Source organism: Hymenobacter negativus, assembly GCF_017571495.1.
GTDB lineage: Bacteria > Bacteroidota > Bacteroidia > Cytophagales > Hymenobacteraceae > Hymenobacter > Hymenobacter negativus.
The window spans coordinates 172594-280840 of record NZ_JAGETZ010000001.1 but is presented as its reverse complement, the minus strand read 5'-3'; the positions used below and the strand labels follow the sequence as shown (position 1 = coordinate 280840).

Sequence of the window (108247 nt, the reverse complement as noted above, 5' to 3'; positions counted from 1 at the left end):
TTAGCTATTTACGCCTGAGCATTGGGGCTTCTGACCTTGATGCCCAGGTTTTTAGTTATGACGACCTGCCCGCTGGCCAAACCGACCCTACGCTGGCCAAATTTAGCCTGGCCCTTGACGAGAAGCACCTCATTCCGGTAATGAAGGAAATCCTGGCCATCAACCCCAACATTAAGCTGCTGGGCTCTCCCTGGAGCCCGCCCACCTGGATGAAGACCAACGACGCCAGCAAAGGCGGCTCGCTCAAGCCCGAGTTTTACTCGGCCTACGCCCAGTATTTCGTGAAGTACATTCAGGGCATGAAGTCGGCTGGTATTCGCATCGACGCCATCACGGTGCAGAATGAGCCCCTGCACCCCGGCAACAACCCCAGCCTGCTGATGCTGGCTGAGCAGCAGGCCGAGTTCATCGGTAAGCACCTCGGCCCGGCCTTCAAAGCCGCCAAGCTCGACACCAAAATCATTTGCTACGACCACAACGCCGACAAGCCGGAGTACCCGCTCACAGTACTCGGTGATGCCACCGCTAACCCCTACGTGGACGGCTCGGCTTTCCACCTCTACGCCGGGCCCATTGAGGCCCTGAGTAAAGTACACGACGCTTTCCCGAAAAAGAGCCTCTACTTCACCGAGCAGTGGGTGGGTTCCAAGACAGCTTTTGCCGGCAACCTGGGCTGGCATGTGAAGCAGCTTGAAATCGGGGCGCCCCGTAACTGGGCCCGCAACGTGCTGGAATGGAACCTGGCCGCCGACCCGCAGCAAAACCCTCATACGCCCGGCGGCTGCACCGAATGCCTTGGCGCCATCACCCTGGCCGCCGATGCCGTGACGCGCAACGTAGCCTACTACACCATTGCCCATAGCAGTAAGTTCGTGCGCCCCGGCTCCGTCCGCGTAGCCTCTACCAGTACCAGTGTGCTGCCTAACGTGGCCTACCGCACACCCACCGGCAGCCACGTGCTCGTGGTGCAAAACGACCAAACCACACCCCAAACCTTTGGCCTGCGCTATCAGGGCCGCACTGCCCAAACCACGTTGCCAGCCGGCGCTGTGGCAACCTATGTGTGGTAGGCGACTAGTCTAATAAACCGTCATGCTTCGCTACGCGCTGCATGACGTTCGCATAGAACATTTCCTCTCCTTCTCTTCTCCAGCCTTATGGCCACTCCCACCCGCTTTCCTTACTTAGCTACCCTATTTATAGCCCTCTTGCTTAGCGGTTGTAAGAAAGACGCCGAACCCACCGCGCCCAATAATCCGCCTACAGGTCCGGTTACGCCCACCACGCCCTCGCAGGTGGCCGTGTGGCTGACCACACCCGACAAGACGGCGCTATTCTTCCGGCCAAAGGTGAGCCTTGTATTCGCGGCCAACACGAACACCGACCCGACTATTGCCGTCGATACTACCCAGACCTACCAGACAATGGACGGCTTCGGCTACACCCTCACGGGCGGCAGTGCCTACGTGATGAGCCAGATGTCGGCCAGCAGCCGGTCGGCACTGATTCGGGAGCTGTTTGCTACGGACAGCACTTACATCGGGGTGAGCTACCTGCGCGTCAGCATTGGGGCTTCGGACCTAAGCAGCCAGGTGTACACCTACGATGACTCCGGCACGCCCGACCCCACGCTGGCCAACTTCAGCCTGGCGCCGGACCGGGCGTATTTCATCCCGGTGCTGAAGGAAATTCTGGCGGTGAACCCCAACATCAAAATCCTTGGCTCGCCCTGGACGGCGCCCTCGTGGATGAAGTCCAATAACAGCCCTATCGGGGGCAGCTTGCTGCCGCAGTACTATGACGCTTACGCTCGCTACTTCGTGAAATACGTGCAGCAAATGGCCGCCGAGGGCATCCGTATCGACGCCGTAACATTACAAAACGAGCCCTTGTATGGCGGCAACAACCCCAGTATGCTGATGAGTGGGGCCGAGCAGGCCGCCTTCATTAAGAACGACGTGGGTCCGGCCTTTCGGGCGGCCAGCCTAACCACAAAAATCATTGCCTACGACCATAACCCTGATGCGGCGGGGCTCAACTTCGTAACCACCGTGCTCAGCGACCCGGGCGCCAGCCCCTACGTCGACGGCTCGGCCTTCCACCTCTACGGCGGGTCCATCAATGCGCTGGGCGGGGTGCACGACCAATTTCCAACCAAGAGCGTGTACTTCACTGAGCAGTGGGTTCAGGCTCCCGGCACTACCTCCTTCGCCGGCGATTTGAGCTACCACATCAATACCCTCGAAATCGGAGCGCCCCGCAACTGGAGCCGCAACGTGCTGGAATGGAACCTGGCTAGCGACCCCAGTTTCGGCCCGCACACGCCCAACGGCTGCACCCAGTGCTTGGGCGCCGTCACCATTGCGGGCGACAATGTAACGCGCAACGTAGCTTACTACACCATTGCCCACAGCAGCAAATTCGTGCGCCCTGGCTCCGTTCGCGTAGCCACCAACCAGCCTGCCAACTTGTCCAATGTAGCTTACAAAACACCTAGTGGTAAGCGCGTACTCGTGGTGCTGAACACCGGCGCCACGCTACAAAGCTTTAATATTCAATACAAAGGCAAATTCGTCAACACCTCGCTCTACGGCGGCTCGGTAGCTACCTACGTATGGTAGTAAGGGGCAATTTGGCTAGGCCACAATCCTCTTTTTCCAGCTGGCGGCCTTGGCTGCTGGCAGGCGGATTGGCGAGTGCTATGGCCATCCCCCTAGCCGCCCAGACCACACCCGGCCCCATCTGCCAGACGCAAACTGGGCGTCTGCAAGGCACCCGCGATACCACGGGCGTGTTGGTGTTCAAAGGCGTAGCGTATGCGGCGGCACCGATAGGAGCGGGGCGGTTCCTACCGCCGCGGCCGCTACTGCCGTGGGCTGAGGTGCGGCCCGCCGTGGCTTTTGGCCCGCGTGCGCCGCAGGGCGGTAACGCCGGGCCGCAGGGCGACGAAAACTGCCTCACCCTGAATGTGTGGACGCCTTCGCTGCGGGCCGCCCGGCCCAAAGCCGTGGTGGTGTGGGTGCACGGCGGCAGCTTCACCGGCGGCTCGGGCGACGACTTTCCGGGCCAAAACTTCGCACGGCGCGACAGCATCGTGGCCGTGAGCATTAACTACCGGCTGGGCAGCTTCGGCTTTTTGCAACTGGGCCAGCGGCTGGGCCCCGCCTACCGGCAGGCCGGCAACGCGGGCGTGCTCGACGTGGTAGCGGCCCTGCGCTGGGTGCGGGCCAACATCGCGGCTTTTGGCGGCGACCCGGCTCGCGTGACGGTCATGGGCGAGTCGGCAGGGGCTAAGCTGGTGAGTGCCGTGCTAGTGACGCCCGCGGCAGATGGCTTGTACCAGCAGGTGATTCTGGAAAGCGGCGGAACCCAGGCGGTCCGCGACACTGCCACGGCCGCGACCGTCACGAACCGGCTACTGGCAGCCCTGGGCCTGCGCCCCGACCAAGCCGGCCAGCTACTGAAGCTGCCTACTTCCGACATCATTAAGGCACAGCAGAAGCTGGCGGCGGGCCCAAGTGGCTTGCAATTATTTGGGCCGGTGCTCGATGGCCTGACCATTCCCGAGGCGCCGCTACCGCATCTGGCACACGCGGGGCGGCCCAAAGTGCGGGCCCTCGTGGGCACTAACCGCGACGAGGCCGGCCTGTTCATGGGCTTCTGGCCAACGCTGCGCACGCCCAACCAACCGGTGCTCACGGACCTATTTGGCGCCAACGGCGAGCAGGTGTGGCGCGCCTACGAGCAGGCCCGGCGCACTCAGCCCACCGACCAGGCTTGGCTGCGCACCACCACCGACTACCTCTACCGCCTGGCTTCCTATCGGCTAGCCAGCACGCTGGCTCGCGCCGGCCACGCCGTCTGGCTCTACCGCTTCGACTACCAAACGCCCGGCGGCGCGGGACCAGTGCACGCCCAGGAACTGGGGTTCGTCTGGAATACGCTGGGAACCAAGGCGGTGGCGCCTACGGCTCGTGAGCTCTCGGCCCAGATGCACCAGCGCTGGGTACGCTTCATCACCACCGGCACGCCCGGCGCGGACTGGCCCACCTACGATGCCAAACGGCCCCAGGCCCTGGTGTTTGACTCGGTGAGTCGGGCACGGCTACTGAACAATCCTTACGAAGACGCGGCCTTCCCCAACCAGGCCTTTCGCCTCTGATACATGCTCTTTCTCTTCCACTTAACCCCAATTCCCACACCATGCGTACCCGTACTGTTACCCCATTACCGGCCTCCGCTCGCGGAGCCCGACGCCTGACGCGCCTGCTGGCTTTCCTGCTGGCTTTCGTTGGAATTTCGACTGCGGCTTCGGCCCAAAGCTTTCTGCACGCCACCGGGCCCAAAATCCTGAATGCGAGCAACCAAGAAGTACTGCTGAACGGCGTGAACCTGGGCGGCTGGGCCGTGCAGGAGGGCTACATCATCAAGCCGGGCTGGCAGGGCATCAACGGCAAGCAGACGCAAGGCACGGTGAAGCAAACGCTCTACAACTTCGGGATGAGCGACGCGGCGGTGGAAACCTTCTACCAAAACTACCGCAACAACTTCATTACCAAGTCCGATATCGACTACATCGCCAGCAAGGGCTTCAACTGCGTGCGCCTGCCGCTGCACTACGACCTGTTTCTGACGCCCAGCCAACGCGCCGTACGCAACGCCGTTCTGCGCGGCACCACATCCTACACCTCCTACGTGGGCTCGCTCACCAACTGGTACAACGGCAACCAGCTGTTCGTGGACCCGGCCAATATGGAGGCGTACCGCATGATTGACAACGTGCTGAACTGGTGCGCGGCCAACAACATATACGTGATTCTGGACCTGCACGCCGCCCCCGGCGCCCAGGGCAACGACGCCAACATTGCCGACGCCATTCAGGGCTACGACCTATGGACGCGGCCGGTGTACCAGAACATCACCGAGCGGCTGTGGGCTACCATCGCGCAGCGCTACAAGAACGACGCCCGCGTGGCTATGTACGACCTCATCAACGAGCCCAACCAGAAGGACAACGCGCCCGCGCCCACCAACCAACAGATTCACGATTTGCTGCAGCGCCTCATCAACACGGTGCGGGCGCAGGGCGACAACCATTTGCTGCTGCTCGAAGGCAACGGCTTCGGCAACGACTACAACTACATGGAGAAGCGCACCTTTACCAACACGGCCAACTTGGTGTACAACTCGCACCGCTACAGCGGCACCGGCTACATCCTGGACAATGGCGTGAACTCGACCGGCGGCGGGCCCAACAGCCTGCGCTTCATCGGGACCATGAAGCAGTTCCGCATCGACAACGACGTGCCGATTTGGGTGGGCGAAACCGGCGAAAACACCGATTCCTGGATGCACGATGCGGCTACGGCCCTCAACTCGGTGGGCATCGGCTGGTGCCACTGGACCTACAAGCGCTTCGAAAACAGCAACAACGCGGCCCTGCTGCGCATCAACTCGCCATTCATCGTGGACGGTACCGGCGGGCTGAACCAAGTACTGACCAACATTCAGTTCGCCAACTGCGTGCCTAATAGCACGGTGGGGGCCATCGCGCCCAACCAGAACGGCATCGTGAACTACCCCGGTGGCGGCAACTACAACGGCACCACCGGCAGCGGCACCGGCTACAGTGGCCCGGCCCTGGGCCGTACCTACGAAATCAGCTCCAAGAACGGGGGCAAGGCCATGGAAGTCTCGGCCAGTTCGCAGGCCAACGGCGGCAAGGTGCAGCAGTGGGGCTGGGTGAGCGCTGCCAACCAGAAGTGGAAGCTTTTCGACGTGGGCAACGGTTACGTGCGCATCGTGAACCTGAACAGCAACAAGTCGCTGGACGTGGCCGGCCCCTCCACCGCCGATGGTGCCCTCATTCACCAGTGGGACTGGCTGAGCCAGGACAGCCAGTACTGGCAGATTCTTAACAACGGCGACGGCACCTACCGCATTATCAGCAAATACAGCGGCAAGGCCCTCGACGTACAGAACAACTCCACCGCCGACGGCGCTGCCATCCAGCAATGGACCTACGGCGGCAGCAACAACCAGCGCTGGTACTTCTCGGACCAGGGCGCGGCCCGCACGGCCCTGGCCACCACCAGCGGCACCAAAAATGCGGTAGCATTCTACCCCAACCCGGTCGAAACCACCCTGACGTACCAACTGCCCGCCGGGCCAGCCGCGCACACCCTCACGGTGCTTGATGCTGCGGGCCGGCAGGTAATGAGCCGGATGTACGAGGCCGTTGGCACCGACAATACCCTCGATGTTTCGGACCTGAAAAATGGGCTGTACCTCGTGCGCCTAGACGGGGCGGACTTTCACAATGAATTCAAAATAAGCAAGCAATAACTGATGTAGCGCGAACTTTTAGTTCGCGTGCCCCGCGCCATTTGGGTGGCGTTCCGGCACGCGAACTAAAAGCTTGCGCTACTTCCACCTTACCCTTTTTTATGTCTAATATCCTTCTTCCTTTTCTGGCTTTATCTGCGTTGGGCTTGAATGCCCCAGCCCCTGCACCCGTTCCTGTCACCTACTCGGCGGCGGGCAAAAAAGCCCAGGTATACACTACCGCCCAGGGTACTGACCAGCGCCTAGCGGCTGGTACGGCCCTAACGTTTCAGCCCGCCAAGCAGCCGCTTGAGACGCAGGTGTGCGTGTTCGTCGACCCCAGCAAAACCTTCCAGACCATGCTCGGCATCGGCGGGGCGGTGACGGATGCCTCGGCCGAAGTTTTCGCCAAGCTGCCCAAAGCCCAGCAGCAGGAATTTCTGAAAGCCTATTATAGCGCCACGGGTGGCATTGGCTACACGCTGGCCCGCACCAGCATTGCGAGCACCGACTTTTCGAGCGGCAGCTACGACTACGTGGCCCCCAACGACGCCAGCCTGAAAACCTTCAGCGTGAAGCACGACGAGCAGTTTCGCATTCCGCTCATCAAGCAAGCCACGGCGATGGCGGGCGGTAAACTCCCGCTGCTAGTGGCCCCCTGGAGCCCGCCGGCTTGGATGAAGGACAACAACGACCGGGAGCATGGCGGCCGGCTCCTGCCCAAGTACAACCAGGCCTGGGCCGACCACTACGTGAAGTTCATCAAGACCTACGAGCAGATGGGCATGCCCATTTGGGGACTCTCGGTACAAAACGAAACCATGGCCACCCAGAAGTGGGAGTCGTGCCTGTACACGGCGGAGGAAGAGCGTGATTATATCAAAAACTTCCTCGGCCCCACGCTGGCTAAAAACGGCCTGGGCAGCAAAAAGCTAATTGCCTGGGACCACAACCGCGACTTGGTGTACCAGCGCGCCAGCACCGTGCTCGACGACCCCGAAGCCGCTAAGTACGTGTGGGGCATCGGCTACCACTGGTACGAAACCTGGACCGGCAGCCCCATGCTGTTCGACAACGTGCGCCGCACCCACGAAACCTACCCCAACACCAACCTGCTTTTCACCGAGGGCTGCGTGGAGAAATTTAAGTTCGACCAAGTGAACGACTGGAAGCTGGGCGAGCGCTACGGCCACTCTATGATTAACGACTTCAACGCCGGCACCGTGGGTTGGACCGATTGGAACATCCTGCTCGACGAAACCGGCGGCCCCAACCACGTGGGTAACTTCTGCTTCGCCCCGGTCATCGCCGACACGCGCACCAACCAGCTTATTTACACCAACGCTTACTACTACATCGGTCACTTCTCGAAGTTCATCCGGCCCGGCGCCAAGCGCATTGCCAGCACCAGCACCCGCGACTGGCTGCAAGCCACCGCCTTCCGCAACCCCGACGGCAAAGTGGCTGTGGTGGTGATGAACAGCGGCGACAAGCCCCAGGAGTTCCAACTCTGGATAAAAGGTCAGGCCGCCGTAACCACCAGCGCGCCGCATTCCATTGCCACTTATGTAATTGACTAGCCCTTACCTCACCCCCGGCCCCTCTCTGCGGGAGAGGGGCCGGGGGTGAGGTTTCGCGCGACGTTCGATTACCCTTATCTGCTTACATGAAAACGCTTTTTCTCCTTCTTATCTCCCTTCCGGTCCTCGCCCAAAATCCACTACTCCACGCCAACGGTCCCAAAATCGTAGATGCGCAGAACCACGAAGTCCTGCTGCAAGGCATGAACCTGGGCGGCTGGCTGTTGCAGGAAGGCTACATGATGAAGCCTGGCTACGGCGGCACCCAGGGCTCGGTGAAAAAGGTGCTCTACAGTGCGGGCATGAGCGACGCGGCAGTGGAGAAATTCTACCAGCAGTACCGCGCCAACTTCGTCACCAAGCAGGACATTGATTTTATTGCCCAGCAGGGCTTTAACTGCATCCGGCTGCCGCTGCACTACGACCTGTTTCTCACCGAAAAGCAGCGGGCGGTGCGCAACGGCGTCATCCGCGGCACCGTGCCGTATGCTGATTATGTGGCGAAGCTGAAGGAGTGGCAAAAAGCCGGCGAGCTGTTCAAAGAGCCGCAGAAGCTGGACGCCATTCGCATCATCGACCAGGCGCTGGCCTGGTGCGCGGCCAACAAGCTCTACGTGGTGCTCGACCTGCACGCCGCCCCCGGCGCCCAGGGCACCGACTCCAACATCTCGGACGCCTTGCAGCCTAATGACTTCTGGAAGGAGCCGGTGTACCAGGATATGACCAACGGCCTGTGGGCGGTGCTGGCCCGGCGCTACAGGAACGACGGCCGCATTGCCATGTACGACCTCGTAAACGAGCCCAACAACGTGCCCGGCGGCAACCCGCCCATTCAGGCCATGTTCGAGCGGCTCATCAACACGGTGCGGGCCGAGGGCGACCAGCACCTGCTGCTGCTCGAAGGCAATGGCTACGGCAACAACTACAACGCCATCGAGCGCAAGTCCTTCACCCACCCCGAAAACCTGGTTTACAACGCCCACCGCTACGACCTCAAGAAGTACCCGCTCAGCAACGCGCTAGATGCCAGCAACCCCGACGCCAACCAGCTCGGCACCATCGGCAACTTGCTGCGCTTCCGCGAAACCCAGGACGTGCCCGTGTGGGTGGGCGAAACCGGCGAGAACTCCGCGCAGTGGATGGGCGAAGCCGCTCGCAACCTCAATAGCGTCGGCATCGGCTGGTGCCAGTGGACCTACAAGCGCTTCAACGACCAGCCTATTGCAGCCCTCCTGCGCATCAAGCCGCCCTACATCGTGGACGTGAAAAGCGCCACCGAGCTGCCCCAGATTCTGGAAAACATCAAGTTCAAAAATTGTCTTCCCAACCCCGAGGTGATTGAGGCGCTGAAGGCGGAACTGAAGAAGTAGCCGCTTGCTGATAACGCAACTTAGCCCGTCCTGCTGCGCGTAGCCAAACCGAAGGTCGCCGTAGGCAAGCATCTCTACCGCAGTAGTAATCTATTCGCTGCAACGAGTGAGACCCGTGTGATTCCGCTGTCCGGTTTGGTGAGTACCGGACAACGAAGCGGTAGAGGTGCTTGCTTACGGTGACCTTCGGTTTGGCTACGCGCAGCAGGACGGCCTTTTAAACTAATTGCCACCATGAAAACCCTGCTGCTTCTGCTCCTCACACTGCTCAGCAGCCCCGGCCTCCGGGCCCAAACCAGTCCCGCGCCGGCCGGCCGCGTGGTCGTCACCTACCTCGATTCGAAGCTGCTGCGTGGCAACCCCGGCGGCGAAAACCCGCGCCGCCGCGTGAGCGTGTACCTGCCGGCTGGCTACGAGGCCAACCCCGCCAAGCGCTATCCAGTGCTGTACTACCTGCACGGCTTCACTTGGAACGACAGCCTGATTTTCAACCAGGATGGCATGAAACCCCTGCTTGACCAAGCCATTGCCGAAGGGAAAATCAGGCCCCTCATCGTAGTGGTACCGAATGAGCAAACCCGCTTCGGCGGCAGCTGGTACGTCAACTCGGCCACCAATGGGCCTTGGGCCGACTTCACGGCGCGCGAACTGGTAGCGTTTGTCGATAAGCAGTTCCGCACGCTGGCGCGACCGGGCAGCCGGGGCCTCGCCGGCCACTCCATGGGCGGTGGGGGCACTGTACGGCTGGCCCTGGCTTACCCCGGCACCTGGGCCGCAGCCTACGCCCTGAGTCCCGCCCTGCTCGGGCCGCACCCCAGCTACCTGCCCGGCCCCGGCCTGCCCGTGGCCCTGCGCGCCCACAGCGCCGCCGAGGTCCTGCACAGCCACCCAGCCCTGTCCACCGTGTCGGCATCCCGCGCATTCTCGCCCAACCCCCAAGCTCAACCCTTCGGCGCCGACCTGCCCGGCTCGCTCGGGGCCGACAGCCTAGTCCGACGCGAGGCCGTGCTGGCCCGCTGGGTACTGGCCACGCCCGCCTACGTGCTACCCACCCGCCCGGCGGCCCTACGCCAGCTGCGGGCCTTGGCCTTCGACTGGGGCGCGCAGGACGAGGTGAAACACATTCCGCCAGCTTGCCGCAATTTCAGCAGCCTGCTCACCGTCTTCGGCATTCCGCACACTGCCGAGGAGTACGAGGGTACCCACGGCAGCCGCATCATGGGCCACGAGGGCCGGATGTTCCAGCACGTCTTACCGTTTTTCGACAAACACTTGGATTTTAAACCGTAAGCACAACGCCTGTCATCCTGAGCGTAGCGAAGGACCTTATTACCACTGAACGACTAGGTGCAAACACGAAAAGGTCCTTCGCTACGCTCAGGATAACAGCTGTATTAGATTGCCAAATGGCTTTCACTTCCTTCCTCTGAATCTTTAATGCGCCTGAATAGCCTCCTCTTGTTCTTCGGCCTAGTAGCGTGGCTGCCCAAGTCCGTTGCAGCCCAAACCAAGCCGAAGCCTACCGTCATTCTGTTCGTGGGCAACAGCTACTTCCACGGAGCTAGGCCGCCCATGCTCAACTACAATGCGGCAGCCATCACCGACGAAAACTTCACGCCCGACCGTCGGGGCCAGCGCCGCCGCATGTACGCCAACGAGCCGGGGCCCTGGGGTGGTGTGCCCGGCATCTTCAAAAAACTTACCGACGAGGCGGGCCTCAATTACGAGGTCCACATCGAAGCCATCAGCGGGCAAACGCTCAAGTTTCACTACGACAGCGCCCTGGCCATCATCCAACAGCCGCGCTGGGACCGGGTGATTATGCACGACCTCAGCACCGGCCCGCTGCCCAGCCGCCACGGCGGCCAGCCCGAACGGTTCCGCGAATACGCCACCAAGCTGGAGCAGGCCATCCATACGGCCAACCCTGTCGCGCAGGTGTACTTCTACCAAACCTGGGTCGGTGCCTCACTCGTGTACCCGGCTGGTGGTGCCTACGCCGGCCTCCCGCTCGATTCTATGACCCACGACCTGCACGCTGCCTACTATGGCCTGGCGCAGCAAAACGGTCACATTGCTGGGGTGGCCCCGGCCGGCGACGCCTGGCTGCGCGCCATTCAACAAGGCGTGGCCATGCCCAACCCCTATGCCCCCGAGCCGAGCAAAATAAACCTCTGGGAAGCCGACCACCGCCACCCCAGCCGCTGGGGCGCCTACCTCAGCGCCTGCGTAGTATTTGGCGAAATAACCGGCCGCGACCCGCGCAAACTAGGTGCTGCCGAAGAAGCCGCCGCCACGCTTGGCATCACGCCCGCGCAGGCCGTGGCCTTGCAACGCGTGGCCTATGAACAGCTTAAGGCTGCCGGGCAAAAGTTAGGCAGCAAAGAGCAAAAGGTTAAGGTAAAGACCAAATCTAGTGCGGTCCACGCCAACTAATTCAGGTTTTGGGCATGCTCTACAATGGCTAACACTTGGACCTAATGGCACTGAAAGCTACCTTAATAGTCATTCACCGGCAAAAGTCACAAGTGGGCGTTTCTTTGCTCAGTAGCCCGCACGTCGCAGCTATTGAAATCCAAATGCAGAATCATTCATGCTGCCGAAACCCGAAAGCCCGCTGCTACTGACGCCCCTAACTACCGTTCTGTTCGATTTGGACGACACCTTATTCGACCATATTGCTACGGCGCGGGCGTCATTGCGGGCCAGTGCTGCCCCGCTGCCATTTTTCCAAACCGTCGAATTCGAACCCTTCTACCAGCTGTACAGCGAGCTGCTGGAAGAATATCATGTCCTGCTGATGGCGGGCCGCTACACCTACGAAGAGGCTCGCCGCCTACGTTTCGAAGGGCTGCTGGCGCCGTACTGGCCAAATGCTACAGCCGCCGAAATCGACGATTTTGTACGGGCCAACCAAACGCATTACCCCCTGATGCGCCAGCCCGTAGCTGGGGCGCTGGCCCTGCTGCAAGCCCTGAAGCCGCACTACCGCATCGGCATCGTGACAAACAACCGCACCGCCGAGCAGGAGGAAAAACTGGCCTTTTTGGGCATGACTGACTTGGTGGATGCGCTCATTACCTCAGAAGACGTGGGCGTACCCAAGCCCGACCGCCGGATTTTTGAGGTAGCCATGCAGCGCCTGGGAGCCCGGCCGGAGGAAACCGTTTTGGTCGGCGACAATTGGCGGGCCGACGTGCTGGGGGCGCTGGCCGTGGGCATCCGGCCGGTCTGGCTCAACCGGTTGGGCGCGGTGCGGCCGTTGCCCCACGTGGCCGAAATTATGAGCCTTGAGCCGTTGGAAGATGCTTTGCGCGTTATCGCTTCAGTCGAGTAAGCGCCATCGGGCGTGAGTTATTAATCTCCTTGCCTTTCTTTGAGGCCCTAACCCAACCCTTGTCCACCATGCAGATTATCGAGCGTAGCCGCGTTTTCAACGGCCATTACAAAGTCAACCAACTCATTGTGCTGGACGGCGACGTGCAGCTCAAGCGCGAGCAGTTTGCGCCCGGCAAGGCCGTGGCTGCGTTGGTCTACGACACGGCCCGGCAGGTGTACGTGCTCACCCGCCAGTTCCGCATCGGCCCGGAAAAGGAGATTCTGGAAATTGCCGCCGGCATGATTGACAAAGACGAAGCGCCCGAAACGGCAGTACGCCGCGAGATTCACGAGGAACTGGGCTATGAAATCGACAAGCTCGAAGAAATCGTGGAGATGTGGCCTTCGCCGGGCACGAGTGCGGAGGTAATCACCGTCTATTACGCCGAGGTAAGCCACAAAACCGGTGCCGGCGGCGGGCTAATCGAGGAAAACGAGAAAATCGAAATGCTCGATTTCACCTGGGAAGCGCTGGTAGCCGAGCCGCTTCAGGATGCGAAGACGGTAATTGCCGTGCAGTGGGTGAGGCTGCGGCAGAAATAGAAACCTTATGCAAGCACCAAGAGCCGCCCCAAACATTGTTTTGGGCGGCTCTTGGTGCTTATTGAAAGATTGGGCAGTGTCCATAGTCTGCCTTGCAGCTCAGCTTTGCAAGTGGCTGCGCCGTATGAGCTGTTATAACTCAGCTACTAAGTAGAAACATGATGACTATTATGCGGCTTAAACACTTTACCGCTACCGCCCTGCTAGTTGCTGGGACCAGTATTGCCGCCCAAGCGCAAGAATACGTATCACCCGCATCGGCCAAGCCCGTGGTGCTGGGCAAAGCCCCCGGAATGAAAGTGAAGCTGCTGAGCACCAGCGGCGCCGTTAAAACCTATGTCCTGGTTTTTGCTAAAGGCGATGAGGTAATGTCTGGCCTGACGGAATTTGCTCAAAAATACAACGTAAAAAGCGCACACTATCAAGCCATTGGCGATGCCCTGTCGGCTAAGATTGGAGTGTATGACTATAGCCACAAGCAATTTAAAGTCATTCCCATCACGGAACCTTCCGAAGTGACGTCGCTGACCGGCGATATTGCCTTACTCAACGGCAAGCCGGCGGCACATTCCCACCTGAACTTGGCCGCTGCCGACGGCAGCGTGCGCGGCGGTCATCTGCTGGAACTCATTATTGGTCCCACTTTGGAGCTGTTCGTGACGGTAGAACCGACGGCCCTTTACAAAAGGCACAACGAGGAGTTTGACGCCAATGTGATTGACCCTGCGTTGGAGAAATAACCCGCGCCTGCTCCAGCATCATGGTACGCATTACGGGGTGCCGCTTGTTCTGCGCACATGCCACGGCGTCATCGTTTCGGCGTGCAGCAGCAGCGCCTCGGCCAGCGGGCTGACGGATAAATCCACGAAGCGGACGCGGTAATACAGTTCCTGCGGCGTGGTCACTTCGCGGCTGCCGAAGCTGATGACGCGGCGCAGGCGCTGGGCATTGCGCCAGTCGCGCAGGGCCACGGCATTGCCTAAAGCGAAGGCATTGGCCGGGATGCTGCAGCCCAGAATCAGGGGGCCGCTGTCGATGTCGCCTTCGCTGGTTTCGTATTGGCCGGCGCGCTCGCGGTAGAGGCGGATGACGCCAAGATTAGTGCTGAATTGCTCCTGATACCGGCGGTATTGCTCGGCGGCGTAGGCAGGGGCGAAGCGGTAGAGGAAGAAAATGCTCCAGCCCAAGTGGGAGCCGCGCGGTTCTTCAGCCTCTTGGTGATGGGTGGTGGGTTTGGAGAGGAGCAGGCCGGTGGCAGGGTCCGTCAGGTGCTGGCGGGCGTAGACGACCCATTGCTGGCAAAAGGCGCGGTAAGGACTGTTCGTCAGGTCGCTGTGGAGTTGAAGCGAAGCTAGGGCGACGGTATTATCGGGCAACCACACGCCGCCGGGGTAGGATTCCAGGCAGTGGTTGGGGGCGGTGGCGAGCCGGCGGTGCAGCGTGGCAGAAAGCGAATCGTGCAGCGCTTTGTAGGGGGAGTCGGGAGCCAGCAGGCGGTGGCAGCCCAGCATCAGGTTGAGGTGGCCGAGGTAAAGCACGGACGTTACCGAATCGGCCGCGACGCTGGCGTTTGGATTTCGAAAGGCCCGGGCAATGCTGCCGGCCAGCATTTTGCCAATAGCCAGCTGGGTGTAGTGGGCCGCTTCAGGCCGGAAGGTGCTATCCAACTGGGCCATGTTCGTGAAAGCATAGACCGAATAAGACATGGAAAACAACGACCATTCGGCGTTGCCTAGCGCGTTCAGCTCCGTCGATTCACTCTCCGGCGTGCGGATGATGCGTTCGAGGTAATGCGCTTTCTGCCGCAACTCGGCCGGGGCCGGGTAGTGGTAGGTAGGACGGCTGAAAGCGGCAATCAATACCAGCAGCAACATCAGAAACCCAAGAGTAAATCTGCGCTTCATGCTACTTGCTGACGGGCTGGCCAGCACTGGCTAGTGGAGGAGTAATGCGGCATGCAATTAAGAAATTAGAGGTTGGGCAAGCTCAACGAAGCCGGAGTGTAGCAAAGTGTAGAAAACCTTTATACATTTGCGTTAGTAAAAAAAGCGGATAAAAAATAAGGGGCCAGGCACTCGGCCCAACCCCTTACCACTACTTGAGGTAGTGAGAGAGCAGCAAAAGAATTACGTCTTTCGCTACGCCACTCGCAAACCCCAGCAAAATTGGTTTCCACCAATCTTGCAGTAGCTGTTTCGCACGTTCCCGTTTCATACTTGCTAGAAGAAAGGGTGTACGTTCCACCCACTTCTTGAAGCCTCGGTTGTGTCCAGCAGCCGGGGCTTCGTCTTTTTACAGACGGCGCTTTGGCGGGAGACTACCGTGCGATATACCAAAGATAATAGTTGTATTCGATACAATTGCTAATTTAATTAGCTTTTTTTGCGTTGTTTTTTAGTTGGAGTATTTGCAGTAACTGTTTCTGTGAAACCAGTCTAGCCAATGGCTTTCTTATTCCGCTGCGGTTTGTTGGGCGGCCGGCAGCGCCAGTGTGTAGTCGAAGGTCTGGTAAAGCTTGGCGTCGCGGATGCTGATGTTTAACTCCTGCGGGTCCATTTTGGGGAAGGGAATAATGGTTTTGCCTTGGTAGAGGTCACGGCCGAAAAAGCGGCCGGTGCCGGGGGCCAGGGTTTGGGCAAAGACTTCTTTGCCGGCTTTATCAGTAGCGGTGAGGGTAAGGTTCGACATCTCAACCCCTTTCGGACCCTGGCGGTGCACAATGACCACCAAGGCGCCGCCGGGCGGGATGGCGGCTACGCGGCGCTGGTAGGTGGTATCGGCCCAGTCGTGCAGCTTTTTGAGAGCCGTAATTTCGGTGAGCATGTCGGTGGCTGAGCGGTAGCCGAGACGCGTGAAGGAACCATCCACGTCCTGCTCCTCATCGGTGTTTTTGGTTACGTTCTGCACGTAGGGCGACTCCGAGTCTTTCTGCGCGAAAGTGTAGCGCTTGCGGCCTTTAGCGGCCTTGCCGGTGGGCTGCGCCAGTGCTGCGCCTGCACCCAGCAGGAGCAGGCTTAATACCAGAAAATGGCGGGCTACACGGGGTAGAAACTGCATAATAAAAAGGTTAATAAGGAATGAAATAAGAGAGGAGAAAACTGGGAATAGTTGAGTCAGCAAAGAACGTAAAACCGGACCAGAATCCAGCAAAATACTACCCCATTGAAATTGGACTGCGCCGGCGGTGACGGAATTTATTTAAGGGTAATACGCCCGTAAACAGCGCATCACATTGCCAAACGAACTTTGAAAGCAGGATTTTTCACCGCTAATAACCTAGCCTGCTATGTACTTCCCAGCCTTGATTTCGGGGCTGCGCCGCTTGGGGCGCTGGCTCGTATACGAACTGTTTCAGGTGGCGCTGTGGGTGGCGTTTGTGTTGCACACCCTCGGTAGTTTGCGCTCGGCGTTTGGGGGTGGGGGTGGACTGGGCCGGCGGTTGCCGGGGCCAGCTATCCGGCCGCGCCGTAGCACCGGGTCCGCCCGGGGCGGCCGGTTCACGCAAGCCGCTGCTGCATGAGGGCGGTATCCACTGCAGTGCCCGGAATCGGCGAAATGACCCCGGTGGCCCGGCCCAAGGCCCGCCGGAAGCGCCGGGTGCAGGTGGCCGTTATCTCAGACGTGCACCTGGGCACCTACGGCTGCCACGCCACCGAACTGCTGCGCTACCTCAAGAGTATCCGGCCGCAGGTACTGGTGCTCAACGGCGACATTGTAGACATCTGGCAGTTCAGCAAAAACTACTGGCCGCCGGCCCACATGCGGGTGGTGCGCTACCTGGCCGGTCTGGCCGCCAAGGGCGTTAAAATCCACTACCTCACCGGCAACCACGACGAGCTGCTGCGCAAGTTCGCCGGCTTGAAGCTAGGTAATTTCCGCCTCGACAACAAGCTGGTGCTCGACCTGCCCCACGGCCGCACCTGGCTGTTTCACGGCGACGTGTTTGACGTAACCATGCGGCACTCGCGCTGGTTGGCCAAGCTCGGCGGCCACGGCTACGACCTGCTGATTCTAATAAACCGCTTCGTGAACTACGGCCTGGCCAAGCTGGGCCGGCCCCGCGTGGCCTTAAGCAAGCTGGTGAAGGAGCGGGTGAAAACCGCCGTGGCGGCCGTAAGTAATTTCGAGGGCACCGCCGCTGCCATCGCTGCCGACGAAGGCTACCGCTACGTGGCCTGCGGACACATCCACCAGCCCGAAATCAAAACGCTGACCACTGAAAAAGGCGAGGTTATCTACCTGAATTCCGGCGACTGGGTCGAAAACCTGACCTCCCTGGAATACACTGCCGAAACAGATTGGCAGCTTTATTATTACAACGATGACCCCGCCATGCAGCAAACCGCGGAGGCCGAAGCCGCTGATGCCGCCGAGGAACTAGCCGACGCCGACCCGGCCGCGCTGCTTGAGGGGTTGCTGGCTGAATTTAAGATTAAATAAGAACCTAAGTCGCCCCGACGTAGCACCTCACGTGAGACGATTCCCTGCTGTCAAATGTCCCGAATACTCTACGCCATCCAAGGCACCGGCAACGGCCACCTGAGCCGCGCCCTCGATGTGGTGCCGCTGCTGCGCAGCCGCTGCGACCAGCTCGATATCCTAATAAGTGGCCCGCCTGCCGACTTGCCGCTGCCGTTCGAGGTGAAATACCGGGCCCAGGGCATGGGCTTTTTGTTTGGTAAAAAGGGCGGCATCAACTTCGTAAAAACCTTCTGGCAGTTCAAATCGGCCAAATTTGTGAGCGAAGTGCGGCACCTGCCCGTGGACAGCTACGATTTGGTCATCAGTGACTTCGAGCCCGTGAGTAGCTGGGCCTGCAAGCTGCGCGAAGTGCCCTGCATCGCCCTTAGCCACCAGAGCGCCGTGTTGCACGGCGCTTCGCCCCGGCCCGACAAGGAGGACCCGGCAGGCCGTGCCGTGCTGAAGCACTACGCGCCAAGCACCGCGCAGTACGGCTTTCACTTTCAGGAATATGCGCCGGGAATTTCTACGCCCGTCATCCGCCAGCAGGTGCGCGAGCTAAACCCCACCAACGAGGGCCATTACACGGTGTACCTGCCGGCTTACGAAGAGGAAATATTGGTGGAGCGCCTGCAATACCTGAGCCGTAGCATCCGCTGGGAGGTGTTCAGCAAACACAGCCGGTCGCCGGCCGAATACGGCAACGTGCGCGTGTGGCCGGTGAGCGGCCCGGCGTTTCTGGACAGTCTGGCCCGCTCGGCCGGTGTGCTCTGCGGCGCCGGTTTCGAAACGCCCGCCGAGGCCCTCTACTTGGGTAAAAAGCTGCTGGTGATGCCCATGAAGCAGCAATATGAGCAGCAGTGCAACGCGGCCGCGCTGGCCAAAATGGGGGTGCCCGTCATCAAAAACTTCAAAGACAAGAACCTGGACAAGGTAGACCAGTGGCTGCACCGCGACGAAATCATTGCCGTCGATTACCCAGACCACACGGGCGACGTACTAGATAGGCTGCTGTGGGAGCAATTGACAGGCAAGGGTGTTGACTTGAGTAGCGTTGGAGCAATACCGCGCAAGAAAGAACGTCATGCAGCGCGCAGTGAGGCATCTTTACTGCAATAGCAAACCACCTGATTGAGTTAGTGCGGTAGAGATGCTTTGTTGCACGCTGCATGACGCTTTGCCGTATAAGGTTCTGCCTTGGTAGACTGCTGTTGCAGCGTTATTCCATTTCCCAATAACCCCTCCGCGCCCCGCGCATGATTAAACTACCGCCCCGCTACGACGAGCCGCTGCCAGCGGCCTTTTTCCCTGATTCCGCTCCGCTGCCTTTTTCCCGTGCCGATTTTGGGGCTGATTTTCGATGGGGCGCCTCGGCCGCGGCCTACCAAACGGAGGGCGCGTGGCAGCACCAAGGCAAGGGCCCGAGCATCTGGGACGATTTTACGCGGCGTAAGGGGGCTATCCGGCGCAACGAGCACGGGCGCGTGGCCGCCGACTTCTACAACCGCTACGAAACCGACCTCGACCTGGCCAGCAACATGGGCCTGACTGATTTTCGGTTTTCCGCCGCCTGGTCGCGGGTGCTGCCCGAAGGCACCGGCGCCGTGAACCGCCGCGGCCTCGACTTCTACGACCGGCTGGTGGATGCCTGCCTGGAGCGCGACCTGCGCCCCATGCTCACGCTTTACCACTGGGACTTGCCCAGCGCCCTGCAAGCCAAAGGCGGCTGGACCAACCGCAGCATCGTGGGCTGGTTTTCGGAATACGCCCAGCTCATGGCCCGCCGCCTCGGCGACCGGGTGCCGCACTGGGCTGTCATTAACGAGCCGATGGTGTTTGTGGGCGCGGGGCATTTGCTGGGCATTCATGCGCCGGGCCGGCGACACTTGGGGGCGTTTCTGGCAGCGGCCCACCACGCTACGCTGGCCCAGGCCGAAGGCGGCCGGGCCCTCCGCGCGCTGCTGCCTGATGCGGCCGAAATTGGCACCACGTTTTCGTGCTCCTACCTCACGCCGCACCGCCCCGGCAACGGCTACGACGAAGCCGCCACCCGCCGCGCCGACGCCGTGCTGAACCGCTTTTTTGTGGAGCCCACCCTCGGCCTGGGCTACCCTTTGGCCGAGCTGCCCAGCCTACGCTGGCTGCTGGAGCGCTACCAAAAGCCCGGCGACGAGCAGCGCATGGCCTTCGATTTCGACTTCTGGGGCATCCAGAACTACACCCGCGAAGTGGTGAAATTCTCGCCCTGGCTACCGTTGCAGTGGGCCGCGCTGGTGCCCGCCAAGCAGCGCAACGTACCCTACACCGACATGGGCTGGGAGGTCTATCCGGAGTCGGTTTACCAAATGTTGAAACAGTACAGCGCTTATCCAAATGCGCCAAAAATGCTGATAACTGAAAGTGGCTCAGCGTTCCCAGATGTGGCAACAGAGGGCCGGGTGCACGATGCGGCCCGCCGGGCGTATCTGCAAGCGGCCATCGGGCAGGTGCTGCGGGCCAAGCACGAAGGCGTGGACGTGGGCGGCTATTTTGCCTGGAGCCTCACCGATAATTTCGAGTGGGCCGAGGGCTACGGCCCTCGCTTCGGGCTGATTCACGTCGACTACGAAACGCAGGAACGGATTCTGAAGGACTCGGGGCGTTGGTATAAATCCTTCTTAAAGGGCAAAGTAGTGGCCCCGTCTGACGTTGCAACAGCTGCCGTAGCAGACCGGGCCAGTGGAAGTTAGTCTTCGATTCTTTCCCAGTCCCCTAATTGCGAATCGTATTTTGCGAAGTCGCCATCGTCGGTAAACTCGGAGGCCGTCATGCCGATATCAAACACGTCTTCGCTCGATGCGGGCGAGACGGTGAGGTGCAGCGTGCTGCTGAATAGCATGGCCAGGATAGGCGGGTCGTCGCCCCTGTCCAGGAGGTATTCGATGTGGCTTGGCTGTCGGCTTACTTCCTTATACCCGTAAGCCAGCAGCCGCTCGTGCAGGCGCTGGTGCTGTTCGGGAGTGAAAGGCAGGATGTTCGCCTCGTCTTCAAAAAACGATTCTTGCGGGTTTTGGTCGTGCTTTTCCTGCACTTCCCGGCGATACAGGGCAACGTCGTAGCTCATGGTTTCGGCAGGATTAAGAAGCGGTTTGAGCCAGTGGCGGAATGCGTGAGTCTCATAGAATAAGGAAGTAGCGTTTCGGAATACAATAATCTACAGCAGCATATCGCGGCAGCTCAGAAACTTCTCAACCAGCAGCTCTGGCTGCTGCTCGTCAAACTCCCCAAACCCTAGCACGAAAGCCGGGGCAGGCTGCACGAATTTGATGGCCGCATTTACGGCATCCAGGTAGGGGCGAATGCGCCGGTTGTCGCCTTCAGCAGCGGCAAATTCGGCATCCCAGCGCAGCAGTTCCGGGTCTTTGCGCACCAGAAAGGGGATGACGAAGGGGACGAAGCGGCCAAAGATTGGGTTTTCGTCGGTAGTCAGACGGGTGTCGGGCCAGACGTGGAATTCGGCGAACGAGGCCGGCGGTACTGTTACAAAAGAGGCCTTTTCCACCGTCATTTCGGCGAATAGCTCTAGGCGGTTGGGCTGGGTATAGAACTGCGCATAGGCGGCATACCACACCGTTACACCGACCTGATTCACCAGCTGGTAGGGGTGGAAAGTGCTGGCAATGCCCAGCCCGCCGTGGTTGCCGATGACGAGGTTGTACAGCTCGCCAAACTTCCCTAAATCAGTAGATTGCTGGTAGGGCTGGTTGGTGAGGCCGTAGAGGTAGAAGCTGGCGAAATCGTCAAGAGACGGGCCAGTAGGGGAAGCGGGAGGAATGGTATCGGACACAGAAAACGGCGCGGGTAAAAGGAGGGAAGCGGGCTAAAAAACGGCTTTGCCGACTGCAAACCTACTTCGCAGCCCGCAACCTTGCCCCGCGCTGACCGGGGCTGTGCTACCTTCGGTTCCCGCTTTTCCGGGTCCGTTCCGTATGCTCCTCACCATCTCCACCACCTACCAGCCCGCCACCGACCTCGGCTACCTGTTGCACAAGAACCCCGCGCGTCTGCAAAGCATCGAAGTAGCCGGCGGCCAGGCCCACGTGTTCTACCCCGAAGCCACGGCCGAGCGCTGCACCGCCGCCCTGCTGCTCGACCTCGACCCCGTGGGCCTCGTGCGCGGCAAGGGCGGCGCATCCGGCGAAGGCTTCGCGCTAGAGCAATACGTGAACGACCGGCCCTACGTGGCCTCATCCTTCCTGAGCGCGGCCCTAAGCAAAGCCTACGGCACCGCCATGAACGGTACCTGCAAAGACAAGCCCGACCTGCCCGCCCAAACCCTGCCGCTGGCCGTGAAAGTGGCCGTGGTGTCGGCACCCGGCCCCGACTGGCCTCGCCGCCTCTTCGAGCCGCTGGGCTACGAGGTGGAAATTGAAACTACCCCGCTCGACCCCACCGTGCCGGAGTGGGGCGACAGCCGCTACTACACCCTGCATCTGCGCCACGAGGGCCTGCGCCTGCAAGACGTGCTCACCCACCTCTACGTGCTGCTCCCGGTGCTCGACAACGACAAGCACTACTACATCGGCGAGCACGAAGCCGAGAAGCTGCTGCACCGCGGCGGCGACTGGCTACCCCAGCACCCGGAGCGCGGCTTCATCACGCGCCGCTATCTGCGCTACCTGGCGGCGTACGTGAATCCGACGCTGGAGCGGCTGATGGAAGGGGATGAAATCAACGACCCGGCCAACGAAACCTCACCCCCTGACCCCCTCTCCCGCAGAGAGGGGGCACCGGCTATGCCCGATGCGGAATCGTCTGGCTCCCCCTCTCCGCGGGAGAGGGGGCCGGGGGGTGAGGTGAACGCGGAGGGTGACCAACGCCTGAGCCTCCACGACCAGCGCCTGCAGCAAGTAGCCCACGAAATCTATCAGCTGGCTCCCAAGCGCGTGCTCGACCTGGGCTGCGGCGAAGGCAAGCTGCTGCGCCTGCTCTTGCGCCAACCTAAAATCGAGTACATCCTCGGCATGGACGTGTCGCACCAGGCGCTGGCCCGCGCCGCCCAGCGCCTGCACCTCGACGAAATGCCCCCGCGCCAGCGCACCCGCATCGACCTCATCCAGGGCTCGCTGCTCTACCGCGACGAGCGCCTCGCCGGCTTCGACGTGGCGGCCCTGGTCGAAGTCATAGAGCACCTCGACGAAAACCGCCTTGCCGCCCTCGAAGCCGTGGTGTTTGGCCAGGCCCGCCCGGCGCACGTCTTCGTCACCAGCCCCAACGCCGACTACAACCAGCTCTTCGAGAAGCTCAACGCCGGTGAGTTTCGCCACGACGACCACCGCTTCGAATGGTCCCGCGCCGAGTTTGCCGCCTGGGCCGCCGGCGTGGCCGAGCGGCATGGGTATCAGCTGCGGCTGGAGAGCATGGGGGAGGAGGTGGAAGGCGTGGGCGCGCCCTCGCAAATGGCGGTGTTTGGAGTATAAAGCCAGGGCTACTTTTCTAACTCTTTGGTAAAGCCCATTTTTATGTAGTCTTTCTCACGTTGGTTTAATTCTCGCCCTTTAAATTCTGAGAAAACCGCGACTGCGTCATCAAGAGTGCTGATACCTAAATCGAAATTAGCTCTTCCCCATTTGTACAATGCAATGCCTATCATAGTACTAATTATCCCTGGCTTGATTTGCATTCCGTCATATTCATGACCCTTTATTGGAGTAAAGAAATCAAGCTTACCACCCTCTTTGGTCTCTTGTAATACAAGCGCTTTCAATTCATTTTGACTACGCATGACTACTGCCGAGCCCTGAACATTATTCAGTTTGTGCGCTTTTATTAGTTGCAGTATAGCATCTTTCGCTTCTGCATTAGAAAAGACCTGATGATTATTATTGTTGAATAAAAGCTTGTTCCCGTTTAATGAAGCTTTTGAATCATAATTATTGTTTATCATCTCCATCGCTCGATTTTCGGAAATACTCCCTTTGATTTTGCAGGGATACTCATTCTTGCTTCCCGTATTTGGGTTGACAACCAAAAATGTTCTTGGCTTTCCCGTTATTAGTATGAAATAGAGTATGTTGCGGTTCTTGGTTAAAATATAGAAATTTGATGCTAAAGACGTGGCTGCATTTTCAATCTGATTGAGCGTGGGCTTCTCGGATATAAAAACAGATGAGCCTTTATTCTCAATATTGTTCTTTAGTGTATAGTAGCTAGAAGTCAATTCTATATCCTCAAACTTTTCCTCACTCACAATAACTGATTCGAATACAGGATTGCCATTCTTGTCAGTCTGTGAATATCCGATGCTTGATTTGAGTAGAATGATGAATAAAACAGCTAGCTTCTTCATTGAGGTTGGTTATTCAAGGCTGATGGAAAGTTTCTTGGCTTTTCAAATGTACGCTGATTAGTATCTGCCCCAAGATATCCTAACTCTCTTCTCCTCATCGGCGGCGCGGGCAAATCCACTGCCTGATAATTATCTCCTGCAATGCGTGAAATACTTCTTCCTATTTGCGCTGATTACCGGTCTGCTGGCTAGCTGCCAATCCAGAACTAAAGTACCGTTGGTAGCTGCATCTGCCGAAACTCCCAGTAATGAGCAGGATACGGCCTACACCAAGGCCGAGGAGCGCGCCTTTCTGTTGGCAGACAGCGCGCGGCGGGCGGCTCCGTTGGTTCTGCCCGCTTTGAGTGCTGCTGATACCCTCACGCCCGCTGCGCACGACCTGCTGCGCACCCGCGACCTGGCCCCGCTCTGGGCCAATTGGCAGAAGGGTGCCCCGAGCCGCCAAGCCATTGAAGGTTTCTACGGCCCCGACCATTACCGGATTTCGTTTTATTTCGATGAGGTGCGGCGCGACTCCTTGCGGCCGGAGCAGTTTCGAGTGCGTGGCCGCAACCGCTACCGCAAAGTCATCACGCCATTTGCCGGCACCATCACGGTGCAGACGGTGGTGTTTGATGCTCGGCTCGATGTCGACAACAGCTACCAGCCCACCGATTCCGTGCCCACCTTCGTGGTACGCGCCACCTACGAGCTGCGCGAGGACCCCGCCACCAAAGGCGCGGGCGTATACCGCGGCGAAGCCCTGCTCGACGTGTACGAAAACAGCCACGGTGTGCTCCAACTGGCCGATATCTGGGGCACCGGCTTCAACCCCACGCACGGGGGCGGCCTGCTGTTCCGGGGCGACTGGACCGACAACCACACCGGCCGACACCGCCCGGCAGCCTGGGCCAACAAGCTCAGCGCCGTAACCCCCGCACCCGTCATGAAGGAACAGGAAGCCGGTGGCCGCGTCGGCGATGTAGACCCCGTATTGGCCAAGCTCGGCTGGAACGAGTTTTGGGAGAACGAGGAATGGTGGGCCACCTCGCCGAAACATTTATAGCCGCTCAACCAATTGGTAGGTTAGCTTTGGTGTATGCGTATAAAACATAGCTTACTCCTAGGGATGGTAGCCGGCCTGGCCAGTTGCCAGCAGTCGGCTGATGTGGCCAAAACGCCACCATCTGCCGCGGCTAAAGCAGTCGTACCACCCGTTAGGCGGGCAGGTACGCTAACGGATTCTCTGCTGCTATTGGCGCAAAACCGGCAATTCGCCAATCTCTGGTTGAATCATGCCAGTGACTACTCGCCGGGGGTGACGCCGATGGAAGGATTTTTCGGCGCCGACCGCTACCGGATTTCCTTCGCCTTTACTCAGGTTCGGCCGGATAGCCTGGACCCCGGGACGCTGCTGGTAAAGGGGAAAAGTCGGTTCAAAAAAGCCGTAGTGCCCTTCTCCGGCTCGCTGCAGCTGCGGGAACTGGCGCATTTCAAACGGGCCAGCCTCGTCAATACAAGCGTTGAAGATTCGCTGTTGCGGACCTACACGGCCAAAGTCCATTTTATTTTTCGTCAGGCCCCAACCCAGCCGCACACCGGCACCTTCGAAGGAACCGGCACCTTGGAGTTCTACATTACCAAAGGCGGTACCATCAACTTCGTGCAAACCGCCACCGAAGCCCCGATGGATGGCACCCTGGCTCTGCTCTACAAAGGCAAATGGACCGAATACCAGACCAACCACCACAAGGAACTGCTCCTGGGCCGCGACTACGAAGCCGTAGGGTCCGGTGTGCTCGATACTTTCACCATCGGGGCCCGCGGGGAAAATGTAAACCCCAAATACGCCAAGCTGGGCTGGGACCGGTACTGGGAAAATGACGAGTGGTGGACGGCTGCAGGCGGCTCCGCATCTAAAAATCAGCAGCAACCCAGCCCCCCGCTCCGAATGGACCCGCGCTGAGTTCTGTACCTGGCTGCCGGCGTAGCTACGGGTTGCGTGTAGCAGCTGCGGCTGCTGGGCATAGGGGAGGGGTGTGGGCGCGTCTTCGTGTAAGCAGCGGTGTTTACAAAAACGGAATCCTGATTAAATCAGCAGGTCGCTACAATCAACTTTGACTAGTCTTGCAAGTCCACATTGAACATCGACAATGTACTCTCGTTCTTCTGTATCGAACTCATAATTATCTCTCTCATCAAAGTAATTCTGAACCTGTTCCAACATCACATCATGCTCAACTACGCCATTTGAAATCTGTGAAATAAGGAAGTCTGCAAATTCAATGACAGCTAAGTTCATTCCTTGACGAGTTGCTTCATCCGAAGGGTTTAGACCTCGTCCTTCCCAATCTTCTAATGGAAAGTTGTCTCGAACCTTAAATGCTGAAATCTGCTGTATTAACTGATTCATAATGAAATTTGGGCTTGGCGGAAGAGTGAAGTATACTAGCTAATAATGACTATCAAACTCGCTAAACCTATTTGTAAGTAGAGTAAAGATTTATTCACTGTCTAGCAGTTGTCTAATGATTTGAGGTTCCGCTTTTCTATCTCGTTTGTGCCGGTTAGCTTTTAATTCTTTAGACCATCTAGACCAATCACGGCTATTATCCGAATGAAAATGCATCTCGCCGCCATACGCCAGAAGAGAGCCTGCTCGAATCATCATGCCATTCAGCGGGCAGGTATCATAGCCACACAAATGCTTTGAATAGGTGCCGAAATTCCGGTGGCCTAGCCGTTTGCTCTCCAGAATCTTCTGCTGGTTATGCCGAATATCTTCCCAAGCCTGGTTCTTATCAGCAACGGTTAGGCTTTCGCCTAGCGTAGTCACTGCAAAATAGGTCTGCGGGTCTTTCAATTGCAGAAACTCAAATGTCTTCGCAAATGCCGCAATAGCAACTTTCCGAAGCTCAAGTTTCTCTTCGAGGCTCAGCTTCGTGGTTTCCACGATGGAGCGAAACAACCCCAGTGTATTGAAGTCCGTGAACTTCTTGCGGTTCTCAATCAGGTGCAGGTACTCACCGTAAGTGAGCGTATTGAATTGCCGGCCGACTTTCATGTGCTTTTGATTTGTGCTTGACTATTGCTGTGCTGTCTCGCGAATAACCGAGTTTTTAAGAAACGCTTGTAGCTTGGTCTGAACACTAGAAAGTTCGTTGGGACAGTTCAAGTCAACAACAATCAGTCTATCCGTTACTTGGTTGGATTTAAGACAAGCTTTTTCGGCTTGGAACGGACTGTCATCAATCCAGTAAAAATCAGATTCAAAGTCAATGGCTTCCGTCTTGAGTGCATCCCAGTTTGTGGGATGTACAGCAACTTTAAGTTGCTCAAGCGTCGACGGAAGTAAGAATTGTGTAAGATATCTAATTGCGGTGTGGCTGTCGCCTTTGCAATGCGTAGTCAACCAGTAGCAATCGAAGTGTTGCGTAACAAAAGCAACAAATGCATCGACGCCGGGTGCCGCTTGCGTATGTTTGGCCGTCAGCAACACGCCATCAATGTCTAAATAGAGCTTTGCCATCAGGTAAGGTTACCATTTGCCGAAATCAATGCCCCAAGATACCCTTAAGCTTCCCGGACTCTCCCTTATCCTCCTCATCGGCAGCACGGGCGCGGGCAAGTCCACGTTTGCACGGCGCTTGTTCAAGCCCACGGAAATTGTGTCCTCCGATGCCTGCCGGGGCCTGGTGGCCGATGACGAAAATGACCAATCGGCCAGCAAAGACGCCTTTGAGCTGCTGCACTACCTGGTGGCCAAGCGCCTGAAGCGCGGGCTGCTCACCGTGGTCGACGCCACCAACGTGCAGGCCGAAGGCCGCAAGCCCCTGGTGGCCCTGGCCCGCCAATACCACGTGCTGCCCGTGGCCATCGTGCTCGACGTGCCCGAATCCGTCGCCCAGGAGCGCAACGCCGACCGCCCCGACCGCCGCCACTTGGGTCGGCACATCATTGCCCGCCACCGCCAGGACCTGCGCCGCAGCCTGCGAAGTCTGAAAGAGGAAGGCTTCCGGCACATCCACCACCTGCGCAACGTGGGCGAAATCGACGCCGTCCAGTCCATCACCCGCGACCGCCTCTACAACAACCACCAGGAGGAAACCGGCCCCTTCGACATCATCGGCGACGTGCACGGCTGCTACGAGGAGCTGCGCGCGCTGCTGGAGCAGCTGGGGTATCAGGTGTTGGAAGAGCCCATTAATGACGTGCGGGATTTGGGCGTGCGGGTGGTTGCGCCCCTAACGGAAACCTCACCCCCCGGCCCCCTCTCCCGCGGAGAGGGGGAGCCAGAAATGCACCTCTCGGAATCGTCAGGCTCCCCTCTCCGCGGGAGAGGGGCCGGGGGTGAGGTTCCGGTGCCGCGCCGCAAAGCCGTTTTCCTCGGCGACCTCGTGGACCGCGGTCCGGCCTCCCCGCAAGTGCTGCGCCTCGTGATGAGCATGGTGCGCGACGGCATCGCCCTCTGCGTGCCCGGCAACCACGACATCAAGCTCCTGCGCCACCTCAACGGCAAGAAAGTCACCGTCAACCACGGCCTGGCCGAAACCCTGGCCCAGCTCGAAACCGAGCCCGAAGCCTTCAAAAGCGAGGTGCGGCGCTTCCTCGACGGCCTGGTGAGCCACTACGTGCTCGACGGCGGCAAGCTGGTGGTGGCCCACGCCGGCCTGCCCGAAGAGATGCAGGGCCGCGGCTCGGGCGCCGTGCGGGCCTTCGCGCTGTTTGGCGAAAGCACCGGCGAGATTGACGAATTCGGCCTGCCCGTGCGCTACGAGTGGGCCCGCGAGTACCGGGGCCGCGCCATCGTCGCCTTCGGCCACACGCCCGTGCCCGACGCCGAATGGCTCAACAACACCATCGACCTCGACACCGGCTGCGTGTTCGGCGGCCGCCTCACCGCCCTGCGCTACCCCGAGCGCGAGCTCGTGGCCGTGCCCGCCGCGCAGGTCTACTGCGAGCCCGTGCGCCCGCTCAACTACCGCGCCCTCCAGCAGCAGGCCCAGCACGAGCTAACCGCTGATAACGAACAACCAATCACCACCGCCCAGCACGAACAAGACGACCTGCTCGACATCCGCGACGTCACCGGCAAGCAGTTCATCGAAACCCGGCTGATGCGCGGCGTCACCATCCGCGAGGAAAACGCTGTGGCCGCCCTGGAGGTGATGTCGCGCTTCGCCCTGCACCCCAAGTGGCTGCTGTACCTGCCGCCCACCATGTCGCCCACCGAAACCTCGGCCCTGCCCGACCTGCTCGAACACCCCGCCGAAGCCTTCGACTACTACAAGCGCCTCGGCGTGGAGCGCGTGGTGTGCGAAGAAAAGCACATGGGCAGCCGCGTGGTGGTGGTGCTGGGCCGCGACGAAGCCGCCATCCAGCGCCGCCTGGGGCTGGTAGGCGAGGGCATTGGCAAGTGCTACACCCGCACCGGCCGCAACTTCTTCACCGATGCCGCCCTCGAAACCGCCTTCCTCGCCCGCCTGCGCGACGCCCTGAGCACCGCCGGCTTCTGGGAGAAATTCGACACCGACTGGGTTTGCCTCGATGCCGAGCTGCTGCCTTGGTCGGCCAAAGCCCAGGAGCTGGTGAAAAACCAGTACGCCGCCGTGGCCGCCGCCGCCAGCGCCGCCCTGCCCCAGGTCGAAGCCGTGCTCACCGAAGCCGCCGCCCGCCACCTCGACGGCGCCGAAGCCCTGCTGGCCCGCACCACCGCCCGCCGCCACGCCGCCACCCACTACGCCGACGCCTACCGCCGCTACTGCTGGCCCGTGCTCTCGCTCGACGACCTCAAGCTGGCGCCCTTCCACCTGCTCGCCACCGAAGGCCGCACCTACTTCGACCGCGACCACGCCTGGCACATGGAAACCCTGCGCTCCCTCGCCCTCGCCGACCCCGGCCTGCTCCGCGCCACGCCCTACCGCGTCGTCCCCCTCCAGGACCCCGCCGAAGTCGAAGCCGCCATCCAGTGGTGGACCGACCTCACCGCCGCCGGGGGCGAAGGCATGGTGGTGAAGCCCTACGACTTCGTGCCCCAGGGCAAAGGCGGCCTGCTCCAGCCCGCCCTCAAGTGCCGCGGCCGCGAGTACCTGCGCATCATCTACGGCCCCGATTACCTGCTGCCCGGCAACCTCGACCGCCTCCGCCAGCGCAACGTGAAAGCCAAGCGCAACCTCGCCCTACGCGAGTTCGCGCTAGGAGTGGAGGGGCTGGAACGCTTCGTAGCCGGCCAGCCCCTGCGCCGCGTGCATCAGTGTGTCTTTGGTGTGCTCGCGCTGGAGAGTGAGGCAGTGGACCCGCGGTTGTAGGGCTTGGCTGGAAGTGAATTGCCGCTAAAACTTGTCGTCGTTCACTTCCAGCCAGAAGTTGTCCGGGTCTTGCAGGTAAATCTGTTGCACGCCGTCGGGACGAGGGGTCGTTTTCCCTGGCTCGCCCTTCCAGTTCCCGTAGCGGATGCCCTGCTTGTCGAGGTGCGCCATGAACTTGGCCAGGTTTTCCACCCGAAAAGCCAGGTGCGTATTGATGTCGTGGTCCTGCGTTTTGTTGCCCTGAATGATGTGCAGTTGGCTGTGTGGCCCGATGCGCAGCCATACGTGCTTGCCATCTTTGAAAGGCTCCGGAATCTCCGGCAACAGCAGTACCTTTTTATAGAAATCACTGGTTTTCTGCACATCAACCACATACAGAGCAATATGATTAAGAAGCGTAGCCCCTTGTGCGGCGGCAGTATTCGCCATTGCTATGCTCATTAGGAGAGCGAGTAAGCCGCAGAAAAACAGTTTTTTCATGATGGAAGATTCGCCGATTAGCAGCAAGCCCCAAATCTAAGTATCAATTCTTTTTGCGCTATTTTCCGCTTAGCGATGCGGCCTGGAACGCTTGGTAGCTGGCCAGCCCCTGCGCCGGGTGCATCAATGCGTCTTTGGCGTCCTAGCGTTAGAAAAAGAGGTGGTGGACCCGCGGCTGTAGTACAATAATTGGCTGGTTTAAAGGTTGATGAACCTATGAAACTATTATGCCTCTGGATAGCGCTGCTTTTTGCTAATAGCACTTGCTATGCCCAAAAAGTCAGAGAAGTACTTATTAAAGACTTGCCTGCTATTCAGACCAAATACGGTTCTGATTCGGTGCGAGCATTAGTACATGATACGCCTATTTGGCTAGCAAATCAGCAGGTAGCATTACAACTCCTTAATGGGCTTCCTGACAGGTTCGCGCAAAGTAGTTGGGGCCGTCGCTATTTGAAAAGTATAGGCGTAGCTGTCAAGACACCTGAATTAGCCCGGGTGCTTGAAAAAGTGATGGATAACGATGTTGCCGCCGCAGAACAAGTAAGTGCAGAGCACATGTTTGTGTTTGGTGCCGATGAAGGCGTCATCCTAGCGTATTTGCATCAGGAAACCGCCAATGCGGAGACTGTATTTGAAAGCCAGTTAGAACGCTACCTATCAGTCAAACATAAATTAGTATCAATGCCCCGAGATAGTTTTTTCAAACGTTTTTTCGAGGGAGACCCGGTAGTGCTGACAAAAAAAACAGTTGATGAAACCATCTACAAGGTACTTTTGGTACTTAATAAGCTGGATGCAGCTAAGTATCCTCAGCGTCGTCTTGACGAACAGCGCAGCCTGTTAGACCCTTGGTATACAGTCAATAATTTAAAGTTTTTTCCGGCTGGTAGAGAATGGAATTACAAATCAGAAATTGTCGCCTTGGAGAAGCTGTCAATTGGCGGGATAATAATTCCTAAACAAAGCGTAAGCGAGAATTATAATACTTGTTCAATAACTAAAATAGTTGAGTCCGAACAGCTTTACTTTGTCGAGGAAGCGTGCTACTGTGGGCCTCGATGCGGGAGAGGAAACACTTATATGGTGAAAGTGAATGGAGAAGTTGTTGACCTCACTTATGTCAATGGATGGGTAAGCTGATAGTCAGTGTTTCTCGTCACCCTTCTCCACCAAAGTGCGCTCAATGCGCCGGTCGGGGATGAGCCACATCAGCGCCACGGCCACGTAGATGCCGCCCGCCACATATGGGTTCCGGAAAGCTGGCCGCGATGCCCGACACGTAGAGCGGGGGCGAGGAAAGGCCCTTGAAGTCACGACCCACTGCGAATACGCTACCGGATTTAATAATACCTTAGTTGCAGTATCGAGGACACAAGTGGCTATTCCTCTTCGTCAAGGAATGCATCCAGCATGGCATCGATGCGCGTGGCCAAAGGCTCTGGCATCCCTTCGACAAAGCCTTGGGGCTTTTCTACCGTTTCTCCGCTGAGCGGCTGAAACATAATGGGAGGAATGTCGCGCACCGCAATTTTGTCGGCATACTCTTTGGTCCAGTCATAGCCATCGTGGTCATGGGCGGGGTTGTAGGCAAACTGGCTATTGGTGAAGTAGCCAGCGAGGTATTTAGCTTCGAGTTCTTCGATAAAATCGAAAGATTTCAAGGAGATGTGCAGGGCCTTGGCTTCGGTGTGGTTAGCCGCCTGTTTATACCAGCGTGGCCCGCCCATCCAGTACATCATCAGAGCCGTGGCGCGGTCTGTAGCGGGATTATTCAGCAGCCACTGGAAGAAGTAGAGGCCGCTATCCCAGTTCCATTCCATCACCATTTGGTGCCAGATGCGCGGCGATTCGTTGGCCGCGTATTCTAGCACGGTCGCATCGCATAAGGCCTCAAAGTCTTCGGTTGGGTCTTCCATAAATTTCAAAAAGTAAGGTTGCTACTATCGCGTGAGAAGCTTGCTACCCACGAAATCTAAAAGTAGCCACAATGCCCGCAATGAAGCGTGATATGGTTCTTTCATTGCTTCAGCACGCCATAAGCAGCAGGATAACGGGGTTCGGTGTAAGGGCTCATTTCTTCTTCGGTGCGTAGCGCCTGCACATTCGGAATTTTTTGTGGGTCGAGTTGCTTCATCTGCGGCGCGGAAAGCGGACCGCCGTTTAGCAAAATCAGGACGCTGTATTTTTTAACGGTTGGCGCGCTCCACTACGGCTTTAATTCAACAAGTCACGACGTAATCAGTGAAATGCTCAATGAGCGCGCCTTGTTCTTCCGGCAGCCACTGCAAACGATATATTTGCGGCATGCCATGTACGCTCACGTGCAGCGTAAGCCCATCGTGATAAGGTACGAATTTGGAGTCTTCAAACACCCACGTTTCACCCACCGGATGCTGGCCGCCGTCGTGGTCGGTGAAGGCCCGAACAACCCGGTAGCATTGGCCCGGTACCAGTTGTCGAATATCTGGCATTGAAAGAGATAGTGAAGCCTAGAAATTGGTGGTAATCAGGCCGGACGTTGATTATGCCCGGCTCGCTCAAGCCGAAATTGGGCAGGTTATACCGGGCGCGGGCTACACTACGCCCGTTTCCGGCGCAATTACCTGAGCGTGGTACCATACCACAAATAGCAGGGCGAAAGCATGATTCACGGCCTGCACTTCAGCTAAAGCCTCTTCCTCGACCTGGGCCATGCACAGGTGGGTCACGGTCGCGCCGCCCTCCAGCAGGCCATAATAGTACGTAGCAGCAGTCTTAAGCACAAAGCCGTTGCGGACGAAGCCGGGCAGGTCGTAGATTTTTAAGCTGCCGGGAGATGAAGCACCAAGCACGGCCTGAAGGCGAGCAAAATCAAGCGCCAACCCAGGCTCCCCAATGCTTTCCCGAACGTGCAGCTGCTTGAATGACTGAAAGCCGTCATCAGATAAATTCCCAAACTCTGCCCAGATGCGCTGAATAGTCGCTGCTTCCTGCGTCACTAAGGGGAGGGCAGCGCTGGGTAGAAACTCATTTTGCCGCCAGTCGTCTTCGAAAATGCTTAGCTCAAATGCTGAAAACAAAGCCGTCTCATCCATATCCGGCAATTTGTCCGAAATAGTAGGCAGCGTGTAGTGTATATCCTGCGGATTGAGGTACTCAATTTTATTGAGCCGCAGGGTAAGCTCTTTCGTACGGCTAAATTCAATTTTGGTCACCGGAGCGGCAGTTGCTACTTGCCATTCCTGCGTGCCGAGGGTAAAGTTGGTCGCTACACCAAATGTGTCAGGAAGCTGTTCGGGGGGGAGCTTGGTGCTGCCAATCACCTGGCCGGTAGCGTGGTCGATGAACGTGACTTCTACGTTGGTATCAGGGCTCAGTATCTTGTCGAAAAATCCCATAGCTGCCGGCTTGGTTTGGTAAGCTAGCCAGCCAATGCGGCGCGGCCAGTGAAAGCGGCTAAATGTACTAACCAGCACTTGATTCAATCCTTATTTCATGCTCTCCCGCATCCAAGCTTCCCTGCGCCAGCTCGAAATCACGCACAGCATCCGCATCCTCTACGCCTGCGAATCGGGCAGTCGGGCCTGGGGCTTCCCGTCGCCCGATTCCGATTTTGACGTCCGTTTCATCTACTGCCATCCGCCAGCCTGGTACCTGACCCTGGATGAAGGCCCGGATACTCTCAATTTTCCTGTAGACGATGAGTTGGACCTGGCTGGCTGGGAACTGCGCAAAGCCCTGCGCCTGCTGCGAGCCTCCAATGCGGCCCTGTTCGAGTGGCTGCAATCGCCGGTTATCTACCACGAGGCGCTGGACTTCCGGGCGCGGGTAGCGGCGGTGCTGCCTGCCGCTTTCAACCGAAAAGCGGGCCTGCACCACTACCTGGGGCAGCTTCGGCGTGGGGTGGAGGAAGATTTGACCAGTGAAGAAGTACGCCTCAAACGGTTGTTCTACGCCCTGCGCTCGGCCCTGGCTGCCCGCTGGGTTCGGGAACGCCCTACGCTGCCACCCATGGAGTTTGGGCCGCTACGCGAGCTGCTCCCTAATGCCCTGCAAGCTGATGTAGACGAGCTCCTGGACCGCAAGGCCACCGCCAACGAGAAGACCCACGTACCGTACTCTGCCGCGTTGGTTGGGTTTCTGCAAGCGGAGTTGGTCGCCAGTCAGGCAGCGCGGGAAACACTGCCTGTAGTGCGGCCCGGCAAGGTTGCCAGCGAGCTGGATGCCATATTTCAGGCCCTGATTGGCGATGCATTTATGCGCTAATTTAAAGAGTAGCAGAATCCATGATGACCATCGCCGACCTGCGCAGCCAGCGCCTTGTTCTCTTCGAAGCCATCAGCGGCAGCCGCGCGTATGGTACCAACCTGCCGCATTCCGATACCGACCTCAAAGGCGTTTTTGTGCTGCCCGAAGCCCAGTTTTTAGGGCTTGATTACGTGCCGCAAGTCGCCAATGAAACCAATGACGAAGTCTTTTATGAATTACGTCGGTTCGTGGAATTATTATTGAAAAATAATCCAACAGTGCTCGAATTATTGGGCACGCCATCCGAGTGTATTATTTATAAACACCCTTTATTCGAGCAGTTTAAAGCCGCCCAATTCCTGTCGAAATTATGCCGCCAAAGCTTTGCTGAATACGCCGTGGCGCAAATTCGCAAAGCCAAAGGCCTGAACAAGAAAATTAACCATCCCGAACCGCCGGCCCGCAAATCGGTGCTGGACTTCTGCTATGTCACGGTAGGAGCCGGTGCCCAGCCTGTTACAACTTGGCTGGAGCGAAAAGGCTATGAGGCAACACGTTGTGGCCTGGTAAAAGTCTCCCATCTCACCGACCTTTATGCCCTTTTTATTGACCAGACCCCAGACTGCAGCCTTGGCTACCGGGGACTTGTGCGCGACCCCGAAACATCTCAGGACGTCTTGTTATCGGCCGTGCCCAAAGGGGAGGAAACCAGCGCCTACCTGTCTTTCAACCGCAACGGCTACAGCACTTATTGCCGCGTATTCCGGGAGTATTGGGAATGGGTGGCGAAGCGCAACGTTGAGCGGTACGAGAACACTGTTCAACACGGTAAAAACTACGATGCCAAGAATATGCTGCACGTATTCCGGCTTTTGCAAATGGCCCAGGAAATAGCCGAAAAAGGCGAGCTGCAAGTGCGACGCCCGAACCGGGAATTTCTGTTGCAAATTCGGCGTGGAGAATTTGATTACGAAGAATTAGTGACTGAAGCAGAGCAACTGGTGACGACTGTGGAAGCTGCATTTACTGTTTCCGCGCTACCGGAAGCGCCGGATAAACAGCTGGCGGAACAAGTATTAATTCAAATCAGACGAGCCTTTTACAGTGGGGCTGGCTAGGCAGTGGGGACTCTATTCAAGCATACCTGCCCGCGACGCAAAACGCAACATCTTTACCGCGATAGTGAATTCAGCGCAGTTTCTGTTTGGTGCATGTTGGCGGTCCCGGTCCGACGGCCCTGCATCGGACCGGCTGTTGTTGCTCTGCATGACGTTCCAAGGGCTTTTCAAAACCCTTCCTAATTAATCTACTTCCTCGCAGTCTTCTTTTACTGAGGTAAATAGTTGCATGAATTGCTGGGTCTCTTTTTCCGTGATTTCTACCCGATGAATGGAGTTATTAATGCAGTTCCACCAGGTAAATGTGAGGAGGTCGACCTTGGCATATAGCAGCCGGTCTTCGCGCTGATATTCGGCGTTGAAGCGTTTCATGTAGCCTTCCGGGCTGCCGTTCTGCTTGCGCTGCATTTCGGCCAGGCGCTGCCAGTCGGCCAGCATCAGGCTGTCGTTGTGCGTTATCAACCCCCGAATTCCCTGTTTGCAGGCCTCTGGATAAGGGGCCGTAAGCAGAATTTCGGGGTGGGTATGAGCTTGGATGGTCAATTTTTTGGCTTGGTATTCATCCTCCAGCTCCTGCAAGGCGCTTTTCTGCAGCTTCTGCCATATGGACTGCGGCGGAAGCTGCATGCCACGGTAGAGAGCCTTCTTTTTGGTGTATTCAACTGTGAGGCTGTCCAGACTCAGTTTGCTAATATTTTCCGGCTGAAAAACGGTGGCATCGGTTTCGAGTCCGGCGCTGCCATACACAAACTGGCGGGCATTGTTGAGCTGCTCCTCAGTATAGCGCCGCGTCGAGTAGCGGCCTGTATACAGGCACATGGTCGATTGCCAAGTGTAGGTACGGAGAGTGTCGGTAGGGGTGGTGGTGGCTGGTATGGGTGCCGGAGCCGGCTTGGGGGCTTGCGCTGGCTGCTCGGCAGGTTTGTCGGGAGTGCAGGCGGCAGCGAAAGCGACAAACAAGAAGCAGAGGGGTATAATTTTCAATTGGCGAAAGGTGAGTTGGGGAAACATAGATTTTCCCAAATGTACACGGCGGTAGCGTCGAGTTGGCCTATGCAAACACGGCATCCCCGTTGCCAATGGCTATATCAGCTCGCAAAATAAATGTATCACAATTTTCAATAATTATTGAAAATTGTGATACATTTGAGCCATCCTAAAGGAAGTACCAGAACTCGCTGGGCGCCATCTGATAGGGCAGGAGCGTATGGAAAAGCCAAAAATGGTTATCGCTGGTGGCAATGGTTTTCTGGGTCAGCACCTGCGGCAGCACTTCACCGGCCTGGGGTATCGGGTGGTTGTCATCAGCCGGGGAGCCGTGCCCGGGCCCGATAGCCTGACCTGGAATGCCCGCACGCTGGGCCCTTGGGCGGCCGAGCTGGAAGGAGCCGCCGTGCTGGTGAACATGGCCGGCCGCACCGTAGATTGCCGCTACAACGAAGCTAATAAGCGCGACATTATTGCTAGCCGCGTGGACAGCACACGCGTGCTGGGCGCGGCCGTGGCAGCCTGTACCCACCCGCCCAAAGTGTGGTTGAATTCTTCTACGGCCACTATTTACACCGATACGGAAGGCGCGACGCCGGCTAATACCGAAGCCACCGGCATCATAGGCAACGGCTTTTCGGTGGAGGTGGCCCGAACCTGGGAAGAGGCTTTTGGGGCCTGCGCAGCCCCGCACCCGCGCAAGGTGGCGCTACGCACGTCCATTGTGCTGGGCAACGACGGCGGCGCATTCCCGGTGATGGCCCGGCTGGCCCGGCTGGGCTTGTGCACGCCGCAGGGCAGCGGGCATCAGTGGGTGAGCTGGCTGCACATCACGGATTTCTGCCGCGCTGTAGCGTTTCTGGCTACACAAACCGAGGAAGCCGGGGCTTTCAACGTCTGTGCCCCTGCTCCTTTGCCGAATAAGGAATTCAATCGCCTCCTCGGCCAGCACTTACGCCCACTGCTGCGCCTGCCGCAACCCCGGTGGCTGCTGGAGGTCGGTGCATTTTTCCTGCGCACCGAAACCGAATTAATTCTCAAAAGCCGCAAAGTATATCCGCAACGGCTGTTGGAATTAGGTTTTGCTTTTCAATACCCGAATTGTGAGCAAGCTATTGCGGAGTTACTTAGTGCTTAATCTGAAATAGCAGCTATGAATCCGACCGATAATTCGCCGCTTACATTGGCCGAAGCCAAAGCGCAGTTTGTCCATACCTGGGGGGTATCGGGGGCAAGCTGGGGCGTGAGCAAAACCCTGGCCCAAGTACACGCTCTGCTGCTGGTAAGCGCAGTAGCACTAAGCACCGAAGACCTGATGGAACAGCTGAAAATATCGCGCGGTAACGCCAGCATGACCGTGCGGGAGCTACTCGATTGGGGGCTGATTTACAAGGAACTGCGCCCCGGTGAGCGCCGCGAATACTTCGTGGCCGAAAAGGATATGCTTCAGGTAACGCGCTGCATCATCCGGGCCCGTAAGCGCCGCGAGCTCGACCAGATGAAGCGTAGTCTCGACCAGCTAGCTGCCCTGCCCGGCGACCCAGCCAATGCTGAATATCGCGCCTTCCATTCGGCCCTGACGGATATTCAGCAATTAGCGACAGTATCGGATAAACTATTAAACCGACTTATGCATGCCGAAAAAAGCTGGTTTTGGGATAAGTTTATTAAGCTGTTTATGTAATTTAAATAACGAATAGCTGATTGCAAAGGTGTTTACCCTGAGCGTTCTACGCATTGAGTATAGACAAAGGAATTTATAACCGCTGGCTAGTTAGGAGTAACTTTTTTGGCTCAAACTAATAAGCTCCTTCGCAAGCTCAGAATGACAGGAGGCGCTCCAGGTGATGGTTGCTTAATTAACCAGTTCAATTGCGGCGGCAATTTTAGTCAGCTCATCCAAGATATCCTCGCTACCACCCAGCATGCCGACGTGCAGAATTAGCCCTGCGGCAATGTTGTCGCTTGGCACTTGCTGCTCTTTGATGTAGAGGTTCTTTCCGGAGTTGGCAAAATGCAGCCAGTTAACGGGTTTGCCCAGGAAATTCCCTTTGCGTATCAGGGCTTCATCCCGCTCAAATTTGAAATTTCTGAAGAAATACGATGGGTGACTGCCGGCGTAAATGGTGAGGTTTTCTCGTTGTTCATCACCCAGGTTGCGGTAGTGGTGAAATAGGAAAACCTGGAAGTCGTATTTCTGGTCGGAGGTGACGGAGTAGTTGGCAGGCAATACTATTTTCAACTTCTTTTTAGTGTTTGCAAGAGCGAGGGTTTCGGTATGAGCTGTCCGGCTATTTTGCCGCGTGCCGGCCGTTAGAGTTTCAAATACGCGGGCAGTCAGCTTTACGAATTCTTCCCGCTTGTCATAAGCGGCGGGATTAATATAAGCGGCGATTCTGAAAACAGTGTTGTCGTTGGTTCTCACTAACAAGCTGTTGACAAGAATGGCTTCTCTGGTTGAGTCGAACGCAGCCGGAGTGGAGAGAATGGAAAACAAGCTGCCATTATCCGTCAGAACGGTGATTTTAGCACCGGATTTTTGGTTTTCTTCAGTTACAAATTGCGTAACGGATTTTTTGTCGCCGAGAGCATACAATTCCTGCGCAAAAAATACCAGTCGCATTTTCTGGATATCAAGCATAATGCGCGTTTCCAGATTGGCATTGTGGTCGGCCGACATAATGTCGGTGGGGCGGGCGCTATTTAGGGCGGTACTGGGGAAAGTCGCAAACGCCCGCCCATTCAGAATAGACTGCTTATTATCGAGCGGACTAGTGGCTATTTCCTGCGCGAAGGCAATAAGCCCTGTGCTGGCCAGCAGCAAGGTTAGGAGGCTGCGCAACAGCAAGAAATTTCTCATCTAATTATTGAAGTGGAAGGGTAAAACTGGGGTAGTTGGCAAATCTACTACCTTGCATTCATGCAAACTTCTCTTACTCCCGCGGCTCGCGCCGCGCTACTGGGGTTGGCCGTGGGCGATGCCCTTGGTGTGCCTGTGGAATTTCAGCCCCGCGCTGCCCGTCAGCAAGACCCTGTGACGGGAATGCGTGCCTACGGCACGCACCGCCAGCCAGCCGGTACCTGGTCCGATGATTCCTCGCTCACGTTTTGCCTGGCCGAAACGCTGGCGCGGCCCGATGGCCTGGCGGGGCCGCCGGACCTGGCCGACTTTGCCCGCCGCAGCATCAATTGGCTTTATAATTCCTACTGGACGGCTCACGGCGAGACCTTCGATGTGGGCAATGCCACGCGTTTGGCCATCGACCGCCTACAGCGCGGTACCGCGCCTACTTCGGCCGGGCCGCGCTCGGAATTTGATAATGGAAATGGCGCGCTGATGCGTATTCTGCCGCTGGTTTTCCACCAAACCTGGCGCATCGAAACGTTGGATTTGGATGCTGCCTGGGCGATGACGGAAGCGGTGGCCAGCGTCACGCACGGCCACCCGCGCTCGACCTTAGGCTGTTTTATTTACCTGCTGGTTGCGAGAGGGTTGCTAGCGGGCCTGGCTCCGGCCGCAGCATATGCGCAAATGCAACAGCAATTAAATCCTTGGCTGAAAAACGGTAGTATTCCGGCTGTTGTAGCTGAAGACAAATATTACCGCTGGTGGGTACTATCTGGTGAAATCATAAATCAACCCGATGACAAAATTTCCTCTACCGGATATGTCGTCCACACCCTGGAAGCCGCCCTGTGGTGCCTGTTGAAATACGACACCTACGCCGCTACCGTGCTGGCCGCTGTGAACCTCGGCGATGACACGGATACCACAGGTGCCGTGGCTGGCGGCCTAGCTGGCTTGGCCTATGGCGAAGCTGCAATTCCAGCCGAGTGGTTGGCTGAGTTGGCCCGCCGGGCTGATATCGAGGACCTGGCCCAGCGGCTGGCTCATGAATAATACCTGGACTGGGAAATAGCAAAACGAGTGACGGCAGCATAAACAACCTGTTTATGCTGCCGTCACTCGTTTCAGCTGTACTACCCGAAATAGGTACAGAAACTATTGCGTCGATGCTGACATCTCAGCGGGAGTCAATTTTACGCCGGTGTAAACACTGGGATTATCAGCGGAGGCAATGGGTTCGATGGTAAGCCGTTTGTCGTATTTGCTCACATTCGCCAGTTTAAGCAAGGTGGCATAGTCGGCGGTGTGGCCGCTTTTGGTCTTGATAAAGTAGCTGTTGACCTTTAAAGTAGACGGGTCGTAGCTGACTTCCAGGGCCGTCGTATCGCGCCAGTAGGTATAGAGCGCCTCCGTGGTGCCAGCTGCAGATTGACGCGGGGTCTGGTCGTGGTCGGGGCGAATGGACTGGCTGACCAACGGCCGGGCAATCTGGTCAGCATTCATGCCCAGCAGGGCGGGCACGTCGAAAGCACGGTTGATAGTGGGCGTCGCAGTGGTCACGGAGGGCGTTTCTACCACAGGCTGCTCGGTGCTAGCGCAGCCAAGCAGGAGGGCCAACGGAATGGCAAGAAGAGAGTAGCGCATGAGTGAAAGCTGTTGAGGTTAATTAGTAAGCGCTGTATACGAAGCCGATGAAAAACTGGCCTATTTTCCCAGTTGCGGGCCCTGCCGCGGGCCTAATGCTCGGGCGCCACACAACGGCCTGCTACCTCCCTGCCTAGCAACACGTATAGACCGCACCAACTCCTCTACTTATGCCCGCACCAAGCCTTTCCGCCGCGCCCACCACCTTCGATGCCGATGAGCGGCTGCGCTGGGTCGAGGGCATTGCTCGTCTGATGGATAGCCAGTTCCGGCTGCCCGGCACCCGCTTTCGCTTCGGCCTCGACCCATTGCTGGGCCTGTTGCCCGTGGTAGGCGACCTGTCGAGCACGGCCGTTTCGGTGGCCCTGCTGCTCACCATGCTTCGCCACGGGGCCAGTGGGGCAGTGGTGGTTCGCATGGCCCTCAATATTCTGATTGACACGGTAGTAGGCGCTATTCCTATTATCGGCAATGTGTTCGACTTCGCTTACAAAAGCAACGAGCGCAACGTGGCCCTGCTACGCCGCCATTATGCCGAGGGCCGCCATCAAGGCAGCGGCAAAGGTCTGGTGGCACTGCTGCTCTTGGGTTTTCTGGTGGTATTTGGCTTGGTGGCTTGGGGCAGCGTGGCGCTCTTGCAGTGGGCCTGGCATTATTTCAACGCCTGACCAGGCCCGCGCCTCTAGCTCCGCTGTTATTCTGCTTTCCGGCCAAACCAGCGCTTCAGCTTCCACTTTGCCCGCGCGGCCAGCGAGGGTTTTCGGATGGAAAAGGCAATAATTGTTGTGTCAGCTGCCAGCAAGGCGTCGTGCTGCAGCTGAGGCTGGCTTTGCACCGGCAACTCCCACTCACTTCCGACAAAGCCCAGCCTGGAAAAACGGATGATGGCCGCCGGATTACTCGCGGAAGCCTGCGGGATGGTCAGCTCGTAGTGGCCCTGCTCATCGGTTATGGTTCCGATAGTGGTGCCCGTTACCAGTACAGTGGCGAAGGCCAACGGCTCGCTTTTGCCTTGCGGAGAAGCGGCCAGGACGGTGCCGCTCAGCCTGAGGGTACTACTGGTGGCGGGTGGGGTAGCTGTTTGGGCTGAAGCTGTGATGGCTGACAGCGTGAGAGCTAAGGTGGTAGCCGCCGCCAGCCGGGCACAAGGCTTCGGCGGCGACTGCCCCCAGTGCGCCAATTGGGCCGGAGCGTACATGCCACACAGCGCATTGCCGTGGGCAGTTTGCACCCGCGCAATAGCAGGCCACGACATGGCTGAAAAATCGTAAATCTCCTTGTTGCATTGGCCACACTGGCGCCCATTGGCCGTGGGCTGCATGGCAAGCCAGTTCTGCCCACAGGGCTGGGGCTTGGGAATGTTCATAAGAGCGGCGCGTAAGCCCAAATATTAATGTTGTAGGGCTTGCGCTGTTGCTGCCAAAAGCAGGCTTATTGCCGGGGACCTGCCAGGTAGCTGAGTGAGGCTTGAAATGCCCGATTGTAATAGGCGCGGTTACCGAAAGGCCCGCCGTAGAAATCGAAGCGAGCTGCTATGTCGCGCAGGCCCATGCTATAATTGAGCTGTAGCAGCAAAGCTTGGTAGCGGTAGCCCACCCCCGCCTGCAGGCCGACATCAAACCGCCGGGCAAAGTTGCCAAAGTCGGGAGCGTCGTTGGCTACGGGCGTAATCTTGCCACTGTCGGTGGCAGAGGTGCCAACAATGGTGCTCTCGTACCTGCCACCCAGCAGCAGGCCCAGATAAGGACCGGCAAATACCTGGAAGCCTTGTCCATCAGCATGCTGCGTGTAAGCTACATTAACAGGCAAGGTCAGATAATGCAGCCGGTTGCTGTACTGAAACTCTCCGCTGCTAATGGGTATGTTGTTGCTATTGCGGATATCAACGGAGACAGACTCCATGAAACCCTTCTGGGAGTAAAGCAGCGCCGGCTGCAATGCCCAGTGGCCGAACCCGACCGAACTCATCACGCCAGCCTCAAAGCCGGCCCGGTACTTCAGGCGGAATGCCGAGTTGGACTCGCTGAAATGGTAGGTCGAAACATTTAGCCCCAAACGCGGCCCAATGCTGAAACTAACCTGTGCCTGAGCACTGAGTACGGTCAGCAGAAGGCTGCCGGTAAGTAGAAAACGGGTATTGAAAAAGGTCATAGCAGCAAGGGAATATTGATGTTGCAACGAATGTGGGAATACGGAAATTGTGGTCACCCCAAGTCATCGTTTTGCTCGATGGCAGCGCCGGGATTGAACGCAAGAAATACAGTATTAGAAGTTGCAAGTTAAAGGGGGGAGTAATGCATGCTGACGCCTTTCAGCGGCATGGAAGCGGCACTCATCCCGAAAGCAGCCGGGTTAATCGAACGGCAAGAGGTGCGAAAATCTGGCGGGTACGTCAATAACGTTGATTCGGATTGATTTCTCCAGCTAATTCTAATGAGTACCCCTGATATACCTTCTGATTCAGAACAACCTTCTGTTATTTACTCCGCGGGCCCCTGGCCTCGTTTGGACCTGATGAACGATTTATATTCCTGGCAGCAGCAAGTTCAGCGTGCGTTACAGGCATTAAAATATATAGGCCGCCAGGAATCAGCCACATCCGAGCCCAGGAAGGTTACCTTTCAAGAAGCGATGCGAGAATTATATGGCAAAAGCCATTTCAGTGCTTTCATCGCGTCCCGCACCTGGCAGCACGCCAGCTTAGATGGGCAAACTGCGCAGGAATTTCAAAAGCTACAGCAGCTGCTGAATTCTTTCGAAGAACCGGATTCGGATGAGCTTCTAGCCACAGATTCTGATTGGCAGGTAATTCTGGCCCAGGTAGAAATTGTTGCGGCGTTGCTGTAATTCAAAGGATAAGGCGCAAACCATACGTTACTTCAAGCCAGTTGCCGTCAGCGGGAATTCCCGGAGTGTGGCAGCGGGCACTTGGGAAATGAACAGCTGCTGGGCCTGGCGGTAGGCTCGTGGGGCGTGTTTCTGGCATATCAACCCAAACAAGGCATCGGCCCTGATGGCGGCCGGCGAGTGGCTGGGTTGAGGCCCCGGCACGCCATAAAGCTTGCGGAGCGCATTCAGTGCGTGGTAGCGCACCAAGTAGTCTGGGTGAGTGAAGTGGCGTAGTGCAGCAGTAGCCACTCCAGCGCCTACCTGGGGCAGCGCGAAGGCATCGGGCAGCCCCATTAGCACATCGATTAGGTTGTAGGTGTTAGTGGTCGTGGTCAGCACGTTGTCCAGCCACATGCGGTCGAGGCCCGCCGGGTTGATGCTGGCAATGGCAGTGAGAACGTAGTGGGCGTAGAAGCCCTGGCGCAGGCAGTGGTGCAGCAGTGGGAGGGCCTCCTCGCTGCGCAGGTAGCCCAAGCCCATTACGGCGCGGGCATCGGCTGTGCGGTTGCGCAGCGCCGCCAATAGCTCGGCTTCGGCCTGATTGCGTTCAACCGGGGAAAGTGCGGTCAGGCAAGCCTGGTCAGCCTCGTAGCCGTCGTGCCAGGCCAGGTACTGGTCAATCTGCCCGAAATAGGCGTGGCGGAATACCGCCAGGGGAGTATCGGCAATTGGGATAGAATCAGGCATGGGCAAACTTTATTTCTGTGAAAGCGGCTCCACCACCAGGTGGCCCTGCGCGGGCGGCTTGATATGTACCCGGTAGTGGGCGCCGGCCACGGTCAGGTCCAGTTGGCCGCCCTGGCTGGCCGCCACAGTGTGGTACTGCGTGTTGTCCGCCACGGGGCGGGAGCGGGGGCTGTCGTCGAGTGTTTCCAGGGCGAAAGCCAGTTGGGGCGGCTGGCCAGCGGCCGTGCGGATGCCCAGATAATGCAGCGTGAAATCCGGCCTGGTTACGGCTTCCAACCTTACACCCGCGAAGCGGTAGTCGGCGGCCTGGCCGAACGTGGCGCGGGTTTCGTCGCGTTCTACCCGGCTCAGGTCCCAGTACGTGGCCTCCCGGTGCGGGACCGCCGCAAACCCTGGCTGCTGCCGCACCAGTGCCCGCGACGCGTCGCTTTCGCGTAGCAGGTCGGCCAGGTGAAAAGTGGCAAATTCCTCGGGCGGAAACCATAGCGGCTCCGACACACCCGTGCGCTGGCACAGTTCGTGGCCGGCCGGCACATCCTGCTGCAAAATGGCCTGCTGGCTGAAGGAGGTGATATATCGGCCGTCGGGATTAGTGCTCGTGAAATACGTCGGTGTGGTCGGCTTGGCCAATGTGGAAGTACCCAGCCGGGCAATAAACAGCACGCCCTGCTGCTCGTTCACCCCATAAAAATAGTCGCCAACATCTACAAACCGGCCCGGCTCATATAACGCTACCGGCCGCAGCAGAGGCAGCTTTGCCCCTGCCAGCTGCTGATTGAAGCTGAGTAGGTTGGCCTGCACATTCGCGGCCTTGATGGCTGCTTCGTGCTGCAAAAAATGACGCAGATACTCAAAGTGCTGCGCCAGCGCTGCTGGCTCGGGCTGCAGGCTGTGCAGGACTTGGCGCAGCAGCTTTTCCGCTTCGCGGCGCGACAGCTCCCGGTCGTCTGCGCTCAGAAACAGCCGGGCGCGCTTGGCCGGGTCGGTCAGTATCAGGTGCAGCGTGTGGTACGATTTCGTAGAAAGCAGGCCCGGAGCCGTTTCAGGCTCTTCGGTAAAGTAGAGGCCCTCGCCCGCGGGGGCGGCCCGGGCATAGGCCGCTTCCTGGGTCCCGTCGTGGTAGTAGCCCTGCCGGGCGATGGCGTGGAAGTACGCCTGGTCGGGCGCTTCGGCCAGCGGCACGTCATCGGCGTAGAGGGTAACGCGCAGCAGCACCGGCACCTTGCGGCCGCCAAAGCCATAGGAATCGTGGCTGGGCAGGTAGTACGTCAGCTGGTTAGCCGATGCCGCCGGCTGCAGGTAGGGCTGGCGGCGCAGGCGCCGAGCCGGAAGGAGCTGCAGCTCCCGCGTATCATCCAGATGGAAGGAAGTGAGCAGTTCCAGCGTGGCCAGCCCATCCAGGTCGACCAGCCGCGTTGCGCTGCCAGGCCCAAACAAGCGATTCAGGAACATAAGCAAAACAGGAAGTAGCACACCGCTGAAGAGGATTTTCATCGTGGGCTCGGGAGGCTGCCGGCCGTAGCCCAGTGGATGGAACCGGACCTTGATACGAAGCTAGAGCAATTTCGAATTCAGGACATTGTAGTGCGGACATCGTTGCGCGGACTGTGTACACCAACCCCGAAACTGCTGTTACGTCGTTAATAAATAAACCGCGCCAACTTTCGGCCCGCTGCGCTCGGATAATGGACAGTAATTTCCCTATTTGCCGTCATGCCGAAGCAATCCGTCGTTCTGCTGTTATTTGGCTGCCTAAGCCTGAGCGCTTGCCACCCCGATGCCGCCGAAAAGCACCCGGATGGCCCGTTGCGCCTGGTGCAGCGCCTCCCGGATGGTGCCTATGCTTATGTATCGGCGGCCGGCGATACCGTGATTCCATTCGGTCGCTACGCGCTGTGCGCCACCGAACGGTTCGATAAAGTAGCGCTGGTGCTTCCGCCCGGCGGCAAATGGGTCGGCATCGACCGCCTGGAACGGGTGCTCTTCCATCCGTTCATCTTCGACAACGGCCCTGACTATCCCGTCGAGGGCGTGATACGCATTGTGAATGCCGCCGGGCTGATTGGCTACGCCGACACGGCCACGGGGCGCGTGGTGCTGGCCCCGCAATACGAAGCGGCCTTCCCATTTGAGGGTGGCCGGGCGCGGGTGGGCCGCCGGTGCCGCCTAGTAGCCGAAGGCGAGCATTCGAGGTGGGACTGTGCGGCGTGGCAGTCCATCGACCACCAAGGTCGCCTCGTACCTGATGCTGCTCGGTAAATGGCTGTCTTGCTGTTGTATTCGAAGCTCAATAATTAGCCAGTTCGTCCTCCTCCAACTATGGCCCATTCACAGGCGCATTACCTCCAAAACCAGAAAACCGGCCAAAGCAGCACGCTTACGCTCTCAGGCACTCAGGTCAGCACGGAGACACAAACCGGCGGCAAAAAACGACGCACAGAAAAGCACTTTGCCACGGCGGCCGAGGCCACTACGTATGCCGAACGGCAGGAATGGGCGCTCCTAAAAAAGGGGTTTGTGCTGCACCACGAGGCCGCAGCTCCCGGCCAGCCGCTGCTGCACTGCTTCATTGGAGGTGGCTATACGGGCAGCCTGGCCTTTGCTGACACTCCTTTAGGGCTCTATGTTTACCAGAACGGCTGGTTCCGCTCGGCTACCGACCAGCAGGACTTCCTGCTGCGCCTGGATGCAACCGGGCAAGTACTCGAAACACTCGCTTTGCCCACCATTCTGGCCTGGGACATGCACTACCAGCCGGCCTGGCAAGCCCTGGTGCTCGACCTCGACCACATCGTATTCGAATACCAGCTGGCTACCGGCCAGTTTCGGCCGTTGAGCGAACGGAGCTGGTCGCCGGCCAGCTTTGTGGCAGTAGCAGGGGGGCGCACCGCGTTTGTGGCCAACGATGAGCTGGTGGTAATGGGCCCCGACCGTAGTACGCTGTTTCGGATGCCAATTGCCACGCAGCTCTTCAATGGGTCATTGGGTTTTGCGGCCGCGCTGGCCCGTAGTGGGGAGGTGCTGGCCGTACATACCACGCCGGGCGAGGTGCAGCTGCGCAGCGCCCTCGACGGCTCTTTGCAGCACACACTCACGGGCGATTTTGGGCTGCTGCGGCAGCTGGATTTTATGGGCAATGACCAATTCCTTCTGTTTCTGGAACCACACAGTACCGAGCGCCTGCGCTGCTTCGACCTGGCGCAACATACGGAAATCGACTTTACTTTATCCGGGGGCGAGGAATGGCCCTCGTGGGTGAAGGCCTATTGCCTCAACGCCGACCAGACACGCCTAGCTGTGCTGAAAGGCAGGTGGGTTGAGGTGTTCGGGGTGGCCAGTCGGCAGCTCGTGCGGCGCTTCTACCTGAGTCATTGCGTCAAAAATGCCAAGCTGCGCTTTATAGGAGATGCCCTTGGCGCGCGCACCGATTATGGCTGTTTCAGTCTGTACCAGGTGTAAGTAGTAACAACTACTCCGGTGGCCTACAGCACAGTAACTGTTACTTAATGGTCAGCTCGGCATAGCTCACCGGGGCATCGTCGGCAATGCTGCCCTCGGCGTCGGTATGGCGCAGCTTTAATACGGCCCGGATGGGCGAGGCCCAGCGCACTTCGTTGGGCTCCCAGGTAGTGGGCTCGCGCCGCCACAACAGGCGTGGGCCGGCAGCATCTACCTGCACCAGAGCCACTGTATTAGCCTGTTCGCCACCACTCAGGCCGGGACTGGTGAGCAGTACGAAGCGGCCATCGGGCGAGGCTACGGGGTCGCCGACTACCTCGACGTGGCGGCCGGTACGCTGGTCGACCAGCGCCGTGCCAGCCGATTCCCAGTACCAAGCCCGTACTGCCCATTGGTGGGCGGCGGGCAGGCTGCCCCAGTACATGTATTTCACGCCTTCCCCGTTTTCGAGGGTGAATTTGGCGTCGGGAGTCGACGAAAGCCGGGCTTCGGCACCCTGCTCAGGTTTCAGCAGCAAATCCAGGCCCTGACGCCGCACCTGACCTTGCGTAGCTTCCAGATGCTCGGAAGTAGGGTCGTTGGGTAAATCAGACAGTCCGCCGGCCGGTAGTTTATTAAAGGCCTGTTCGGTGGTGGGTTGCAGCTGCGCTATCTGGCCGCTGGGCAGATGCAGGGTGTCGGTGGGGCTAGCGGCAGCAGGCGGCGTAGTGGCTGTAGTAGCTGCCGGCGCAGCCGGAGGGGCTGGGGTAGCCTGCTCCGTGGCGGGCGTTTCGGGGCGGCAGGCGGCCAGCATTACTAACAGGATGGTGGCAAGGGATAATTGCTTCATGCTACTGCTAACGAAAAACACGGCTTTAGGGTAATCCTTCCAACGGGCAAGCTTTACTGTCGTACAGGTTACCGCGTCTATCATTTTCGGTATGAAACATTTTGTCCTTCTGTTCTTATTGCTAGCCACCGGTTGCCAGTCTTCCGAGCCACCCGCCGCCATGAAGGAAGCCATCGCGGCGCACATCCGCCAGCACATTGCCCGGCCTGCCAGCTACCAGCCGCTGCGATGGGGCCCGGTTCGCAAGTGGCGCAAGGTCGACGACGACTCCATGACCATTCTGCGCGCCCGCGACCGGGAGGATTCCCTCAAAGCCTGGTGGCAGCGCACGTACGCTGAGCGCGGCAGCACCCTGAGTGAGGAGTATATCGACAGCGTCAACCACTTGCAAAACAGCCTGCTTGTGCACGGAATAGAGCTCAATAAGGAGGCTTCAAAGTACGATACCACTCGCCGCGGCACGCAGGTGGCGCATACCTACCAACTCCGCACGGCCACGGGCCAACTCGTGCGTGATAGCGCGCAGTTTGTGGTGCCGCTTCGAGGGCCGGTGGTGCGGCTGCCCAACCTCAAGCCCTTGTATTGAATTGAGCGCTGGCTGCCGGTCCAAACCCGTCAGTTGTTCGGGGCTGGCAGCTAGATTCGGTGAAGCAGCGAAGAAATGGTCATTTATCTAGTCCTCAAACGCTGAATCCGGGAGCAGCCCGCGCACGAAGGCCTCAAACGTGGGAGCCAGCAGGGTGGTGTGGAAGTCGTTTTCCTGGTCGACGTGCACCACGGCGGGTTCGCCAGTAGGGCCGCAGGTACGGTAATCGAGCATCACCAGGTCGTGGCCCGCCGAAGGACAGTCGGCCACGACCACGCCAATGGCTGGATATTCCCACATATCAATCATAAACTGACTACCCAGCTCGCCGCACAGCGAGTTTGACTTCTCGTAGCCGATGCCGCTGATGCTGGTGATGGCAATGTGGTCGTCGGCCCAGCCCGTGGCCTCGGTGGTTGGAAAGCAGGTGTTGACGGGCACGCCGCCGTTGCGCGTCCGCATCAGGGCCACGTAGAAGTCGGGCAATCGGTAGCCCAGGTCGGCCTCGACGCGCCGAATCAATTCGTCGCTGGGTGGGGGCTCGGTATAGGCTTTGGCGGCGTAATCGCTGTCTTCCCAGAAATGCTGGGCATCGAAATCGAAGGGTAGCGGCATATGTATGAACGAGGAATGTAAGAGTACGCGCAGTACTGATGAAGGATTGGGCTGCCCAAACGTAGCGGCCGGGCAGTAGCGCAAACTTTTAGTTCGCTTCTTGGAACGACTGCCAAATGGCGCAGGGACGCGAACTAAAAGTTCGCGCTACTCGCTACTGATGCCGAAACGGTTCTAAGTCGCTTTTAATGAAGACATCCTGCGCTGGGCCTGCGGACAAAGCAAACGCTTCGGTGAGCGGGGGCAGAGTGCAGCGCAACCTAAAGAATGAAGTCGGCATCCACCATGCGCACGATGTGGGGGCCACGGTCGGGGTAGTAAGCGGGGTAGCTGCCCAAATGGTTGGGCTGGCCACCATGGGTTACCAGGCACGCCGCCACGGGCTCGGCCAGGGCAGGAACGTTGGTGTAGCGCAAGGGCCGGCCGCCGACGCCCTGGCGACCATTGCTGAAAAACAGCATCAGGTTGACCTGCTGACGCATTTCGTAGTCGAGATAGTACAGCACATCCAGGTGCGCTTCTTGGCAGATGTCGTTCAGAGCATTGATAAAGGCCGGTTTGTGCGCCAAGGGTAGGTGACAATCCAGGCGCAGGGACTTGGTTTCGGCCTGATACTTTTTGGATAAGGAGCTCACCGCCTGAAAAATACTGCTATTGCTAAAAGGCGGCGTCGGGTCCTGGGGTGCCGTTAAGCTAAGGTATTGGGCGCCAGCGGGCAGCGGCTCGGTGGCCAGCGGGGCGTGTAGCTGGCGTAGCACCTGTTCCAGCTCGCCGGCTACGTGAAAGGCATAATCGGGCAGACTGTAATAGCCTACGGTGAGGCGCAGGAGCTGGCCGCTGGCTTCGCCAAATAAGTACACCTCGGGATAGCGGGCGGCCACGGTGCGTACCTGGGCCAGCAGGGCCACCGGGTCGGGTGCGTGCACGGTGGCCGTCAGCTCGGCGGGGCCATCAGCGTGCCCGCCCAGGCCCGGCCGGAAGGTAAAAAAGTCGAAGTGGTAGAGGCCTTCGGGAAAGCCGTAGTACCAATAGACACCAAGGAGCATAAGCTGCTGATTGAAAAAGATGCTGATTACCCGGGTTGCTGCTAACCTGTCGCCGCTATGCGGCTACTTAAAAGCATTGCAGCACCGTCCATGCCGCCCCAAAATCGCGCCGGGCCAGGGCCGTGCGGGGCAGGCAGAAGTAAAGACGGCCCATGTCCTCCCACATCATATTAGCCTCGTCTTCGTGGCTGTCGAGCTGCAGCAGCACCACCCAGTCGGTCGCGGCCTGCTCGCGCCATGTTTCCACCTCCGCCTCGCCGAAACCCAGCGCTTCCCGGGTTTGCTGCATTGCCTCGGGACTGCCAAAGCTGATGCCCCGCGACACCAGGGCGCACTGCTGGCGAATGGGCCCCTGGATGGCATCAGGGGTGCCAAACAGGCGGCTGGTGCCGTCGCCGTGGCGGTGCAGTAGCCGCCAGAAGGCCGTCCGCTGGTCCTCGGTCGTCTCGTCCTCGGCCAGGTCAATGTCATCCTCCCACGGGTCGGGCAGGGTCATTTCGGATGCAAAGAGGAGCGGGGCCACCGGAAAGGCGGTGTACGCATCCATGGACAAGCCGTCGGGCTGCGGGCGCGGAGCCAGCGCGGCAGTGGCCTCGTGGTAGAGAACCGCAGCCCGACCCCGATGGTCGGGGTTATAGCCCCAGGGCTGCTCCTGAGCATCGTAGAAAAACGACAGTATGCCCGTCTTTGGCAGTTCTGCGGCGGCCTCATAGCCGGCCAGCTCGGCCAGATTTAGCTGGGCCACAAAGCTCAGTGGGCGGCCCTCCCAGCTCGGCCAAACGGCCTCGGCAGGCAGGTCGGGCGCGCCGCCCAGGTGGGAGGCACCCACTGGCAATGGCACCGCTGGGCCAGCCTGGGGCAGCACCCGGATGCTGGGCCGACAATACGGCGCCAGGCGCGGCCAGAAAGCACCAAGCCCTTCGGCTTCGACGGCGGCTTGCAGGTCGGAAAGTTGGTCCATGTTGAAAGGTAAACAGATTGAAAACGCGTTAGGTGGACGTTGCTTTATGACAGCCAACCCGGTAGGGCACTCGGTCGGTTTAGGCCCCGCTGCGGGCGGCCACTTTGCCCAGAAATTCCTGGGCCAGGGCTGAATCAGGGTTCAGCGCCAGCGCTTTTTCAAAGCGGGCTTTGGCCTGCGCGTCGTCGTGTAGGTTGAAGTAGCACTCACCAATGGAAAACTCGGCCAGGTCACTAGCGGGGTTGATGCGTAAGGATTCTTCAAAATCGGCAATGGCTTCGGGCCAGCAGCCCAGGTCCATCCAGCAAAATGCCCGGTTGTCGACGGCTTCGTAGAGTTCCGGTACCAGGGTGTAGGCCAAAGTGTACGTGTCGATAGCGTCGTGGTGGCGCTGGGCATCGCTCAGTGCCAAAGCCTCGTCGAAGTGGCGAATGGCTTGCTCGATTCGTTCCGCCGCCGGCTGATGGAACTGCAAGTACGTGTAGTACCCTCGTAGCTCCCGCGCCGCCACGGGCAAGTGGGCCAGCCACACCGGTTGGTCGAAGCCGTCGGCCGCAATGGGCGCGTGGCCGATGGCAATGGGCAGGCCGGGAATGTCGGCCGGCACGGGCAGCGCGGGCAAGGGCGCGTAGGCCGCCACGTGGTAGCAGTCCAGGGCCGGGTCCACGGCCACCACCTTAAACAGCTGAAACTGCTGGTCGGCCCGGGTATAAAACACGTCGCCGGAAATGAAAGTCGGGTTCATAAAAGCTGATGAGTAGAGCAGAACACGGCGAGTAACCCCCTGCCTGGCGGCCTGTGGCTACGACATTGGCTGAAGGCTGTTCGCCGGCCAAGCGGCAGGCGGCCCAACTGGTCGTTCCACTGGCAATAGTTGCGGTCATAGCTGGCGCAGGATGGTGGGGTCGGTGATTTTATCGTCGTCCATCAGCAGCTGGGCTTTGCTGAGAATAATGGACAGTACGGCGTCGCCCTCGAAGGGCAGGAAAACGGCGCTGTCCCCCATGGTTCTGCTGGACCGGTCGGGCACGATGCAGAGGTACTGGTCGTTGGGCTCCATCAGAATATTGCCCGAGCCAAGGTGAATTTTGTAGGTGTGGCGGTGGCCCTTCACCACCAGGAAATTGCCCTTGATTTCGCTCACTTTGCCAATTTTCAGGCGGGGCACCAGCCGTTCCAGGGCCAGCTTGCGGGTTTTGGCCACCTCGCTCAGGTCGCCGAAGCTGTAGCTTTCCCAGTAGTTGCGGAACTGGGCCAGCCCGCCGTTGTCGCGCCACTGCGGGTCGTTGCCGACGCTGGCCACGCCCACGAACAGGTCCACGTCGCGCATCACTTCGCTGAAGGCCAGCGCTGGTATCTCGGGCAGTGCCACGGGCGCCTCGCCGCGCGTGAAGCGGACTTGGTCGGTGCTCACGTAGTTGTAGATGCCGGTGTCGTTCCACTCGCCGTCGGCGTACACTTCGCTCACCCAGTACTCGGCCGTGAGGTTGTGGGCGGGCAGAGGCAGACTGGCAATCTCGGAATCGTAGCCCTTGTCGTAGGCCCCAAGCAGGCGGTAGCGCCAGCCGCGCAGCTTAGCCAGGCTGTTGAACTGGTGCTGCTTGAGGATGTGGGCGGCCATGCGGTTGGAGTAGGTGTTGGTGCGCTCTTCGGGCGGCGTGAGCAGGTAGACCTCCCGGAAGGCTTGCTTCAGGGGCTGGCGTAGCTGGTGGCGTTCCAGCAGTTCGCGCCAGGCTAGCACCTCGGTGGCCGTCGTCAAGACAGGATGCCAGAGCTGCACCTGCGTGTCGGCCCCAAGGGCGGGGAGGGGTTTGCCATGGGCATCCTGCCAGCTGTCATCTAAGTACAGGGCATCCTGGAATGTGCCATCGGGCCGGCGCAGGCGCCAGATGAGGCGCCGGGCCAGCTCGCTCATCAGCCCGTGGTCGAAATAATACTGCGCGAACCAGGGCCACGGCATGCGCCGCTCCTCCACGAAGCTGCGGTCGAGCCGGTCGCGCTGGGCGGTGTAGGTCTGCTGGGCCTGAGTTTGGGTAGTTTTTAGTTCTTTTAGCTCGTCGGCGTGGGTAGCTTTAAGAGCCGCCGGAGCGCTTTTGAGCGGTTTATCGGCTTTCCGCCACTGTACGTCGGCCTTGCCGTCGGTGAGGGTGAGCGTAGCGGTGTATTCGCCCAGTTCCTCCACCAGCCGGCCGTTTTCGAGCCCGAACTCCGGCACGGCCATGTCCTCAATCTCGGCCGGACTCACGCCCAGCTTCGCCGATTCCTGGGCGATGTAGCGGGCGATGATTTCCTGGGTGTTGGTCTGCCGGATTTTGCTGCGCACCCGCGCCAGGGCCGCCACGCCGGGCAGGCCGTTTTGCGAGAGAACCAGCAGGCAGGCGTTGCCCAGGCCCGCTGCCAGTGGCCCTTTGCCCGGAATCTTGCGGAAGCACTTAGCGGCCAGTGCCGTCAGCTGCGCCAGCACATGGGCATCGGCCAGCGGCTGCATCGTCCAGATGAGGCCCTTGGCCACCACCAAGTTGGCATCCGTGAGAAAATCCCAGGACATATAGTTGTACACCGTGCCGTCGCCGTAGTCGTGCACGCGTGGCCGCTCCACCACCGGGATATTAGCCAACACCTGGAGCCAGGTGCTGCCTTGCTCACGCACGGCCTCCGGGCCGATGGCGGCCGTGGCGGCGTCCAGCTCTTTGCGCAATTTGGCGGTGGGCTGGCCAGCGGTCGCTTTTTGCCACATCTGAAGCAATGTTACCCAGTTGGCCACGGCAGCAGGGGCGAGGTCCGCCACAAACTGGTTGAGCGACAGGCCAAATGGGTCGCCATCGGCAAAAACCACGGTGGGGGCCTGTGCTTCGCCGGTCAGGTTCAGGATTTCCTGGGCCTTCAGGTTGAGGGGCAGCTCATTGCGTAGCCCGCCAATGGTGCCCCGGTAAATGGCCGCGACCACCTCCCGCAATGGCTCCCCAAGCTGACCCTGCTTTTTGGCCAGCCGGGCAACTTGCGCCAGCGTGAGGCCCCAGGGATAGGGCCACAGCTCCAGGGTAGGGTTGGCGTCGCGCATGTCCAGTCCGTAGAGCTGCATCAGCCGCAGGTAGTCGTCCTCACCCAGGCCCAGGGTGCCACGGAGAAGCCCGCTCAGCAACTCGGCCAGGGTAGAGCGGATTTGGTAGTCGGATTGTGCGCAACGGTGCATGGCCATCGCCAGCGCCAGCGCGAGGCGCCCTTGATAGGCGGCATCCTGGGTCCGTACGGCCTGGTAGGCGGGCAGCTCGCTAGGCTTGGTGTTGTAGGTCTTACCGAGTGCCTGGGGCAGCAGCTCAGTCAGCACGGGCTTCATTTCGACGGCCTCGGCGCTGGTGTCTTCGAGAATGGCTGGGTTATAAAGGGCTTTTGATTTGGCGGGCATGGCGGCGGGTAAACAGGTTGAGGAAAACGGTTGAGCAGTCCTATGGCTCAGCCGCCGACTAGCGGAGTAAGCTTTAAGAAGCTGGCCGTGGCGCCGCTGCCTAGCCACACTTCCTCCTCCAGGCTTTCAACCTGTCGCTCGTTCACCAGCACGAAAAAGCCGTTTTGCTGAAACGCCTCCAGCGCGCGGTACACCTGCTGCTCGGCGTCGATGAGGTGCTGAGGGCGCAGGCGGTAGCCATTCAGCACCTTTTCCGACTCGGTGGGCTGCACCAGCCCCTGGAACACGCCGCTCTGGCGCTCGTTGTAGGCCGCCACTTCGTAGTGCACGCGGCGGGCAATCAACTCACGCACAGTGAGCATTTCCTGGCTGATTTCCAGCTCCAGCCGGTGCAGAATGCTGCCGCTGGCGGTTTCGTCGAGAATGGTAAGCAAGGCCATAAGTAGTTTGTTTTCAGTGGTTACAGAAAAGAAAGTGTTCTTCAGTTGGGTTTATTTGGGCTAATAGTACAGCTTATTGGCAATATTCGAGTTGGCCCGCAGTATTTCCGCCAGGCTGTTATCCAGCCCGACAGTTCCTTCGTAGCCAATATCGCTGGCGGCCACAGCCACAATAATCAGGGCGGCCGGCAGATTAACCCGCAGCTGCAGCCTCAATGAATTCCGTCACGAATTTCACGGGCTGACCAGCCGCGTCCAACCCAACGTAGGTGGCGTAGAAGCCATCCCCGTAGCCTGCTTGAAACACGGCCGCATTGTTTTCCCGGTGGGCGTAGGGCTGCAGCAGGCAGTAATCGTGGCCGGTGGCGGTGGGGCCGGTGAACAGCTCATCGTCGACGTAGTTGTCGAAATAGCTTATGTACTGGTCTCCAAGTTGGGCTTGCAGGTCGGCATCGTGCTGGTCGAGCAGGGCTACCGTTGTCTGGTCCATAAAACAGCCCAAGCCGGCGTCCACCGGGTAGCCAAAAATCTCATCGGCCTCGAGCGTATCCAGATTCTGGCCGGCGTTCACCGCCTGCTCCCAGTGTACTGCCGTTGCCGAGCTAATTCGTAGTTCGGCGTATGCTATCAGGCCTTCATCGGGCAACAGGTGCAGAAACACGGAGTAGCGGCCGGGCGGGCAATTGCGGGTGAATGGCTGCGGGTTGAAGTACACCAGCGGGTCGCAGGCCACGACGTGGCCGGTGGGCAGCCACAAGCCAGGCAACTCCAACGTGCGCAGTCCACGGATTGGGCCGGCCGTGGAAGAGAAAAGGCGCGAAACAGTGGTCATGAGCAGAGACGGGAAAGACGAATAATGCGCTTGGTTAAAGGACGGGCCGTGGCCCGGAAAACTTAATCAGTATTAACCACACCGGCAGTTGTGCGAAGCTGGCGCGCTGCCGTAGCACCCCGGTAGATGGCGATTCCCAGCAGCACGCGCACCACCATGCCTGCCGAGCCCTGGTCGCTGCCCAGCAGCATCACGCCATCGAGCACCAGCAGGCCTAAGGCCGCGTAGAACGCCCAAGCTGCCCGCCGAAACTTGCCCAGCCAGCCCAAGCCGGCATAAACCAAGCCCTCGGCCAGGGTGCCCCCGCCGAAGCCGATGGCTACCAGGAATTCGACACTTCCCAGCATTGCCATCACCGACAACACCACGTTCAGGCCCGCGATGAGCATAATAGCCACAAAAGCGGTCTTGATTTGGGTGAGCGGGTCGTTGATGGTGCCGCCGAGGGGCCGCCCGTCCACCTGAAAGTCAAGGCCCTGCGCCCCAAACTTTTGCTGGAGCCGCACCAGTAGACGGCGGCCATCGGGCAGGGCAAACTCGTGGCCGGCTTTCAGTTCGGCCGGAGTGAGGCGGCCCAGCTCCTGGCCCTGATAGTCAAGGCGAAAGTTGCGGAAAAACATATTCCAGCTGGCTGTAACGGCCTCGGTACGGGCGTCGTCGAGATAGAAAGTATTGGTAGGCATTGGCAGGAAAGGTATGGTTGAGCTAACGAGCCGGGCGCAGCGGGTGTTGCGCGCCGGGCTGGCAGCGCAAACGGGGGCCAGCAGCGCGGTGCCCCGGCTTTCTATCTTTGCCCGTCATCAACCAAGCCTCTGAGGTGCTGAAGCGAATCATCTTTTACTGGCTGACTGCCTTCGGTTGCGCTACCGTGGGCTATGGCTTGCTATGGGCGCTGCTACCTGGGCACCATGTGTTTGGGGCGCCCTACGGCATGTATCTTTATCAGGACGCTCACCCCTTGGCCTACATCGCGCTGTGCTGCGGCTGTTTTGGCCCGCTGGCGGCGGGCGCCACCGACACGTTCGGGCGGCGTGGGCGTTGGGGCCAGGTAGGGATAGTAGGCTTGGTAGCCCTGGCAACGGTGGTAGTAAGCGCGCCGCTGGGCGGCATGCTGTGGGAGTGGCACGACATGCAGGCCGGGTATTTTCCCTCCAACTGGGGCCGCATCCTGCTGCTGAATGGCTTCGGCGACGGCCTGGCGCTGGGCTGGCTCATCGTGCTGCTGTCGGTGCCCTACAACGTGCTGGGCTTGCTGGTGTGCTATGGGCTGCTGCGGGCCGGGGCCCGCCGCTTTCCGACCCGCCGCAGTTAGCCTTCAATAAGATATTGCAGCACAAAAGGCAGCAGCACCAAACAAGTCAGCACCACATAAAACAGGCGGCCCTGCTTCCGCCAGATGGCATTGCCCAATAGCGCAATGGCAAGCAGGAGGGCAAACCCAAGCTGCCCCAGTAGTAGCCAGCCCAACGCATCACCTGCGCCGCCGGGTGTGGGCTGGGCGCGGTAGGCCCGCGCCTCCCCAATGTATTGCACCCAGCGGCCGGCGTAGAGGGCATAGGCCGCCAGCGCCAGCCAGTGGGCGCGCAGCCCAGTATGCCACGCGGAGCGGTCCGGCGGCTCATGCGTTGCTCCCGGTTGCGTTTCTGTTGGGGATGGCAGGTTAGGAGGTGTTTCCATGGCCTTCTAATACGGACTGGTTCGTTTGCCAGTCACTGTTCAGGCACTTTTGCTGAAGCTGCGGTGCGTTGCCAGCTTCTCTGTGGCCGGTAGCGTATGGCAGGGCAAGCGTGCAGCATCGCAGCGGCTGTGAGCCGACCCCCAGGCTGCAGCCGTGGAGTGGTGGCAAAAAGTCTATCATCAGGCCGAGGGGCCAATGGCGAGTTGGCCTACATCGTGGCGGGGCAGCTGGAAAACGACATTCGGGCAGAACAAATAGCACCCGTTCGGTTGCCCTTCTACCTTTGCCGCATGGAATTTCAAAAGAAGAAGTACACGTTTCGCGGCATGGATGGCTTTGCCGGGTTTCGCAATGGAAAAGAATATGAGCTGGAGTTGGGCATAACAGATGCCGAAGACGAAGAGCACCCGAGCGAGGTCGTAATCGTCAATCCGGTATCCAAGCTCTGGAGCTATTGGACCAAGAAGGAATTTGCGGAGAGTTGGCAGAAATAACCACTTTGCTGCGCACAATGACAAGCTTGTTAAAATGCTGTAATATAATTAGTTAGTAGTGCGTAAAAAACGAACGCCAAGTCAACGGCAAGGGTGGGGCATAGGAAAAATCATGCTGCAACTATCAACGTAGGCAGCCAAAGCCGGAGCAGGATTCTCAAATGTCAATTGTATCAGCTACATTTGGTAGTCACGACTACTAAAAGCTCCCTTTATGCCAACCCCTACACAGCTAGGCTTCGTTTCGCTCCAAGTAAGCGACCTTGATGCTTCCCGCCAGTTTTATGCCGATGTCCTTGGCTTCCAGCTGGTGACGCCGTCGCCCCCAGATGCCTGCGTTTTCGCCACACAGAGTGGTGCCCTATTCGCCATCCGCAAACCGCTGGTGGACCTGCAGGCAACAAGCCAGCTAGGCTGGGGGGTAGCCCTCTGGTTTGGCGTGAGCGAGCTGGCGGCCTTTCTAGAACGACTGGAAGGCAAAGCTCCTTTGATACGCGGCCTGCAGGCCACGCCCTTTGGCAATACAGCCATTATTGCCGACCCGGACGGCTACTGGCTGACCCTGCAAGAGACGCAAACCACATGAGTGGCCGGTATTGGGTGGTGGTCGCCAGCCGCGACCACGCCCTGCACGGCGTTGCGCAAGGCATCGTCCAGGTCAACCATGGCAAGCCGTGCCCGTTGCGTCTCATGCAGCCGGGCGATGGCATCATCCTATACGCGCCCAAGCTAACGTATGACCAGCCAGCTGCCTGCCAGTGCTTTGTAGCATTGGGGGAAGTAAGCGATGAACCCGTATTTCAAGTCTACGTAGAACCTGGTTTTGAGCCCTTCCGACGTATGGTCCACTACCAGCCCGTCACCGAAGTGGCCATCCAGCCTTTGCTGGCGCAACTGACGTTCATTCAACGTAAAGAGCGCTGGGGATACAGTTTTCGGTTCGGGTGCTTCAATATCCCCGCCGTTGACTTTGCGTTGATTCGTGCGACTATGGTAGCAGACCACCATGAGTGAAAAACCAATATTCTCTTATGTGCAGCCCGAGGAAAAAACCGGGTATCTGCTCTGGCAAGTGACGATGCGATGGCAGTTGCAGATGAACCAGCAACTCCGCTCAGTCGGCATAACCTTAACGCAATTCTCACTGATGGCAGGATTATACTGGCTTGGCCAACAGGGCGAAGTCGTAACGCAGCAGCGGCTGGCGGACTACGCGAATACTGATAAGATGATGACATCCAAAGTGCTGCAAACCCTTGAGCGGAAGGGGATGGTTGAGCGCTTCAGCCACCGGCAGGACGGCCGAGCCAAGCAGTTGCAACTGACCCTCAGCGGCAAAACCTTGCTCCGGCAAGCCAATGCAGTGGTTGAGCAGGTCGATGCTGCCTTCTTTGGCCCCGTCCAATCGAATGCGGTGCTTCTCAACCAGTTGTTGTGTCGGTTAATGCAGTAAAAGCGTTGGCTAATTCTGTGCATTAGCATAAAGGCAGAGGCCCGTGGTGCCTCTAGCCTATTGGCCAGAATTTTATCCAGGGAGACGCAATAAGTTGCGTCTTTACAGCCAGTAAGCGGGCGCTAATCGATAGCTTGTTGGTGGTAGAGACGCAACTTATTGCGTCTTTACCACCCCCCTCCATGCGCTAACAAATGGTCTTGATTCTGGAGGATTTTACTGGATGCTCAAACGGCCTGGAAACACAGGTTTTCCGGGTCACTTTTTGACTCTATTTATTGGATGGTAAAATGCTAGCTTTTGCCTCACAAAGTCGACCCGTTGGGAGTTCGCCAGAACAAGCCTTATTCTTTGATAAATCGTTGTGCGGTTTTAAAATCCCATAAACTGGCGAAAATAAGGCTATCTGTAGTAGCCTTCAGAATGCGACAAGAAACTGTTCTCTTTAGCACATCGGTCAGCACTACCGCATGGGCTTGGCGGTCGATGCGGTAAGTAAAATTTAGAACCGTGTCACCTCGCGTATCAAAGCAGACGAGCGAATCACCAAAACCGAGCGATAGGTAAGCCATCATACATAAAAATCAGTGGGAGCGGCAGCGGGTCCGGCTCAGAAAAAACCTTGCCAGCACCTAAATTTCTTAGCCGTCAGGCGGCGTAGCGTGGCCTGTTTACGCTTAATATAAAACGCGTTGATTAGCTGGAACACGTCGTCGTCGAAAAAGGGGATGTAGCAGTCCTTGCGGGTTTTGGTGGTCTTGAGCTTCACCAACTGGTCGTTCAGCTGGCGCGGGCTGCACTTGTCGGCGTCCGAAATGCGCAGGCCCAGGTATCAGCACTGGAGCAGCTTGTCGCGGGCCCACTCCAGCATGCGCAACCGCTCGGCCACCCGCAGCGGGTCGGCCTGGCTTTTGCGCATGCCTTTCTTGGCGGGGGCCAGCGCCTGCAGGGCGGGGTCGAGGGCTTCGAACTGCTGGCGCATGTAGGTGCGGGCGGCTTCGGTGCGAAAGTCCACGGCGGCCAGGCGCAGCCGCCCGGCCTGGGTGAGGGCATCGACGCCCCGGTACTCGTCAGGTGCCTTAAACTTGCGGTATTTGCGGTTGACGGGCAGCTCTCGGTCTTCGGCCCAGGCCAGAAACGACTTGAGGTGGCGCACGTGCTTGCCGAAGGTGTTGACCGACTCGCCTCAGTCGTCCTCGAAGAGGAACTCGCTGAAGCGGGCGTACTAGGCGTGGTCGAGGGCAGGGAGGGCGAGGGGCGCATCTTTCCCGGCAAAGTCTTCGAGCACATCGCGGGTGTTGGCCAGGCTGGCCAGGTAGGACTTGCTCAGGTCCTGGCCCGACTTATTCGACGTTTTACGGGTCTGCTCGCCCAGCCACTGGTCGTAGTAGTCAAGCACGCCGGGCGGGGTGGCTTCCACCTGGGGCAGGAGCACTACTTCCCCGCTACTGGCCTGGGCCTCGTTGCCGGCAGCGAATAGGGCGTAGCGGCGGCTGATTTCGGCGCTCATCTGCGCCTTGTCCAGCTTCTGGCGAGTGGCGGTGGCCGCGTGCTCGGCGGCCTGCGCGGCCTGGGCGTAGCGCTCGAGCACCAGGTTAGTGGCGGCGGCGAAGTTGCTGGGCACGGCTTGACTTCCTCGCGCTTGGGGTCGCACTTCTCGCCCGTGCTCCGGCGCAGGCGCTGGCCTTTCCAGCAGAAGGCGAGCTGGATGGGGGTCAGGCCGTTTTTGGTGAGCAGGTCGAAGCGGAGCTGGCGGGTTACTTCCATCGTATTGTGGTCGGGCCGTCAGCGGCCAGGGCGTTGCGGCGGAGCCGGCGGATGGTTTTCATGCAGGGAGCCTAAAGAAACCTTCAGCTCCGGCACGGGCTGGGCTGCGGTCAGGACTTCGGCGGAAATAAGTAAGCAACGCTCAGGCGCAGTCCCCGGCTGTAATACGGCGAATGTAGCACGTCGGCAGGGCTAACGGATAAGTCACGCAAGCCCAGGCTGGCACTGGCTTGGAAAAGCAGGCGCTCCGTGCGGTAGCCCAAGCCTGCTTGCAGGCCCGCGTCAAGTCCTTGGGTGTAGACCGCATTATCGTAGGAAGGCGTGCCGCCGGCGCGCCGCACGGGCGTGCTTACCACTGGGGCGTTGCCAGCGCGAGTGTCCTGCTTGCCGCCCACGAGCAGGCTGAGATAGGGGCCGGCAAAAACCTGGAGGCCCCGACCTGTCGGGCGCAGGGCATAGGCTACTGCGAGCGGCAGCTGCAGGTAGTTGAGCCGGTAGTCAATGGATTCCGCGACTAAGGTGTAGGGCCTGGCATAATTGGAAGTTCCTTGCTGGGAGAAGCAAAGGCCGGATTGCAGGCTCCAGTGCTGGTGCTGCCAGGCCGCCAACACGCCTGCCTCGAAGCCGGGGCGCAACTGCCCCAGGGTAGTGGCGTGGGTTGAAGCGTGGAGGATGGAGAGATTGCCGCCCAACTGCGGGCCGAAGGAGAAACCATCTTGGGCGTTTGCCACGCCTGTACCAATGGGCAGCAATGCAACGTAAACCAGCATTTTCATGAGCAGAAGAAAAGCAGTGGAAGGATAGTGGATGTAACGCGCAACAAATTCAGCCCTACGCGGGGGCCGGTGCGCTCAGCAGTAGGAAGGAAAGCGGGCGCATCAGATGAAAGGACCCTGCGTGGGGATGACCGCTCAGCCGCCGCAATGGTTGCGTCAGCGGCTCAGGTAGGCGCGCACGTCGGCTACGAGCGCGCCCACGGCCAGGGCGGCGTTGCGTAGGCGGGTTCCGGTGCAGTTCAGCACGTTGCACCAGTGGTTAACCTCACTGCTGGACTGCAGGTTGATGCGGGTAGGGTCGGCGGGAGAGCGAAAGAGCATGGGAAAGGGTAGGAGGCAGGCCGTTAATCTATTGCGCGGGCGTTGTCGAGGCGGCGCTGCATGAGGCGCTGCTGCCGGTCGAAGTCCACGGAGAACTTGAGGAAGGACTCAAACCGCAGCTTGCCGGCTATTTCCGGTTCCTCTAGCAGCAGCTGCTGGTAGTCGGCGTAGAGGGCTTGCAGGAGTTCTTTTTTCGCGTCGTAGCTATCGGTCAGGAAGGGTTTCATGGGCACTGAAAACGTGGAAATGGAGCTACCTACGTTTTCAGGGGCTGGTTTGGACTTCAAGGCATCAGCCGCCTAAGCTACACCCTTCCCTGGAAAAGCATCAGCAGCAGGCGTAACACGACGACCACAACCAGGGCAATGACAAGCCATTTAGGAGCTTTCTTTCGGGGCGCTGGGGCTTGGGGCTGCATGCTTAGTTAAGCAAAAAGTTATCATTTTTTTAAGAGACTTCTTCCAGGTTGTAGACCTGGCTCGACAGGATTCTGCTGGTTACACAGGAGCCTGTTAGAAGGGAAGTGTTTCGGCTCAATTGAGAAGCGGCGACGGTCGCGGCAATCGCTTCCGTTGTTAGGGTATGGACGTGTAAAAGGGTGGCTTCGTCATTGGTGAGGTTGTCTGCTTGGAGTAAAAGCATCATCCACAATCGGTACTCAGCCGATGGCAACTGATAGGTTTTGCCATTGGTGGCCTTTGCCGTACGCACAAATCCTCGGCTATCCATTTCGTCATTCAGGACCTCATAATCGGTCGCATGAGCGTGGTGTAATTCCACGCGAACAGCATATTCAGGCATTGTTTAAGAAAAGTAGGTAGGTGTTAGTTCGGCCGGTTATGTCCCCGCGCCGGAGGCTTCAGTTTGATAGTTACTTCCCGCCCTTATCGAGCAGGATTTCAATCGTGCGCTTTTCATCGGTCAGCTGGCTGGTGAGGAGTGTTGTGGTTAACTCTGGGCGTCCTCCAGTATTTCCTTGAGTTTTGCCATCTCCTGTTCGATGAGCGCAACGGCTTGGTAGAAGGGCTCTTCGGGCATTTCGGCCGGCTTGGTGAAGCTCATCATGAAGTGGGCCCCTTCGTTGCCAGCCACTACCCGGCACGGCACTAGCCAATTGCCCTCCACCGGGTCGTTAAACTCTTGGTCGAGGATGCCGAGCGCTTTGTGCGACATCATTTTGACGTGTTGGGTCCCGCGGGGGCCTTTCATGTGCCAGTACCCGTCCGGACCGGGAGAAGCGCTGAAAACGTTGTGAATGGCCCATTCCGGCCACTTCGATAGGTCGTTGAGGTATTCCCATACCCGCTCGGGGCTGGTCCGGATGTTGACGGTTTTGGTGAGGGTATCAGCCATGCAGGAGAAAGGTAAACGATTAAACAGTTGCTACTTGCTACCCCGCTCCAGCAGCTGAATGATGCGCTCCTTATCGGCCAGATGGCTGGTAAGGAGCGCAATTTCTTTGCGGGCGGCGGCTAGGTCCTTTTCCAGAGCAGCCGAGTCGGCGATGCTCATCGAGCCTTGCTGGTTGGCACCGGCAACCTGGACTTGGTTGCGGGAATTTTTTTTCGCATCGAGGTTGGTAGAGAGGATAAGTGGGGCGCTGGAAAGGAAAGGGTCGCCTTCACCAGTTAGAAGCCGGTGAGCGTTGACACTTCTAAAATGATTAACCACTTTAGATAAATACTCCGGTTTTGGCTCTGTCTGTCTAGAGCCTATGTAGTTGTTTGTATTGCTTGAGCTATCTCCGATAGCTTCGCTAAAAACTCTTACACTAGTAGATAAGCTTTCTACTAGAAATTTTAGTCTCTGATTAATAGTTTCTTTACTCACTTTGGATTAATCCTTTTTTGTGTTTATCAAAAGTGATTAATTTCTTTTGAATAAGTGCCCGTGTGTTTGTGGCGTGTACAGAACTGAGCGCAATTAAGCGCATGCTGGATAAACTGTGCCAAACACAATTATGACCGAGCGCCAGAAATACCTGCGGCTGCTGTCCCTCGTCATCGAGGACCTGCCCAGCGATGCCGTCGATACTGCCGTGCGCGATGGCTACGAGGCCAAGACATCCATGCTGAACAACGTGCGCATCGACCGGGTGATGAACCTGGAGCACCTCGTGGCGCTGGACCTGATTAAGATTTCGGAGAACCCCAAGGCCGCGCTGGCCAAGAAGAAGGCTGCAGGCATCAAACTCGGTGCCCCGACGAAAGTCACAGCGGTGGTGGAGCAGGCGCGGGTCCTGAAAGGGGAGGGTAAGTCGAACGGTTTCATCGCCCGTACCCTCGGAATTTCGCCCAGTACCGTGGCCAAGTATGTGGCAAATGGATAACTGACTGCCACCCTTTTTTGTTTGGGCAATAAAAAAGGCCATTTCCGCACTGGAAATGGCCTTTTCGCAAACGGTAGCGGTCTGGACGGGACGTCAGGCGGCTTAGTGTGGCTTAAGCTAGCTTAATTAAAATACTCTCATTGGCTGGAATCGCGGTTTTACGCCGTGACGTTTGGCGAGGTGCCGCAGCGTTGCGCGCGCTCGTGCCACTGATTTTTGCCACAGAAACGCCAGCGCAGGGCATGCAGAGGCCTTCAGGGGCGATGTCAAAAGTACCCTTTTTTTTCGGCTGGGAGCCGGGCCATATGCCGGGCTGGAACAGGTGGCTATTAAAAAAATGCCAGGTTATATCAGGATTGTTCATGTCACAATCAGCCCCATACTTTCCTTTCTTTGCAGGAGGCTGAACAAGAGATTTGTGCTCAACAAATGCGCATTTGTTCATCTTTTTCTCTTCCATACACAACCTTCCGAGCTAATGAACTTTACCCGTATTTTACGCTCCTCCACCGCGCTGGGCGCCTGCGCGTGTGCCCTGCTGCTAACTGCCTGCGAAAAGAAAGACGCGGCTGAGGTGAGCCCGCAAGCCCCGGCCGTGACCACCCCCGACGTGCGCGTGCAGGATGGCCGCTTGGTGTTCGCCTCCGACCTGGCCTGGATGAAAACCGTCAGCCAACTGGCCAACTACAATGCCGCGGAGCTGGCTGCCTGGCAAGGCAAGTTCCCCGGCTTTGAGGCCCTGCCGGCTGCCGCCACGGAGGCAGCCCTGCTCGACAAGCCCGACGGCGAGCACCCAGTGGACCGCTACTTTCTGGCCCTGCTCAACCGCGACGGCCTCTACCAGGTGGGCCAGCAGGTGCACATCTTCTCCCACAACGTGCTTTATTCGCTGACCAACCCCGACGAAGCCACCATTCGGAGTGTCCGGCAAGCCATCGCCACGGGGCACGCCACGGCCTCGCCAACGCTCAAAATTTCAGTCTTCAGCGAGCACCCGCCTCAGCAGCTGCGCGGGGAGCCGAAGGAAGGTGGCTCAACGGCGAACAAAACCCTGGCGGGCCTGGACTACGTGGACGACAACGTGCAGTACCAGTGGTACCAGGGCAACAACTTCTACTTTAAGTACCGCACCCGGTTTGGGGTGCGCTCGACCTACAACTACAACGGGCAGACGGCGGCCGAGGTGTACCTGACCAACACGCTGCTCTATTCGAAGACAAGCGTAACCTGGTGGCGGCAGGCGGGGGACAATGCCAACAAAACGTTCTCGACCATGAGCTTGCATTGGGACGGTAACGGCCAGTTGCCGGTACCCTACGCCATCGGCGTATACGGCCCGACGTCGGCGGACTGGACCGTAGCCGGAAAGTCGAGTTCGGATAACACGGAAATGTATCTGAGCTGCGGCATTATCACCGCCGACCACATCGACAACGTCACCTTGTCGGGCACCGTTTCCAATTCCGTGAACTGGAACACGTCGCAGTCGAATTTCCGGTACCTGAATTATTCTGCCACCAACCTCAACCCGTGAGGCCTAGGCCCAGCGCCTAGAAGCTTGACGTAAGGCAAGCGCAAGAAAGCCCTCCGAGATTACGCGGAGGGCTTTTTTGTGTACTGAACCGGTCCTATGCCGCCGTAGCCGTGGCGTCCGGGCCCGGTTTGCGGCGCGCCGTTTTGCGGAAGGATTCGAGCAACTCTTCTTCCACCACACCCAGGTAGCGGTTGAAGCTGGCCTCGGTCAAATGCCCGGTGGCCTGCATCACCTGGGCCCGGGGCACGCCCTGGCTAATCTTGAGGGTGACGAAGGTTTTGCGGCCGATTTTGCTCGTGAGCTTGAAACGCGTCAGGCCGGCCAGGTGCTGCACGTGGGGCAGGTAGTCGGAGAGGCCGTTGACCACCGGCAGGCACGTGGCCAGGCCCAGGGGCGCGTACTTTTCAACGAGCGCCACCGGCCGGAACACGTCGTCGTCGAAGAAAGGGATGTAGCAGTCCTTGCGGGTTTTGGTGGCCTTGAGCTTCACCAGCTGGCCGCTAATCTGCCGCGGGCTGAGCTTGTCGGCGTCCGAAATGCGCAGGCCCAGGTAGCAGCACTGGAGCATCTTGTCGCGGGCCCACTCCAGCATGCGCAGCCGCTCGGCCACCCGGTGGGGGTCGGCCTGGCTCGTGCGCATGCCTTTCTTGGCGGGGGCCAGCGCCTGCAGGGCGGGGTCGAGGGCTTCGAACTGCTGGCGTACGTAGGTGCGGGCTTCTTCGGTGCGGAAGTCCACGGCGGCCAGGCGCAGCAGTTCGGCCTGGCTGAGGGCATCGACGCCAATGTACTCGTCGGGGGCTTCGAACTTGCGGTACTTGCGGTTGACGGGCAGCTCGCGGTCTTCGGCCCAGGCCAGAAACGATTTGAGGTGGCGCACGTGCTTGCCGAAGGTATTGACCGACGTACCCCAGCTGCCTTTGTAAAAGAACTCACTGAAGCGCGCATACCACGCGTGGTCCACGGTAGCCCAGGCCAGGGGCGCGGCTTCTTGCGCGGCAAAGTCTTCGAGCACGTCACGGGTGTTGGCCAGGCTGGCCAGGTACGAAGCGCTCAGGCCCTTGCCGGTTTTGTTGCTGGTGCGGCGAGTTTGCTCGCCCAGCCACTGGTCGTAGTACGCCAGCAGGGTGGGCTCGGGGGCTGCCACCTGCGGCAGGGGCAGGATTTCGGGGGCTTCGGCTTGCACCTCGTCGCCGGCGGCAAGCAGGGCGAAGCGCCGGGTGATTTCGGCCCCCATTTCCGCCTTGCCCAGCTTGGTGCGGGTGGCTTCGGCCGCTTTGTGGGCGGCCTGCGCGGCTTGGGTGTAGCGCTCCAGCACCAGATTGGTTTCGTCGGCAAAATTGCCGGGCACAGGCTTTACCTCCTCGCGTTTCGGGTTCCAGTGCTTGGGTTCGCACTTTTCGCCCGAGCCCCGGCGCAGGCGCTGGCCTTCCCAGCAGAAGGTGAGTTGGATGGGGGCCAGGCCTTTTTTGCTGAGCAAGTCGAGGCGGAGCTGGCGGGTGACTTCCATAGGCGGGCAAGGTAGAAAGAACCGCTCGTAAGTATGTAATTACGATTAAGTAGTTAGATTGCGGATGCTTTTAAACAGCCTGTTAGCGGCTAATCCGTCGCACTACCTCTATGGCCAAGAAGGGTCAACACTCTGCCGCTCCGCAAATGCTTGGCTATATGTACCAAGCACATTTTGCGCTCTATACGTTGCTGCAGGAAACAGACGAAGAAGCCACCGTAATCATTGAGGGGCTGGATGATATTGAGTTAAAAAACACTCAGGGTAAAAAGCTACAACAACTCAAGAGCCACATCAAAAAGGGCGCTAAGCTGACCGATAAAAGCTCCGACTTGTGGAAGACGCTACGAATCTGGAGCACTGCTCTCAAACAGAAAAAGTGGAAGCCGGCAACTACTAAACTTACTTTAATAACGACTGCGACTGCTGCGACTGGCTCAATTGCTTCGCTGCTTCGCAATGACGATAAGCGAGACCCAGATAAAGCGCTGGAAAAGCTGCTAGAAGTGGCAGCGAATATAAAAAACGAAGAGCTAGGTGACGCATTAGCTGCTTTTAATGGCTTAACTACTAGGCAAAAGAATCAGCTCGTTAGGGCCATTGTACTAGTTGATAGGGCTCCAGCAATAGATAAGTTAGAGCAGCATATCATCGATATGCTCAAATTGGGGCGGCTCACGGATAAGGTGCAATTCATTTCCCAGTCCTTGCTCGGCTGGTGGGAAGGCAAAGTCGTGAAGCAGTTGCTGCTGAATTCAGAGAAATCAGTGGAGCCGCATGTAGCTTATGCCATAAAATGGATTGATGTAAACAACATGCTTTACGAAATAAGCTCGCAGTACCAACGGGATAATCTGCCAACGCAGTTTCGTAGTGAAGAACCCAGTGAGGAATTCTATGATGCGCAGAAAGGGCGCATGTTTGTGCGGCAACTACAGTGCTTGGATGTGGACCCTAATCAAGTACGAATCTCGATTAGAAAGCTGTATCGGGCTTTTAACCAACGCACTATATGGGCCAAAGAAGATTTGCTAGTTGACGGCGAGCTACTTAACTACGACCGCACGCTACAGGAGAAATGGGATGAGTACCGCACCAAACTCAAGCGTAAAAAGAGATTTTTTGAAAAGATGCACAAGGAGTCTAAATGTGCTGAATTTGGTAGGGATGTGTTGGACTGGGCAGAGGAATCAAATTTTCCCATTCGCGATACCATCTTGGCTAAAGACGACTACGTGACCCACGGCAGCTATCATCTGTTGGCAGATAAGAAGCTGCCGGAGGTGCACTGGCATCCAAATTTCTTGAACAATTTATCCGAGTCCAATGAACCCAGTGCGTAGCGCTACCAAGATAGCTGTACCGTGGGAACAGCGACCGTTTGAAGTAGCTAATTTGTTCAACCCAGCCTTCTGTGCATTAATCGTGCGGCAAACGGTCCAGGCTTACCAGAAAGTTACCCATCAGGGGATGGATTACTCCATGTTGTTTCTGGTGCTGCCAATCGTGCTACATAAGGCAACAAGAGAGCTGCTACCGGTTGGGGTTGCCAGCAAATTTCATGTGTGGATACAGCGACACCACCACCTACGCGTGGGCTTCGCGGACCGAATGCAAAACATGGTGCCCATTACCAGAGAAGCTCTCCTCTTTGGGTTGCAACACCAAGTGCTGCAGGTCGATGAAGCAGGACTTCTTACAGTAGGAGTGCGGCGGCCGAAACCCTACGAAAAAGAAGTAGACGCGAAATCAGAAGTGGCTAAATGCCTAAAAAAAGCAGATTTCGTTGGTCGATGGTTTGCCGACGCTGGAACGACTGCTACTATTCTCGCCGCTTGGGGCGTTAAAGTGTACTAATGGACTACCAATTCTACCCCTTCTTTTATTCTCCACCTGCCACCATGCAGGTCCGGGCCATTGTGCTCTACAACTACGAAGGAGAAAAACGCATTCTGCCTTTTAAACTAGGGCGCGTCAACATTATTACTGGCGAATCAGAAACGGGCAAGTCTTCCATCATTAACGTCTTGGATTATTGCCTGGGACGCTCCGATTTCAAGATGTTCAAAGGCGTCAATATGGGCGTAGTAGCCTGGTACGGCGTTGTGCTGCAGGTGGGTTGGACGCAGGTATTCATTGCCAAGCCGCCACCCAAAGAGAATGGAGACTCACAATTAGAAGCTTATCTAGCGGAAGACACGTTTATCCAGCTCCCGACCCTGAAAGAGTTGCGGCCAAATAGTACTGATAAGGCAGTAACGCAGACGTTGTCGAGTTTGCTGAAGATTACCGAAAACCGGGCGCTGAGCCCAAGCGGCCCCAACCAAGAGCCAAAACAAGCCACTGTACAGCACGCAAAAGCATTTCTATTCCAAGAGCAGGGGCTGGTAGCTAATAAAAACCACTTGTTCTGGCGGCAGGATGACAAGGGGTACGAACGCCACCTACGCGACTCGCTGTTTTACTTTTTGGGAGCCGTGCAGGATGAGCAGTGGACCAAGAAACAGGAACTAGAGCGCTACCAAGCCAGAATGCGGCAACTGCTGAGCCAAAGCCGAAACCTTAACCGCCAGCAGGCTCAGCGTAACCAGGGATTTCGGACGTTACTGCTGCAGGCGCAGCAGTTGGAAATGATAGCCTCGGCCGCCGCAGTACCCGACGAAAGCCTACTGCCTGTGCTGCAGAGCTTTTTGACGTGGCAATTCAGCACAAGCCCTGCGGTGGCTATACAGAATAGCCCCTTGGAGCGTGAGCGCGAGCAAGCGCAGGAGATAGGGCGCGACTTTCGCGATAAACTGCGCGAGATTGAGGAAATTGAGCGTTACCAGCGGCAGGCCAACGAGTACTCATCGGCTGCTCACGAGCATGCCGACCGCCTGCAGGCGGTGCGAGTATTTGGGCACGAAGCGGCGCATGGAACGCAGTGCCCGCTTTGCGAAGCCGAACTCGACGTTCCGCCGCCTTCCGTTGCGGCCCTTACCACCGCGCTGGCCCGCATGGAGGCGAGCTTGCAGGGGGTGCAACGGGAACGCCCGCAATTGGAGCAGCACTTAAATGAATTGCGCAATCAACTTGAGGACGTACGTACCAACCGCCGCCTAGCGGAGCAGCGAGTGGTTGACCTGAACCGGGCGCAGACGGCCAGTGCGGTGCTGCGCGACCGGGAGATTGAAGTTTCCCGCTTGGTAGGGCGCACAGAGGAACACCTGCGCAGCCTTCAACTGCTCGAGGATGGAGATGCTATCCGGGCAAGCATTAAAAAAGGCGAGCAACTTATTCAGGAACTGGAGGAAGAGATAGCCAGTATGGAAGTCATTCCGCAAGTAGAATCTGCGCTGAGTGTGGTGGCATCGTACATGACGCAGTGGGCCAGTGAATTGCAGATGGGTCACCGGGGGCACCCGCACCGGCTCGATTACCGCCTCATGACGGTAGTCGCCGATAACCGGGGACGTATTCCAATGGACGTGATGGGGGGAGGCTCAAATGCGCTGGGCTGCCACCTGATTTGCCTGATGGCCTTGCATCGCTACTTCATCGAAAATGAGCGGCCAGTACCGGGCCTACTCGTGCTCGACCAGCCCTCTCAAGTCTATTTTCCATCGCTGCAGGGGCAGCGTAACTTGGTTACGGTAGAAGATATGCGCGCTGCTGGCGCTGGGGCCGATGAAGCAGCGGTGCTGCGCTTCTTCGAGTTTTTGTTTAAACGGGTGCAGGAGCTAAGTCCTAACATACAACTTATTGTAACCGAACATGCCAACTTGGACATGCCGGAGTTTCAGGCTGCACTGGTGGAAGAGCCTTGGGTCAATGGAAAGGCGCTGATTCCAGTCGATTGGCTTAATACTTAACGCCGGATTGATGATAACTAATTGCGCCTCAATTCTTGTAAAATGTTATGAAATTAAAAATCGAGAAATGGTTCGAAAGAGCGAATGTGGGCCGTGGAGTAGAGCCACTGTTCGTTGACGCAGTGAAATGTTATAAGGCAGAGGCTTACCGGGCCGCTCTACTGTTCTCTTACTTGGGATTCATGACTGCTCTTAAAGAGCGGATTGCAGGAGCTGAAAAGCCAGCTAATTATCCAGAAGGGCAATGGAAACAGTTGAATTTCGATATTTTAAACGATGATAAATGGGAAAAAGCCGTATTCGACGCAACACAACAGACAGGAAATAAAGACCCTAACAAGTTGAAAGACCCTGTTTTTGCCATTCACGATGGGCTGCGAACTGAAATTAAGTATTGGAAAGACCGCCGCAATGACTGCGCTCACGCGAAGAGCAATGAGATAACGGGCTTTCACGTAGACGCTTTCTGGAGCTTTTTAGAAGGAAAGCTATCTAAAATTACCGTTGAAGGAGGTATGTACGCGCTGCTCAATAGAATTGAGCGGCATTATGACCCGGTCTACACTCCAGCAGGGGAGGATGTCACCCATTTGATAAGTCAGATTAGCTCTACGGTTGACCTAAAGGATTTGCCAACTTTTTGGAACGAAGCGCTTCGCCGGGTTGCCCAAGCACCGGATGCTTGGTATAGAGACTGGCTAAGCATTTTTATAAACAAAATACTTGCTCTACAAAATACAGACCTTGATGAAACCTTAATTGCTTATCTAAAGCAAAACCAGCGGCAGCCACTCTTGCTTAGGCATTTGAAGCACACGCCTGGATTTATAACACGGCTAGATTACACACTAGAAGAGGTTCGTGAGTTTTGGATGACCAAACTCAGCCAGTGCAACAATAAATTGGCAATTTATGCGGCTATGCTAGCGAGTGATATGATTCCGGCGGGCCAGCTTGAAGAAGCACATAAAGTTGCTATAAGTGGTCTCAGAGAATACACAGAGGAGCCAGGTGAACATTATGCATTGCAAAATGCAGGATTTGGTCGGGCAATAGAAACAATTGCCTTTGAGCAGAAAGAAATAGATAACTGGCAATGGGCTCATGACCGTTACCAGCTTCTGACGGCTTTTGTAGAGAAATACGCGTTGAGTGAACAAGTTGTAGAACGTCTCTGTGAAATATACTCAACGAAAACCCATCAGCGCTTAGGGCGAAGTTTAGAAGCACTATTTCGTCGTAATGCGTCTAAAAAAGCAGAATTTGTGGCTATCGTACAAGCTAGGGCTTGGGATTTGCCAGAGTTTCTCCCTAGTCTTGCCGATTAGTATAATTAATAATAAGCAAAAAGTCCCCGCAAATTCTGCAGGGACTTTTTGTTGAAGTAAAGCTTATGCCGTAACTGGTGTTGCGTCCTCATCACCTGCAACGCCTTCGTCATCTTCGTCTTTCACGCCGAAGGAGGCCAAGTAGGTGCGTATTTTCTCCTCCCAATTGTCGTAGTGGATGAAGCGTTCCAAGTGTAATTTATTATCCAAGATTTCCTGCTTGCTTTTCACGATGGTTTTCTCGTAGTCTCTCTCATCGAAGACGTAAGTGGCATCGCCTTTGTACATCGACTCCAGGATGACAATGCCGCGGTTTTTGAATCCGAGAACGATGTAGCCGAAGAATCCAGCAGGGCCGCGGCCTTGCAAATCGGGCTTGTATTCGGTGATGGTAAACAGGCGCTTTGCGAAGGCTTCAGACTCTTGGGGGTCTTTCACATAGTTGCGAACTGAGTCAATGACGTCGTTGATTTTCTCGGTGTCGCCCCGAACCAAAGTGCCCTTGGGAAGAAAATCGTACTCGTAGCGCTTGTTAAAAGGAATTGCTGGGTTGAGGGCTGCGTCGAACACTTCGAACTCGCCGAAAACTTCCAGAAACAGGTTGATGGCATGAGTGTTCATCATGTTTGTTCCCTGTTCGTTGGTGAACGTTAGGGGAGGTGATACCACTACTTGCTGCCGGTGCTCATTTGTTTTGAAGGTGAAGTGCATGTTGTACTTGTGCAGCAACACCCGAACGTAGGAGTTGAAATCCCGGTCAAATTCTACGTGCGTGCCGTGTTTGTTGATGTATGAGATATGAACAACCCGGGTCTTCTTTTCCTCAGGCTGTTTTCTAACTTCTTTACCCTTTTGATTGGCCTTGGTGGCGCCACCTTTGGCGGAAGGCACCACTTGTTTGTCCTCGGTAAATGTTTGCGGGAGGCTGTACTCCTTCAAAGCGTCGCTTTTGAGGTAGTCTTCCCACAGTATTCCTACGCGGAACTCTTCCCCTGGCTTTCTGAAAAAACGGGAAAGGAAACTCTCGGATTTTAAGATTCTTTTTTTGTTGGGCATACCCGAATAGGTTTACGAACAGCAGATTACCGTCAGGTTAAATATCCGAAAATGTACTGTACTGTATACAGGTATGAATACCTGATTTGTAAAACAGGTATTCATACCTGGTTTTATCTGGCGTACTTGTGTACAGCTGAATAGCAAAAAGCCCATACAGCTATCTGTATGGGCTTTTTGCTGAAAAGGAATAGGGTTAGTTCTGCCTGTTGTGCCCCGCCCGTAGCAGGCTGAGCGTTTCCTCCTTGGCCTCCAGCAGCGCCTGGGCCATCGTGAGCTGCTGCCGGAGTAGCTCCACTTCCTTGATGGCGGCGGCGAGGTCACGCTTGCAGTTGCTTAGTTCGACGTTGTTAATGGTGTTATTGCCGCCGCTGTTGGCCTGTACGCCTCCTTTGTTGCCTTTTATCGTTTGCTTATTACTGTTGCCAGCTTGGTTGAAATTTCCAGTCTGCGTGGTGCTGGCTGATGAGTCAGAAAGGAAATGCTCGCCCTGACCGGTAATAAGCCAGTGTAGGTTCACTGTACTGAAGTGCTCTGCTATGCGCTCTATATAGTCCGTGCTAGGCTTGGTTCCCTTGTCCAGATAGTTTCTGGTAGTACTGGCAGGAGTATCTAGAGCTGCGCTAAAAGCTCTGACGCTCATTTTGAGAGAGTCAATCAGAAATTTTATACGCTCATTTATAGTCTCTTGCACTTTATTTGATGCTTTTGGTCTATATAAAGACCGTGATTAGTGGGCTATTTATAGTTCGATGCCGTATGTTTGTACGACGAGAGCGGCAAGTAACGAAACTGGCCGTGAAAGTTGTCAAATACGCCACCCGATGAAAGCCAGAGAACTCAACAAAGCCGCCCAAGTCTACGCGAAGGCCCAGCTTGGAGAAGCACAGTTCAAGCGCAATAAAACGGCCGTACGGGCTATCAGCGATGATTACAAAGCTGGGCTCAACGACGGTTTCCAGGCCGGGAGTGCCGGGGCTACAGAGCAGGGTGCAGCCGCACCAAAAACGGTTTCCCAACTATGACGGAGCGCCAGAAATATCTGCGGCTGCTGTCCCTAGTCATCGAAGACCTGCCCAGTAGCGCCGTGGATACTGCCGTGCGGGCTGGCTATCCGGCTTCGACCACCATGCTCAACAACGTGCGCATCGCTCGGGTGATGAATCTGACGCACTTGGTGGCACTCATCGGCTATGGACTGCCCAACTATCAAATTCCGGCCGAGTTGCTGCCGGCTACCTCCTAATTCCACACTCGATGGCCGCACCCCGCCCCATTTTCCTGTTGCCGCATCCGGACTACGACGCCCGTCTGGCTCCCTTTGCCGACGTACTGGTGGCGGCTGGCTTCCGGCTCGATGAGCCCGAGCGCCCCTACCAGTATCCCGGCGTAGCAGGGGAGTGGGATTCGCCCGAGCGCTGGACCTACCGCGTCAGCCTCACGCTGGCCGGCGAGCGTAGCCGCCTGCTCGGCAGCCTGTGCCGCATCACTACGAAGCGGGTGGAGTGGATTCTCTCAGCCCTACAACTCGACGCACCCGATGATTTGACCTGGCTGCTGGGCCGCAGTACCTCACTGGTCGATGCCCAGCAACGGGCTGCTCAATTGGTCAAAGCCCACACTTACGCTTCCTCACTTTAACGCCTGCTTCATTATGACGGACAAGCAGAAATATTACCACCTCCTCGGGGAGGTATGCGAAGCCATGCCTGCCTCGGCCGTGGACAGCGCCATCCGGGCCGGCTACGGCCGCGAGCACAAGTCGGCCAGCACGCGCCTGCACCACGTCAAGCAGGGCAAAGTGGCCTCGCTGCCCGACTTGCTAGCCCTCATCGAGCACTCCATGCCCGACTACGCAGTGCCTGCCCACTTGCTGCCCGTGCAAGAAGCCCAGCCCAAAGCCGACCTCTTTCAACCTGCTACTACCTAACCTTTTTTCAGCTCATTCCATGCATCTCAACACCGCCCCCCCAGCCCCGGCCGCCCCCGCCAAAAAGCCATGCATGCGCGACATGCACGAGCTCGTGACCCGGCACATGCCCGACCAGCTCATCAAGCTCGTGCCCCTCGACGAGCTGGAGCGCTTCGGCGCCGAACTCGTGGCCGAGCAGCCGCGCTTTGCCGAAGAAGTGCCCCTGCGCGTGGCTGGCGAAGCCCGCCGCCGTGCCCGCCACCGGAGCCTTATTGGCAGCCGCACGCCGGCCCCCCTCACCGCCCAGCAAGCCTACTCCCGTGCCTAAGGTCTCGCTGACCGATGCGCGCACCGGCAAGCGCCTGCGCGTGTCGGCGCTGCCGGCCGGCGCGGCCCTGGTCGAGCCCATCCTGGGCTACTGCTACCAGGCCGGCCACCTGCATGTGTACGTCAACGGCTCGATGCCCCTGAACCTGCGCACGGCGCACGAGGAAGGGCACACCGAAGCCGAAATGTGGCTGGTGGACGAGCTGCCCGCCGGCATCCGCGAAATCGTCGTGACCGACGAGCGCAAGAATTTTCAACTGCTCCTTCCCCAAGCTGCCTGATGAAACGCGACGACCTGCCCACCGTGGGCTACCTCGATGACTGCTTCCGCAGCATCCTCAGCCACATCGAAGCCATCCAGCGCCCGGCCGCATCGGACGCCGCGCCCACGGTGCTGCTCACCATCGAGCAGGTGATGGCGCATTGCCTGGTGAGCCGCTCGGCGGTGCAGCGCTGGATAAAAAACGGCAAAAAGGGCCGGGGCAAGCACCTCATCAAGCTCGGCGTGCTCACCTTCGGCGATGCCGAGCCGCGCATTCCCTGGCCGGCGCTGCTGGCCTTTGGCCGGGGCGAGGCCTACGACTTAACGCAGCTGGCCCCGCCGCTGCCGGCCACCGGGCTGCCGGGCTCGCCGGGGGCGGCCCCGGCGTTCCCCTTGCGCCTGGCCTCGTAGCCCATGCCCGCCTTACGCCACCCAGCTCAGGGCCGCCGGGCCCAGGGCTTCAAACAGCGACACGCTGCGCCCCACAGCCTCGCGGCAGGTCGGGCAGCTCAGCGCGTGGGCCAGCCGGCCTTCAAGCCGGACGGACCCGGGCGCGGTGGCTTCTTCCAGCCGCAGCCGGCGCCAGAGCTCGTGCAGGCGCTGGTCGACGGCGGGCTGCTGGTGGGGCAGCAGCTCATCGGTGCCGGCTGCCAGGTACAGCCGCACCAGGTAGCCGAAGTAGGTGGAGTGCGCGGCGGTCCGGAAGGGCTGGTGGCAGGTGGCGGAGGGGAGCATGCGGGGCGGAGGGTAGGGGTTCGCAGCCAAAATAGGCAGAAAGTCAACAAAACTACGGCGCGGCTTCGCGCCTCGCTTACACGTCACAATATGGTATTCTTCTCCACTTTTTCCCGTCGCATGCGCCCATGACGCCCATTTTCGTCTACACCTCGAATCCCGCCGACCAGGGCCTGGTGGGCTTTGTCCTGGCCCTGAGCCACAACCTGCGCCGGCCGGTGCGCCTGCTGCCGCTCGCGCAGCTGCCCCAACCCGATGCCCTGCGCCTGCAGCAGAAGCGCGTGGAGCAGCGCGACTTGCTCGACGCCCTCGAAGCGGCCGAAACGCACCTGGCGCTCTACGCCTCAGGCGACTTGCCGCCCGATGCCGGCGCCGAAGCCGGCCTGCGCTTTACCCTGGAATCCCTGAACACGCGCCTGAAGGGCGTGCAGGCCGTGCTCAGCAGCGTGGAGATAGGAGGGCAGGACAATGGATAACAAGCCACCGTCCCCGCGCCTGGCCACCGGCCGGGCCCCGCCCGGGCTTTTGCCGCATATGCCGGCCGCCCCGTCGTCTAACAGAAGACCCGTTGGTTTTTCCACTGGTGGAAATCCTTTGTCGCCAACGGCAATGCCGGCTCGAAGCCGGCCGGGTGCGCACTGGGCTAGCCGAAACGCTACCCGGCGGCCGCCGGAGCCGGGATAACAGCCCCTGCCCCGGCGCGCCGCCACTCACTTTCCCATTCACCTTTTCCCGCACGTTCCCCAGAATGTTGCCAATTCCCTATTGCCCGTCCAAAGCGCGCATTGCCCTGTCCGAGTACATCGACCGGCGCAGCGCCGCGCTTCCCAAAACCACCCGCACCCGCACGCTGAAGGCGCGCACGCTCAAGGACGGCACTGTGGTGCCCGCCCGTACGGAAGCGTATGCCGTGCGCGGCAGCATCCTCTCCGACGGAGCCGAAAAGACGGCCTGGGCCTTCATCCGGCTAGCGCTGAAAGCCGTGGGGGAGGTGCGCCGGGTGCCGCTGCTGCTCGACGCGGCGTCAGTCGAGGCCGAACCCACGCCACCCCCCGTGGCCACCAACAGCGAGGAAATCTGCCGGACCAACGTGCGCGGCAAGCGCGTGGCCAGCCGCACGGTGCGCAACCACCTGGCCGAGATGAAGGCCGCCGGCATCATTACCCAGATGCAGTTCCGCGGCCGCAAGCACGACTACTACGTGTGGATAAACCCCCAATTTTTGTGGGAATCCGGCGAAAAAGCCACCGAAACGGCTCAAAAATCGCGTTTTCAAGCCGCTGAATTTTCGGCGCTTCAGCCGCCGAAAGACACAAACTTTCCGCCTAAAGGAGTTCATGAACCCCTTCAAGCTACTGAAATAGAAACCGGGCAAGTGGATAAGTTACTTGCGCAACGGGGCCAGACGGGGCCGGAAGCACACCAGGCTACACCGTCAGGCTACACGGGGCAGCCGGCCCGCCCGGTGGAGGCCGCGCAAGCGACGAAAACGAGCACCGGGGCCGCGAATGACGCCGTATTGCCTTCTGCGCCCAAAAACCTGCCCACGACGCCGCAGGGGCCGAAAACGAAGCTGGCGACGCGCCAACGAAACATGGTATTCGAGTTCTGGTGGGCCGCCCAAAAGGAGTTATATGCCCCGTTGAACCAATTATTTACCGAGGAGCAGCAGCGCCTGGCGCTGAACGCCATCTACTTCGGCGTGTACGGCGGGTTCCCGACCGACTGGCCCCTGCACCAGCAGGAGCGCTACCACGAGCAGGCCCTGGAGCGGCTGGGTCTGGCCGCCGGCTACTTCGCCCGCAACCCCGGCAAATACCCGCCCATGCCCTACGCCGAGCACGTGGAAGGCGCCGGCTACTTCGACGCCGCCAACGCCAAAGGCTTCGTGGGCACGATGGCCTGGTACACCACCCACCTGGCCCACCGCGGGCAACGGGCCTTGGCCGATGGGCTGCGCCGCGCCCGGCGCGAGCTGCGTCAGCACGCGCTGGGCACGGCCCCGAAGCGGGCCCAGGCCAAGACCACCCTGGAGCTCTACCGCTACCACGAAGCCAAAATGCGCCAACTGGGCCCGCCGGCCCTGGAGCGCTTCTACCAGCATTTTTCCCGGCCCGCCGTGGCCTGATTGCTCACCTCATTCATCTCAATCCCCATGACGACCGAACTCTCGGCCAGCTGGCAGCGCCAGCAGCCGCACACCAAAGCCATCGTCTACTTCATCTCCGGCCCCGGCCAGGACGGGCGCACCTTCTTCGCCCGCGAGCTGTACTTCAACCGCCCAGTGGCCAACCCCCGCCAGTACGGCATCGAGGGCCTCAAGCGCATGATTGACAAGTGGGGGCCGCAACTGGTGGCCAGCGCCCTCATCATCGACCTGGAGCGCAACGAGGAGATTCACAAATTCTTGAGCAACAAAGGCTGGGTGGTATGAGGCCGCGCTTCAGGGCCGGCTGCTGCCAACCGGTTCGCTGGGAAAGCACTGCGGTCCAACGGCCCCGCCCCCGTACTCGAAGACCACGCCCGGCTTGTAGAAGCAGTAAACACACCCGCGGTTGTACTGCTCTTTCACGCTGTCGCTCATGGGACGAGCGAACAGGTTGTACGAGAACTTGCCCATGCCACTGCGCTGATAGCCAATGTTACAGGGCTCGCCGCTGCTGACGGAAATGCACCCGGCCCGGTCCAGTCTCGCCTGTAGGCTCGTCAGCGTCTGCCGCGTCCAGCCCAGTTGCTGCAGCAGGGTATCGGCTTTGGGCGAATCCCACGCCACATCCCAGTTGTTGGAATGCACCCCCCGGGCCTTGACGTGAAAGATGGGGATGGTGCGCGTCCCGTCAAATTCAATCTCGACCGACGCATGGGCCGGCACCCTGGCGTTGACATAGGTGCTCAGCGCCCGCAGTTCTGGTGCTTTGGCCTCGTAGTGTTCGATGAGGTCTGCTTTCGTGTACGTGCGGTCAAAAGCCCCCATGGCGTGCCCCAGGGCCAGTAGGAAGAGGAAATACAGCCCGGCTAAGGTGCCACCGATGATACCAACGCTGATGAGCACCCATTTAACGATTTTATTCATAAAGGCAGCAGCTGAAATGGTTAACAAGAAAATACAATGCATCACTTCGCACACCTCGACCAACTCATCGAGTTGGAGCACGGCGAGGCCCGTCAGCTGTACTGGCAGATTGGCGACGTGCTACGCCACGTCGCCATGGGCGCGCAACGCCCGACGCCCCGGCCCGTCGACGGCAACTTGTTCCTGGCCCTGCCGGCGCTGCAGCGCGTGGGCCAGCGGCTCTATCGCCTGGCGCAGCGCGAGGCCAACGCCATCGGCCCGCCCCGCCAGCGGCCGCGGCGCTTCCGGCTGAAGGCCGAGGAGCTGGTGGCCCTCATGCTGCACGTGCAGCCGCAGGCCACGTCGGGCTTGGTGGTGCTGGGCAAGGTGCAGCAGAAAAGCCTGAACCTGGAATCGCTTATCACCTTCCCGGCTTCCCGCTAGCCTCCCTGCTTGCCGCTCATCGGTAACCACCGTACGTGCTGGTGATGACGGGCTGCTTGTTTTGAAAGAGCAAATCTGGGTACACCTCCATGGTCTGCCACATCAGGGTACGCTTGGTGGTGGCGTCGGTAAAGGTGACTTGGAAGGTGCCGCTGCTGCCATCATCGACAACGCCGCTGTAGGCCATGTTGCGCAGCACCTGGTAGCAGGAGTCGGTAGGGGCGAAGTTGTACACCGTGTAGTTGAGTTGTTTGGCCTGGCTCGACCCGTGCCCCTCGGTGCTGGGGCCTTCCACCCGAAAGGCTTTGGGGTCGGTGCAGCCAACCAGCAGCACGCTCAACAGGGCGCAGCAGCCGCACCGGAAAAAAGAAAAAGCCATAAGCCAGAAGAAAAAGTGGTACTGCCGGCAAAGGTATTGTGAAGTACTTTGAATTACAAAGTATATTTGTTCACGAGTTCGGTCGCCCGTTTCCGCGGCCGTTGTCTCAGAAAAACCTAGTGGTTTTCGAGCAACATTTTCTGAATCCGAAAAACACCCTGGAAACGGCCGTTTTCGGGGTGGTTTTGGGAAATACTTTTTATGAGACAACACGACGCAATTCCGGTGGCCCTCTTCGCCCGGGTGAGCAAGGAGGCGCAGGACTTCGGCCGGCAGCTGGTGGACACCCAGCGCCACGCCGACCGCTCGGGCTACCAGGTGGTGGCCACCATCGCCGAGAAGCTCAGCGGCTCGCGCAACGCCCGGGCCAAGCGGCCGGACCTCGACCAGCTCCTGGGCCTGGCCAAGGCCGGCCGCATCCGGATGGTGCTCGTCACGGAGATGAGCCGCCTGGGCCGGCGGGCCCGGGAAACGCGGGCCGTGGTCGAACAGCTGGGCGATTTGGGCGTGTCGGTGTTTGCCCTCAATTTGCAGCTGGGCTACCTGCTGCCCGATGGCAAGGTGAACCCGATGGCGCGCCTGGTGATGTCGGTGCTCATGGAAGTAGACGAGCTGGAATCCGAACGCACCAGCCACCGCATCCGGAGCGGCCAGGCCGTGGCCTTCGCGGCCGGCGCACAGAAGGGCCGGCCTACCGGATCTGTCCAAAATAGGGAGAAGTTGCTAGCTAAATATCCGAAAGTGGTCAAACATTTGCAAAGTGCGCTGGTGGTACGCGATATTGCTGAGTTAGCCAACGTTTCGACGAATACAGTGCTCAAAGTGAAGGCTGCTTTATCGTCGCAAAATCCTACCGGCGACGGCGCACTTTCGTCCTAAATACTGGCGTTTAGCGGTTGAATCTTTGCCAAAACTTCTACTTCTCTTTTTGTGAGCACCCCCACTGTTTACGCCATCCCGGTGCGCCCCCATGTGCGCCAGTTCCTTCTGCAAGAATTCGGCGCCGAGCAGCCCTGGGCGATTCATCAGAACACCTTCATGGGCCGGGTGGTGCGCATGAAAATCGAGAAGCACCCCTTTCGCCAGCTCAACCGCAAGGAGCACCAGGAAGGCCCGGTGGTGCAGCTCACGCTGCCCACGGCCCTACGGCATTACTCGCTCACGCTGGAATCCGCCCGGCAGATTGGCGAGATGCTGGAGAAGTTCTTCAATCAGCAGCTCATCCAGTGGGTGAAAGGCCAGGTGGTGGCCACGCAAAACGAGCGGCTGGCCCTGCGCAGCTTCTGCAAGTACTACGACATCAACCCCAGCGATGCCGATTTGGAGATGCTGCGCAAAATCTACCGTGACTACAAGGACAAGCTCCTGCGCGGAGGTGGGGGCCGCCCAGCTGGCGAAGACCTGTTTTCGGACTTTCCAGAAGCCTAGTTGCGTCCTAAATCTGGGTAGGGGAGCGGTGTTCCTTTGGTTTATGGAATCAGAAAAGCTCCCCGACTTCATTGACTATTTCCGCCGGCTGGCGGCCGCCAACCTGGCCCTGGCCGGCAGCTTCGTGCACGGCGCGACCGGGCGCATCATCGCCGGCTCGCGCAGCAAGCTCACGTACCCGTGCCTGTGGCTGGAAACGCCCACGCTGGGCTTTGAGGAAAAGGACGGCACCGCCCCGCTGGGCAAGCGCAAGTGCGCGTTTGTGGTGCTGCAAAAGGTGCCGGCCGACGACTACGCGGAGCAGGACGCCGGCTGGGCCCAGGCCGAGGCCATCGCGCTGCAGGTGATTAGCTACCTGCTCAAGGACCGCAAGGCCCGTAAGTTCAGCTTCAGCCTCAACGAGCGGGACCTGGAGCCCATTGCCACGCTGACGGTCGATAACGAAATCGGTTGGCGGCTGGAGTTTGAACTGGCCGAATATTCCCCCGATGTGCGCTACGATGCCACGAAATGGGCACCGGAAGGAGGGCAGGGCGCATGAGCTACATCACCATCAAGGAGGCCTACAGTTCGGAAACGGTCTACGACGACCCCGAAAACCCGCAGGCCTCGACGACCATCACCACCTACACCTTTTACCGCTTCAACACCGACAGCCGGCAGGTGGAGCAGGAAACGGGCTCCTACAACGCCTACCCGCCCGCCGGCTTCAGCTTCGTGGGCGAGTTTTGGTCGGAGTGCTCGGGCACCACGCGCCTGGGCTACGTGCACGACGGCGCCGGCGGCTTTACCATCGAGGAGGAGGAAGATAGCCTGAGCTGCGGCTTCGTGCCCACGGACCCGCTCACCTGCGACCTGGTGCTGAGCGTCACCCAGACCACCTCGGTCGATGGCACCACGGCCGAGGTCGTGGCCACCGGCGTCAACGGCCGGGCCCGCTACCGCCTCGACGGCGGGCCGGAGCAGCTGAGCCCGTTCTTTTATAACGTGGCCCCGGGCGCGCACCAGGCCGACGTGCGCGACGACGGGCTGGCCAGCTGCCGGCGCAGCGTGCGCTTTGTGGTGGACCCGCTGCCGCCGGTCGAGCCCCCCACCGGCGCGCCCGAGGGCGTGGACCTGGTGGGCCAGCCGCGCTGGTGCCAGGTGCCGGCCCCGGCCGGGGCCACGGTGCTGGTCGAGCTGTGGGCCGAAAGCGCCCACGGGGCCGACGACTTCACGCGGGTGTTCGTTTCGCAGAAGCAGGCCAGCGCCACCGGCGTGGTGGCCACCCGCCTCGACTCGCTGCTCTGGCCGCTGCTCCAGCCCGTGGCCCCGCCCATGGGCGCGGCCGCCGGCCAGGTGCAGGTGTGCCGCACCAACCTGGTCAACTACTTCGTGCGCACGGCCGTGCTCGTGCCGGGCCGCGTGGCCACTTACGAAACCGGGCCGCTGCGCACGGCCCTGCGCGGGGCGCTGCCGGCCGAGTGGCGGCATTTGGACTACTTCACCTACCGGCTCGACGCCTACGCCCAGCCGCCGTTTCTCACCTGGCAGCCCGCCGGCCAGGCGCTCACGCCCGCCCAGCCGCAGTGGCTGTTCTGGCTGTGCCCCGCCGGCTCGCCGGCCGCGCTCACCGTGCGCCGGAGCTACGTGCGCACCGGCTTTGCCGGCGGCACGCCGCTGGTGGAGGACGAATCGGTGAGCCTGAGCGCCGGGCGCGGGCCGGCCTTCCGCCTGCTGGCCATTCCGGTCAAGCCCCGCCCGAATACCGATTCGGTGAGCGTGGGCCTCTACACGGCCCAGGGCGAGTCCCTGAGCCCGCTGGTATCCTACCCGATGGTGGCCGAAACCGAGCGCAGCCGCTACGTGTGCTTTACCAACTCCTTTGGCTGCCTCGACACGCTGCGCGCCGAAGGCCGGCTCGACGGCACACTGGAGGCCACCGCTACGCTCGTGGACCGCCCCCCGCTGGCCACGGACGGCCGCGCCGCCCCTACGCGCCTGACCTTCGACGTGCAGGCCCTGCGCAAGCTGAAGCTGGCCACCGGCTGGCTCACGGCCGCCGAGCAGGCCTGGCTGCAGGAGCTGGTGCTGGCCCGGGAAATCTGGCAGGTGCACCCGCGCCTGGGCGTGCTGCCGCTGGCCTGGCCCAAGCGCAGCCTGGCCGTGGGCGGCGACGAGCCGCCCCTGCGCGGGATGACGCTGGAATTTGATTACGCCTTTGACCCGACTGCTTACGCCCGTTTCTGATTGCTTGCCTTATGCTCGACTTAACCAGCGCCGGCCGCCGCGTGTGGCTCAGCCCCGGCACGACGGTGCAACTGGAGCGCAATTCGCCCCTGTTCGACGAGGCCGTGCTGCGCGGTGCCTTTACGTATTCGTTCACCATCCCGGCCGGCCCCAACGGGCCGCTGTACGGTTTTCCCGAGCGGCCCGACTCGGCCACCGAGCCCGGGGCGGTGTTGCCGGCGGAACTCGCCGACGAAGCCCAGGCGCTGCTGCGCGGCACCCAGCGGCTGAAGTCGGCCTCGGCCACGAGCTACAGCATCACGCTGGCCGATGGGCTGAGCGCGGCGGCCACCGCCCTCAGCGAGCGGTCCCTGCATTCTTTCGAGTTGGGCGGGCTGCGCAGCGTGCCGCGCTATTTGCCGGTGGAGATACCCGGGGCGACGCCCAGCACGTTCCAGCTGCCGGGCCTGATGCACCACGCCAACGAGGTGATGCGCCACCCCGAAGCGTATGACTACGTGTTTGCCCCCGTGCGCAACGACGACTTTCGCGGCGCGGTGGGGAAGCGGGGCGACAACGACCCGGCCCCCGGCCAGTTCGTGGTGAATTTCTTCACGCCCCTGCAAAACCTGGTGGACGTGCCCGCTACCGGCTCGTTTGCCTATTTCAACAACGACATCGGCCTCTACACGGCCGATGGCCAATACGAGGTGCTGCCCTTCGACACGGTGGGCCAAACCGACCTGCCGTGCTGTCCCTGGCCCCGGCTGCGGTTTCTGCTGCGCAGCGTGCTGCAGGAAACGGGATTTGGAATCGACGATGGGCAGTTTCTGCCCGGGGAGTGGGGCGAGTTGGTGCTGGTGAGCAACGCCGAAGTCTTCGACCGCGGCGACGACACCCACGTGGCTTTTCACCTGGCCGACGTGGTGCCCGACCTCACCGTGGCCCAGCTGCTGGAAAAGCTGCGCACCAGCTTTGGCCTGGTGCTGCTGCTCGACGCGGCCACCCAGCGGGTGCGCACGGCGCTGCTAGCGGACCTGGTGGCCAGCCCCGACGTGCTGGACTTAACTGCGTGCCTCGTTGCCGGACCGGAGCGGCAAACGGGCGAATTGCTCGGCGTCACGCTGGCCCCCCATGGGGACGAGGGCGACGGCCTGACCCAGGGGCTGGCCACGAAGCTGCCCGGGCCCGACCAGCAGGGCGAGCCGGTGGAAACGGTGGCCGAGTTGCCCACTACCTGGCCCCTCACAGCGCTGCAGCTGCGGCCCCGCCTGGTGCGGCAGCAGGAGGCCTTCTACCAGAGCACCGTCACCAGCACGCCGGTACCAGGCGGCCGGCCGCTGACGACGGTGAGTTGGGGGTATTTGTGCCCGGGGCTGCGCACCATCCCGCTCAACGGCGGGGGCGAATTGCTGGAGCAAGGCCATTGCTACTTGCCCACGCTGGCCACGGCCTGCCAGAGCCTGCCCAACCCGCCGCCACCGGTCTTGCCGCCCCTGCCCACGCAGGCGCTGCCGGCGATGTCGCAGGTCGGCTTTAACGCCGGCAATCCGGAGGCAGGCAGCCGCTCGGCCGAGCTGCGCCTGCTCTTCTACTGCGGCTTTCAGCCCGTGGTGCAGGTGCCGGCCGGTGATTGGGTCTACCCCCAGCTGGGCGCGACCAGCGCCAGCGGGCAGCTCACCACGCTGCTCGACGGACCCACGGGCACCTACGAAACGCTGCTGCGCGCCTGGCTGGCGGTGAAGCTGCGCGGCACGGTCATCAAGCAGTCGCTGGCGCTCACCGCCGCTGGCCTGGCCCAGCTCGACCTGGCCCGCAAGGTGCGCCTCGACGGGGTGGTGTACCTGGTGCGCAAGGCCTCGGCCACGCTGCCGCTGACCAAGCCCGTGGCCGTGGAGCTGGTGCGCGTGTAGGGAGTTCCGGGAAGGGGGGAAGGAGTACGGAAACGGGGCAAAAAGGGGCCGCTTGGCGTAAAAATAAAGTTGCCAGTTCCGGCCCAGCTTTTGCCAGTTTCGGCCCACGCCCCGCCGAGGGGCCGGGGGAGCGCCGGGGCCGGAGGTCGGGGCCTGGTTGCCCGGGGCCGGTTGCCGGGGTGGCAATTGCCAGGGGGAAGCCGGCAACCGGCCGCTGGCCTGCGGCCTACTACCCGGCCGGCCAATCGGCCTTCTTGGCGGCATGAAGCACGCAGACCTGCAACTCCACCGCCACGCGCCGGCCCACGGCGGCATCCTGGGCGAACTCTATCTCAACGGAAAATTTCTTTGCTACACCCTGGAGCGCGTCGGCGTGGCCATCCCGGCTGACGTGTACCAGGTGCTGCTCAACCTGAGCCCGAAGTTTCGCAAGCTCATGCCCCTGCTGGTCAGTGAGCACGTGCCGGCGAGTTGGGGCGTGCGCATGCACTGCGGCACCAAGCCGGCCGATTCGGACGCCTGCGTGCTGGTGGGCCTGGCCAAGCTACCCACCGGCGCGAAGATTTACAAGTCGGTGGAGGCCTTCGAGCAGCTGATGCACCAGCTGCTGGGCTTCGATACCATTAGCCTGACGATTCGCTGATGCTGCCGGTGCGCTCCATCCCGCCCCCGTGCGGCTTTAACATCGGCGGCGTGCGGGCCGTGCGCCTGTGGCCGGTGGGCAACGTGCGCGCTTACCCCGCGCCGGTGGCCAGCGTGGTGCCGGCAGCGCTGGAGCTGTTCGACCCCGCCAATTACGCGGACCTGTATTTCCTGCTCGATTCGGCCGGCTACACCGAGGAGGGCAACGACGACGCCCAAGGCGACTTCTACAAAGTGAAGCTCGGCCTGGTGATTGCCGGCGACGCGCCCGACGTGAGCGAGGCCGTGGCGCGCCTGGCGGGCGGCCGCTACCTGGTGGCCTTCCTCGACGGCAACGGCCGCACCAAGCTGGCCGGTACGCCCGAGTGGCCCCTGAAGCTGGCCGTGGACACGGCCACCGGCAAGAAGGGCCCCGACCGCAACGGCCTCGATTTCACCTTCACCGGCGTGCTGCCGGTGCGGGCCCCCTTTTACCTGGAACAGGAATTCGTGCCGCCCGCCACCCGCCGGGCCTGGTCGGCCGGTTTCAATTTTGGCTTTAGCTGATGCCTTACGACCCCAACGCGGTTTTTGACCTGATTGTCGATAAAATCAACGACAACACCACCGGCGACATTACGCCGGCCGACATGCGCCAGGTGCTGGGCGAAGTAATTGGCGACGCGCGCCAGCAGCTCTCGGCCTGGGTGACCAACCGCATTCCCGGCGCGCCGAAGTACACGCGCTTCCTGACCCGCGCCCAGCTGGCGGCCGACCAGTACGGCGGCAACTGCCTGGAAGACGTGGACGAGGCCCTGCTCTGCCTGCACACGCCGTGCTGGGTGGAGTTTCACCCCACCCTGGGCTACGGCGTCATGCTGCGGCCGGTGTACGACCCTCAAGGGCCGCTGCGGGTGTACCGCACGGGCAGCATTGCGTACAATGACACGGTGCCGGCCAGCTTCGAGGCCGATTCGGAAGCCGGGGCCGGGGTGCGGGACTTTTCCGAAGACCCCGCCGGCTACGCCTACAAGGTCGGCGAGCTGCGCCGGGGCTACGTGAGCGATGCCAACGAGCGGCAATTCTTCACCCGCACGGCCAACGGCCCCGCCGCCCCGCCCACGCTGAAGGCCGGCAATGCCCATTGGGAGCACGTCAACGCCACCGACGTACCGGCCGTGACCGTGCCGCCCTACTTCCAGCGCATCTCCCTGGCGCAGGCCGTGGGAATGGACGATGACTTTCAGGCCAGTGCCGGCCGGCGCTTCGCCGTGAACTTCGGCAACGAGCGGTACGTGGAGCTGGTCGGCACCGAAAGCAACCGCCTGCCCAATTCCGGCTGGCTGGATGGGGAAGAGGTGCGGGCAAATGTGCACAACGGCTACGTGGAAACCACGGGCCCCGAACAGGTCAGCTACGCCAACCTGCTGGCCCGCTTTGCCGACACGCCGCCGATTCCCACCAAGCTCTACGCCATCACCGGCCGGCCCGGCGGGGGCAGCGTGTACGCCCGCTTCGACAACATCAACAACTGGAGTGCCGGTGGGATAACGGCCGGCATGCTCGTGGCCTACAATGCGCTGGCCGTCTTCAGCGCCGGCACCTACACCTACGACCTGGGGGCTGACACGCTGAAGCGCACGGTGGTTAGCGTCAACAGCGTGACGCCCGACCCCATCACCGGCAACATCGTACTGCCGGTGGGTACGTCCACTACTGCGGGCACCATCAGGGTCGGGCAGGGCCTGCGGCAAGTGGGCACCGGGGCGGTGACGGCCACGGCCAGTGACTTTGTGACCGAAGTGGTGGCGACTTACAATGCGGACATGAGCGGCTACCAGGTCCTCGCCGGCCGGGCGTATGCCCTCACGGATTTCCCGCAAATTGGGCTGGGGGCCACGCACACCGCCGACCAGGTGGGGCGCCTGATTCACTTGCGCAACCTGAGCGTGAGCCAGGTCACGCAGGTGCTCGACACGGCCACCGGATATCCCATCGACGGGGAACCGGATTTGCAACTGGGGCCGCAGGAGTGGGTGGAAATCAAGGTCACGCTGACCGGCTTCGAGGTGGTGCGCCGGGGCAGCCTGCGACGCACCGATGGCGGGAACGGTGGGACTGGTGGGAACGGGGGTTCGGGCCCGGCCATCGGCCTGCGCACGCAGGGCCACACCACGCAGGGGCTGCGCACCCTCGGCCCGTTCCTCTTCGACGCCGCGCCCGGGGCATTGGCCCTGAAAAAACTCGATAACATTGCCAGTCTGAGCGGGCAGGTCAACTACCGCGACCCGGCCCGGGCGGATATCTGGCTGGCGGGCACGATTCGCTACAGTGCGAATTCCACGTCGGCAGAACTGGCTGCCCTGCTCACGGCGCTCAGCGCGGACATCGCTGCCATTCCCAGCAATGGCCTGGCCTTGGGCGCGGAGCTGATGCTGCGCGTTACGCCCATCGATACGGCGCTGAGCAGCAGCCTGCTCTTTGACGGGCTTGCCGCCGGCCTTGCCGTGGGCCGGAACCTGGCGTACCGCGTCAACTACACCGGCCCGCCCATCGGCAACCTGATGCCCAACAGCCAGTTCACCGACTCGACGGCCTGGCTCGTTTCCAACGGGGGCAACGGCATCACCGTGGGCAATGGGCAGGCGGCCACCGTGGGCGGCAACCCGGGCGGCGCGGCGCTCTACCAGGTGCTCACGCTCGCGGCCGGCACCTACCGCGCCATCATTGGCGTGGCAGCCCTGACCCTGGGCACCATCAGCCTGAGCGCGCAGGCGCCCATCGGCTCGCAGGTGATGAACGAATTCATGACCTCGGATGGCGAGAAAGCGTTCGACTTTACCGTGCCGTCCGGGCAATGCCAATTCGCCTTTTTCGGCATGCAGGACGCCATCCTCACTTACGTGTACCTTCTCAAGCTCTAAATCATGTTCGTTGCCCTTCCCCTCGAATTTATTGAAGTGCCGGTTTCCGACCGCGTTTTTCAGGAAACGACCGTCAAGCAGAAAGCCCGCTGGGTGACCCTCTCCGTGGCGCAAGACCCGGCGACCAAGCACCTGCTCGTGCTCGTTGGCCTGACGGTGGAACTCTACGCCACCCATGCCGGGGAGTACGGCAGCCGCTTGCTGGGCCGGGGCTTTGCCGATTATCCGGTCACCCTGCGCGCCGACAACGAATGCGCGGTGTACTTCAATCCGGCCGATGAAGAGGACCCGCGAAATGGGCAAATTCTTTACCTGCAAGGCGAGCGGGATGCGGCGGAGTGGGCGCAACTGCTCGAGCAGGCACCCGAGCCGGTGGCGCTGCAAGGCGATGCGTTTCGCTGGATGATGCACCACCAGCCCCTGGTTATCGGCCGCATGGTGCGCGACTTCATTGCCCAGGCCGACCAGGACCCGCGTTTTAGCAAGTTCGCCTGATGCGGCGCACCTGGTTCGACGGGCTCAAGGTGCTGGCCGGCCCGCTGCTCATCCTAGCCGTGCTGCTCTGGCTCGGCAACCGCTGACCCTCCTGGCCCCCGCTCCCGTGGAGTGGGGGCTTTTTCCGTCCTATGGGCCGGCCGGCCAAAAGGCGAACATTGTACACCGCCCCTTAAGCGGTGTTCCTATGTACGACCTGCTTTCCAGCTCCTGCTGGGCCCTCGAAGCCAAGTTCTATTCCATTGCCAAGGCGGCCATCTTCGCCCGCCTCGAGCAGGGATTGCCGGCGCTGGATGCCAGCGAAGCCAAGCCCTGGAAGTACTCGCACATGGCCGAGGGCTACCCCGCGATGTGGATTACCCAATCGGGAGAGTTGGCCGGCCTCGACGTGAAGCCCGCCGGCCACGGCTTGAACCTGGCCACGGGCATCGGCCAGCTGCTGGCTGGCGGGGCCAGCGCCGCCGCCCGCCCGGGCACTGCCAACACCAGCGGCTCGAAAGTGGCCGTGCTTCCGGTGCAGGGCACCATCCAGAAGCGCGGCGGCTACTGCTCCCTGGGCACCAAAGACCTGGTGGGCATGCTCAACGCCGCCCTGCGCGACCCCGAAGTATCGGCCGTCGTGCTCGACATCGACTCCCCCGGCGGGCAGGTCGATGGCACCGAAGAGTTTGCCCAGGCCATTCGCAACGCCGGCAAGCCCGTGGTGGCCTACGGCGACGGCCTGGTGGCCAGCGCTGCCTACTGGATTGCCTCGCAGTGCGCCTACATCTTCCTCAATTCCGCCTCGACGGGCTACGCCGGCAGCCTGGGCGTGCTCTGCATGAGCATCAACCAGGAAGCTTACCTGGAAAAGAACGGCTACAAGGTCGAAATCCTGCGCTCGACCCGGGCCGTGGACAAGGCCCGCCTCAACCCGGTGGAGCCGCTCAGCGACGCCGTGCGCGCCGCCGTGCAGGCCGACCTCGACCAGATAGGGGAGACGTTCATCGCGGCCGTCGAGCGCGGCCGCGCCGGCAAGCTTTCGACCAAAGAGGACGTGTTCACCGGCAAGGTGTACCGGGGCAGCGATGCCAAAAAACACGGCTTGGTCGATGCCATTGGCTCCCTGCAGGATGCCGTCAACAAAGCCGCGCAGCTGGCCCAATCGGGCGAGTGGGCGGGCAATACCGCTTCATCATTCACCCAAAATTTTAACCAAGCATGGACATCAAGTTTCCCAAAGTCTTAGGCTTCCTCAACCTCAAGTCGGGCACCGACGCGGTGACAGAGGCCAACCTGCAATCCGCCGAGGACAAAATTGCCTCGTTGGAGCAAGCCAAAACCACCGCCGAAGAAACCCTGGCCACGGTGCGGGGTGAACTCGCCACCGCCCAGGGCGACCTGAAAACGGCCACCGACAACCTGACCAAAGCCGGCACCGACCTGAAGGCGGAGCAGGACAAGGTGGCCACGCTGGAGCAGTGGAAGAAAAACCAGCAGGCCACGGACGGCCGCCAGGAAGACGACAGCAACCACCTCGACGAGCAGCCCGAGGCCAAAGCCTCGTGGGAAGTGGCCGCCGATTCGGCCATTGCCAGCGCCAAGAAGCGCACCGGCACCAAGTAGGCCGCCCAGTACCAAGTAGTTAAATCTCATTTTTTATCCATTCGCTTTACGGCGTACTTATTATGTCATCCCAAGCTATTGATTTCTCGGGCCTGCCCGCTAAGATGCAGGGTTACACCCTGCGCGAGACAGAGCAGCTGCTCTCGCTGATTCTCATTTCCGGCCAGTCGTTCCTCAGCTACATGGGCCTGTTTCCGGACGTGACCGACGAGATGAACCTGACGCAGATGTTCGTGACGAGCGTGCTCCAGCCCGGTGGCAAGGACACGTTCGACCCCAAGGGCACGGTGGGCTTCAAAACCCGCATCGGCAAGGTGCGCGAGTGCAAAATCGACTACACGTTGAAGCCCTCCGACATCTTGGCCATGTGGAAGGGCTACCTGGGCCGCATTGCCAAGAGCAAGCAGAACGACGTGTACGCTGTGCCATTCCAGCAGTACATCATCGACAAGCTGGCCGAGCGGGCCAAGGAGGAAATGCACCTCGACGCCGTGTTCAAGGGCGTGTACAACAAGGACAAGAAAACCGCCAACCGCGTGTTTGACGGCCTGTTGCCGCTGCTCTCCAAGGCGGGCGTGGTGCCGGCCGGCAACATCTTCGCCGGTGCGCCCATTACCCAGACCAACGCCATCGACCAGCTCGAAGGCATCAGCGACAAGGTGCCCTCGCACATGCGCAACCGCAACCTGGTGATGCTGGTCGAGCCCAGCGCGGCCACGTTCTACAACCGCGACTACCGCAATACCTTCGGCGGCAATACCAGCAACACTGGGGGCTTCTCGCACACTACAATTGACGGCACGACCATCACCATCACGCCCGAGCCCGGCCTGGCCGATACCGGCGGCGTTATCGTCACGCCGGCCGAAAACCTGGTGTGGCTGACCGGCCCGCTGGGCGGTGGCCCCAACTCGTTCATCATCGAGAAGAGCAAGCGCAACATCGACATCATGTGCGACTTCCAGGCCGCACCGGACCTCAGCATTGCCGAGTACGTGTGGTGCAACGACGCAGCCCTCGAAGCCGGCCACGACTTCATCACCGCTGAGGCAGCGGAGCCCGACCCATCCTAAGCCACGGGCAGCGGTGGCCACGTGGCCACCGCTGCCCGTGGCACTATCCGCTCACCCGTTGCGAAGCATCTCACTCTTTAGCAAAGCCGCTATTACTTCCCTTATTCCTCATGAAAAAATTTCTTTCGGTGCTCAGCGTGTGCACCTTTTTGCTGGCCCTGGTGGGCATGGCCATCAACCACTTTCCCGCCCAGGCGCAGGCCGTGGCGGCCTACGTGCCCCACGGTGCGGCCTTTATCACCTTGATGGTTGGCACCGGCGGCAGCGCCCTGGCCTGCGTGGTGGTGCCCATCACCGACATTGTGCTCGACGACTGCCCCAACCCGGGCGGCCTCACGGACCTGCACGTGATTCGCCGGCGCGACATTGAAACCTTTCCGGCCGCTGGCGCCGACAAGGTGACCATTGCCACGGCCATTGTGCCCAAGGCCGGCTGCGGCTTTGCCAAGTGGGAGTTTGCCCAGGACTCGGGCGAAGTGAACCACAAATCGGGCGGTGACGCCGGCAACCAAAGCATCACCCACGAGCTGAACGTGTACGTGCCCCGGGGCGCAGCTTCGACCGATGCCGTGATTCAGGCCGCCCTCAACGGCGACTTCGTGGTGATTGGCCGCGACAGCAACGGCAACCTGCGCATCGTCGGCGACGAGCGGCGCGGCGTGAAGTTCGAGCACGATTACAAGTCGGGCAAAAAAGGCGGCGACAAGAACGGCACGGACTTCAAGTTTTCGGGCGAAGGGTTTACCCACGTGCCCTACTACTACACGGCCGCTATCCCCTTGCTCGAGGCCAGCTCCGGTTCTTAAGTCGCGGCCAGGCCGGCGGGCCAAGCAATCAATTTTCTCACCTAATTCACTCAACTCATGGCACTGACCAAGTATGAGCTGGTAAACACCGACAAGCTCAAGGGTGTCTATTTTGAAGGCCGCACCATTCCCCTCGACAAAATCACGGACGAGCTGGCCGAGCGGATGGAGGGCAAGACCCACATCCTGAAAAAGAAGTCGCCCGCAGCTGCGGCCAAGGCCATCGCGGCCGCTGCGACAGCTTAAGCCGTGAAATAACTGATTTATCGTTCGTGTTTTATTCCTTAGCCAAACAGCCTCGCCCGACCGGGCGGGGCTGTTTGGCTTTTCCTGCATCCCATGTCGCTTTCCCGTTTCACCCTGTCCGTATTACCGCAATTGGCACCCTTTTTAGTGCAGCGTGCCCAGGCCAACGAGGCGTTGCAAGCCGCGCTTGATGACGGGCTGGAAGACTACACGGAAGGGGCGGAGGTCATGCTCACGGCGCTGAGGGCGCTGCTCGATGAGTACCTGCACGAAGGCCAGCAACAGTTGTTCGAAACCAACCAGGCGCTGGAGCCTTTCACCTGGCTGGCCATCTCGGACCAGCTGGAGGCCGTGCAGGCCTTCCGCGACCTGCTCGGGGAGGCCTAATTCCGTCCTACGGACCGCCTACCCACGCGGATAGCTTTGATTTCAACCAACCTGAATTTCAAGCTTTCCGCGTATGGAACACCCCCTCAACAATGTGATTACCTGGCTCGAAGCCGGGGCCAATGCCGACTACCGCACCGGCGTGCTGTTGCTGCAGGAGCACGGCGGCCGCCGCACCCTAGTCAACCTGCTTTTGCGCAAGGAATCCACCAGCAACCGCGAAAAGCTACGCTACGAGCTGGTTAAAATCGGCTGCCAGGGCCGCTTGCAGGACGTGGCCGAAGTACTGAATCACTTCGCCCAGAACGTGCAGGGCGCGGTGCCGTTGCCCGTCAATGCGGAGGACGTAGCCCCCTCGCCGGACTTCGCTTCGAAGGCAACAGCCCCAGCAGAGCAGCCCGCTCCAGAAGCCGTGACCGAAGCCGTGAAGGCCGACGTGGACGCCATTACCCAACTCATGCAGGGCCTCTACAACCACCGCTGCCAGCTGAGCAACGGCTTGGCCGACTTGCCCGAGGGCGAGGGGCCCCGCGTGGTGGGCGATATCCTGTGCCTGCAAAACCAGTACAACGCCCTGGCCGAGAAACGCCGCCGCTTGGTGGCTGGTGAGCCGGTGGCTCCTGAGCAGCCCGCTGCGGAAGCCGCGCCAGTGATTGACCGCGCTCAGCTGGCCAAAGACCGCCAGAACCTGCGCTCGAACCTGAGCAAAACCAAAGGCAAGCTGGCCAAGGCGGCGTCGGAGGCCAAGAAAGCCGAGCTGGAGCAGAAAATCGCACAGATGGGCGTAGAACTGGCCCACTTGGATATGCAGTTGGCGCTGCCGCAGGCATGAGTCGGCTGCTGCTGAGCCTAGGGCTCGCCATGTGCACGCCGCCTATTCACTTTCAACAGGCACCGCGGCCGTCGCCGCGCTAGACCCATCACCGGCAGCGCGTGCACGAGCGCCGCTAGGCCCTCTCGTGGATGACGATCCTTTAAGAAAAAAACTAATTTCGAACGCGGGTATTACTCCTCTACGCAGCTTCAGATATCAAGCCAATGCTGTAGTTACTGCCTTTGCACTTGGGACGCTTGCGAGCTTCTCCCGGAAGAATAGTTCTGTTTCCTTATCCGTGAAGTAGACGTAGCAGCCAAGCATGCCCCGGGTCATGAGCGTGCGATAGGTGTTTTTGATAATGGCGTCTAGCAACGCGGTAGTTTCAATGGGCCGGGCCTTGCTCATCTTCTTGTGACCACGTACTGTCATGTCCGACTTTGCCCGCTTATTGGCATCGGTAATGACCTGCCCGTTGCGAATAATAAAATCGGGCCCTACAATAACCCCAACATAATCTACCTCCAATCCTTGACAGGTGTGGATGCAGCCAATCTCCTTCACTGATTCAGGATTCAGAATCCACAACCCCCCGTCCCGGGTTAGGTTCCACCGAATAGCGAAGTCGTGCTCTGGTATTACCACATCGTAGATCCCATCAATGATTTTCTTTTTGTTCGGCCACGTCCAGCAATATCCGGCTACTAACCGGGCTTTGTTTCGTTCTAGATTTTTGTTTTCAATAATGGCCCGTAACGTATTCGGACTGTCTACCACCTGGAAATCAAATCCGAGGGGTACTGCTTCCTGTTTTTCAAGCGTAGGAAGTCCGAGCGTTTCATCCAGCCAATTCAGATAAGCATCTGATCCATTACAACGAAATTGGGACAGCAAGTGCAACTCTTCGACTTCTGCACCGGCCGCTGCTGCTAATCGCCGTATTTCGGCTTTGCTGCCGATATCTTTCAACGTCACGCGCTGCTTCTCATCAATAAAGAAGACCGTGACCTTGGCTGCATCAATAAGCTCCTTGATCTGATTTGATCCGTAATTGCCATACAGACCTGACTTTTCATTTAATCTGTGACTCTCGTCCACAATCAAGGTGTCGAAGACGGTCGATTCCGTATTATAGAACGCCCCAGAGCCCGAAAACATGCTTGTTATGCGGTTCTTCTTCAGGGTGCCTTGTAGCATCAATTGAAAGACATCCCTCGGCGCGCTGTTCTTGGTGACATACCGCACGACTTGTCGCTCTTGAGTCAGCGCTACCATCAAGTTAATGGCCACCAATGATTTGCCGGTGCCAGGTCCTCCTTGTACTATTAGGACCCTCTTTCGATCTGGGTTTGCCTGCAACGCCAGTTTGAAGGCATTTTCGAACACGACCTTCTGCTCATCCACGAGGACGAATTCCCGGTTGCCGCCCAGCATCGAAGACAGGCTGTCCGCCAAACTCTTACTGGGCCGCAGCTTTCCCGAGTCGATGCGTTGCATGATGCCCGTGCTGTCGCCACTCGTGATGTGCTGCTTAATAAATTCCAGAAATTTTTCGCCATCTTCTTTGTAGAAGATAGGAGCTAGGGCTACATAGTCAGTATATGCTTCGCTGGTAAGCACATCGTCTTGCACATAATTGTGCAGGTAAGCACAGGGATGCAACTGGATGTTTTCCTCTTGGACCGTGACATTGAAGTCCTCCAATAAAGCGGCATAGGACCATGCCTGATAGGATGGGTGAGCGACATCCTGTTCTCCGTGCTCAAAACGGGTTCGCACAAGCCCACTCTTGTCCGTTGCGAAGGCCTTTGTCCACTGTTTGAGTTCGACGATGATTACATGGTCCATGTCGCCTTGTCGACCAGTAATCATAAAATCAATCAGCTTGCCGCTGTACGGAATTTTGTATTCAATACAGATCCCGCAGTCCGCGGGAATTTCGGGATCCGCCAGCAATACAGCCATGGTCTGCAGTGAATGCTTCCACGCGAGTTGTTGTGATTTACCGACCCCGTGTTTTAGTTTTTCTTTCACTAATTCGAGGATAAGTGTATCAATCGCGTTGGTTCGGATATCTTTTAAATACTCCTGCTTCGTTTTCTGGTAGACAATCATGGTTACAGTTCGTCGTATTTAGTGGCCGTTCCTTTTGCTTTGCTGACAGGATATTTTTCTGCGTTGCAGGCGATCTTCTCGTGCATCAGCTCCTCAATGCTCCAGCCGTATTTATCCGCCAGCTGCACCGCATAGAGCAGTACATCCGCTAACTCTTCCCGAACCCTAGTTGGATTGGCTGATTCGGCTGTTTTCCATAGGAATTGTTCATTTAACTCTGCTGCTTCAATGCTCAAAGCCAGTGCTAAGTCCTTGGCGTTGTGGAACTGGGCCCAGTCGCGCTCGTCACGAAATTGGCGCAGTTGCTGGAGGATGGTTTCGATGGATGGACTCATTAGTGATGTAACAAGGCAAAAAGCAGAAAGGTGTAAGATCGCGTGCTAGTGGTACGTTCAGGTAAACAGCCATTCATATACAGGCTAAAGTAAGCGCTAATTTCCGTCCTACTGGTGCCTTAAGCGGGATTGCTACTTAAGTGGCAATCCCGCTTTTTATGAAAAAACTTGGAAAGGGCGATAAGCTCGATAAATACCGTTCGCACCTGATGGACGGCGGAGACCTCAAGTCCGACGAGCTGGAAATGCTGGCCAAGTACCGCAAGGCCCACGGCCTGCTCTGCCTGGGCTTTGGCCGCAACCAGGTGCTGGCCACGCTGGAGAAGGAATACGAGCTGAGCCAGCCGCAGCTCTATGCCATCGTGCGCGACAGCATCAAATTGTACGGCAGCATCGAGGAAGTCGATAAAAAGGGCCAGCGTGTCATTTCCCACGAGAACTACAAGCTGCTGGGCAACCTGGCCCGCAAGAATGGCGACATCGGCGCGGCCATTCGCGCCCAGGAAAACGCCGACAAGCTGCTGGGCCTGTTCGAGGCCGAAAAGACGGTGCTCGACCCCAAGGCCTTCCTGATTCCGGTGCCGATGGACTTCAGCACCGACCCGGCCGTGCTGCGCGAGCAGGAAATGACCGAAGACACCGATTTTGAGGACGTGAGCGATGAAGCGTAGCAACTACGAGCAGCAGCGGCGGCGCATCTACGTCAACGAAAAGCAGCGGCAATTCCTGGCCGCCAAGCAAAAGCGGCGCAGCTACGTGGGCGGGCGCGGCTCGGGCAAAACCACCGTGGCCGGCCACGAAACGCGGGTGGAAATGAACTACCTGCCCCGGGCCAAGGGCTTTCTGGCGGGCCTCACGTACACGCAGCTCACCAGTAACACAGTGCCGGCAATGGAAGGGGCCTGGCAGGCCCACGGCCTGCGCGAGTACGACCCCAAATCCGGCTTTGGGCACTACGTGAAGGGCAAGCGCCCGCCGGCCGACTGGATTAAGCCCTACCAGCCGCCCAGCAATTACGAGAACGTCATTAGCTTCCTGAACGGCTACACCATCCAGCTGCTGAGCATGGACCGGGCGGAGCTGGCCCGGGGCGGCAACTACGACTTCGGCCACATCGACGAGTCGGCCCTGATGAAGGAGGAGCACGTCAATAAAATCCTGCGCCCGATGATTCGGGGCAATATCTACCGCTTCACCGACGAGCACCACCAAACCTTCTGCGATTACACGTCCGTGCCCTGGCTGCCGAGTGGCCAGTGGGTGTTCAAGACCGAAGACCTGGCCAAGGAAGACCCCGAAAACCACTTTTTCCTTGAATCCACGGCCTACGACAACGTGCACGTGCTGGGCGAGAAGTACCTGCGCGACCTGCGCAACGGCATGACGCCCCTGGAGTGGGACGTGGAGGTGATGAACAAGCGCCTCACCAAGCTGCCCAACTCGTTCTACCCCAGCTTTAACGAGGAGAAGCACGGCGTTTGGAAAACCTACTCCTACGTCCACGACGATGAGAGTGGGCTCACCCTCAGCATTGATAGCGACCGCGACCCCAAACGCTTACTGGAGCTAAGCTTTGACTTCAACGCCGCCTTTACCTCCCTCATCCTGTGCCAGGAGCACGGCATGGAGTTCCGGATGCTCGATGCGCTGTGGGTCAAGCAGAGCAGCACCACCGTAGTCGATGCGTTGGTAGAGAAGTTCTGCGACACCTACGAAAGCCACGAGCGCAAGGAACTGCTCCTCTACGGCGACCGCAACGGCAACAACAAGCAGGTGGGCTCGAACCTCACGCTCTACCAAACCATCCAGCAGGGCCTGGCCGCCCGGGGCTGGAAGTCCACGCTCATGGTGCAAGGCCTCGACCCCGACCATCGGCTCAAGCACATTGCCATCAACCAGCTGCTGGCCGAGAATAACCCGCGCCTGCCTGTGATGCGCTTCAACCGCAACAAGTGCAAGTTTCTCATCATCTCGATTCAGCAGTCGCCCATCAATCCCGACTGGACTAAGAATAAGAACAGTGAGAAAAGCAGCATCGACCAGGAGCGCGCGACTCACCTCTCGGACTGCTTTGATAACATCGTGTACCGCAAGTACGGCCACCTCTTTGGTCAGGCCCAGGCCTACGAGCCGGTGTACTTCTTAGGCCGTGACTAACCTGGCCAGCGGCACCTAGTGGCAATTGCCATCTGCATTAATCAATAAACGGCCCTGGTACCATTGTCAGGGCCGTTTTTGCTTTCCGGCCCACCCCGCACCCCCGTTCATATATTCCTCAAAAATTGCCGTTTTGGCAATTGCCAAACGCTAAAGGGCGCGCTCTCTCGCGTGGGTCACGCAATAAAAAAACGGCCGCCGGCCGGCCGTTGTGCCTGATTTTCAAACGGCGAGGTGGAAAACACGCAATAATATTTTTCCGTCCTATTCGCCGGCGGGCGAAACTGGCAATTTGAGTCCATGCAACGGATTCATTTACGCACGGTGCTGGCCGAAATCGACCAGCACGAGGAGAACGGCCAGGGCCGGGCCTTTTCGCTCCAGTACTTCAAAACGGATGGCACCCGGGGCCGCAAGCCCGCGGCCCGCAAGGGCGGCCTCTCGGGCGTGGGCCCGGCGGCCAGCCCCACCAGCGGCGGCTTCCGCTACAAAGTCAAAGAGAAGGGCACGCTTCAACTGGTGGACTGCGAAACCAGCCAATCCTTCGCCCTCAAAATCTGCCTGCTCACCCACTTCAACGGGCAGCGCATTCTACATGCCTAAGCCATGAAACGGGAAATTAGAGAATTAGAAGGCGGGCTGTTCATCCTGCCCGGCGCGCAGGCCCTGGTGGAGCTGACCAAGAGCGACAAGGCCGAGGACGTGAACTACGGGGCCGCGCCGCTGACCAGCGGCGGGCTCAAGATTGCGCCCTGGGGTAAAAACAACCTGCAACCGCAGGAGATGCTGGCCCTGATTTACAGCAACCACCTCAAGCCGCAGCTCATCACCACGGCCCGCGACTTTTTGCTGGGCTCGCGCATCGGCTGCTTCACCCGCAAGGTGGTCGAGGGCAAAATCGTGGTCGAGCCGGTGATTGACCCCGAGATGGAGGCGTGGTACGAATCCATCGACGGCGACTCGACCATGCAGAGCCTGGCCTACAACCTGGAAGGCTTCGCCAACTACTTCTCGGTGTTCTCGCTGGCCTCGAAAAACTACGTGGAGGGCATCCAGAGCTTCGACGCCACGGTGGCCCGGGCCCTGGTCACGACCAAGGCCCGGCCCGACCGCTACGCCCTGCACCACGACTGGCGCAACTTCCGCACCGACGAGGCCAAAATTCTGCCGGCCTACGACCCGCTCAACCCGAGTAAGTTCGGCGAGTGCCTGCTGCACGGCCGCGACTGGACGCCGGGCCAGAAGTACTACGACGTGCCGCCTTACTGGGGCTCGAAGATGTGGACGCAGGTCAGCAACAAGGTGCCGCGCTTCCACAACTCGGGCCTCGACAACGGCTACAACCTCAAGTACCACATCAAAATCCCGCAGGGCTACTTCGACCAGTTTGGTGAGACGCCTGAAAAGCGCAAGGAAGCCGAGCTGGCGCTGATGGGGGCGATGAACGAGATGCTCAGCGGCGTGGAAAATGCCGACAAGGCTTTCGTGAGCAAGTTCGCCGTGGACGCCACCGGCAAGCCGCTGCCGGGCTGGGAGATTGTGCCCATCGAGAACAAGATGAGCGACAAGGCTTACGATTCGGTCAACACCCAGGCCAACATTGCCCACACCAGCGCCCACGGCATCGACCCGAGCCTGGCCGGCATCGACACCGGCGGCAAGTTCGGCGGCAGTGGCAGCGAGAAGCGCATCAGCTACCAGCTGCACATCGCCCTGCGCACCCCGCAAAAGCGCAAAATCCTGCTCAAAACCCTGCAGGCGGCCCACAAAATCAGCGGCTTCAACCCCGCCCACTTCTTCGGCTTCGAGGACATCGACATCACCACGATTGCCGACAACCCGACCGGCAAGCAGAAAGTGGTCAATTCTTCCATGTAGTAGCTGCCTATCCGCTAAGTATATGCTATTCAATAACGTACTCGAATTAAAAGCCCACTTGGGCACGGTGCACCGCAACCTGGAGCCCGACACGCTGCTGAGCTTCATCGGCCAGGCCGAGGCGCTGCACCTGGGGCCGGTGCTGGGCGAAGGCCTGGTGGCGCAGCTGGGCAACCTGCCGGCGGAAGAGGCTCCGGCCCACTTGGTGGCCCTGCGCGAGAAGTTCCGCGCCGCCCTGGCCTACTACGTGGTACTCGAAGCCGCCCCGTTCCTGAGCGTGGGCTTCGGCGACCTGGGCCTGGTGGAGGCCAGGACCGAAAAAGCCGCTCCCTCGCGCCAATGGGTCTACAATAACTTCGTGGAAGCCGCCGCCGCTTCGGCTGATAAGCTGCTCGACGTGGCCCTGGCCTGGCTCGATGCCCACGCGGCCGACTATGCCGAGGAGCTGGATTCGAGTGAATACCGTAGCCGCAAAAGCCTGCTCATCGGCTCGGCCGCGCAGCTGGGCCAGTACGTGGCCACCGGCGGCAGCCGGCGCTTCTTTCTGGCCCTGCTGCCCACGCTGCGCCAGGTGGAGGAGTTTGAGATTGGCGACGTGTTGGGGGCGGACCTGCTGGAGCAGCTGCGCGAGGGCCTGGCCGGCGGCGAGCAGCCCAGCCCCGAAACCACCAAGCTGCTGGGCCTGGTACGGCCGGTGCTGGCCCACCGGGCCTTCGCCCAGGGCGTGCTCAGCCTGAGCGTGGCCCTGAGCGGGGCCAGCCTGCGCCTGCTCACCGACAACGAGGCCATCCGCGAACGCCAGGCCGCCAGCCCGGCCGCCGTTTCCGCGCTCAGCCAACAGGCCATTGCCACGGCCGACCGCTACCAGGCCAAGCTCGTGGCCCACCTCGACGCGCTCACGCCCACGGCCGCCCCGCAGGCGGTGCAGGTGCGTGACAACACGGGTTCGCCCACCTTCTGGGTCTGATGATGGGCCCCCGTTTCCCGAATCTGGAACTGCTGGCCGTGGCGCTGGCCGGCCTGAGCGGCCTGATTGAAAAGCACGTGTGGTCGCCGGCCTACACCTACTACCTGCTGCTGGTGCTGGTGGTGCTCGACGTGCTGACCAACAATCTGGTGCTGGGCAAGCGCCTGGTGCCGCGTAACCTGGTGCTGCGCCTAGCGGCCTACACCGTCATTCTGGCCTTTGCCCATGGGTTTTCGGCCAACGAGCCGGGCTTGTTTTTCCTCTCGCAACTGGCAATGGCCCCCTTCGTCATCGTGCACCTGCGCCGCCTCATCATCTCTTTCGGCAAGCTCGATTTGGTCGATGGCGACGTGGCCACGCTGCTGAGCAAGCGCATCACCCGCGCCGATGAGGCCGCCGCTGAAGCCGCCACCAAGCCCGCCGCCACCGCGCTGGAGGAGCCCACGCCCGCTCCGGAGCCACTGGCGCTACCGGAAGAATCGACCGCTGCTAGTCCCCTCGTCCCATGATTCGCTTTCGCCTCGACAACCGCCCCCATTTCCTGCCCGAACACTGGGGCGAAGCCACCCCTGCGCAACTGCGCGCCGCCGCCCCCCACCTGGCCCACGATAGCGTAGCTGCCCGGCTGGCGGTGGTGCGGGCCTGGTGCCCGAAGCTGCGCGATAAGGACGTGCGCAAGCTCACGCCCGACCAGCTCTGGGACGTGTGCGCCCTGGTAGGCTGGGCCTGGCAGCTCGAAGGCGCGGCCCTGACGCAGTTCGAGCACCGCAGCCGCACCTACCTGCTGCCCGAACCCAAGCTGCTCGATGCCGTGCTGGTGGAGTACGCGCTGGCCAGCGTCTACTTCCACCAGTTCGCCAAGCCCCAGAACCCGCAACTCACGGCCCTCGACAGCCTGGTGGCCACGCTCTGCCGGCCGGCGGTGGCGGGGCTCGACGAAAACGACCCGACCTGGGACGGCCAGCGCCGCGAGAAGTACAACGCCAAGCTGGCCGAGGCCCGGGCCCTGGAGCTGGTCGACTTGCCCATTGCCCTGAAAATGGTGGTGCTGCACCGCTTCCTCGATGCCGAGCGCTTCATCCACCAGGCCTACGCCGACCTATTCAAAAAAGCCGCCCCCGCCGGCGAGGGCCCGGTGCCCAAACCCAAGCCGGCCGGCGACGGCACCCAGGTGCTGGAGGTGCTGGCCGATTTGGCCGAGCAGGGCACTTACGGCACCTACGAGCAGGCCTCCTACACCCGCGTGCATACCGTCTTGTTCAACCTGGCCAAAAAGGCCCGCCGCCGGCGCGAAGCCGAGAGAGAATAGTTTATGACCCCCACTGATTTTATTGCCCGTTACGCCCCTGCGGCGCAAAAAGCCTGCGCCGGTACCGGCCTGCTGGCCTCCATCAACCTGGCCCAGGCCATCCTGGAAAGTGGCTGGGGCGAATCCGGCCTGACCAAAAGCGCCCACAACTTCTTCGGCCTGAAGGCTGGCAGCAAGTGGCGCGGCCCGGTGGTGACGCTGCCCACCAAAGAAGAGGTGAACGGCAAACTCATCACCGTCATGGCCGCGTTCCGCCAGTACCCCACGCCCGAAGCCGCGTTTGCTGACCGCGTGCTGTTGTTCCGCACGCTCAGCCGCTACCAGCGCCTGTTTCAGGTCGATACGTTCGAGGCCGAAGCCCGCCTGCTCAAGGAGTGCGGCTACGCCACCGACAGCCAGTACCCGGAGAAGCTCATGGCCATCATTCGCAAGTACAACCTCACGCGCTTTGATAGTTAGGCCCATGCCAACGAGACTCCTCTTCGTCGCCGTTTCTCTGAGCCTGGCCAGCTGCGCCGGTACCGGCCCCAACGTGTTCAACCGCACCGAGCCGTTGCCGGTGGAAGTCGCCTGTTTGCCGCCGCTCGACTCCCTGGCGAAGTTGCCCGCCTACCTGGTGCCGGCCCCGGCCGGCAGCACCCCGCGCCAGCGCCGGCAGTGGCAGAAGGCCCAGGCCGCCAACCTGGCCCGCGCTGGCGTGCTGCCCACCAACGTCAAAAACAGCAGCCTGGCCTTGGGTGCCAGCAGCGTGGCCACCACCATCACCAAGCCCAGTGGCCCGGTGGCCACCGGTGCCAGCAGTGCCACGGATAACACCAAAGCCGGGCAGCGAGGCGGGGCCGCCGCCACAGCGTTGGACGCCGTCGCCTCGACTACTACAGAAAGATGGCTAAGCAGTTGGTGGTGGCTAGCACTGCTCGGTGCTTTGGTGTGGTGGCAGCGTAAACGACTGTGGGCACTACTGGCTTAGGGCGATAGCCTATCCGGTGAATAACGTGCCTTCTGGGCAACATCATGGCATACCAGCGCTAAAAGCACGAGTGCCTGAATAACAAAAGGTCCGACCTCTGAGGTCGAACCTTTTGTTATTCAGGCACTCGTGTACTGAATGGACGGATGAACTAGCGCCGCTGTTGTAGACCCGTCCGATAGCCCCACCAGTAGTACTGGTCATCGGAACCGCTCGGGGAACCGTTCATTGAATCTTGAGCCATGGCGATTTCGGCATCTACCGCTGCGTAATAGTCTGGCGTTCCTTTGCCATAGGTGGCAGCGGCCGCATCTACAAAATCACGCCCCTGATAGAGACCTGCAAAAAAATAGTCGTTATCGGGGTAAACCGCTTTTACAGAAACGGCCGTGGTGGCTAGGCCTACTGCGTTGGCGGGGAGGCAGGTGGAGCCGGAAAACAGCGTCACCATGGCGAGAAAAATGCTTGCTTTTTTCATGGGAAAAATGAAAAGAGATGAAAGGATTACGGCCCGGTCAGGGGACGTATTGGGTTAGTAAAGAAAGCCTATTAAATTATGCAGGGAAAGGACACTTTGCCAGTGATTTATACATCATAAATGGCTAATATATAAGAAGAAAAGCCAAATAAATACAGCTTGTATTTTACTTGTGGACTGGTGGGTAAGCTGGACCTGCCGATTAGCAAATTGACTGTAAGTGGTTTGTGAAGGGTGTATAAAAATCTAAAAAACATGTCATTTGTGACTTCAGACCAATTGGCTGGGACTGGAAAAAAGGATAGGTGGGCGGGCTTTTTTCGTCCTATGCCCCGCTGAGACTTGCCCGCATCTTGGGGGCATGAGTGACTATTCGGCCGACTTTCAGCGCATCCTCGACGAGGAGTTGGGCAACTACGCCGCCCGGGCCCTGGCCGAGCTGGCGGCTGCCATTCAGAAGAAGGGCTTGGTCTTCACCGAGGAGCTGCTGCAGTCGCTCCGGTCGGAAGTCGTAGCCGCCTCAGCGCGCCACGTGGCCAGCATGGGCATTGCCTTCGCCGAGTACGGCCGCATCCGCGACATGAAGGGCCTCAACCGCAAGCGGGCCCCGCCCATCGAAGAAATGGAAGCCTACGTGGCCAAGGTGGGCCTCGACAAATTCAACTACGTGCCGGGCTACCGCTACGGGCAGTTTCCCCTCACCAAGGCCGTGGCCATTAACCGCATCGCCTGGGGCCTGGCCCGGGCCAAGGTGCGCGACAACAGCGCCGTGCGCCCCAAAGCCTGGTTCGCTAAAACTTTTTATTCCAGCATCAACCGCCTCATCGACGGGGTGACCACCCGCTACGCCGCCCAAACCGGCCAGCACATCGCCGCTCGCATTCGACTCTAATGGCCAACGTAAGACAGGATAACGTCCAGATTAAGCTGGAAATTGACGGCTCGCAGTCGCGCACCGAACTTGACAACCTCACCCGCAAGGCCC

128 protein-coding genes (2 of these 128 running past the window's edge) are annotated in these 108247 nt (G+C 59.4%); 80 read left to right on the top strand and 48 right to left on the bottom strand.

The genetic code is table 11. The annotated features are described in order from the left end of the window. From J4E00_RS01310 to J4E00_RS01260, 11 genes are all read left to right on the top strand, one after another. On the top strand, positions 1-1070 hold the 3' portion of the coding sequence (locus tag J4E00_RS01310; RefSeq protein ID WP_208173203.1) for a glycoside hydrolase family 30 protein. Its footprint begins 358 nt before the window's first position; the window shows 1070 of its 1428 coding nt (coding positions 359-1428); the start codon falls outside the window, past its left edge; the stop codon is at positions 1068-1070. A gap of 87 nt (positions 1071-1157) precedes the next feature. Further along, positions 1158-2621, top strand: a complete 1464-nt coding sequence (locus J4E00_RS01305; RefSeq protein ID WP_208173202.1) for a glycoside hydrolase family 30 protein — start codon at positions 1158-1160, stop codon at positions 2619-2621. An 80-nt stretch (positions 2622-2701) separates the two neighbouring features. Then, a complete protein-coding gene (locus J4E00_RS01300; protein WP_208173201.1) occupies positions 2702-4162 on the top strand; it encodes a carboxylesterase/lipase family protein in 1461 nt (486 codons plus the stop codon). Positions 4163-4203: 41 nt separating this feature from the next. Beyond that, positions 4204-6345, top strand: coding sequence for an RICIN domain-containing protein (locus tag J4E00_RS01295; RefSeq protein ID WP_208173200.1), 2142 nt, complete (start codon positions 4204-4206; stop codon positions 6343-6345). Positions 6346-6446: 101 nt separating this feature from the next. Beyond that, positions 6447-7904 carry a glycoside hydrolase family 30 protein gene (locus J4E00_RS01290; protein WP_208173199.1) on the top strand — a complete coding sequence of 486 codons (1458 nt, stop codon included), beginning with the start codon at positions 6447-6449 and terminating at the stop codon, positions 7902-7904. 86 nt (positions 7905-7990) lie between these two features. Continuing rightward, complete coding sequence (locus tag J4E00_RS01285; RefSeq protein ID WP_208173198.1) at positions 7991-9274, top strand: glycoside hydrolase family 5 protein; 1284 nt, start codon at positions 7991-7993, stop codon at positions 9272-9274. A 234-nt stretch (positions 9275-9508) separates the two neighbouring features. Beyond that, positions 9509-10564: an alpha/beta hydrolase gene (locus J4E00_RS01280; RefSeq protein WP_208173197.1), complete on the top strand. Its 1056-nt coding sequence runs from the start codon at positions 9509-9511 to the stop codon at positions 10562-10564. A 147-nt stretch (positions 10565-10711) separates the two neighbouring features. Further along, positions 10712-11710: a hypothetical protein gene (locus J4E00_RS01275; RefSeq protein ID WP_208173196.1), complete on the top strand. Its 999-nt coding sequence runs from the start codon at positions 10712-10714 to the stop codon at positions 11708-11710. Between the two features lie 157 nt (positions 11711-11867). Further along, positions 11868-12611 carry an HAD family hydrolase gene (locus J4E00_RS01270; protein ID WP_208173195.1) on the top strand — a complete coding sequence of 248 codons (744 nt, stop codon included), beginning with the start codon at positions 11868-11870 and terminating at the stop codon, positions 12609-12611. 68 nt (positions 12612-12679) lie between these two features. Then, the gene (locus J4E00_RS01265) at positions 12680-13195 is read left to right on the top strand and encodes an NUDIX domain-containing protein (RefSeq protein ID WP_208173194.1); all 516 of its coding nucleotides are present in this window, start codon (positions 12680-12682) and stop codon (positions 13193-13195) included. Positions 13196-13353: 158 nt separating this feature from the next. Next, complete coding sequence (locus J4E00_RS01260) at positions 13354-13935, top strand: PPC domain-containing DNA-binding protein (RefSeq protein ID WP_208173193.1); 582 nt, start codon at positions 13354-13356, stop codon at positions 13933-13935. A 30-nt stretch (positions 13936-13965) separates the two neighbouring features. On the opposite strand, the gene J4E00_RS01255 is transcribed toward J4E00_RS01260, so the two are convergent. Beyond that, on the bottom strand, positions 13966-15099 hold the full coding sequence (locus J4E00_RS01255; protein WP_208173192.1) for a hypothetical protein: 1134 nt from the start codon (positions 15097-15099) through the stop codon (positions 13966-13968). A gap of 547 nt (positions 15100-15646) precedes the next feature. Then, on the bottom strand, positions 15647-16252 hold the full coding sequence (locus J4E00_RS01250; protein ID WP_208173191.1) for a hypothetical protein: 606 nt from the start codon (positions 16250-16252) through the stop codon (positions 15647-15649). Positions 16253-16481: 229 nt separating this feature from the next. Between J4E00_RS01250 and J4E00_RS01245 the strand changes: the two genes are divergently transcribed. The 4 genes from J4E00_RS01245 (at position 16482) to J4E00_RS01230 (ending at position 20385) form a co-directional block, all read left to right on the top strand. Next, positions 16482-16715 carry a hypothetical protein gene (locus tag J4E00_RS01245; RefSeq protein WP_208173190.1) on the top strand — a complete coding sequence of 78 codons (234 nt, stop codon included), beginning with the start codon at positions 16482-16484 and terminating at the stop codon, positions 16713-16715. Beyond that, positions 16712-17635 carry a UDP-2,3-diacylglucosamine diphosphatase gene (locus J4E00_RS01240; RefSeq protein ID WP_236049368.1) on the top strand — a complete coding sequence of 308 codons (924 nt, stop codon included), beginning with the start codon at positions 16712-16714 and terminating at the stop codon, positions 17633-17635. The genes J4E00_RS01245 and J4E00_RS01240 overlap by 4 nt, the downstream gene beginning before the upstream one ends. A gap of 54 nt (positions 17636-17689) precedes the next feature. After that, positions 17690-18775 carry a glycosyltransferase family protein gene (locus tag J4E00_RS01235; RefSeq protein ID WP_208173189.1) on the top strand — a complete coding sequence of 362 codons (1086 nt, stop codon included), beginning with the start codon at positions 17690-17692 and terminating at the stop codon, positions 18773-18775. 137 nt (positions 18776-18912) lie between these two features. Beyond that, a complete protein-coding gene (locus J4E00_RS01230) occupies positions 18913-20385 on the top strand; it encodes a GH1 family beta-glucosidase (protein WP_208173188.1) in 1473 nt (490 codons plus the stop codon). On the opposite strand, the gene J4E00_RS01225 is transcribed toward J4E00_RS01230, so the two are convergent. Continuing rightward, positions 20382-20759: a hypothetical protein gene (locus J4E00_RS01225; RefSeq protein WP_208173187.1), complete on the bottom strand. Its 378-nt coding sequence runs from the start codon at positions 20757-20759 to the stop codon at positions 20382-20384. The two genes, J4E00_RS01230 and J4E00_RS01225, sit on opposite strands and share 4 nt — an antisense overlap. A 90-nt stretch (positions 20760-20849) precedes the next feature. Next, complete coding sequence (locus tag J4E00_RS01220) at positions 20850-21482, bottom strand: hypothetical protein (RefSeq protein WP_208173186.1); 633 nt, start codon at positions 21480-21482, stop codon at positions 20850-20852. Positions 21483-21624: 142 nt separating this feature from the next. On the opposite strand from J4E00_RS01220, the gene J4E00_RS01215 reads away from it, so the two are divergent. Continuing rightward, positions 21625-23115 (top strand): 3' terminal RNA ribose 2'-O-methyltransferase Hen1, encoded by a 1491-nt coding sequence (locus tag J4E00_RS01215; protein ID WP_208173185.1) that lies wholly within the window; start codon positions 21625-21627, stop codon positions 23113-23115. An 8-nt stretch (positions 23116-23123) separates the two neighbouring features. On the opposite strand, the gene J4E00_RS01210 is transcribed toward J4E00_RS01215, so the two are convergent. Then, on the bottom strand, positions 23124-23984 hold the full coding sequence (locus tag J4E00_RS01210; RefSeq protein WP_208173184.1) for a hypothetical protein: 861 nt from the start codon (positions 23982-23984) through the stop codon (positions 23124-23126). A gap of 145 nt (positions 23985-24129) precedes the next feature. Here J4E00_RS01210 and J4E00_RS01205 point away from each other — a divergent pair, with 145 nt between their 5' ends. Then, positions 24130-25029, top strand: coding sequence for a hypothetical protein (locus J4E00_RS01205; RefSeq protein ID WP_208173183.1), 900 nt, complete (start codon positions 24130-24132; stop codon positions 25027-25029). A 33-nt stretch (positions 25030-25062) separates the two neighbouring features. After that, positions 25063-25929, top strand: a complete 867-nt coding sequence (locus J4E00_RS01200; protein ID WP_208173182.1) for a hypothetical protein — start codon at positions 25063-25065, stop codon at positions 25927-25929. Between the two features lie 123 nt (positions 25930-26052). Here the strand turns inward: J4E00_RS01200 and J4E00_RS01195 are convergent, their stop codons facing one another. From J4E00_RS01195 to J4E00_RS01185, 3 genes are all read right to left on the bottom strand, one after another. Continuing rightward, a complete protein-coding gene (locus J4E00_RS01195) occupies positions 26053-26376 on the bottom strand; it encodes a DUF4844 domain-containing protein (protein ID WP_208173181.1) in 324 nt (107 codons plus the stop codon). Between the two features lie 90 nt (positions 26377-26466). Continuing rightward, entirely contained in the window at positions 26467-27027 is a 561-nt protein-coding gene (locus J4E00_RS01190) for a hypothetical protein (protein ID WP_208173180.1), read from the bottom strand. Between the two features lie 21 nt (positions 27028-27048). Further along, a complete protein-coding gene (locus J4E00_RS01185) occupies positions 27049-27492 on the bottom strand; it encodes a hypothetical protein (protein WP_208173179.1) in 444 nt (147 codons plus the stop codon). Between the two features lie 28 nt (positions 27493-27520). Between J4E00_RS01185 and J4E00_RS01180 the strand changes: the two genes are divergently transcribed. After that, entirely contained in the window at positions 27521-30271 is a 2751-nt protein-coding gene (locus J4E00_RS01180; RefSeq protein ID WP_208173178.1) for a polynucleotide kinase-phosphatase, read from the top strand. 24 nt (positions 30272-30295) lie between these two features. On the opposite strand, the gene J4E00_RS01175 is transcribed toward J4E00_RS01180, so the two are convergent. Next, positions 30296-30751: a VOC family protein gene (locus J4E00_RS01175; RefSeq protein WP_208173177.1), complete on the bottom strand. Its 456-nt coding sequence runs from the start codon at positions 30749-30751 to the stop codon at positions 30296-30298. A 91-nt stretch (positions 30752-30842) separates the two neighbouring features. Here J4E00_RS01175 and J4E00_RS30170 point away from each other — a divergent pair, with 91 nt between their 5' ends. Beyond that, positions 30843-30932, top strand: a complete 90-nt coding sequence (locus J4E00_RS30170) for a hypothetical protein (protein WP_208173176.1) — start codon at positions 30843-30845, stop codon at positions 30930-30932. Positions 30933-30967: 35 nt separating this feature from the next. Next, positions 30968-31894: a hypothetical protein gene (locus tag J4E00_RS01165; protein ID WP_208173175.1), complete on the top strand. Its 927-nt coding sequence runs from the start codon at positions 30968-30970 to the stop codon at positions 31892-31894. A 239-nt stretch (positions 31895-32133) separates the two neighbouring features. Here J4E00_RS01165 and J4E00_RS01160 read toward each other — a convergent pair whose 3' ends face one another. The 3 genes from J4E00_RS01160 to J4E00_RS01150 form a co-directional block, all read right to left on the bottom strand. Further along, positions 32134-32670: a DUF4274 domain-containing protein gene (locus J4E00_RS01160; RefSeq protein ID WP_208173174.1), complete on the bottom strand. Its 537-nt coding sequence runs from the start codon at positions 32668-32670 to the stop codon at positions 32134-32136. Positions 32671-32973: 303 nt separating this feature from the next. After that, positions 32974-33225 carry a DUF3601 domain-containing protein gene (locus J4E00_RS01155; RefSeq protein WP_208173173.1) on the bottom strand — a complete coding sequence of 84 codons (252 nt, stop codon included), beginning with the start codon at positions 33223-33225 and terminating at the stop codon, positions 32974-32976. 102 nt (positions 33226-33327) lie between these two features. Next, entirely contained in the window at positions 33328-34131 is an 804-nt protein-coding gene (locus J4E00_RS01150; RefSeq protein WP_208173172.1) for a hypothetical protein, read from the bottom strand. Between the two features lie 97 nt (positions 34132-34228). On the opposite strand from J4E00_RS01150, the gene J4E00_RS01145 reads away from it, so the two are divergent. Together J4E00_RS01145 and J4E00_RS01140 are read left to right on the top strand one after the other, a co-directional pair. Continuing rightward, on the top strand, positions 34229-34999 hold the full coding sequence (locus tag J4E00_RS01145) for a DNA polymerase beta superfamily protein (RefSeq protein WP_208173171.1): 771 nt from the start codon (positions 34229-34231) through the stop codon (positions 34997-34999). 20 nt (positions 35000-35019) lie between these two features. After that, complete coding sequence (locus J4E00_RS01140) at positions 35020-36099, top strand: DNA polymerase beta superfamily protein (protein WP_317196576.1); 1080 nt, start codon at positions 35020-35022, stop codon at positions 36097-36099. A 183-nt stretch (positions 36100-36282) separates the two neighbouring features. Here the strand turns inward: J4E00_RS01140 and J4E00_RS01135 are convergent, their stop codons facing one another. Beyond that, positions 36283-37059: a hypothetical protein gene (locus J4E00_RS01135; RefSeq protein ID WP_208173170.1), complete on the bottom strand. Its 777-nt coding sequence runs from the start codon at positions 37057-37059 to the stop codon at positions 36283-36285. A 247-nt stretch (positions 37060-37306) separates the two neighbouring features. Between J4E00_RS01135 and J4E00_RS01130 the strand changes: the two genes are divergently transcribed. Together J4E00_RS01130 and J4E00_RS01125 are read left to right on the top strand one after the other, a co-directional pair. Further along, positions 37307-38224, top strand: a complete 918-nt coding sequence (locus J4E00_RS01130; protein ID WP_208173169.1) for a TIGR01777 family oxidoreductase — start codon at positions 37307-37309, stop codon at positions 38222-38224. Positions 38225-38239: 15 nt separating this feature from the next. Further along, positions 38240-38770, top strand: coding sequence for a GbsR/MarR family transcriptional regulator (locus tag J4E00_RS01125; protein WP_236049367.1), 531 nt, complete (start codon positions 38240-38242; stop codon positions 38768-38770). A gap of 171 nt (positions 38771-38941) precedes the next feature. On the opposite strand, the gene J4E00_RS01120 is transcribed toward J4E00_RS01125, so the two are convergent. Further along, positions 38942-39910, bottom strand: coding sequence for a hypothetical protein (locus J4E00_RS01120; protein WP_208173168.1), 969 nt, complete (start codon positions 39908-39910; stop codon positions 38942-38944). Positions 39911-40006: 96 nt separating this feature from the next. Here J4E00_RS01120 and J4E00_RS01115 point away from each other — a divergent pair, with 96 nt between their 5' ends. After that, positions 40007-40987 carry an ADP-ribosylglycohydrolase family protein gene (locus J4E00_RS01115; protein ID WP_208173167.1) on the top strand — a complete coding sequence of 327 codons (981 nt, stop codon included), beginning with the start codon at positions 40007-40009 and terminating at the stop codon, positions 40985-40987. 102 nt (positions 40988-41089) lie between these two features. Here the strand turns inward: J4E00_RS01115 and J4E00_RS01110 are convergent, their stop codons facing one another. Then, positions 41090-41578, bottom strand: coding sequence for a hypothetical protein (locus J4E00_RS01110; protein ID WP_208173166.1), 489 nt, complete (start codon positions 41576-41578; stop codon positions 41090-41092). Positions 41579-41748: 170 nt separating this feature from the next. Between J4E00_RS01110 and J4E00_RS01105 the strand changes: the two genes are divergently transcribed. Continuing rightward, a complete protein-coding gene (locus J4E00_RS01105; RefSeq protein ID WP_208173165.1) occupies positions 41749-42246 on the top strand; it encodes a DUF4112 domain-containing protein in 498 nt (165 codons plus the stop codon). Between the two features lie 26 nt (positions 42247-42272). On the opposite strand, the gene J4E00_RS01100 is transcribed toward J4E00_RS01105, so the two are convergent. After that, the gene (locus tag J4E00_RS01100) at positions 42273-42944 is read right to left on the bottom strand and encodes a carboxypeptidase-like regulatory domain-containing protein (RefSeq protein WP_208173164.1); all 672 of its coding nucleotides are present in this window, start codon (positions 42942-42944) and stop codon (positions 42273-42275) included. Between the two features lie 65 nt (positions 42945-43009). Continuing rightward, positions 43010-43729: a porin family protein gene (locus J4E00_RS01095; protein WP_208173163.1), complete on the bottom strand. Its 720-nt coding sequence runs from the start codon at positions 43727-43729 to the stop codon at positions 43010-43012. Positions 43730-44011: 282 nt separating this feature from the next. Between J4E00_RS01095 and J4E00_RS01090 the strand changes: the two genes are divergently transcribed. After that, positions 44012-44425 (top strand): hypothetical protein, encoded by a 414-nt coding sequence (locus J4E00_RS01090; protein ID WP_208173162.1) that lies wholly within the window; start codon positions 44012-44014, stop codon positions 44423-44425. Between the two features lie 27 nt (positions 44426-44452). On the opposite strand, the gene J4E00_RS01085 is transcribed toward J4E00_RS01090, so the two are convergent. Both J4E00_RS01085 and J4E00_RS01080 read right to left on the bottom strand, forming a co-directional pair. Continuing rightward, positions 44453-45154, bottom strand: a complete 702-nt coding sequence (locus J4E00_RS01085; RefSeq protein ID WP_208173161.1) for a hypothetical protein — start codon at positions 45152-45154, stop codon at positions 44453-44455. 9 nt (positions 45155-45163) lie between these two features. Beyond that, positions 45164-46606, bottom strand: coding sequence for a hypothetical protein (locus J4E00_RS01080; RefSeq protein WP_208173160.1), 1443 nt, complete (start codon positions 46604-46606; stop codon positions 45164-45166). A gap of 261 nt (positions 46607-46867) precedes the next feature. Between J4E00_RS01080 and J4E00_RS01075 the strand changes: the two genes are divergently transcribed. After that, the gene (locus J4E00_RS01075; RefSeq protein WP_208173159.1) at positions 46868-47413 is read left to right on the top strand and encodes a WG repeat-containing protein; all 546 of its coding nucleotides are present in this window, start codon (positions 46868-46870) and stop codon (positions 47411-47413) included. Positions 47414-47473: 60 nt separating this feature from the next. After that, the gene (locus J4E00_RS01070) at positions 47474-48613 is read left to right on the top strand and encodes a hypothetical protein (RefSeq protein WP_208173158.1); all 1140 of its coding nucleotides are present in this window, start codon (positions 47474-47476) and stop codon (positions 48611-48613) included. Positions 48614-48653: 40 nt separating this feature from the next. Here J4E00_RS01070 and J4E00_RS01065 read toward each other — a convergent pair whose 3' ends face one another. Beyond that, positions 48654-49442 (bottom strand): hypothetical protein, encoded by a 789-nt coding sequence (locus tag J4E00_RS01065; protein ID WP_208173157.1) that lies wholly within the window; start codon positions 49440-49442, stop codon positions 48654-48656. A gap of 91 nt (positions 49443-49533) precedes the next feature. Here J4E00_RS01065 and J4E00_RS01060 point away from each other — a divergent pair, with 91 nt between their 5' ends. Further along, a complete protein-coding gene (locus J4E00_RS01060; protein ID WP_208173156.1) occupies positions 49534-50028 on the top strand; it encodes a hypothetical protein in 495 nt (164 codons plus the stop codon). Between the two features lie 87 nt (positions 50029-50115). On the opposite strand, the gene J4E00_RS01055 is transcribed toward J4E00_RS01060, so the two are convergent. From J4E00_RS01055 to J4E00_RS01020, 8 genes are all read right to left on the bottom strand, one after another. After that, the gene (locus tag J4E00_RS01055) at positions 50116-50643 is read right to left on the bottom strand and encodes an SMI1/KNR4 family protein (RefSeq protein ID WP_208173155.1); all 528 of its coding nucleotides are present in this window, start codon (positions 50641-50643) and stop codon (positions 50116-50118) included. A 260-nt stretch (positions 50644-50903) separates the two neighbouring features. Further along, entirely contained in the window at positions 50904-51689 is a 786-nt protein-coding gene (locus tag J4E00_RS01050) for a hypothetical protein (RefSeq protein ID WP_208173154.1), read from the bottom strand. Positions 51690-51756: 67 nt separating this feature from the next. Then, positions 51757-52650 carry a YwqG family protein gene (locus J4E00_RS01045; protein ID WP_208173153.1) on the bottom strand — a complete coding sequence of 298 codons (894 nt, stop codon included), beginning with the start codon at positions 52648-52650 and terminating at the stop codon, positions 51757-51759. Positions 52651-52729: 79 nt separating this feature from the next. Beyond that, complete coding sequence (locus J4E00_RS01040) at positions 52730-53395, bottom strand: tetratricopeptide repeat protein (protein ID WP_208173152.1); 666 nt, start codon at positions 53393-53395, stop codon at positions 52730-52732. Positions 53396-53530: 135 nt separating this feature from the next. After that, positions 53531-56056, bottom strand: a complete 2526-nt coding sequence (locus J4E00_RS01035; RefSeq protein ID WP_208173151.1) for a DUF4132 domain-containing protein — start codon at positions 56054-56056, stop codon at positions 53531-53533. A gap of 47 nt (positions 56057-56103) precedes the next feature. Continuing rightward, positions 56104-56496: a hypothetical protein gene (locus J4E00_RS01030; protein WP_208173150.1), complete on the bottom strand. Its 393-nt coding sequence runs from the start codon at positions 56494-56496 to the stop codon at positions 56104-56106. A 193-nt stretch (positions 56497-56689) separates the two neighbouring features. Further along, on the bottom strand, positions 56690-57328 hold the full coding sequence (locus J4E00_RS01025; RefSeq protein WP_208173149.1) for a DUF4241 domain-containing protein: 639 nt from the start codon (positions 57326-57328) through the stop codon (positions 56690-56692). Positions 57329-57390: 62 nt separating this feature from the next. Further along, complete coding sequence (locus tag J4E00_RS01020) at positions 57391-58011, bottom strand: hypothetical protein (RefSeq protein WP_208173148.1); 621 nt, start codon at positions 58009-58011, stop codon at positions 57391-57393. 107 nt (positions 58012-58118) lie between these two features. Between J4E00_RS01020 and J4E00_RS01015 the strand changes: the two genes are divergently transcribed. Beyond that, on the top strand, positions 58119-58640 hold the full coding sequence (locus J4E00_RS01015) for a hypothetical protein (RefSeq protein ID WP_208173147.1): 522 nt from the start codon (positions 58119-58121) through the stop codon (positions 58638-58640). Here the strand turns inward: J4E00_RS01015 and J4E00_RS01010 are convergent. Next, entirely contained in the window at positions 58637-59005 is a 369-nt protein-coding gene (locus J4E00_RS01010; RefSeq protein ID WP_208173146.1) for a hypothetical protein, read from the bottom strand. The two genes, J4E00_RS01015 and J4E00_RS01010, sit on opposite strands and share 4 nt — an antisense overlap. A gap of 291 nt (positions 59006-59296) precedes the next feature. On the opposite strand from J4E00_RS01010, the gene J4E00_RS01005 reads away from it, so the two are divergent. From J4E00_RS01005 to J4E00_RS00990, 4 genes are all read left to right on the top strand, one after another. After that, the gene (locus tag J4E00_RS01005) at positions 59297-59500 is read left to right on the top strand and encodes a hypothetical protein (protein ID WP_208173145.1); all 204 of its coding nucleotides are present in this window, start codon (positions 59297-59299) and stop codon (positions 59498-59500) included. Between the two features lie 214 nt (positions 59501-59714). Next, positions 59715-60086, top strand: coding sequence for a VOC family protein (locus J4E00_RS01000; protein WP_208173144.1), 372 nt, complete (start codon positions 59715-59717; stop codon positions 60084-60086). Continuing rightward, a complete protein-coding gene (locus J4E00_RS00995) occupies positions 60083-60514 on the top strand; it encodes an EVE domain-containing protein (RefSeq protein ID WP_208173143.1) in 432 nt (143 codons plus the stop codon). Before J4E00_RS01000 ends, J4E00_RS00995 begins: the two co-directional genes overlap by 4 nt. Continuing rightward, positions 60507-60953, top strand: a complete 447-nt coding sequence (locus J4E00_RS00990; protein WP_208173142.1) for a MarR family winged helix-turn-helix transcriptional regulator — start codon at positions 60507-60509, stop codon at positions 60951-60953. Before J4E00_RS00995 ends, J4E00_RS00990 begins: the two co-directional genes overlap by 8 nt. Before the next feature lie 344 nt (positions 60954-61297). Here the strand turns inward: J4E00_RS00990 and J4E00_RS00985 are convergent, their stop codons facing one another. The 9 genes from J4E00_RS00985 to J4E00_RS29775 form a co-directional block, all read right to left on the bottom strand. Beyond that, positions 61298-61528 (bottom strand): hypothetical protein, encoded by a 231-nt coding sequence (locus J4E00_RS00985; RefSeq protein WP_208173141.1) that lies wholly within the window; start codon positions 61526-61528, stop codon positions 61298-61300. A 257-nt stretch (positions 61529-61785) separates the two neighbouring features. Next, complete coding sequence (locus tag J4E00_RS00980) at positions 61786-62109, bottom strand: hypothetical protein (RefSeq protein WP_208173140.1); 324 nt, start codon at positions 62107-62109, stop codon at positions 61786-61788. Positions 62110-62178: 69 nt separating this feature from the next. Further along, positions 62179-62577: a hypothetical protein gene (locus tag J4E00_RS00975; protein WP_208173139.1), complete on the bottom strand. Its 399-nt coding sequence runs from the start codon at positions 62575-62577 to the stop codon at positions 62179-62181. A gap of 253 nt (positions 62578-62830) precedes the next feature. Beyond that, positions 62831-63496, bottom strand: coding sequence for a porin family protein (locus J4E00_RS00970; RefSeq protein ID WP_208173138.1), 666 nt, complete (start codon positions 63494-63496; stop codon positions 62831-62833). Positions 63497-63652: 156 nt separating this feature from the next. Then, positions 63653-63817, bottom strand: a complete 165-nt coding sequence (locus J4E00_RS00965; RefSeq protein WP_208173137.1) for a DUF3606 domain-containing protein — start codon at positions 63815-63817, stop codon at positions 63653-63655. A 23-nt stretch (positions 63818-63840) separates the two neighbouring features. Then, entirely contained in the window at positions 63841-64044 is a 204-nt protein-coding gene (locus J4E00_RS00960) for a hypothetical protein (protein WP_208173136.1), read from the bottom strand. A 220-nt stretch (positions 64045-64264) separates the two neighbouring features. After that, a complete protein-coding gene (locus J4E00_RS00955; protein WP_208173135.1) occupies positions 64265-64618 on the bottom strand; it encodes a hypothetical protein in 354 nt (117 codons plus the stop codon). A gap of 147 nt (positions 64619-64765) precedes the next feature. Further along, positions 64766-65170, bottom strand: a complete 405-nt coding sequence (locus J4E00_RS00950; RefSeq protein ID WP_208173134.1) for an SRPBCC family protein — start codon at positions 65168-65170, stop codon at positions 64766-64768. A 30-nt stretch (positions 65171-65200) separates the two neighbouring features. Further along, positions 65201-65329, bottom strand: a complete 129-nt coding sequence (locus tag J4E00_RS29775) for a hypothetical protein (protein ID WP_262898378.1) — start codon at positions 65327-65329, stop codon at positions 65201-65203. A gap of 433 nt (positions 65330-65762) precedes the next feature. Between J4E00_RS29775 and J4E00_RS00945 the strand changes: the two genes are divergently transcribed. Continuing rightward, positions 65763-66146, top strand: a complete 384-nt coding sequence (locus J4E00_RS00945) for a hypothetical protein (RefSeq protein WP_208173133.1) — start codon at positions 65763-65765, stop codon at positions 66144-66146. A gap of 112 nt (positions 66147-66258) precedes the next feature. Here the strand turns inward: J4E00_RS00945 and J4E00_RS00940 are convergent, their stop codons facing one another. Next, positions 66259-66606 carry a hypothetical protein gene (locus J4E00_RS00940; RefSeq protein WP_208173132.1) on the bottom strand — a complete coding sequence of 116 codons (348 nt, stop codon included), beginning with the start codon at positions 66604-66606 and terminating at the stop codon, positions 66259-66261. An 18-nt stretch (positions 66607-66624) separates the two neighbouring features. Here J4E00_RS00940 and J4E00_RS00935 point away from each other — a divergent pair, with 18 nt between their 5' ends. Then, positions 66625-67680, top strand: coding sequence for a hypothetical protein (locus tag J4E00_RS00935; protein WP_208173131.1), 1056 nt, complete (start codon positions 66625-66627; stop codon positions 67678-67680). 94 nt (positions 67681-67774) lie between these two features. Here J4E00_RS00935 and J4E00_RS00930 read toward each other — a convergent pair whose 3' ends face one another. Then, positions 67775-69187, bottom strand: a complete 1413-nt coding sequence (locus tag J4E00_RS00930; RefSeq protein WP_208173130.1) for a phage integrase SAM-like domain-containing protein — start codon at positions 69185-69187, stop codon at positions 67775-67777. Between the two features lie 110 nt (positions 69188-69297). On the opposite strand from J4E00_RS00930, the gene J4E00_RS00925 reads away from it, so the two are divergent. From J4E00_RS00925 to J4E00_RS00910, 4 genes are read left to right on the top strand one after another with little or no spacing between them, the layout of a single operon-like run. Further along, positions 69298-70530, top strand: a complete 1233-nt coding sequence (locus J4E00_RS00925; protein WP_208173129.1) for an ABC-three component system protein — start codon at positions 69298-69300, stop codon at positions 70528-70530. Then, the gene (locus J4E00_RS00920) at positions 70514-71044 is read left to right on the top strand and encodes a three component ABC system middle component (RefSeq protein WP_208173128.1); all 531 of its coding nucleotides are present in this window, start codon (positions 70514-70516) and stop codon (positions 71042-71044) included. The genes J4E00_RS00925 and J4E00_RS00920 overlap by 17 nt, the downstream gene beginning before the upstream one ends. After that, entirely contained in the window at positions 71044-73038 is a 1995-nt protein-coding gene (locus tag J4E00_RS00915; protein WP_208173127.1) for a DUF3732 domain-containing protein, read from the top strand. Before J4E00_RS00920 ends, J4E00_RS00915 begins: the two co-directional genes overlap by 1 nt. Before the next feature lie 47 nt (positions 73039-73085). Then, positions 73086-74366 (top strand): hypothetical protein, encoded by a 1281-nt coding sequence (locus J4E00_RS00910; RefSeq protein ID WP_208173126.1) that lies wholly within the window; start codon positions 73086-73088, stop codon positions 74364-74366. Between the two features lie 63 nt (positions 74367-74429). Here the strand turns inward: J4E00_RS00910 and J4E00_RS00905 are convergent, their stop codons facing one another. Together J4E00_RS00905 and J4E00_RS00900 are read right to left on the bottom strand one after the other, a co-directional pair. Continuing rightward, complete coding sequence (locus J4E00_RS00905; protein WP_208173125.1) at positions 74430-75422, bottom strand: hypothetical protein; 993 nt, start codon at positions 75420-75422, stop codon at positions 74430-74432. 196 nt (positions 75423-75618) lie between these two features. Beyond that, entirely contained in the window at positions 75619-75942 is a 324-nt protein-coding gene (locus J4E00_RS00900) for a hypothetical protein (RefSeq protein ID WP_208173124.1), read from the bottom strand. A 304-nt stretch (positions 75943-76246) separates the two neighbouring features. Between J4E00_RS00900 and J4E00_RS00895 the strand changes: the two genes are divergently transcribed. From J4E00_RS00895 to J4E00_RS00865, 7 genes are read left to right on the top strand one after another with little or no spacing between them, the layout of a single operon-like run. Further along, the gene (locus J4E00_RS00895) at positions 76247-76447 is read left to right on the top strand and encodes a hypothetical protein (protein ID WP_208173123.1); all 201 of its coding nucleotides are present in this window, start codon (positions 76247-76249) and stop codon (positions 76445-76447) included. Then, positions 76444-76668: a hypothetical protein gene (locus tag J4E00_RS00890; protein WP_208173122.1), complete on the top strand. Its 225-nt coding sequence runs from the start codon at positions 76444-76446 to the stop codon at positions 76666-76668. Before J4E00_RS00895 ends, J4E00_RS00890 begins: the two co-directional genes overlap by 4 nt. An 11-nt stretch (positions 76669-76679) precedes the next feature. After that, positions 76680-77063, top strand: coding sequence for a hypothetical protein (locus tag J4E00_RS00885; protein WP_208173121.1), 384 nt, complete (start codon positions 76680-76682; stop codon positions 77061-77063). Between the two features lie 13 nt (positions 77064-77076). Beyond that, positions 77077-77352, top strand: a complete 276-nt coding sequence (locus tag J4E00_RS00880; RefSeq protein WP_208173120.1) for a hypothetical protein — start codon at positions 77077-77079, stop codon at positions 77350-77352. Positions 77353-77371: 19 nt separating this feature from the next. Then, on the top strand, positions 77372-77662 hold the full coding sequence (locus tag J4E00_RS00875; protein ID WP_208173119.1) for a hypothetical protein: 291 nt from the start codon (positions 77372-77374) through the stop codon (positions 77660-77662). Further along, complete coding sequence (locus tag J4E00_RS00870; protein ID WP_208173118.1) at positions 77655-77942, top strand: hypothetical protein; 288 nt, start codon at positions 77655-77657, stop codon at positions 77940-77942. Before J4E00_RS00875 ends, J4E00_RS00870 begins: the two co-directional genes overlap by 8 nt. Further along, positions 77942-78334, top strand: coding sequence for a hypothetical protein (locus J4E00_RS00865; RefSeq protein WP_208173117.1), 393 nt, complete (start codon positions 77942-77944; stop codon positions 78332-78334). Before J4E00_RS00870 ends, J4E00_RS00865 begins: the two co-directional genes overlap by 1 nt. Positions 78335-78346: 12 nt before the next feature. Here the strand turns inward: J4E00_RS00865 and J4E00_RS00860 are convergent, their stop codons facing one another. After that, entirely contained in the window at positions 78347-78658 is a 312-nt protein-coding gene (locus tag J4E00_RS00860; RefSeq protein ID WP_208173116.1) for a hypothetical protein, read from the bottom strand. Positions 78659-78786: 128 nt separating this feature from the next. Here J4E00_RS00860 and J4E00_RS00855 point away from each other — a divergent pair, with 128 nt between their 5' ends. From J4E00_RS00855 to J4E00_RS00845, 3 genes are all read left to right on the top strand, one after another. Continuing rightward, positions 78787-79134 (top strand): hypothetical protein, encoded by a 348-nt coding sequence (locus tag J4E00_RS00855; RefSeq protein ID WP_208173115.1) that lies wholly within the window; start codon positions 78787-78789, stop codon positions 79132-79134. 272 nt (positions 79135-79406) lie between these two features. Further along, positions 79407-80786 carry a hypothetical protein gene (locus tag J4E00_RS00850; protein WP_208173114.1) on the top strand — a complete coding sequence of 460 codons (1380 nt, stop codon included), beginning with the start codon at positions 79407-79409 and terminating at the stop codon, positions 80784-80786. Positions 80787-80813: 27 nt separating this feature from the next. Then, positions 80814-81092 carry a hypothetical protein gene (locus J4E00_RS00845; protein ID WP_208173113.1) on the top strand — a complete coding sequence of 93 codons (279 nt, stop codon included), beginning with the start codon at positions 80814-80816 and terminating at the stop codon, positions 81090-81092. 9 nt (positions 81093-81101) lie between these two features. Here the strand turns inward: J4E00_RS00845 and J4E00_RS00840 are convergent, their stop codons facing one another. After that, positions 81102-81731, bottom strand: a complete 630-nt coding sequence (locus J4E00_RS00840) for a hypothetical protein (RefSeq protein WP_208173112.1) — start codon at positions 81729-81731, stop codon at positions 81102-81104. A gap of 36 nt (positions 81732-81767) precedes the next feature. On the opposite strand from J4E00_RS00840, the gene J4E00_RS00835 reads away from it, so the two are divergent. Then, a complete protein-coding gene (locus tag J4E00_RS00835; RefSeq protein ID WP_208173111.1) occupies positions 81768-82154 on the top strand; it encodes a hypothetical protein in 387 nt (128 codons plus the stop codon). A 16-nt stretch (positions 82155-82170) separates the two neighbouring features. On the opposite strand, the gene J4E00_RS00830 is transcribed toward J4E00_RS00835, so the two are convergent. Next, positions 82171-82533, bottom strand: coding sequence for a hypothetical protein (locus J4E00_RS00830; protein WP_208173110.1), 363 nt, complete (start codon positions 82531-82533; stop codon positions 82171-82173). Positions 82534-82734: 201 nt separating this feature from the next. Here J4E00_RS00830 and J4E00_RS00825 point away from each other — a divergent pair, with 201 nt between their 5' ends. The 16 genes from J4E00_RS00825 to J4E00_RS00750 all read left to right on the top strand — a co-directional run bounded on the left by J4E00_RS00825 (position 82735) and on the right by J4E00_RS00750 (position 97071). Continuing rightward, the gene (locus J4E00_RS00825) at positions 82735-83412 is read left to right on the top strand and encodes a recombinase family protein (RefSeq protein WP_208173109.1); all 678 of its coding nucleotides are present in this window, start codon (positions 82735-82737) and stop codon (positions 83410-83412) included. Positions 83413-83463: 51 nt separating this feature from the next. Then, on the top strand, positions 83464-83961 hold the full coding sequence (locus tag J4E00_RS00820) for a hypothetical protein (protein ID WP_208173108.1): 498 nt from the start codon (positions 83464-83466) through the stop codon (positions 83959-83961). Positions 83962-84004: 43 nt separating this feature from the next. After that, a complete protein-coding gene (locus J4E00_RS00815; protein WP_208173107.1) occupies positions 84005-84502 on the top strand; it encodes a hypothetical protein in 498 nt (165 codons plus the stop codon). Beyond that, entirely contained in the window at positions 84499-86190 is a 1692-nt protein-coding gene (locus J4E00_RS00810; protein ID WP_208173106.1) for a hypothetical protein, read from the top strand. Before J4E00_RS00815 ends, J4E00_RS00810 begins: the two co-directional genes overlap by 4 nt. Before the next feature lie 11 nt (positions 86191-86201). Next, on the top strand, positions 86202-88082 hold the full coding sequence (locus J4E00_RS00805) for a hypothetical protein (protein ID WP_208173105.1): 1881 nt from the start codon (positions 86202-86204) through the stop codon (positions 88080-88082). Positions 88083-88344: 262 nt separating this feature from the next. Continuing rightward, positions 88345-88725 (top strand): DUF5675 family protein, encoded by a 381-nt coding sequence (locus tag J4E00_RS00800; protein ID WP_208173104.1) that lies wholly within the window; start codon positions 88345-88347, stop codon positions 88723-88725. Continuing rightward, positions 88725-89270, top strand: coding sequence for a hypothetical protein (locus J4E00_RS00795; RefSeq protein WP_208173103.1), 546 nt, complete (start codon positions 88725-88727; stop codon positions 89268-89270). The genes J4E00_RS00800 and J4E00_RS00795 overlap by 1 nt, the downstream gene beginning before the upstream one ends. After that, the gene (locus J4E00_RS00790) at positions 89270-91627 is read left to right on the top strand and encodes a hypothetical protein (protein WP_208173102.1); all 2358 of its coding nucleotides are present in this window, start codon (positions 89270-89272) and stop codon (positions 91625-91627) included. Before J4E00_RS00795 ends, J4E00_RS00790 begins: the two co-directional genes overlap by 1 nt. A 3-nt stretch (positions 91628-91630) precedes the next feature. Further along, complete coding sequence (locus J4E00_RS00785; RefSeq protein ID WP_208173101.1) at positions 91631-92122, top strand: hypothetical protein; 492 nt, start codon at positions 91631-91633, stop codon at positions 92120-92122. A 187-nt stretch (positions 92123-92309) separates the two neighbouring features. Beyond that, a complete protein-coding gene (locus tag J4E00_RS00780; protein WP_208173100.1) occupies positions 92310-93350 on the top strand; it encodes a S49 family peptidase in 1041 nt (346 codons plus the stop codon). Next, positions 93323-93727, top strand: coding sequence for a hypothetical protein (locus J4E00_RS00775; RefSeq protein WP_208173099.1), 405 nt, complete (start codon positions 93323-93325; stop codon positions 93725-93727). Before J4E00_RS00780 ends, J4E00_RS00775 begins: the two co-directional genes overlap by 28 nt. 62 nt (positions 93728-93789) lie before the next feature. Then, positions 93790-94800 (top strand): hypothetical protein, encoded by a 1011-nt coding sequence (locus tag J4E00_RS00770; RefSeq protein ID WP_208173098.1) that lies wholly within the window; start codon positions 93790-93792, stop codon positions 94798-94800. A gap of 110 nt (positions 94801-94910) precedes the next feature. After that, positions 94911-95606: a hypothetical protein gene (locus J4E00_RS00765; protein WP_208173097.1), complete on the top strand. Its 696-nt coding sequence runs from the start codon at positions 94911-94913 to the stop codon at positions 95604-95606. Between the two features lie 57 nt (positions 95607-95663). Continuing rightward, entirely contained in the window at positions 95664-95852 is a 189-nt protein-coding gene (locus J4E00_RS00760; protein ID WP_208173096.1) for a hypothetical protein, read from the top strand. Between the two features lie 93 nt (positions 95853-95945). Beyond that, positions 95946-96239, top strand: coding sequence for a hypothetical protein (locus tag J4E00_RS00755; protein WP_208173095.1), 294 nt, complete (start codon positions 95946-95948; stop codon positions 96237-96239). A 73-nt stretch (positions 96240-96312) separates the two neighbouring features. Continuing rightward, the gene (locus tag J4E00_RS00750; RefSeq protein WP_208173094.1) at positions 96313-97071 is read left to right on the top strand and encodes a hypothetical protein; all 759 of its coding nucleotides are present in this window, start codon (positions 96313-96315) and stop codon (positions 97069-97071) included. Between the two features lie 198 nt (positions 97072-97269). Here the strand turns inward: J4E00_RS00750 and J4E00_RS00745 are convergent, their stop codons facing one another. Further along, on the bottom strand, positions 97270-99168 hold the full coding sequence (locus tag J4E00_RS00745) for a DUF2075 domain-containing protein (protein ID WP_208173093.1): 1899 nt from the start codon (positions 99166-99168) through the stop codon (positions 97270-97272). A gap of 2 nt (positions 99169-99170) precedes the next feature. Next, positions 99171-99503 (bottom strand): nucleotide pyrophosphohydrolase, encoded by a 333-nt coding sequence (locus J4E00_RS00740; protein ID WP_208173092.1) that lies wholly within the window; start codon positions 99501-99503, stop codon positions 99171-99173. 158 nt (positions 99504-99661) lie between these two features. Here J4E00_RS00740 and J4E00_RS00735 point away from each other — a divergent pair, with 158 nt between their 5' ends. The 9 genes from J4E00_RS00735 (at position 99662) to J4E00_RS00695 (ending at position 106784) form a co-directional block, all read left to right on the top strand. Continuing rightward, entirely contained in the window at positions 99662-100174 is a 513-nt protein-coding gene (locus J4E00_RS00735) for a hypothetical protein (protein WP_208173091.1), read from the top strand. Beyond that, positions 100164-101660, top strand: a complete 1497-nt coding sequence (locus tag J4E00_RS00730; protein WP_208173090.1) for a terminase large subunit domain-containing protein — start codon at positions 100164-100166, stop codon at positions 101658-101660. The genes J4E00_RS00735 and J4E00_RS00730 overlap by 11 nt, the downstream gene beginning before the upstream one ends. 300 nt (positions 101661-101960) lie before the next feature. After that, complete coding sequence (locus J4E00_RS00725) at positions 101961-102263, top strand: hypothetical protein (protein WP_208173089.1); 303 nt, start codon at positions 101961-101963, stop codon at positions 102261-102263. A 3-nt stretch (positions 102264-102266) separates the two neighbouring features. After that, complete coding sequence (locus J4E00_RS00720) at positions 102267-103538, top strand: hypothetical protein (protein WP_208173088.1); 1272 nt, start codon at positions 102267-102269, stop codon at positions 103536-103538. Between the two features lie 22 nt (positions 103539-103560). Then, entirely contained in the window at positions 103561-104505 is a 945-nt protein-coding gene (locus J4E00_RS00715; protein WP_208173087.1) for a DUF6712 family protein, read from the top strand. Beyond that, positions 104505-105014 (top strand): hypothetical protein, encoded by a 510-nt coding sequence (locus J4E00_RS00710; RefSeq protein WP_208173086.1) that lies wholly within the window; start codon positions 104505-104507, stop codon positions 105012-105014. The genes J4E00_RS00715 and J4E00_RS00710 overlap by 1 nt, the downstream gene beginning before the upstream one ends. Continuing rightward, the gene (locus J4E00_RS00705) at positions 105011-105814 is read left to right on the top strand and encodes a hypothetical protein (protein ID WP_208173085.1); all 804 of its coding nucleotides are present in this window, start codon (positions 105011-105013) and stop codon (positions 105812-105814) included. Before J4E00_RS00710 ends, J4E00_RS00705 begins: the two co-directional genes overlap by 4 nt. A gap of 3 nt (positions 105815-105817) precedes the next feature. Beyond that, the gene (locus tag J4E00_RS00700) at positions 105818-106273 is read left to right on the top strand and encodes a glycoside hydrolase family 73 protein (RefSeq protein WP_208173084.1); all 456 of its coding nucleotides are present in this window, start codon (positions 105818-105820) and stop codon (positions 106271-106273) included. A 4-nt stretch (positions 106274-106277) separates the two neighbouring features. Next, positions 106278-106784: a hypothetical protein gene (locus J4E00_RS00695; protein ID WP_208173083.1), complete on the top strand. Its 507-nt coding sequence runs from the start codon at positions 106278-106280 to the stop codon at positions 106782-106784. A gap of 151 nt (positions 106785-106935) precedes the next feature. Here the strand turns inward: J4E00_RS00695 and J4E00_RS00690 are convergent, their stop codons facing one another. Continuing rightward, positions 106936-107262: a hypothetical protein gene (locus J4E00_RS00690; protein ID WP_208173082.1), complete on the bottom strand. Its 327-nt coding sequence runs from the start codon at positions 107260-107262 to the stop codon at positions 106936-106938. Between the two features lie 361 nt (positions 107263-107623). Here J4E00_RS00690 and J4E00_RS00685 point away from each other — a divergent pair, with 361 nt between their 5' ends. Together J4E00_RS00685 and J4E00_RS00680 are read left to right on the top strand one after the other, a co-directional pair. Further along, complete coding sequence (locus tag J4E00_RS00685) at positions 107624-108154, top strand: hypothetical protein (protein WP_208173081.1); 531 nt, start codon at positions 107624-107626, stop codon at positions 108152-108154. Next, on the top strand, positions 108154-108247 hold the beginning of the coding sequence (locus J4E00_RS00680; protein WP_208173080.1) for a hypothetical protein. Its footprint extends 4073 nt past the window's final position; only the first 94 of its 4167 coding nucleotides appear in the window; the start codon lies at positions 108154-108156; its stop codon lies beyond the right edge, outside the window. Before J4E00_RS00685 ends, J4E00_RS00680 begins: the two co-directional genes overlap by 1 nt.

Coding starts and splice junctions, on each gene's coding strand:
- J4E00_RS00765 (WP_208173097.1), top strand. CDS start 94,911: ATGAAAAAATTTCTTTCGGTGCTCAGCGTGTGCACCTTTTTGCTGGCC.
- J4E00_RS01255 (WP_208173192.1), bottom strand. CDS start 15,099: ATGAAGCGCAGATTTACTCTTGGGTTTCTGATGTTGCTGCTGGTATTG.
- J4E00_RS01095 (WP_208173163.1), bottom strand. CDS start 43,729: ATGACCTTTTTCAATACCCGTTTTCTACTTACCGGCAGCCTTCTGCTG.
- J4E00_RS01090 (WP_208173162.1), top strand. CDS start 44,012: ATGAGTACCCCTGATATACCTTCTGATTCAGAACAACCTTCTGTTATT.
- J4E00_RS01025 (WP_208173149.1), bottom strand. CDS start 57,328: ATGACCACTGTTTCGCGCCTTTTCTCTTCCACGGCCGGCCCAATCCGT.
- J4E00_RS01200 (WP_208173182.1), top strand. CDS start 25,063: ATGCGTATAAAACATAGCTTACTCCTAGGGATGGTAGCCGGCCTGGCC.
- J4E00_RS00905 (WP_208173125.1), bottom strand. CDS start 75,422: ATGCCCAACAAAAAAAGAATCTTAAAATCCGAGAGTTTCCTTTCCCGT.
- J4E00_RS01140 (WP_317196576.1), top strand. CDS start 35,020: ATGATGACCATCGCCGACCTGCGCAGCCAGCGCCTTGTTCTCTTCGAA.
- J4E00_RS00940 (WP_208173132.1), bottom strand. CDS start 66,606: ATGGAAGAGAAAAAGATGAACAAATGCGCATTTGTTGAGCACAAATCT.
- J4E00_RS01045 (WP_208173153.1), bottom strand. CDS start 52,650: ATGGACCAACTTTCCGACCTGCAAGCCGCCGTCGAAGCCGAAGGGCTT.
- J4E00_RS00890 (WP_208173122.1), top strand. CDS start 76,444: ATGACGGAGCGCCAGAAATATCTGCGGCTGCTGTCCCTAGTCATCGAA.
- J4E00_RS01235 (WP_208173189.1), top strand. CDS start 17,690: ATGTCCCGAATACTCTACGCCATCCAAGGCACCGGCAACGGCCACCTG.
- J4E00_RS00760 (WP_208173096.1), top strand. CDS start 95,664: ATGGCACTGACCAAGTATGAGCTGGTAAACACCGACAAGCTCAAGGGT.
- J4E00_RS01185 (WP_208173179.1), bottom strand. CDS start 27,492: ATGGCAAAGCTCTATTTAGACATTGATGGCGTGTTGCTGACGGCCAAA.
- J4E00_RS00910 (WP_208173126.1), top strand. CDS start 73,086: ATGAAATTAAAAATCGAGAAATGGTTCGAAAGAGCGAATGTGGGCCGT.
- J4E00_RS00805 (WP_208173105.1), top strand. CDS start 86,202: ATGCTCGACTTAACCAGCGCCGGCCGCCGCGTGTGGCTCAGCCCCGGC.
- J4E00_RS01040 (WP_208173152.1), bottom strand. CDS start 53,395: ATGAACCCGACTTTCATTTCCGGCGACGTGTTTTATACCCGGGCCGAC.
- J4E00_RS01105 (WP_208173165.1), top strand. CDS start 41,749: ATGCCCGCACCAAGCCTTTCCGCCGCGCCCACCACCTTCGATGCCGAT.
- J4E00_RS01110 (WP_208173166.1), bottom strand. CDS start 41,578: ATGCGCTACTCTCTTCTTGCCATTCCGTTGGCCCTCCTGCTTGGCTGC.
- J4E00_RS01050 (WP_208173154.1), bottom strand. CDS start 51,689: ATGCTCCTTGGTGTCTATTGGTACTACGGCTTTCCCGAAGGCCTCTAC.
- J4E00_RS00750 (WP_208173094.1), top strand. CDS start 96,313: ATGGAACACCCCCTCAACAATGTGATTACCTGGCTCGAAGCCGGGGCC.
- J4E00_RS01010 (WP_208173146.1), bottom strand. CDS start 59,005: ATGGAAACACCTCCTAACCTGCCATCCCCAACAGAAACGCAACCGGGA.
- J4E00_RS00775 (WP_208173099.1), top strand. CDS start 93,323: ATGGACATCAAGTTTCCCAAAGTCTTAGGCTTCCTCAACCTCAAGTCG.
- J4E00_RS00690 (WP_208173082.1), bottom strand. CDS start 107,262: ATGAAAAAAGCAAGCATTTTTCTCGCCATGGTGACGCTGTTTTCCGGC.
- J4E00_RS00930 (WP_208173130.1), bottom strand. CDS start 69,187: ATGGAAGTCACCCGCCAGCTCCGCCTCGACTTGCTCAGCAAAAAAGGC.
- J4E00_RS00850 (WP_208173114.1), top strand. CDS start 79,407: ATGTTGCCAATTCCCTATTGCCCGTCCAAAGCGCGCATTGCCCTGTCC.
- J4E00_RS01035 (WP_208173151.1), bottom strand. CDS start 56,056: ATGCCCGCCAAATCAAAAGCCCTTTATAACCCAGCCATTCTCGAAGAC.
- J4E00_RS01245 (WP_208173190.1), top strand. CDS start 16,482: ATGTACTTCCCAGCCTTGATTTCGGGGCTGCGCCGCTTGGGGCGCTGG.
- J4E00_RS01275 (WP_208173196.1), top strand. CDS start 10,712: ATGCGCCTGAATAGCCTCCTCTTGTTCTTCGGCCTAGTAGCGTGGCTG.
- J4E00_RS01150 (WP_208173172.1), bottom strand. CDS start 34,131: ATGGGATTTTTCGACAAGATACTGAGCCCTGATACCAACGTAGAAGTC.
- J4E00_RS00970 (WP_208173138.1), bottom strand. CDS start 63,496: ATGAAAATGCTGGTTTACGTTGCATTGCTGCCCATTGGTACAGGCGTG.
- J4E00_RS00745 (WP_208173093.1), bottom strand. CDS start 99,168: ATGATTGTCTACCAGAAAACGAAGCAGGAGTATTTAAAAGATATCCGA.
- J4E00_RS00795 (WP_208173103.1), top strand. CDS start 88,725: ATGCTGCCGGTGCGCTCCATCCCGCCCCCGTGCGGCTTTAACATCGGC.
- J4E00_RS01125 (WP_236049367.1), top strand. CDS start 38,240: ATGAATCCGACCGATAATTCGCCGCTTACATTGGCCGAAGCCAAAGCG.
- J4E00_RS01230 (WP_208173188.1), top strand. CDS start 18,913: ATGATTAAACTACCGCCCCGCTACGACGAGCCGCTGCCAGCGGCCTTT.
- J4E00_RS01280 (WP_208173197.1), top strand. CDS start 9,509: ATGAAAACCCTGCTGCTTCTGCTCCTCACACTGCTCAGCAGCCCCGGC.
- J4E00_RS00810 (WP_208173106.1), top strand. CDS start 84,499: ATGAGCTACATCACCATCAAGGAGGCCTACAGTTCGGAAACGGTCTAC.
- J4E00_RS01180 (WP_208173178.1), top strand. CDS start 27,521: ATGCCCCAAGATACCCTTAAGCTTCCCGGACTCTCCCTTATCCTCCTC.
- J4E00_RS00740 (WP_208173092.1), bottom strand. CDS start 99,503: ATGAGTCCATCCATCGAAACCATCCTCCAGCAACTGCGCCAATTTCGT.
- J4E00_RS00855 (WP_208173115.1), top strand. CDS start 78,787: ATGACGCCCATTTTCGTCTACACCTCGAATCCCGCCGACCAGGGCCTG.
- J4E00_RS01265 (WP_208173194.1), top strand. CDS start 12,680: ATGCAGATTATCGAGCGTAGCCGCGTTTTCAACGGCCATTACAAAGTC.
- J4E00_RS00880 (WP_208173120.1), top strand. CDS start 77,077: ATGACGGACAAGCAGAAATATTACCACCTCCTCGGGGAGGTATGCGAA.
- J4E00_RS00715 (WP_208173087.1), top strand. CDS start 103,561: ATGCTATTCAATAACGTACTCGAATTAAAAGCCCACTTGGGCACGGTG.
- J4E00_RS01030 (WP_208173150.1), bottom strand. CDS start 56,496: ATGGCCTTGCTTACCATTCTCGACGAAACCGCCAGCGGCAGCATTCTG.
- J4E00_RS01070 (WP_208173158.1), top strand. CDS start 47,474: ATGGCCCATTCACAGGCGCATTACCTCCAAAACCAGAAAACCGGCCAA.
- J4E00_RS01270 (WP_208173195.1), top strand. CDS start 11,868: ATGCTGCCGAAACCCGAAAGCCCGCTGCTACTGACGCCCCTAACTACC.
- J4E00_RS00920 (WP_208173128.1), top strand. CDS start 70,514: ATGAACCCAGTGCGTAGCGCTACCAAGATAGCTGTACCGTGGGAACAG.
- J4E00_RS00800 (WP_208173104.1), top strand. CDS start 88,345: ATGAAGCACGCAGACCTGCAACTCCACCGCCACGCGCCGGCCCACGGC.
- J4E00_RS01300 (WP_208173201.1), top strand. CDS start 2,702: ATGGCCATCCCCCTAGCCGCCCAGACCACACCCGGCCCCATCTGCCAG.
- J4E00_RS01305 (WP_208173202.1), top strand. CDS start 1,158: ATGGCCACTCCCACCCGCTTTCCTTACTTAGCTACCCTATTTATAGCC.
- J4E00_RS00950 (WP_208173134.1), bottom strand. CDS start 65,170: ATGGCTGATACCCTCACCAAAACCGTCAACATCCGGACCAGCCCCGAG.
- J4E00_RS01210 (WP_208173184.1), bottom strand. CDS start 23,984: ATGAAGAAGCTAGCTGTTTTATTCATCATTCTACTCAAATCAAGCATC.
- J4E00_RS00825 (WP_208173109.1), top strand. CDS start 82,735: ATGAGACAACACGACGCAATTCCGGTGGCCCTCTTCGCCCGGGTGAGC.
- J4E00_RS00935 (WP_208173131.1), top strand. CDS start 66,625: ATGAACTTTACCCGTATTTTACGCTCCTCCACCGCGCTGGGCGCCTGC.
- J4E00_RS01100 (WP_208173164.1), bottom strand. CDS start 42,944: ATGAACATTCCCAAGCCCCAGCCCTGTGGGCAGAACTGGCTTGCCATG.
- J4E00_RS01075 (WP_208173159.1), top strand. CDS start 46,868: ATGCCGAAGCAATCCGTCGTTCTGCTGTTATTTGGCTGCCTAAGCCTG.
- J4E00_RS00965 (WP_208173137.1), bottom strand. CDS start 63,817: ATGCTCTTTCGCTCTCCCGCCGACCCTACCCGCATCAACCTGCAGTCC.
- J4E00_RS01005 (WP_208173145.1), top strand. CDS start 59,297: ATGGAATTTCAAAAGAAGAAGTACACGTTTCGCGGCATGGATGGCTTT.
- J4E00_RS01080 (WP_208173160.1), bottom strand. CDS start 46,606: ATGTTCCTGAATCGCTTGTTTGGGCCTGGCAGCGCAACGCGGCTGGTC.
- J4E00_RS01175 (WP_208173177.1), bottom strand. CDS start 30,751: ATGAAAAAACTGTTTTTCTGCGGCTTACTCGCTCTCCTAATGAGCATA.
- J4E00_RS00885 (WP_208173121.1), top strand. CDS start 76,680: ATGGCCGCACCCCGCCCCATTTTCCTGTTGCCGCATCCGGACTACGAC.
- J4E00_RS00730 (WP_208173090.1), top strand. CDS start 100,164: ATGAAGCGTAGCAACTACGAGCAGCAGCGGCGGCGCATCTACGTCAAC.
- J4E00_RS00985 (WP_208173141.1), bottom strand. CDS start 61,528: ATGATGGCTTACCTATCGCTCGGTTTTGGTGATTCGCTCGTCTGCTTT.
- J4E00_RS01060 (WP_208173156.1), top strand. CDS start 49,534: ATGAAACATTTTGTCCTTCTGTTCTTATTGCTAGCCACCGGTTGCCAG.
- J4E00_RS01160 (WP_208173174.1), bottom strand. CDS start 32,670: ATGGAAGACCCAACCGAAGACTTTGAGGCCTTATGCGATGCGACCGTG.
- J4E00_RS00995 (WP_208173143.1), top strand. CDS start 60,083: ATGAGTGGCCGGTATTGGGTGGTGGTCGCCAGCCGCGACCACGCCCTG.
- J4E00_RS00990 (WP_208173142.1), top strand. CDS start 60,507: ATGAGTGAAAAACCAATATTCTCTTATGTGCAGCCCGAGGAAAAAACC.
- J4E00_RS01000 (WP_208173144.1), top strand. CDS start 59,715: ATGCCAACCCCTACACAGCTAGGCTTCGTTTCGCTCCAAGTAAGCGAC.
- J4E00_RS00725 (WP_208173089.1), top strand. CDS start 101,961: ATGCAACGGATTCATTTACGCACGGTGCTGGCCGAAATCGACCAGCAC.
- J4E00_RS01195 (WP_208173181.1), bottom strand. CDS start 26,376: ATGAATCAGTTAATACAGCAGATTTCAGCATTTAAGGTTCGAGACAAC.
- J4E00_RS00865 (WP_208173117.1), top strand. CDS start 77,942: ATGAAACGCGACGACCTGCCCACCGTGGGCTACCTCGATGACTGCTTC.
- J4E00_RS01115 (WP_208173167.1), top strand. CDS start 40,007: ATGCAAACTTCTCTTACTCCCGCGGCTCGCGCCGCGCTACTGGGGTTG.
- J4E00_RS00860 (WP_208173116.1), bottom strand. CDS start 78,658: ATGCTCCCCTCCGCCACCTGCCACCAGCCCTTCCGGACCGCCGCGCAC.
- J4E00_RS00780 (WP_208173100.1), top strand. CDS start 92,310: ATGTACGACCTGCTTTCCAGCTCCTGCTGGGCCCTCGAAGCCAAGTTC.
- J4E00_RS01240 (WP_236049368.1), top strand. CDS start 16,712: ATGAGGGCGGTATCCACTGCAGTGCCCGGAATCGGCGAAATGACCCCG.
- J4E00_RS01145 (WP_208173171.1), top strand. CDS start 34,229: ATGCTCTCCCGCATCCAAGCTTCCCTGCGCCAGCTCGAAATCACGCAC.
- J4E00_RS00710 (WP_208173086.1), top strand. CDS start 104,505: ATGATGGGCCCCCGTTTCCCGAATCTGGAACTGCTGGCCGTGGCGCTG.
- J4E00_RS00840 (WP_208173112.1), bottom strand. CDS start 81,731: ATGAATAAAATCGTTAAATGGGTGCTCATCAGCGTTGGTATCATCGGT.
- J4E00_RS00830 (WP_208173110.1), bottom strand. CDS start 82,533: ATGGCTTTTTCTTTTTTCCGGTGCGGCTGCTGCGCCCTGTTGAGCGTG.
- J4E00_RS00960 (WP_208173136.1), bottom strand. CDS start 64,044: ATGAAACCCTTCCTGACCGATAGCTACGACGCGAAAAAAGAACTCCTG.
- J4E00_RS00845 (WP_208173113.1), top strand. CDS start 80,814: ATGACGACCGAACTCTCGGCCAGCTGGCAGCGCCAGCAGCCGCACACC.
- J4E00_RS01250 (WP_208173191.1), bottom strand. CDS start 16,252: ATGCAGTTTCTACCCCGTGTAGCCCGCCATTTTCTGGTATTAAGCCTG.
- J4E00_RS01065 (WP_208173157.1), bottom strand. CDS start 49,442: ATGAAGCAATTATCCCTTGCCACCATCCTGTTAGTAATGCTGGCCGCC.
- J4E00_RS01260 (WP_208173193.1), top strand. CDS start 13,354: ATGATGACTATTATGCGGCTTAAACACTTTACCGCTACCGCCCTGCTA.
- J4E00_RS00720 (WP_208173088.1), top strand. CDS start 102,267: ATGAAACGGGAAATTAGAGAATTAGAAGGCGGGCTGTTCATCCTGCCC.
- J4E00_RS00955 (WP_208173135.1), bottom strand. CDS start 64,618: ATGCCTGAATATGCTGTTCGCGTGGAATTACACCACGCTCATGCGACC.
- J4E00_RS00755 (WP_208173095.1), top strand. CDS start 95,946: ATGTCGCTTTCCCGTTTCACCCTGTCCGTATTACCGCAATTGGCACCC.
- J4E00_RS00700 (WP_208173084.1), top strand. CDS start 105,818: ATGACCCCCACTGATTTTATTGCCCGTTACGCCCCTGCGGCGCAAAAA.
- J4E00_RS00915 (WP_208173127.1), top strand. CDS start 71,044: ATGGACTACCAATTCTACCCCTTCTTTTATTCTCCACCTGCCACCATG.
- J4E00_RS00770 (WP_208173098.1), top strand. CDS start 93,790: ATGTCATCCCAAGCTATTGATTTCTCGGGCCTGCCCGCTAAGATGCAG.
- J4E00_RS00790 (WP_208173102.1), top strand. CDS start 89,270: ATGCCTTACGACCCCAACGCGGTTTTTGACCTGATTGTCGATAAAATC.
- J4E00_RS00925 (WP_208173129.1), top strand. CDS start 69,298: ATGGCCAAGAAGGGTCAACACTCTGCCGCTCCGCAAATGCTTGGCTAT.
- J4E00_RS01020 (WP_208173148.1), bottom strand. CDS start 58,011: ATGCCTACCAATACTTTCTATCTCGACGACGCCCGTACCGAGGCCGTT.
- J4E00_RS00705 (WP_208173085.1), top strand. CDS start 105,011: ATGATTCGCTTTCGCCTCGACAACCGCCCCCATTTCCTGCCCGAACAC.
- J4E00_RS00785 (WP_208173101.1), top strand. CDS start 91,631: ATGTTCGTTGCCCTTCCCCTCGAATTTATTGAAGTGCCGGTTTCCGAC.
- J4E00_RS01295 (WP_208173200.1), top strand. CDS start 4,204: ATGCGTACCCGTACTGTTACCCCATTACCGGCCTCCGCTCGCGGAGCC.
- J4E00_RS01190 (WP_208173180.1), bottom strand. CDS start 27,027: ATGAAAGTCGGCCGGCAATTCAATACGCTCACTTACGGTGAGTACCTG.
- J4E00_RS00685 (WP_208173081.1), top strand. CDS start 107,624: ATGAGTGACTATTCGGCCGACTTTCAGCGCATCCTCGACGAGGAGTTG.
- J4E00_RS00895 (WP_208173123.1), top strand. CDS start 76,247: ATGAAAGCCAGAGAACTCAACAAAGCCGCCCAAGTCTACGCGAAGGCC.
- J4E00_RS01285 (WP_208173198.1), top strand. CDS start 7,991: ATGAAAACGCTTTTTCTCCTTCTTATCTCCCTTCCGGTCCTCGCCCAA.
- J4E00_RS01085 (WP_208173161.1), bottom strand. CDS start 45,154: ATGCCTGATTCTATCCCAATTGCCGATACTCCCCTGGCGGTATTCCGC.
- J4E00_RS01155 (WP_208173173.1), bottom strand. CDS start 33,225: ATGCCAGATATTCGACAACTGGTACCGGGCCAATGCTACCGGGTTGTT.
- J4E00_RS01165 (WP_208173175.1), top strand. CDS start 30,968: ATGAAACTATTATGCCTCTGGATAGCGCTGCTTTTTGCTAATAGCACT.
- J4E00_RS01290 (WP_208173199.1), top strand. CDS start 6,447: ATGTCTAATATCCTTCTTCCTTTTCTGGCTTTATCTGCGTTGGGCTTG.
- J4E00_RS00875 (WP_208173119.1), top strand. CDS start 77,372: ATGCATCTCAACACCGCCCCCCCAGCCCCGGCCGCCCCCGCCAAAAAG.
- J4E00_RS00695 (WP_208173083.1), top strand. CDS start 106,278: ATGCCAACGAGACTCCTCTTCGTCGCCGTTTCTCTGAGCCTGGCCAGC.
- J4E00_RS01225 (WP_208173187.1), bottom strand. CDS start 20,759: ATGAGCTACGACGTTGCCCTGTATCGCCGGGAAGTGCAGGAAAAGCAC.
- J4E00_RS00835 (WP_208173111.1), top strand. CDS start 81,768: ATGCATCACTTCGCACACCTCGACCAACTCATCGAGTTGGAGCACGGC.
- J4E00_RS01215 (WP_208173185.1), top strand. CDS start 21,625: ATGCTCCTCACCATCTCCACCACCTACCAGCCCGCCACCGACCTCGGC.
- J4E00_RS01130 (WP_208173169.1), top strand. CDS start 37,307: ATGGAAAAGCCAAAAATGGTTATCGCTGGTGGCAATGGTTTTCTGGGT.
- J4E00_RS29775 (WP_262898378.1), bottom strand. CDS start 65,329: ATGAGCATCGCCGACTCGGCTGCTCTGGAAAAGGACCTAGCCGCCGCC.
- J4E00_RS00735 (WP_208173091.1), top strand. CDS start 99,662: ATGAAAAAACTTGGAAAGGGCGATAAGCTCGATAAATACCGTTCGCAC.
- J4E00_RS00815 (WP_208173107.1), top strand. CDS start 84,005: ATGGAATCAGAAAAGCTCCCCGACTTCATTGACTATTTCCGCCGGCTG.
- J4E00_RS01055 (WP_208173155.1), bottom strand. CDS start 50,643: ATGCCGCTACCCTTCGATTTCGATGCCCAGCATTTCTGGGAAGACAGC.